Here is a 115,343-nt window from a genome sequence, read left to right as displayed (position 1 = left end):
TCCTCAATTAATTCCGAGGTCAGCACTTCTTCCGGTTTTCCATGTGCATATACTTCTCCGCCTTTCACGGCATATAAATAATCGCAATAGGCGACAGCCAGATCCAAATCATGGAGAGCCGCCAGCACACTAATGCCAAACTGCTTGACACAGGAAAGAATTTCGATTTGATGGCGAATATCCAAATGGTTGGTCGGTTCATCGAGAATCATTAAGTCCGGCTGTTGGGCTATGGCACGGGCAAGAATCACCCGTTGCTTTTCCCCGCCTGATAATGACAAATAGCTGCGTGTTTTATATTCAAGCAATTGCGTTTTCCTTAATGCCTCTTCAACAATTTTGTAATCGTCCGGCTGGTCCGATTCCAGTAACTTCTTGTGCGGTGTCCGCCCCAACAGCACCATTTGCTCGACTGTTAAATCAAAATTCATTTCATTGAACTGCCCTACTACGCCTAAATGCCTTGAAACTTTTTTTGCCGAGCTTTTCAGTACATTAAGGTCATCTAAAAAAACGCTCCCATTTTGCGGCACAAGACTTTTATAGATACTTTTGAGCAAAGTTGACTTCCCGCATCCATTCGGGCCTACTAAACCGACAAACTGTTTATCTTTGACAAACACGGACATGTTTTTGATGATCTCTTTCCTGCCTCTTTTTACTTGCAGCTTTTCCGCCGTTAAATCCACTTCCCTCAACCTCCAAATTGATAGCCTTTTTTCACAATCATATAGATAAAGAGTGGGGAGCCGATCACTGATGTAATGATGCCGATGGGCAATTCTACATTTTGGATTAGAATTCGGGACAAAATGTCCGCCCATATTAAAAAGAGCCCCCCTGAAAGGATTGTTGCCGGAAGCAGCTGTTTGTGATCTGCGCCGAAAATACCCCGGCAAATATGCGGAATGATCAGACCAACAAATCCGATTGTGCCGGCATAAGCAACCATCGTACCCGTTATCAATGCTGTGACCACCATGTAGAGCTTGCGGAATAAACTTAAATGAATGCCCAATGTGACGGCAGACTCATCACCGAGTAGCATCGTATTTAACACACGGTGCTGAAAAAGAAAAATCAAAGAGCCGATCAGGACCACAACAGACAAAACCGGCACCTTTTCCCAGCTCGCCGATGCAAGGCTTCCCATTGTCCAGAACGTAACGTCTTTAATCCCTTCTGCATTGTTGGCAAAGTAAATCACAAGGCTGGAAAAAGAACTGCACAATGCTCCGACAACGACGCCTGACAATACCAGTTTTACAGATGTTGCTTTTCCGCCAACACTTGACAAAAGCAATACTGCTACGGATGTTGCCATCGCACCCATAAAAGCGCCAAATGCAATGCTAAATGTGCCAAACAAGGCATTGCTTCCAAACCCGATCAAAATGACAATGGTCGCACCAAGCGTTCCTCCTGAAGAAATCCCGATAATATATGGATCAGCGAGCGGGTTTTGCACAACTGCTTGCATCACAATCCCGCACAAAGAAAGGCCCATCCCAATCAATAAAGCAAAAATAACTCTGGGCATTCTGATTTGATAAATGATATTAAAATAGGAGGAGTTTTCCATCCCTTTAATGTGCCCCATTTTGCCATTTGTCAGGACGTGCAGCAAAACATTCATTGATTTTTCAATTGGTATGTGGACCGTTCCAATTGAAACCGAATAAATGGCGGAAAACGCAATCATACAGATAAGGAGAAAGATAACAGGATAATAAATTTTCCCGATTACACCGTTGCTCGTCCCTTTCAAAAAAACACCTCCTTTTTGCTTCTAATGATAATGAAAATCATTATCATTTATACATCCATTTATCATTATAAATGCTTCCTTGTAAACGTCAAGCAGATTTTTGTGTATTCATAAAACTTTTTAGGTGCCTAAATTGCAACATTAAATGCAATACTTAATGAAATACCCGTAAACCTGAGATATAATAAACTGTGTTATGAAGCAATAAAACTAAATAGGTAGGGGATATAATGAAAAAGCAAATTATTCATGTCACAGTTGCGAGTTCTATTTTGTTTAGTGTGTCTGTTCCTTTTACAACTCATATAAAAGCAGCAGAAGTATCTAATCAGCAAGAAAATGTTCATTTAACAAATACTGAAACTCAAAACTTATTAAAGTTACAAAATGAATTGCAAGCTCATGGAATTGCTGAGACAGACATTGTAAATGGGATTCAATCAAGTTTATCTGGAGAAGACACTGAAAACCATGTTGTTACAACATTTGGCGTGAAATCGAAAGCAGCTAAAGTAGCGGCAAAGTCCATGATAAAAAAACTCAAAAAAATTGGTAGAATCTCATGGGATAGAACTGTAAGGAATTATGTTAATAAACTGCCTATTTCAAAAGGCTCGAAAAGTACCCTGAAAAAATATTTAAGTTACGAATTTGTAATGAAGACCCTTAATATTGTGGTAGACTTTGAGGGCACAATAACGAATGCACTAACAACTCAATTAAAAAATATGGGTGTACCTAGTTGGTTAGCTGGAACAGCTGCAAGAGCATTGGTAACCTTATTACTTTGAGAGAATAAGGATATAGGAGTGGGTATTCTATGGAGTGGTTCTTAAAATCATTGATAATCATAACAGGAGTATATGTTATTGCCAATATCCTTTTTGATTTAAATTTCAATCCTGAAATACATATTGTAACAAAAATCATTCAAGCTTTGTTCTTTCTATTGTTATTAATCTATGTTGTTTTTTTTAAGACCGGATCAAAAAATAAATAATTGGAGCTTGCTGAACGAATCAGATACAAGCCCAGTTTTAAAATATAAAATAGTAAAGTGCAAATATTTCAAAAATAGCCCTGAGGTTTCCCTCCAGATTCATTTTGAGAAACTGAAGGGCTACTACTGTTTCACTGGTCTCCTGAAAGCATGTTCGAATAAGGCTTAACCCGCACCTGTGCTTACCTTCGCAAAAATCTTCCTTCAGCGGCGCTACGTTCAGAGGTATCCTGTCCTGCAACACGTTCTAAGGTTTTTCTTCCGTTTTGTATGGACGCCCCAACTTTGGCCCCCCAAAGAAACAAAAACAGGTGAACCGCACCCTCAGTGGGTTAAAATAGTTTTAGGATTAACATCTCACACTGGGAGGTTCACCTATACATAGCATAATTAAATATAAAGAAAATTTATTTTATTTCGTTGGTTGAAAGTCGCTTTGCATTCTTTCGTACAAAAGCGCATGCTATACAAGCCAAAGCAATAGCAGCCATCGGCAATAATAAACTTTCACGCAATGCTGTTAAATAACCACTTAAATGGCCGCCAAATTTTGTTGAAATATCAAAGACCGATTCAAATTCCGAACCATGATTCATGGCAGAAATTCTATTTTGTAATAAAGCCCCAACAGCCGCACTGCCTCCAACTGTTCCCAATTGGCGGACAGTATTCATCACCCCGGATGCTGCACCTGCAACTTCATCCTTCACTTCTTTCACGGCAACTGCTGCCGTCGGTGAAATTAATAACCCGTTTCCAAACCCAGTAATCACCATCGACAACATAAATTGCACCCAATAGTTATGGCCATTCATGATAAAAATAACCCATATCATCCCGATCAGGGTCAGCGCTAATCCTGCAAGCACAAGGTATTTCCCACCTATTTTATTTGAAAATTTTCCGGCAAATGGAGATACACACATGGAAATAAGTGATGCAGGAACTAACGTAAGTCCCGCCCTAAATGCATCATATCCCAAAATGGACTGAAAATATATCGAGAGAAGCAGCATTAACCCAAGGACGCCAATAGAAAAAAAGACTCCTACCACATTCATTAACGTGTAATTACGATCTTCAAACAAAGCAAATGGAATTAACGGATCCCGCTTATGACGCAATTTTTGTTGAACATAGAATATGATAAAGATAACTACGGAAATAATAAGAATGCCGACAATGTACATGGACCATTTAAAGTGTTGGCCTTCAATTAATCCATAGGTTAAAAATAAACACGATAAAGAAACCAAGAGAACCCCCATCAAGTCAAGCTGTTGTTTTGCTGAATTTCGGATTTCCGGGACAAATAGATAAGTGAATATAAAGATCAATACTCCGATTGGAACATTTATATAAAAAATCCAGCGCCAGCCTAACACACTGACTATGAATCCGCCTAAACTCGGACCTGCAACAGCAGCAACTCCACCTACCATTCCCCATATTCCAAGGGCCGTTCCACGACGCTCGGAAGGAAATAATCGTATAATAAATGTCATTGTCTGCGGTAAAAGCAGAGCTGCACCAAGTCCTTCTATAGCCCTAAATACAATGAGTTCCAAAGGGCTTGTGGAAAGTCCGCATAACAAACTAGAGATGGTAAAAAGGACAATTCCAATTGAAAACAATTGTCGTATACCAAATAGATCGCCAAAACGGCCGGCCGTAATTAAAAAAACGGCAAGCACCAATATGGTATATATTTAGAACCCATAGCGCCTCATTAATGGATGCATGTAATGTTTCCATTAAATTCGGAATCGCAATGTTAACAATTTGTAAATCCAATTGAGTCATAAAAAAACCAAACGAAAGAATCGTCAACACTAACCAGGGATTTCCCTTCCATTTTTGAATATCAAGCATTTTTTCACCTCAAATCTATTAATTGTTCAAGAACTGCAATGGGCAGACCATCCTCTCAGCAGAGTAACAATGGCTAATACAGAACCAGTAGCATTAATTACGTTTACAACCCATCTCGGTGCAATCATCTCTGCACGATGCAGAATTTCAATTACATCCATCTTTTAAAAATTAGAATGGCTAAAGTAACAGCTGTAGCGGCAACTAAAACCATAACTGCCTTTGAACTTTATGATTTAAGAAGTTGACCTTTCAACAATAATTGCATCTGTATCCCTCCCTTCATTTTTATTACTGTATGGCCACCAATCCCCCTAGCAATCTCTATATTATATTTTCATATCCGAAAAATAAATAATATTTAATAAAATGTAAATTAAGATGCTTTAGAAATTATTGTGTAAAAAATATTTGACATTTTGTTTGTAAGGGGATACAATAATGCCAGCACAGATGTAAAAAATTTTTTACACTAATTGGTGATTATATGCAAAATAACATTAAAAAATACAGGAAAAAGAAGCAGATGTCACAGGAAGAGTTGGCAAAAAAATGTAATGTCACACGACAAACCATAAATGCTATTGAGAATAGCAAATATGACCCTTCTCTTCGTTTAGCGGTACTCATCTCACAAATTTTAGAAGTAAGGATAGATGAATTGTTTATTTTTGATTGGATAAATAAAACTATTAAAAGGAAAGATGAAAATGAGAAAAATGGATGAAATGGAAAAGGATCATTCCGGAAAAGCAGCAAGACTAGCATTTAGCTACTATACTTTGGTTTTACTCATATGGTCCCTTGTGGATTGGTTTAAAACCAAAAGCACTGGAATAGAATTTCCAATTCTTATGATTGGTTGTGCCATTTATGCTGGAGTACAAGTATATTTGCTTCGAAAAACAAAATAAATCATTTATTACAAATTTCAGGAAGAATAATGTACCGTTATAAATTTGTTAAGATAAAAATCAATCGGTGGAAAGGACAACCGGAAGTCGACTACAGACAAATTATAAAGGAAAATGCATCGGAAGGTTGGGGGTTGGTTCAAATATTTGCCCCTCCTATTTCCGGGTTTGGGGCAGCAGACCATTTTGAATTAATTTTTGAGAAATATATTGAAAACCCCAACTGAAAAAGTATAGTGAAATAACTGGTGGTGAAATCAAGTTAAAAGAATGCTTTCGCTATTTAATTGAGCTGACATAGAAAAAAAACAGCGATCCCTTAATATTCCTAGGATCGCCGTTTTCCTGTTCCTACTCCCACTCAATCGTAGCGGGCGGTTTGCTTGTAATATCATACACGACGCGGTTGACGTGCGGGACTTCGTTGACGATGCGGGTGGAAATTTTTTCGAGCACTTCCCACGGAATGCGCGCCCAGTCAGAAGTCATGCCGTCGATGGATGTGACAGCACGGATGCCGATGGTGTAATCATACGTGCGCGCATCGCCCATGACACCAACGCTGCGGATGTTCGGCAATACCGTAAAATACTGCCAGATATCGCGGTCGAGGCCGGCTTTTTTGATTTCTTCGCGCAAAATAAAATCAGATTCGCGCACCATCTCGAGTTTTTCTTCCGTAATCTCGCCCAGCACGCGGATGCCGAGACCCGGGCCCGGGAACGGCTGGCGCCAGACAATTTCGTCCGGAATGCCGAGTTCAGTGCCGACTGCGCGCACTTCGTCTTTAAATAATGTATTCAGCGGTTCAATTAACGTAAACTGCATGTCTTCCGGCAGACCGCCGACATTGTGGTGCGACTTGATTGTCTGGGCAGTCGTTGTCCCGCTTTCGATGACATCGGTATACAACGTTCCCTGGGCAAGAAAATCAATCCCTTCGAGTTTTGCCGCTTCATCATCAAAGACATAAATAAATTCATTTCCGATGATTTTCCGCTTTTGTTCCGGGTCGGAAACACCTTTCAATTTTTTCAGGAACCGTTCTTTCGCGTCGACTTTAATGACGTTCATATTAAAGCCTTCTGAGAAAGTTTTCATCACACTCTCTGCTTCGCCTTTACGCAAAAGACCGTGGTCCACAAAAATACACGTGAGCTGGTCGCCGATCGCTTTATGGATCAATACCGCGACAACGGAAGAGTCAACCCCGCCGCTTAAGGCGCACAGCACTTTCTTGTTCCCTACCGTTTGCCGGATTTTTTCAATTTCCATCTCGATGTAGTTTTCCATTGACCAAGTTCCGCTGCATCCGCAAATTTTAAAAGCAAAATTGCGCAAAAGTTCATTGCCGTAAACAGAATGGCGTACTTCCGGATGGAACTGGACGGCATACAAATGTTTGTCCGTGTTGCTCATTGCAGAAATCGGGCAGTGGTCACTGCTTGCATCTACCGTAAATCCGGCCGGTACTTCCGTCACAAGATCCCCGTGGCTCATCCAAACCACCTGATCTTCCGGAAGCCCGTCAAATAACCGGCCCCCGTTTTCGACATGAATCGTTGCTTTTCCGTATTCACGCTGACTGGCGGGTTCAACTTTGCCGCCATATTTTTTTGCCATAAGCTGCATGCCGTAGCATATTCCCAGAATCGGCACGCCAAGATTAAAAATGTCTTCATCAACATGGAATGCGTTTTGGTCATAGACGCTGTTCGGGCCGCCCGAGAAAATAATGCCTTTCGGGTTCATGGCCTTGATCTCTGCCGCTGTCAAAGTGTGCGGATGGAGTTCGCTGAATACGCCAAATTCGCGGATCCGGCGTGTAATCAGCTGGTTATACTGGCTGCCAAAATCCAAAACCACAATTTTTTCTATATCTTTCACATCGAATGTTTTTACCATTGATTTTCCCCCATGTACTTTTATCTAGAAACGAAATCTGATCTTTAAAGCAGGATTCCGGCTCGGCTTTTTTAAAAATGTGAAACTGCCTGCGTCGGTTATCCTCAGTATACAGCATTTATATTTTGGCAGATTTCCGCCGGGTTTGTGCCTTAAAAGCCACACCATGTTCACTTTCCGGCTGATGTTTGCCGGGATTCTTTACTTACAGCTGTAGTACGTTCACTTTTCATCGGAATTTTGGTTCGTTCCTTAACGTAGAAGCGTTCTATGTGCACTTTTCATCGGAGTTTTGCCTCATTCCTTAACGTAGAAGCACTCTACGTGAACTTTGCATCGGCATTTTGCACGCTTCCTTAACATAGAGGCGCTCTAGGTGCACTTTTCATCGGAGTTTTGCGTGCTTCCTTAATGTAGAAACCTTCTACGCAAACCTAGGGCCTAATTTTAGCTCGTTCTACGCACATAGAGCCAACCGCCCTTGTGAACTTGCGGCCAAAATTTTGCCGGGTTCCTCCGCGCTGGGAGCCCGGCTTTATCATTATTTCCAAAAATCATCAAAAATCGTAATCGGCATATGGCGTTTGTGTTGTCCTTTTAAATACCAGGACTCGATGGTGGCTTTTGCTTTCGGGGAAATTTCTTTGCCTTCCAGGTAATCATCAATGTCATCATAGGTTACCCCTAATGCCACTTCATCGGCAAGCTGCGGACGATCGTCTTCAAGATCAGCTGTCGGCGTTTTTAAATAGAGCCGTTCCGGACAGCCGAGTTCTTTCAAAAGCATTTTGCCTTGACGCTTGTTTAACCTGAAAATCGGAACAAGGTCCGAGCCGCCGTCGCCATATTTTGTATAAAATCCGGTCACATTTTCAGCTGAATGGTCGGTACCGAGCACGACACAATTTTCCATCGCAGCAATGCTATACTGGACTTTCATTCTTTCACGCGCTTTTTCATTTCCTTTCGCATAGTCGGAAAGGACGATGCCCGCTTTTTCCAGGGACGCTTCGCTGGCATCAACGGCCGGCTTGATGTTCACGGTGATGTCCTTGTCCGGCTGGATAAACTGGGCGGCCAGTTCCACATCATCCGCATCTTTCTGTTCGCCGTAAGGAAGGCGTACTGCAATAAACTTGTATTCCTGGTTGCCGGTTTCTTCTTTCATTTCGTTGATGGCGATCTGCGCAAGCTTCCCTGTCAAAGTGGAATCCTGGCCGCCCGATAAACCAAGCACGAATCCTTTCAGGAACGGGTATTTTTTTAAATAACTTTTTAAAAAATCAACACTTTTACGGATTTCTTCTTTCGGGTCAATGACCGGTTTTACTTTCATTTCTTCCACGATTCTTTTTTGCATTGCGTCCATTTTTTTATCCTCCTTATCCGCATCTATATAAAATGAACGTAAGGATTTACATCAAGCCCGGTCGCCATTTGCATAATGGTTACTTTTTACAGCAGGCAACAGAGCCGCGATATTTTGTTCATTTTATATATTGTTCTTTTGACACAAAACAGATGGAAAAAACCACCATCATCATTTAATCTTCTTCAAGCCGAATCACTTTTTGCCGCACTTCTTCTATATTGCGCATTTTGTTGTCCCAGCATTTTTGGCTCAAATCGACCGGGTATTCTTCAGGATTGAGAATGCGTTTATATTCGTCCCACAACAGGTCCAAATTATCTCTCGCATATTGTTTGATCGCATCCAGCGGCGGAAGTTCGTATACGAGCCGCCCCTTTTCATAGATGGTTTCATGGATATTGATGGCTTCAAAGTTTGTGACATATTTGCTGATAAAGGTATGGACAGGATGAAACATCTTCAGCCGCTTTTCCGCTGCCGGATTTTCGTCCTGCATGGAAATATAGTCGCCCTCCAGCTTGTTTGTCCGTTTGTTTAAAATACGGAATACTTTTTTCAGCCCCGGTGTTGTCACTTTTTCGGCATTGCTTGAAATTTTAATCGTATCCTGCATTTCCCCGTTCCCGTCTTCGATGGATACCATTTTATATACCGCACCGAGCGCCGGCTGGTCAAATGCCGTAATCAGTTTCGTCCCAACGCCCCATGCATCAATTTTCGCACCCTGGGCTTTTAAATGGAAAATCGTATATTCATCCAAATCACTGGATGCAAAAATTTTCGCATCCGTAAATCCGGCTTCGTCGAGCATTTCCCGTGCCTTTTTCGATAAAAAAGCCATGTCGCCGCTGTCCAGGCGGATACCAAGAAAATTGATTTTATCGCCAAATTCTTTTGCCACTTTGATGGCGTTCGGCACGCCCGAACCCAGTGTATCATATGTATCGACAAGAAAAATGCAGTTCTTATACGTTTCCGCGTATTTTTTAAAAGCGGTGTAATCATCCCGGTATGCCTGTACCATCGCATGGGCGTGCGTGCCACTCGTCGGCATGCCGAACACTTTCCCGGCCCGGACATTACTTGTTCCGTCAAATCCGCCGATGTAAGCCGCTCGCGTTCCCCACACGGAAGCATCCAGTTCATGGGCGCGCCTTGAACCAAATTCGAACAAGGCAGCATCATCACCGGCGACTGACCGGATTCTCGCAGCCTTTGTCGCAATCAGCGTCTGGTAATTGATGATATTTAAAATGGCGGTTTCGATGATTTGTGCTTCAGCCAAAGACGTTTCCACCTGGATCAGCGGTTCGTTGCCAAAAACGAGTTCCCCTTCGCGGACGGAGCGCAACGTTCCGGTGAAGCGCATTTCTGACAAGTACTGCAAAAAATCCTCGCTGTAATGGCCGGTGCTGCGCAAATAGGCAATATCTTCTTCAGTGAAGTGAAAGTGGTTCAAATAATCCACAATTCGCTCAAGCCCCGCAAAGATGGCGTAGCCATTTCCGAACGGTATTTTTCTGAAAAATGCTTCGAACACCGCTTTCCGGTTGTGGATACCGTCTTTCCAATAGGCCTGCGCCATGTTGATTTGGTATAAGTCTGTGTGAAGCGCTAAACTGTCATCTTTAAAACGCATGCTCTCGAATCACTCCTACCTAATGGGTTTACCGCACTTCCGCTCCGAGCGAACCTTTAAAATGGCTTAATGCCCATTTGTGCCCGTCCGGATTAAAACTTGCCACCGCGTTTTCGTGGACCACCAGCTTGAATCCTTTATTGTAAGCATCCACTGCCGTATGCAGCACGCAAATGTCTGTGCATACCCCGCATAAATGGATTTCTTCTATGCCCCGTTCCCGCAGCCGCAGCTCCAGATCCGTCCCGCAAAAAGCGCTGTAGCGGGTTTTATCGATCACATGAACGTTTTTCTTCCCTTTCCACGCTGTAAAAAGCGGCTGCAGTTTCCCGTACAGGTCGCGCCCGGGTGTGCCTTTGAGATTATGGGGAGGGAACAATTTCGTTTCCGGATGATAAGGATCATCTTGTTCATGGCAGTCGATTGCGAAGACCACGTAATCGCCGTTTTCAAGGAATGACTTCGTAAGCGCCACAATGTTTTCTTCAATCTGCTGCCCCGGTTTGCCGCATGTCAACCGGCCGTCGTCAGCTACGAAGTCATTGGTATAATCAATATTGATTAACGCTTTTCGGGCACCCATATGGATCCTCCGTTCATTTTAAATTATCCTTATTGTACACGAAAGATGGCTTCCGGCAAAATGTTTCATGCCGGAAGTTTATGGATAACCTACACAGGCTGGACGATACCGATACCAGGCTGATCAGAGAGCAGGACGTCCTCGCCGTCATAGGTTAAATGATCCGGTTCTTCAGACAACCAGAGTGGCGCGTCCAGATCCATATAGACAACATTCGGATGGGCGGCCGCAAAGTGGGCAGCTGCCGCCACGGAAAGTGATGGCTCCATCATGCTGCCAACCATGCATTTCACACCGTTTGCTTCTGCAATGTCGGCAATTTTCCACGCTTCAGAAATTCCGCCGCATTTCATCAGCTTAATATTGATAAGGTCGGCAAATCGGCCCGCGATCAATTTCAGCGCGTCTTTTGCCGAAAACAGGCTTTCATCTGCCATGACCGGCAGCTTTGTTCTTTCCGTTACAAACTTTAACCCTTCCCAATCATCGGCACGTACCGGCTGTTCGACAAACTCAATCCCGAAATCCTTTTTTTCCAGCTCTTGTAAAATTTGCACCGCTTGCTTCGGTTCCCACGCCTGATTGGCATCAAGGCGCAGTTTGACATCAGGCGAAACAGCGCGCCGGACCGCTTCAATCCGTTCGAGATCGATTTCCGGATATGTGCCGACCTTGATTTTCAACAGATGAAACCCGGCCTCCACACTTTTTTCCGCATCCCATGCCATTTTTTCGGGCGTATCCACTCCGATTGTCATGGAAGTCCGGAGATTTTTCTGCCCGCCAAGATAGGCATACAGTGGAATGTTTAACCATTTGCTGTATGCATCGTAAAGGGCAATGTCGGCAGCAGCTTTTGCACTTGTGTTGCCCGTACAGCACCGCTGCACTTTTTTCAGGGCTTCCTGGAAATCACGCAAATCATGCCCGGAGAGCGCCTCCTTGATAGGCCCTGCCGCAACAGACATGATGCTTTCGGTTGAATCGCCTGTAATGACAACAGTTGGCGCAGCTGCCCCTGTACCTTTTATGCCATTGTCCAGTGTGATTTCCACTTCAATGCTGTCAATTTCATTGGCTTGCCGCAATGCTGTTTTAAACGGAACGAGCAGCGGAATGTTCCGGTAATGCACTTGCACATCTTTTATGATCATGGCAGCTTCTTCCCTTCATCCTGGCATTTTAAAGCCAATTTATGCTGGTTTTATTATATCATTAATAACGGGCCGGTGATTTAAACCCCGCATCATTTTTGCCTGTATTTTTTTGTGTGAACTTTTCCCTGGTTGCCCGCGTCTATTCAAACGTGCTTATGGAGAGAAGGGACCATACATCCAAAAATAGAAACGGGATGGTGTCAGACCGGAATGAAAATCAGTAATCATGAAAAAAATGCTTTATGGCTGGCCGTATGGATGCTGGCCGTCTACCTTTCGCCAATGTTTATTCTTGGCGGCAATATGCATATCCGGGTCCACGACAACCTGGATTCGAATATCGCCTGGTACCGGGTGCTCGACCGCAGCGGAGAACTGTTTGGCCCTCTGAATGCAACGATTCCGCAAATCATGAACGGGTTGCCGCGAAATGCGTTCGGGACGGAATTCAGCGGAATCCAGTGGCTTTACGCCCTGTTCCCTCCGGTCATCGCTTATACATTTAGCCAGACGATTACAAGAGTCTTTGCTTTTTTAGGAATGTACCTGTTGCTAAAACGGCATTTCGTGCAAGGGCAGGACGGTTACTTTATCAGGGTATGGGTATCTCTTGCTTTTGCGATGACCCCGTTTTGGCCGTCCGGCATGTTAAGCACATTGGGGATGCCGCTTGCGCTTTGGGCTTTTTTAAACATCAGGAACCGGCAGGCTACATGGAAAGAGTGGCTGGCGCTGACCCTTTTGCCTTTTTACTCCAGCTTTGTGCTCGGGTTCTTCTTTTTTCTGGCGGCGATGGGACTTTTGTGGATACGGGATGTGCTTGTGAAACGGGAGCGCAACTGGCCGTTCTTTTTTGCAATCGGCTGGATGCTGGTGCTGTATTTAGGGATTGAATACCGGCTTGTGTATTCCCTTGTCTTTTCCCATGAGCCGACAAGCCGGAATGATTTTGTTAGCTCGAAACTCGGCTTTTGGCACACGCTCCGGCTTGCGCTAAAAAATTATGTGTTCGGGCATACACATGATATGACCGTGCACACGTTTGTCATTCTGCCGTTCTCTTTTATCGCCATGTGGCTGATTTATAAAACAAAAGCATGGAAAAAGGAAAAACGGTATGTGCAGCTTTTTATGCTGAATGCCGTTTTATCGCTCTGGTATGCTTTCTGGTTCAACAAGGCATGGGAACCGTTAAAAGAAAAGATCAGCCTGCTGAATACGTTTAACTTTGCACGGTTTCATTTTTTGCGGCCGCTTATCATTTATACGATGTTTGCAGTGGGGGCATGGTTTCTTTGGAAACGCGGCAGAAAGTGGAAGGCATTCGTAAAATTTTGCCTCATCGCCCAGGTGGTTGTCCTGTTTGCGTTTAATCCTGAAATTTATTATCGTGTTGCCGGGAAACCTTCGTTCAACCAGTTTTACGCGACGGGCCAGTTTCACGAAATTGGCCGCTATATCGGCAAACCGAAAAGCGCTTACCGCGTCGCCAGCATCGGGATCCATCCGGCCATTGCCCAGTACAACGGTTTCTACACCTTAGATTCTTACAATAATTATTATCCGTTGTCTTATAAAAGGAAATTCCGAAAAATCATTGCCGGGGAACTGGAGAAAAGCCCGCAATTAAAAACGTATTTTGACCAGTGGGGGAACCGCTGTTATATTTTTGTCAGCGAACTGGGCAAGCATTATGAATTCCGGAAAAACAGCGGCGTCAAAATCCATCATCTTGCCATCGATACAAAAGCGTTTGAAAAGCTTGGCGGGCGGTATATTTTCTCGGCTGTCCCGATCCAAAACGCAGAAGAAGAGCATTTGCGGTTTTTAAAAACTTTCCGCAATGCCGACTCGGCGTGGACCATTTATTTATACGAAGTAAAGTAAGCATCATGCTGGTAAAGGAGATGCTGTAGAATGAGTCAATATCCGAAATTAACGATTGTTGTTCCTTGTTATAATGAAGAAGCCGTATTGCATGAAACGATGAAGCAGCTGTCAGAGGTGCTCGAATCTCTGATCCAGTCCAAACTGATTGCAAAAGACAGCACGCTCTTGTTTGTCGATGACGGGAGCCGCGACAAAACCTGGCAGATCATTGAATCCGCTTCGGCCCGCCATCCGTTTGTAAAAGGCATTAAACTGTCGCGCAATGCCGGGCACCAGAATGCGCTGCTTGCAGGGCTTACGGTCGCCAGTGAGCATTCCGACTGCGTCATCTCCATTGATGCCGATTTGCAGGACGATATCCGGGCGATTCGGGATTTTATGGAAAAATATTGGCAAGGCTACGATATTGTATACGGCGTCCGCGACAGCCGGGAAACGGACACTTGGTTTAAACGGACAAGTGCGCAAGGGTTCTACTGGCTGATGGGAAAAATGGGGATTCAGCTCGTGCCGAACCATGCTGATTTCCGGCTGATGAGCAAGAGAACATTGGAGGAACTTTTAAAATATAAAGAAGCAAATCTGTTTTTGCGCGGGATTATCCCTTTGCTCGGGTTTCCTTCTACGAAAGTGTATTATGACCGAAAAGAGCGGATGGCCGGGGAATCAAAATATCCGTTAAAGAAAATGCTCGCTTTTGCCCTGGATGGCATTACGTCTTTCAGCATAACCCCGGTCCGCTTTGTGACGGCCCTCGGGTTTGTCACGTTTATTTTAAGTGCGTTTGTCGGCCTTTATGCCCTTATAGAGGAGCTTGCCGGCCATACCGTCTCCGGTTGGGCTTCCCTGATCATCTCTATTTGGCTCCTTGGCGGCCTAGAGTTGATGGCGGTGGGGCTGATCGGGGAATACATCGGCAAAATTTTTAAAGAAGTCAAAAGGCGCCCGCGCTATACCATTGAAACGAATTTATATAAAAACGAGAAATCTTCTTTCGTCTTAAGCCAAAACAGTGATACAATGAAAACTTGAAAACACAACTTACGAAAGGTTTGCTGGACCCATGCTCAAACAATATGCCGCTTTTCTTAAGTTTTGCATTGTCGGCGCCGGAAATACGCTTGTTGATTTTCTCGTATTTTTTCTGCTCACCTCCGTCCATGTGCCTTATCTGGTTGCACAGGCATGTTCTTATACGGCCGGCATGGCAAACAGCTATTTGCTGAACCGGTTTTGGACGTTTCAAGTAAGAAAAAAAGCAACATGGGCTGAAGCTTCACGGTTTATCGCCGTCAATTTAATTGTCTATGCGCTGACTTCCCTTCTGCTTTTCCTCTTTCACGAGCAGTGGGGCTGGCCGCTTTTATACGCGAAGATCATTGCCACACTGGCAGGGATGGCTGTCAATTTTCTTGGCACAAGGCTCTGGGTATTCCGTGAACACGCGGAATAACCGGGCCGGCATCCCTAAAAAAACCGGCTTGCCTTCTTTCTGTCACCTGTTCAGGCCCTTCATTTCGCGCCCACCACGCTTACGTTTGCCGCTTGCCTCACCCGCCATCATTAGCGGCTTATGGGCATAGCCTTCATTCCGCAATCACTTTTCTCAAACACTTCCCTCTATTTTGCAACCATCTTACTTACGGTTTATACGCTTCCCTTCATTTCGCAATCACCCCGTACAGGACTCATGCCGCTTCCCTTCTTTTCGGCTTTTGCCATTTCAACACCCCTGTTCATTTGTAAGCATACACAAAGCGTGTATGAGAAACAGAAAAAAGAGGCTCCCGGTCACTTCCCGGGAGCCTCATTAAAAATGTAACGATCTAAAACATGAACCGAAACATGGAATGGTACAGTTTTGAACGTCTGTAAAAGCCGTTATCCCAGCATTTTCAGGCGCTTATTACATCATGCCGCCCATGCCCATGTCAGGGGCGCCGCCGCCTGCAGGTGCCGGCGGTTCAGGTTTGTCGGCAACAACTGCTTCTGTTGTAAGCAGCATTGCAGCAACAGATGCAGCATTTTGAAGTGCGGAACGGGTTACTTTCGTCGGGTCCACGATACCCGCTTCAATCATGTTGACCCATTCTCCATTGGCGGCATTGTAACCAATGCCGACATCTTCTTTTTTCAGGCGTTCGACAATGACTGAACCTTCAAGGCCGGCATTTTCCGCGATTTGGCGTACAGGTTCTTCTAAAGCGCGTGCAACGATATTGATGCCTGTTTGAACATCGCCTTCTGCTTGAATGGAAGCAACTTTCTTGATGACATTGATCAGCGCCGTGCCACCACCAGCTACAATGCCTTCTTCAACAGCAGCGCGCGTAGAGTTCAAAGCATCTTCAATGCGCAGTTTGCGTTCTTTTAATTCGGTTTCTGTCGCAGCACCGACTTTGATGACCGCTACGCCGCCGGCCAGTTTTGCAAGGCGTTCTTGTAATTTTTCACGGTCAAATTCGGAAGTCGTTTCTTCCAATTGCATGCGGATTTGGTTTACACGTGCGGAAATTGCAGCAGAGTCGCCTGCCCCTTCAACGATTGTCGTTGTTTCTTTTGTAACAACCACTTTTCCGGCACGGCCGAGTTGGTCAATGGTTGCAGATTTCAAATCAAGGCCGAGTTCTTCTGTGATCACTTCGCCGCCTGTCAGGGTTGCAATATCTTCGAGCATCGCTTTGCGGCGGTCACCGAAGCCAGGCGCTTTTACCGCAACGGCATTGAATGTGCCGCGCAGTTTGTTGACAACGAGTGTTGCAAGAGCTTCCCCTTCAACATCTTCCGCAATCAGCAACAACGGTTTGCCTTGTTGGACAACTTGTTCCAGAACAGGCAGGATTTCCTGGATATTGGAAATCTTCTTGTCTGTAATTAAGATGTAAGGGTTATCCAGAACAGCTTCCATTTTGTCGGAATCCGTTACCATGTAAGGCGATGCATAGCCACGGTCGAACTGCATTCCTTCCACAACGTCCAATTCCGTTGAGAAGCCTTTTGATTCTTCAATGGTAATAACGCCATCGTTGCCCACGCGTTCCATTGCTTCAGCGATCAATTCGCCGACTTCTTCGTCAGCAGAGGAAATTGCAGCAACTTGGGCGATGGAAGCTTTGCCTTCGATTGGTTTCGAAATGGCTTTTAATTCTTCGACAGCAGCCGCAACTGCTTTTTCAATCCCTTTGCGGATGCCAACCGGGTTTGCACCTGCTGTTACGTTTTTCAGGCCTTCACGGATCATTGCCTGTGCCAGAACAGTTGCAGTGGTTGTACCGTCACCAGCTACATCGTTCGTTTTGCTGGCCACTTCGGAGACAAGTTTGGCACCCATGTTTTCAAACGCGTCTTCGAGTTCAATTTCTTTTGCGATCGTGACACCGTCATTTGTGATCAGCGGAGAACCGAATTTCTTTTCCAGAACGACGTTACGTCCTTTCGGGCCCAATGTCACTTTTACAGCATCTGCCAGTTTATCCACACCACGAAGCATACCGCGGCGGGCTTCTTCGCCGAATTTAATTTCTTTTGCCATTTATAAAACCTCCTCATGTCATATCGTTATTTCTATGTTTCAACAAGCCAGGCTTATTCCACAACCGCCAGAATATCGCTTTCACGAAGGATTAAGTATTCTTTTCCGTCATATTTCACTTCAGTGCCGGCATATTTCGAGAAGATGATGCGGTCGCCTACTGCTACATCGATGGCAACACGTTCACCGTTATCAAGGGTACGCCCGGAACCGACAGCCACAACTTTGCCTTCCTGTGGCTTTTCTTTTGCCGTGTCAGGCAGGACAATACCGCTTGCTGTTTTTTCTTCCGATTCAACTAATTCAATGACAACGCGATCACCCAGTGGTTTTAACACGTGAAACAACCTCCTTAATTCGTATTATGTAAAATTTTGTCCATTATTAGCACTCGCATAAGTTGAGTGCTAACACATTTATTATAATAAATAATTCCTTGCTTTTTTGCAAGTCTCTCATCCAACTTTTTTTATTTTTTTCGGGCCCTGCATCCTTTAAAGAGCCCCGTCAAAGGATGCCGGTTGCGCGCCTCCATTTCAGCCGCTTGCCCTTTTATAAGTATGCTTGATCACCATCCGGATATGCAACTGAAAAGGCTGGCTCTGCGCACGGCATTTGAACCCCGCCCGGTTCAATAGTACAATGAACATATTGGACGAATTTGCGATCCTTTAAACTTTGAACTGGCAAGAAAGGAAAAGAACGCGTGAAAAAAGAGTATGTGTATATTCTCGTGACGTACATCCTTATGCTGCTGTCCGGCGCCGTCGGGTATCCGTTGCTCTACTATGCCGGGGTGAACGTTTTCCACGAACCGGCAGACAGCATGCGGACATTGACGCCCCCGCTTTGGACCGTCATCAGCTTTATCATCGGGCTGATCATCGTCCTGTACTTTTTAAGAAAAGCCGCAAAGAAAGAAACAGACCGGACTGAACCGCTTCCGGCCGCGCCATCCGCCATATGGGCAATAGGCGGCGTCTTTCTTTGTTTCTTTGCCCAGACTGCAGCCGCGATCATTGAATCATTATTCGGTGCCCCGGCTGCCTCCAACAATACGCAGCAAATCATGGCGCTGATTGAAAGATTTCCGCTCGTCATCCTCATCAGCTCGATCGCAGGGCCGATTCTCGAGGAAATCGTTTTTCGGAAAATCATTTTCGGCACGCTGCGCAGGCGCTTTTCATTCCTTTTATCCGGTATTGTCAGCTCGGTTATTTTCGGACTCGCGCATACCGAACCGAGCCACTTGTTTTTATATTCCCTTTTAGGGCTGACGCTCGCTTATTTATACGAGAAAACAAACCGGATCACCGTTTCCATGTTTGCGCATGTTTCCATGAACACGATTGTGGTCGTGAGGCTGCTTTTGCACCCGTCCGTTCTGCAGACATCCGTACATGAAATTTACAGCTCAATTGGAGGACTTCTATGATGAGACCACTTTTTTCAGGGATTGTAAACTGCCTGCTCGGGGCTTTGTTCACTTATTTTGCCATTCAGCAGGTACAAGTGGGCGGCTGGGGCTTTTTTTCTTATTTACTGCTGTTGATTGCAACATTGGATCTGGGTTCCGGCATCAGGCTGATCTTTCTCCATTTCAAGCTGAAAAACTCAGTGAAAAAATAAAAGCCGTTTTCCGGCTCCGTCCGGAAAACGGCTTTCTTATTCAGAAGCAATCGTCTGTTCATCCATTGGCATTTCTTTTGCCGCTTTTTTGGCATTGCGGTACGCCATTTTCGAAATCAGTGTGCTTGCTTCATACAGCAAAACGAGTGGAACAAAGGTAATCAGCTGCGAAAACACGTCCGGCGGGGTGATGATGCCGGCAGCTGCAATCAAAGCAAGATACGCATATTTTCTTACCTTTTTCAACAGTCTCGGCGTAATGATGCCAAGCCGGGTCAGAAACAGGACCACGACCGGCATTTGGAACACAAAGCCAAACGGAAGCGTGATCTCTAGCAGAAACTGAATATACTCCCGGATCCCGATCACCGCACGAATGCCCATTTCATTTGACAAGCCCATCATAAACTTCACCATCAGCGGACAAAGCACGAAATAGGAAAAAGAAACGCCGGCTATAAAAAGCAAGATGGAAACAGGAATGTAACTTAATGTCAGTTTCTTTTCTTTCTCATACAGCCCCGGGCTTATAAACGCCCAAAGCTGGTACAAAATCACCGGCAGGGTCAATAGGCATGCGATCACAACCGAAACTTCCATAAAAACCTTAATAGGATCGGTTACCCTGAAGGCATTCATCGTGAACATGCCGGCATTTTTGGCATGCTGCAAATAACGTATAACAGGTTTTGCGGTAAAAAAGCCAACAACCAGGGCAAACAGAAAGAAAATGAGAACGGTAATTAACCGCTTTCTCAATTCCTGGATGTGTCCGGTAACCGGCATTTTTTTCGTATTCATCGCCGTTCCCCTTTAAGTGCCGGCGTTGAATCCGCCCTTTTCCCTTTGCACGCCACAGCCAAATCCGGCCATTGCCATTTGCGCCTGCATTCCGTTTTCAATCGGGCCACCCCCTGTACCCACTATGATAACGGAAAAAAAGCTTTTTGGCTATGGCTTCGCAACCGGCTCTTTTGTTTCTTTCAAATTTTCTTCATCATTTGAATAATGTTTTAAAAAGTAGATCAGTGCCTGCAGTTCCACGGCCAGGTCAATATGATGGACGCGGATATCCGGCGGCACGTTCAGCCGGGCAGGTGTAAAGTTTAAAACGCCTTTTACATTTGTACTGGCAAGCTCGTCTGTCACTGCCTGGGCACTGGAAGCGGGGACCGTCAAAATCACAACCGTCACATCTTCCGCGCAAAGCCGTTCTCTTAATTCGTCCATGCTGTAAACAGGCACATTGCCAACATGGCTCCCCACCTTCCCGGGGTCATTGTCAAATGCCATCACAATCCGTGCGCTGTTATTCTTCGAAAAATTGTAATTCAAAAGGGCTGTACCGAGGTTCCCAACGCCAACCAGCGCTACATCTGTGATCTCATCCTGGTTCAGCGTCTTGCCGAAAAAAGACAATAAATATTTTACATTATAACCATAACCTTTTTTTCCAAGTGCCCCGAAGTAGGAAAAATCCCTGCGTATCGTAGCGGAGTCGACTTTCACCGCTTCACTCAGTTCCGCCGAGGATACCCTTTGCTTGCCAAGTGTATATAAATTTCTCAGGTACCGGTAATATAATGGAAGCCGTTTTGCAGTGGCTTGCGGTATTTTTACTGATTCATCCTTCATGTGAAATCCCCCAAGTTGAAAGCTTAAGTTTTTTGTGCTGTTGGTTCCAATCGTGCGTCCATTCCAGAATGGCAGCGCTGCCATTCTTCATTATAATATTACTCCTATCTGAGCAAAGAAAAAATATGTTTTAAAAAAATGCCTGCATGCGTCTTTTTCTCTCTCCAACTATGTTAAATATATCACAAGTAAGCATTTTTTTCATGGGTTTTTACGAATTTATGTGAAAAGTTTTTTGACAAATTCCGATCACGCCGGTTGAGTTGCAGTTCGCCTTCCTGTACACTTACAATGGTATAGAGGTGAACATAAAGATGATGTTGCTGCAAGTTCAACAAGTCACAAAATATTATGGCGCTGAACTTATTTTATCGGATATAAAATTAGAAATTCAAACAAAAGACCGGATTGCCTTGGTCGGGAGAAACGGGGCCGGCAAATCGACCCTCCTGAAAATCATCGCCGGCCAGCTTTCTTATGATGAAGGTTCCATCATTATGCCGAATGGTGTCGAAATCGGTTATCTCGCCCAAAATACCGGACTCGAATCGGATCTGTCCATTTGGGACGAAATGATGTCGGTTTTTAAAAATTTGCTGGATATGGAAAAACAGCTTCGCGAATACGAACAAAAAATGGCCGACCCTAAGATTTATAACCGCCCGGCGGAGTATGAAAAAGTGCTGCATGCTTATGATACTTTGCAGACACGTTTTAAAGATGAAGGCGGATATCAGATCGAAGCGGATATCCGGTCCGTTCTGCATGGCTTCCGTTTTGACCAGTACGACTACAACACCCCGATCCGGACATTAAGCGGCGGGCAAAAAACACGCCTTGCATTGGCGAAATTGCTGCTCACAAAGCCGGACATCCTCATTTTGGATGAGCCGACAAACCATCTCGATATCGAAACGCTCACCTGGCTGGAGCAATATTTACAAGGCTATGAAGGCGCCATTCTGATCGTGTCCCATGACCGTTATTTTCTGGATAAAGTCGTCAACCAGGTCTATGAAATTTCAAGGCATTCCATTAAAAAATACCACGGCAACTACAGCCGGTATCTGGAACAAAAGGCCGCCCAGTACGAGCGAGAGGTCAAACAATATGAAAAGCAGCAGGAAGAAGTTGCGAAATTGCAGGCATTCATCCAAAAAAACATTGCCCGTGCCACCACGACAAAGCGGGCGCAAAGTAGGAGGAAACAACTGGAAAAAATGGAATTGATGGACAAGCCGCTTGGCGATGAAAAATCTGCCCGGTTTTCGTTTGAAATTGCCAAACAAAGCGGGAACGAAGTCCTTCATGTCCGGGATGCTGCCATCGGCTACGACGGGGAGCCGGTTGCCAAAAACATCCATCTTTCAGTCAAAAAACAAGACAGTGTTGCCCTTGTCGGCCCGAACGGCATCGGCAAGTCAACGCTTTTGAAATCGATTATCCGGAGAATCCCGCTGATATCCGGCACGATCGAATATGGCTCCAACGTTATGACCGGCTATTACGATCAAGAACTGGCCGACTTATCTTCCAATAAAACGGTCCTCCGGGAATTATGGGATGCATACCCGCTGAAAACAGAAAAAGAAATCCGCACGGCACTCGGGAATTTTCTTTTTTCCGGCGATGACGTTTTAAAAACCGTCTCATCCTTAAGCGGCGGCGAAAAAGCCCGGCTTGCCCTCGCCAAATTGATGCTGGAAAAGGCGAACTTTCTAATTTTAGATGAACCGACAAACCACCTTGATTTGGACAGTAAAGAAGTACTGGAAAATGCGCTCATCGATTACCCGGGAACGATTTTGTTCATTTCCCACGACCGCTATTTCATTAACCGGATTGCCACAAAAGTGGTGGAGCTCTCGCCGGAGGGAACCCGTGAATTTCTCGGCGACTATGATTATTATGTGCAAAAAAAAGAAGAAATGCTGGAAATTGCACGCCTGGAAAACACGAAACAAGAAAAGGTTAAAGCGGAACAGCCGGCGAAAAACAACTACCGGCAGGATAAAGAAGCAAAAAAACGCGAGCGGCAAAAAAAGCGGAGGATTGAAGAAATTGAAACAAGAATTGAAACGTTGGAAACAGAAATTCATGACCGGGAAGAAAAAATGGCCGACCCGGAAATCTTTCAGGACCATATTAAAATCCGCGAGCTGACAGAAGAACTGGAGCAACGGAAATTGGAGCTGGACGCGCTGATGGAAGAATGGGCAGAACTGGCGGAGTAATGTTTGGACCTGTGTGGAAATTTTCTGCACAGGTTTTTATTTTGGCATCTCGCGCCATGCACAGATTTATGCACAGGCGGTATATTGATTTCTTGCTTTCCAAAACGTTTTTCCACAAAATCCACAATTATCAACAGATTTATCCACAATACCCACAGCCTGTCCGGAAAAAATTTTAAAAGTTTTACACAAGTCCAATCATTTATCAACAACTTTTCCACAGATTGCGCACAATTCCCCTGCATATCTCCAAAAAAAACCGGTGTATGGACGATTCCCATACACCGGTTTTTCACAACCCTGTTTAAAAGTTTTCAATGTCCAGCCCGGGATAAGCATTTAAGTCAAGGGAGCTTCTTTTTCCCTTTTCAAAAAGCACCGTCCCGCATGCGGCAATCATCGCCGCATTGTCTGTGCATAACTGGATCGGCGGGATGCGCAACGCCACTTCAGGGAGATCCCGGAATGCTTCTGAAAGGGCAGCGCGCAATCCTTTGTTCGCGGCAACACCGCCGGCGACCAGCACTTCTTTGACGCCAAACGCTTTTACCGCCTCCACGGTTTTACCGACCAATACATCAATCACACTTTGCTGGAAGCTTGCGGCCATATCTTCAGGCCGGATGCTTTCCCCGCGCTGCGCGGCATTATGGAGGGTGTTAATGACGGCTGATTTGAGCCCGCTGAAACTGAAATCATAAGTCCCTTCCAGCCAGGATCGCGGCAAATCAACATTTGGCTTTCCTTCATGGGCAAGCCGGTCAATCTGCGGACCGCCCGGATAAGGAAGGTTCAACGTTCGTGCTACTTTGTCATAAGCTTCCCCTGCCGCATCATCTCTCGTTTCGCCGATTACTTCAAACTCGGCATGGCCCTTCATCAGCACAAGCTCCGTATGACCTCCTGAAACGACAAGCGCAAGCAGCGGAAACTTCATTTCATGCCCGATCCGGTTCGCATAAATATGGCCGGCAATATGATGGACACCGACAAGTGGAATCTGATGCGCGAAACTGAGCGCCTTTGCGGCATTGACGCCAACAAGCAACGCGCCCACAAGCCCGGGCCCTTCTGTCACGGCGATCGCATCCAGGTCTTTAAAAGCCGCGTCTGCCTGCTGCATCGCTTCCTCAATGACAATGGTAATTTGCTCGACATGGTGGCGGGATGCAAGCTCTGGCACCACCCCGCCGAACCGTTTGTGGCTTTCAATCTGAGAAGCGACCACATTGGAAACAATTTCCGTCCCGTTTTTAATGACAGCTGCAGCCGTTTCATCGCAGCTCGTTTCTATGCCTAATACCAACAAATCTTTTTCCATTTATAAATTCACCCACATCACAATTGCGTCTTCATAATTATCCGTGTAATAGCCTTTCCGGATGCCGCCTTCCCGAAATCCGAGCTTCCTGTATAAGGAGCGCGCAATCATATTGCTGACGCGTACCTCCAGGCTGAGCGTTTTGGCATGGTTCAATGCGGCGTAAGCCATCACATTTTTTAACAGCGTCTCTCCCAGTTTCCGGCCTCGGTACTCCGGGAGCACCGCAAGATTGGTCACATGCGCCTCATCGACAATGACCCACACGCCGCAATAACCGATAACCTTTTCATTCTCGACAAGCACAAGATACATGGCAAAATGATTATGAACCAGTTCGTTGTAAAATGCTTCACGTGTCCACGGCATTGTAAAAGAATGCATCTCCACATTGTAAATTCCGTCCAAATCTGCAAGCGTGGCTTTTCGCAGCGTTATTTTCCCCGTTTTTTCCATTTTTAGTGACTCTCCCGTTTATGCTTTTCAAGCCATTTGGCTTCTGCCTCTACTAACCGTATGTAATTTGGAACGAAAGTGTGTATCTCCGCGTCCGGTTCATCCATCCCAAGCCTGGCCAGTTCGCCCGGCCTCGGATTATGCAGGGTCCAATCTGCTACCGCCATTTTATCTCCCAGCTTCTTCGCAAGAACGGCTTCATGAAGGGCAACATGCTGGCCGATCAATAATACGGGCGCCTCAAGCGCACTTAACCGGGTTCCCCATTCAGCGGATGATACATTGCAATCTTCCACTACTGTTTGCAAAACCCCGTTTTCATAGCGGTACAAACCGGTATAAATCCGCCCTCTGCGCGCATCAAAAAGCGGGGAAATATACCCGTCAAAATAACGGCCGGACGCCGCCAACAACTTCAGGCTGGAAACCCCCACCAATGGAATTTGAAGGCTCCAGGCCATCGTTTTTGCGATCGTGACGCCAATCCGTATGCCGGTGTAAGATCCGGGCCCTTTTGCCACCACAATCTTATCCAGCTCAGCCGGTTTTATCCCGCACGCCTCCATGACTTCCTGCACAGCCGGCATCACGCGGACACTATGATTTTTTTTCAAATTTGTCATATATTCGGCCAGCACAACATGATCATCGGCCAATGAAACGCCCAGCACTTCATTTGAAGTATCGATTGCCAAAACTTTCATCCAAAAATCTCCTCACATAATGATACATAACGGTCCCCAAACGGTTCCGCTTCAATAAGCCTGCGGTCTCCTTCAAGGCGGAGAATGCGGATTTCCAAATAGCTCTCAGGCAACAGATCTTTGATAAAATGTGCCCACTCCACAACCGTCACGCCATCACCTTCAAAATATTCATCAAAACCAAGGTCCTCCTGCGCATCCTCCAAACGGTATACGTCCATATGATACAGCGGCAGGTTCCCCCGGTACTCTTTTATAATGGTAAAAGTCGGGCTGTTCACGGTACGGCGAATGCCCAGCCCGTTCGCAATCCCTTTTGTAAAAGTCGTTTTTCCTGCCCCCAGGTCACCCTCCAGCAAAAGGACATCCCCCGGTTTCAGATGGGCAGCCATTTTTTCTGCAAAAGAAAAAGTCTCTTCAGGGCTGTTGGAAACGAAACGATAACTCCCCATTTGCCGCCTCTCCTCTACAACTTTATCGCAAATTGCCGCCAATCCAAAGTACGGCGCGCCTTATAAAAAAAGCCTTAGGAATGTTCCTAAGGATGCTCCAATCCAATTCTAGTTTAACCGATTTTGGATAAATACGCAAAAACAGGATGAAAAATATAAAGAACAAGCAGTCAAACCACTGCTTGTTCTGATCGATTGCGGGGGCAGGATTTGAACCTGCGACCTTCGGGTTATGAGCCCGACGAGCTACCAGACTGCTCCACCCCGCGATAATAATATATTCAGGCCCGGCAGCGTCCTACTCTCGCAGGGGGAAACCCCCAACTACCATCGGCGCTGGAAAGCTTAACTTCCGTGTTCGGGATGGGAACGGGTGTGACCTTTCCGCCATCGCCACCGGACCTTAATGACAAGAAATATTATAACACAGTTGCTGTTATTTATCAAGAGAAATAATTGTATTCCTTCAAAACAGGATGGGAGAAAAAACTGTAAACGGAGAACGCATTTCTAACTTTGAGAATGGTCTAGCTTCAGCGCCTTTGGTAAGGCACCTCCGCTTTTCTGTTGTCCAGCTCCAGCGCCTATCGGCTAGCGTATTTCTACGCTTTCTCCCTACGATAAGTCAACATCGGCTCGATACCTCGCCGTGTTTCCTTTATCTCAGTCGAAAGCTCCGAAATCCGTACGCCGATGAGCAAGGCGCTTCCGCTTTTCGTGGTTAAGTCCTCGATCGATTAGTATCCGTCAGCTCCACACGTCGCCGCGCTTCCACCCCGGACCTATCAACCTGATCATCTTTCAGGGATCTTACCAGTATAAACTGTGGGAAATCTCATCTTGAGGGGGGCTTCATGCTTAGATGCTTTCAGCACTTATCCCTTCCGCACATAGCTACCCAGCGATGCCTTTGGCAAGACAACTGGTACACCAGCGGTGCGTCCATCCCGGTCCTCTCGTACTAAGGACAGCTCCTCTCAAATTTCCTGCGCCCGCGACGGATAGGGACCGAACTGTCTCACGACGTTCTGAACCCAGCTCGCGTACCGCTTTAATGGGCGAACAGCCCAACCCTTGGGACCGACTACAGCCCCAGGATGCGATGAGCCGACATCGAGGTGCCAAACCTCCCCGTCGATGTGGACTCTTGGGGGAGATCAGCCTGTTATCCCCAGGGTAGCTTTTATCCGTTGAGCGATGGCCCTTCCATGCGGAACCACCGGATCACTAAGCCCGACTTTCGTCCCTGCTCGACTTGTAAGTCTCGCAGTCAAGCTCCCTTATGCCTTTACACTCTGCGAATGATTTCCAACCATTCTGAGGGAACCTTTGGGCGCCTCCGTTACCTTTTAGGAGGCGACCGCCCCAGTCAAACTGCCTGCCTGACACTGTCTCCCACCCCGGTAAGGGGTGCGGGTTAGAATTTCAATACAGCCAGGGTAGTATCCCACCGATGCCTCCGCCGAAGCTGGCGCTCCGGTTTCCAAGGCTCCTACCTATCCTGTACAAGCTGTACCAAAATTCAATATCAGGCTGCAGTAAAGCTCCATGGGGTCTTTCCGTCCTGTCGCGGGTAACCTGCATCTTCACAGGTACTATAATTTCACCGAGTCTCTCGTTGAGACAGTGCCCAGATCGTTACACCTTTCGTGCGGGTCAGAACTTACCTGACAAGGAATTTCGCTACCTTAGGACCGTTATAGTTACGGCCGCCGTTTACTGGGGCTTCAGTTCAGAGCTTCGCCTTACGGCTAACCCCTCTCCTTAACCTTCCAGCACCGGGCAGGTGTCAGCCCCTATACTTCGCCTTGCGGCTTCGCAGAGACCTGTGTTTTTGCTAAACAGTCGCCTGGGCCTATTCACTGCGGCTTCCCGGGGCATACACCCCAAAAAGCACCCCTTCTCCCGAAGTTACGGGGTCATTTTGCCGAGTTCCTTAACGAGAGTTCTCTCGCTCACCTTAGGATTCTCTCCTCGCCTACCTGTGTCGGTTTGCGGTACGGGCGCCTTTCACCTCACTAGAGGCTTTTCTTGGCAGTGTGGAATCAGGAACTTCGGTACTAAAATTTCCCTCACCATCACAGCTCCGCCTTGGCGCGAAGGATTTGCCTCCGCACCGGCCTAACTGCTTGGACGCGATCAACCAGTGTCGCGCTTGCCCTATCCTCCTGCGTCCCCCCATCGTTCAAACGGTGAAGAGGCGGTACAGGAATATCAACCTGTTGTCCATCGCCTACGCCTTTCGGCCTCGGCTTAGGCCCCGACTAACCCTGAGCGGACGAGCCTTCCTCAGGAAACCTTAGGCATTCGGTGGAAGGGATTCTCACCCTTCTTTCGCTACTCATACCGGCATTCTCACTTCTAAGCGCTCCACCGGTCCTTCCGGTCCGGCTTCAACGCCCTTAGAACGCTCTCCTACCACGGACACCAAATGGTGTCCATCCGCAGCTTCGGTGATACGTTTAGCCCCGGTACATTTTCGGCGCAGCGTCACTCGACCAGTGAGCTATTACGCACTCTTTGAATGATGGCTGCTTCTAAGCCAACATCCTGGTTGTCTAAGCAACGCCACATCCTTTTCCACTTAACGTATACTTTGGGACCTTAGCTGGCGGTCTGGGCTGTTTCCCTTTCGACCATGGATCTTATCACTCACAGTCTGACTCCCAAGCATAAGTTTTTGGCATTCGGAGTTTGTCTGAATTCGGTAACCCGATGAGGGCCCCTCGTCCAAACAGTGCTCTACCTCCAAAACTCTTCGCTTGAGGCTAGCCCTAAAGCTATTTCGGAGAGAACCAGCTATCTCCAAGTTCGATTGGAATTTCTCCGCTACCCACACCTCATCCCCGCACTTTTCAACGTGCGTGGGTTCGGGCCTCCAGCAAGTGTTACCTTGCCTTCACCCTGGACATGGGTAGATCACCTGGTTTCGGGTCTGCGGCCTCATACTCTTTCGCCCTGTTCAGACTCGCTTTCGCTGCGGCTCCGCTTCTTCAGCTTAACCTTGCATGAGACCGTAACTCGCCGGTTCATTCTACAAAAGGCACGCCATCACCCGTTAACGGGCTCTGACTACTTGTAGGCACACGGTTTCAGGATCTCTTTCACTCCCCTCCCGGGGTGCTTTTCACCTTTCCCTCACGGTACTGGTTCACTATCGGTCACTAGGGAGTATTTAGCCTTGGGAGATGGTCCTCCCGGATTCCGGCGGGATTCCTCGTGTCCCGCCGTACTCAGGATCCACTCGGGAGAGAACGAAGTGTCAGTTACAGGGCTTTTACCTTCTCCGGCAGGCCTTTCCAAGCCGCTTCACTTACCCCGTTCTTTTGTAACTCCCATATGAGTGTCCTACAACCCCGGAAGGCAAGCCTTCCGGTTTGGGCTGTTTCCTGTTCGCTCGCCGCTACTTGGGAAATCGCAATTGCTTTCTCTTCCTCCGGGTACTGAGATGTTTCAGTTCCCCGGGTGTGCCCTTCCTGCCCTATGGATTCAGGCAGGAATCCTGTCCGATTAAAGACAGGGGGTTTCCCCATTCGGAAATCTCCGGATCAAAGCTTACGTACAGCTCCCCGGAGCATATCGGTGTTTGTACCGTCCTTCATCGGCTCCTAGTGCCAAGGCATCCACCGTGCGCCCTTTCTAACTTAACCATAAAAAGGTTTAAATCCAAAAATAAGCGATTCTCAGTTTACTTGGTTTATTTCTCCTATCCGGTTTTCAAAGAACACATGTTGAAGGATTGAACCTTCAAAACTGGACAAAACGGAAACATCAAACTTAATTGTGGAAAACGAAGTTTTCCTTTTCTGTCTAGCTCCGGGCGCTATCGGCTAGCGTATTTCTACGTCTTCTCCCTACGATAAGTCAACATCGATTCGCCTTTAAGGCTCATCGTGTTTCCTTTATCTCAGTCGAAGACTACGAAATCCGTACGCCGATGAACAAGCGCCCTACGCTTTTCCCCTTAGAAAGGAGGTGATCCAGCCGCACCTTCCGATACGGCTACCTTGTTACGACTTCACCCCAATCATCTGTCCCACCTTCGGCGGCTGGCTCCATAAAGGTTACCTCACCGACTTCGGGTGTTACAAACTCTCGTGGTGTGACGGGCGGTGTGTACAAGGCCCGGGAACGTATTCACCGCGGCATGCTGATCCGCGATTACTAGCGATTCCGGCTTCATGCAGGCGGGTTGCAGCCTGCAATCCGAACTGGGAATGGTTTTCTGGGATTGGCTTAACCTCGCGGTCTCGCAGCCCTTTGTACCATCCATTGTAGCACGTGTGTAGCCCAGGTCATAAGGGGCATGATGATTTGACGTCATCCCCACCTTCCTCCGGTTTGTCACCGGCAGTCACCTTAGAGTGCCCAACTGAATGCTGGCAACTAAGGTCAAGGGTTGCGCTCGTTGCGGGACTTAACCCAACATCTCACGACACGAGCTGACGACAACCATGCACCACCTGTCACTCTGTCCCCCGAAGGGGAAGGCCCTGTCTCCAGGGAGGTCAGAGGATGTCAAGACCTGGTAAGGTTCTTCGCGTTGCTTCGAATTAAACCACATGCTCCACCGCTTGTGCGGGCCCCCGTCAATTCCTTTGAGTTTCAGCCTTGCGGCCGTACTCCCCAGGCGGAGTGCTTAATGCGTTAGCTGCAGCACTAAAGGGCGGAAACCCTCTAACACTTAGCACTCATCGTTTACGGCGTGGACTACCAGGGTATCTAATCCTGTTTGCTCCCCACGCTTTCGCGCCTCAGCGTCAGTTACAGACCAGAGAGCCGCCTTCGCCACTGGTGTTCCTCCACATCTCTACGCATTTCACCGCTACACGTGGAATTCCACTCTCCTCTTCTGCACTCAAGCCTCCCAGTTTCCAATGACCGCTTGCGGTTGAGCCGCAAGATTTCACATCAGACTTAAGAAGCCGCCTGCGCGCGCTTTACGCCCAATAATTCCGGACAACGCTTGCCACCTACGTATTACCGCGGCTGCTGGCACGTAGTTAGCCGTGGCTTTCTGGCCGGGTACCGTCAAGGCGCCGCCCTGTTCGAACGGCACTTGTTCTTCCCCGGCAACAGAGTTTTACGACCCGAAGGCCTTCTTCACTCACGCGGCGTTGCTCCGTCAGACTTTCGTCCATTGCGGAAGATTCCCTACTGCTGCCTCCCGTAGGAGTTTGGGCCGTGTCTCAGTCCCAATGTGGCCGATCACCCTCTCAGGTCGGCTACGCATCGTTGCCTTGGTGAGCCGTTACCCCACCAACAAGCTAATGCGCCGCGGGCCCATCTGTAAGTGACAGCAAAAGCCGTCTTTCCTTTTTCCTCCATGCGGAGGAAAAAACTATCCGGTATTAGCCCCGGTTTCCCGGTGTTATCCCGATCTTACAGGCAGGTTGCCCACGTGTTACTCACCCGTCCGCCGCTAACCTTTTAAAAGCAAGCTTTTAAAAGGTCCGCACGACTTGCATGTATTAGGCACGCCGCCAGCGTTCGTCCTGAGCCAGGATCAAACTCTCAGTAAAGATGTTTGATAAAAGCTCAAAAAGAATTTGACGTTTCGTTTTGTCCAGTTTTCAAGGAACAATCTCAATTAGCAACTTATTTAGTATAACATTACAACAAGTCACTGTCAACATAAAATTTGGAGCGGGTGATGGGAATCGAACCCACGACAACAGCTTGGAAGGCTGTGGTTTTACCACTAAACTACACCCGCATGCAAATCGGGAAAACAGGATTCGAACCTGCGACCCCATGGTCCCAAACCATGTGCTCTACCAAGCTGAGCTATTTCCCGCATTTCCCTGGTCTAAAAACTATCAAACCAACTTATAATAAGAAAAGGCCTGTTTTTTATAAAGTTTTCAACTGCCCGGTAAGCTCTGGAGCCTTTTACGCAGCTGTTAACAGATCTTTTTTGCATGAAAAAATAGCGCGCCCAAGAGGAGTCGAACCCCTAACCTTTTGATCCGTAGTCAAACGCTCTATCCAATTGAGCTATGGGCGCGTAAATGCGGCCGAGAGGACTTGAACCTCCACGGGATTTAACTCCCACTAGGCCCTCAACCTAGCGCGTCTGCCATTCCGCCACGACCGCGTTATTAACTTGACACCTTTATATTATATCAAAACCTTTTATGGATGTCAACTACTTTTTATGGAGCGGAAGACGGGATTCGAACCCGCGACCCCCACCTTGGCAAGGTGATGTTCTACCACTGAACTACTTCCGCGATTTATCAAATCAATGCCGGTGAAGGGAGTCGAACCCCCACGCCGTGCGGTGCCAGATCCTAAGTCTGGTGCGTCTGCCAATTCCGCCACACCCGCGGATAAATGGTGAGCCATGCAGGATTCGAACCTGCGACCCTCTGATTAAAAGTCAGATGCTCTACCAACTGAGCTAATGGCTCAAAAATGGCTGGGCCAGCTGGATTCGAACCAGCGCATGACGGAGTCAAAGTCCGTTGCCTTACCGCTTGGCTATGGCCCAATGGCGGTTCCGACGGGAATCGAACCCGCGATCTCCTGCGTGACAGGCAGGCGTGATAACCGCTACACTACGGAACCACTCATGATATGATAAATTTCAAATGACCCGTACGGGATTCGAACCCGTGTTACCGCCGTGAAAGGGCGGTGTCTTAACCGCTTGACCAACGGGCCGCGATGACTGCTTTGTATGTATGGCGGAGAAGGAGGGATTTGAACCCTCGCGCCGCTTACGCGACCTACGCCCTTAGCAGGGGCGCCTCTTCAGCCACTTGAGTACTTCCCCAAAATGGCTCCGCAGGTAGGATTCGAACCTACGACCGATCGGTTAACAGCCGATTGCTCTACCACTGAGCTACTGCGGAATAACAAGCAACATCTTGTCGACTCTTAACATTATAATGACGGGACACGAAGGTGTCAACCCTGTTTTAAAATTTATTTTTAAAGCTTGTTTCGAAGATGCTGCATGCCCATTATTTCCGGCCCGGTTCAGCATACGTTTTGTGCAGCACCAGTTTTCCACCGCATCTCCCGCAAACGTACCGGTTGGTGTTGACCTTTCTTTGCCTTTTATACAGGATGCCACACTCCGTACAGACATATTCGTAACGCGGGGACGGGCGGCTGATCATGCGGGAAGCTGCTTTACTCGGCAGCACGGCACAATAGCGGGGCGCGTCCGTTTCCTTTAACAATTGTTTGAAGTCCGCATCCCGGTGCCTGTACCCTTTCCCTTCCAGATGAAGATGGTAATGGCAAAGTTCGTGTTTGATAATGCCGATCAGCTCTTTTTCTCCGAGTTCTTCTAAATATTTTTTATTGATTTCGATATTGTGGCTTTTTAACAAATATCTTCCCCCGGTGGTCCGCAGCCGGGGATTAAATGAGGCTGCATGCCGGAAAGGTTTGTGAAAATACTCCATTGATATTTTTTCCACAAGGCCTTGCAATTCCTTGTTATCCATGGCCGTATGCCTCCTTACTCATAATGAAAAATGGATGCCGCGGGCACCTGCGCTTTTCTTTTCACATGACAAGTTATTATAGCATATACTTTAGTAAAAGTGCGGGGGGATTGGTTTTGTTTCAGCATTCAGGAACAAGGGGGCGTTTGTGTGCCGGTATGGTTTCAAAACCAAATACGGAGAGCTTTTTGCGAGAAAAGGCGCAGTGAAATTAAACTGCTGAATGAATGCTGGTTTTTTTACAATGAAAAGAAGATGCGCGTGTAACTGGCGCATCTTCTTTTCACTTTTAATCATTTGGAAGCATGGTGAGCGATAATCTTCCTTTTTGGACGTCCACTTTCTCCACCCATACGGTAACAATATCGCCGACTGAGACGATATCAAGCGGATGTTTAACAAAACCTTTACTTAATTTTGAAATATGGACAAGCCCGTCTTCTTTCACGCCGACATCGACAAACGCCCCGAAATCGACGACATTCCGGACGGTTCCTTGCATCTCCATCCCCGGTTTCAGATCTTCCAGTTTCATAATATCCTTTTTCAAAAGCGGTTTTGGCAGTTCATCACGCGGGTCGCGGCCCGGTTTTTTCAAGGCTTCGAAAATATCTTGCAGGGTCAGTTCGCCGATGCCGAGTGTCTTTGCCATTTCCGGGACAGACAGTGTTTCGAGCGATTGGATCAGCTTTTCTGTACCGATATCCGCTGTCGTCATGCCCAGTTCATTCAGCAAAGATCTGGCCGCATCGTAGCTTTCCGGGTGGATCGGTGTTTTATCAAGTGGTTCTTCCCCATCCGGTATGCGGAGAAAGCCGATACTTTGTTCGTATGTTTTTGCGCCGAGGCGGGGAATCTTTTTCAATTCGGCCCGGTTTTTAAATTTGCCGTTCTCATCGCGGAATTTTACAATATTGCCCGCTACAGTGCTGCTGAGCCCGGACACATATTGCAAAAGAGACGGGGATGCGGTATTGACATCGACACCGACCTGGTTGACGGCTGTTTCAACGACGAAAGTGAGCGATTCATTCAGTTTCTTTTGCGAAACGTCATGCTGGTACTGCCCGACACCGACCGATTTCGGATCGATTTTCACAAGCTCTGCCAGCGGGTCCTGGAGCCTGCGGGCGATGGAGACGGCGCTCCGTTCTTCAACATGCAAATCCGGAAATTCTTTGCGGGCAAGGTCGGATGCAGAGTAGACGCTTGCCCCCGCTTCATTGACGATCACATAGGAAACATCTTCTTCTATTTCTTTTAAAATACCGGCAATCCATTGCTCGGTTTCCTGTGAGGCTGTGCCGTTTCCGATCGCAATGACCTCCACCTTAAAATCCCGGATGATGCTTTTTACAATCGCTTTGGCTTCTTCTGTTTTCGGTTTTGGCGGATGCGGGTAAATCACGCCGATTTTCAGCACTTTGCCCGTTTCATCCACGACTGCGAGTTTGCAGCCGGTCCGGTACGCCGGGTCAACCCCGAGCACCGTTTTTCCTTTTAAAGGCGGCTGAAGAAGCAGGTTCCTTAAATTCTCGGCAAAAATATGGATCGCCCGGTCTTCCGCTTTTTCGGACAGTTCGTTGCGGATTTCCCTTTCAATGGCGGGCTCAATTAGCCGTTTATAGCCATCTTCCACCGCTTCCTTGACGATGCCTGATGTAATGGAGGCTTCATTCCGGATCACTTGCCGGTTCAAATACGCCAAAATCCGCTCGGTGTCGGCCTCAATGGATACGCGCAAAATGTTTTCTTTTTCGCCGCGGTTAAGCGCAAGCACGCGGTGGGGAACGATTTTGCGGACCGGTTCTTCGTAGGCGTAATACATTTCGTATACCTTTTTCTCATCTTTTTCCGCGTCTTTGACGGTACTTGCCATCACGCCTGTTTTAAACGTTTGACCACGGATCCAGCCGCGGTATTTCGGCTCGTCCGAAACCATTTCGGCAATTATATCTTTTGCACCCTGCAATGCTTCTTCGGCAGATGCCACCTGCTTTTCCGCTGATACGTACGCTGCCAGTTCAGCATCCAGGTCGCCTTCAGCCGGAAACGAAAGCATCCAGCGAGCCAGCGGTTCCAGCCCTTTTTCCTTTGCAATCGTGGCCCTTGTCCGGCGTTTTTGTTTATACGGGCGGTAGAGGTCTTCTACCAGCTGAAGCTTTTCTGCCTGTAAAATTTTCCCTTTCAGCTCTTCTGTTAATTTTCCTTGCTCATCGATCAGGCGGATGACTTCCTCTTTTCGCTGCTCAAGATTTTGTAAATAGTTCCACCGCTCCATAATGTCACGGATCTGCACTTCATCGAGCGCACCGGTCATTTCTTTCCGGTAACGGGCAATAAAAGGAACGGTATTGCCGTCTTCCAGCAAACCGATGACATTCCGGATGCTCTTTTCCGGGAACTGCAATTCTTTTCCCAGCTGGCTGATAAGCCTTGCCTGTTTTTCTTCCAAATTAAACACCACACTTCTGATTACTCTTCTGTTATTTTATCATGCTTTACGGGCTGAAAAAAATTGCAAAATAAAAAAGCTTGCCTTTACTGCAAGCTCCCAATAATAAATGTAGCGTCGTCATCCATGGTCTGTTGTTCTTTTAACCGGTCGGCAATCCGTTCGATAGACTCACATTTCTTCAAAAAAGATTGGACATTCCGCTCTTTCACACCGTCTGAATGGATGACGAACCTGGAACCCGGTTCATAGTCAAAAATCTCGGTTTTGAATTGCTGCGGCTTGCCGGACAAGTACCCGGTAATCGGGATCGGATAAGTCAGTTTGCCGCCCGGTGCCAACATAAAAAAGCGGATGTTGCCGACACAGCTGTAAACAAATTGGCGTGATTTAAAACAGGCTTTGAAAATGGCAACCGCTGCGCCCCGCTTCCGGTACAAAGCACGATTGCATGCGTCCATCAGCGTGTCAACATCGTCATCCGATTGTTCTTTCACGACTTTCGCAACAGCCTGGGAAGAGTAGTAGGCAAATTCCCCGCTCCCCAGCCCGTCTGCCAGCACACAGAGGAAATAGTCATCCGTTGCCTTCATAAAATAGGCGTCTCCGCACAGGTCCCGGCCGGCCTTTGTTGTCTGAAATCCATATACTTCTACTTGCTTTGAACTAAGATAATTCATAATGGCTAATTCTCCACATGTTGCAGTTCACCTTCTATGGCGTCCCGCAGTTTTTTGATCGCACGGCGTTGCAGGCGCGAGACGTGCATTTGCGAAATCCCCAATTTCTCACCTGTGTCCTTCTGGCTTAAATTTTCAATATACGTGTAGTGGATGACCTGGCGTTCCCTCTCGCTCAGTACGTGCAACACTTTTTCAAGCACAAGCCGCTGGTTGACTTTTTCATATCCGTCATCTTCACTGCCGACCATATCCAGCAGGGTCACGGTACTGCCGTCTGAATCCGACTCAATCGAATGGTCAACGGAAAGTGCGTGGTAGCTTTTGCTCATTTCCATTGCTTCCAGCACTTCTTCTTCTGAGATTTCAAGATGTGCAGCAATTTCAGCGATTTTTGGCGAGCGTTGCAGTTCGTTCGTCAGTTTTTCAACAGTGGATTTAATCCGCGGGCCGAGTTCTTTAATCCTTCGGGGGACGTGGACACTCCATGTTTTGTCTCTCAAAAACCGCTTAATTTCTCCGATGATGGTCGGAATCGCAAAGGATTCAAAGCTTTTTCCAATATTCGGGTCAAAGCGCTGAATGGCGCCGAGCAGGCCGATAATCCCCACCTGGAAAATGTCCTCCTGGTAGGCTCTTCCTTTCGAATATTTGCGGGCAAGCGACTCCACAAGTTTCTGGTAGTGCGCGACAAGTATTTCCTGCGCCTCTTTGTCGCCGTTTTGCTGAAAAGATTGTATCAATTGATTGACATCAATCTGATCAGGTTGAGGCAGTTTTGACATTCGTCTCCACCTGCTCCCCTTGAAGGTACTTGGTCATCATGACTGTAATCCCGCCATCATAATGTATGCGGACTTCATCCATTAAACTTTCAATGAGATAAAGGCCCAATCCTCCTTCTCTCATAAATTCGATCTGCACATCTTCCGTGTAAGGCCCAGCAAGTTCCCTTACTTTTTCCAGATCAAAACTGTCTCCGTTATCGGAAACCATGACTTCAAGGCGGTCCGGATAGAGGCTGAAATCGATGCTGACTTCCCCGTCCTCCTTGTCCTTATAGGCATGCTGGACAGCATTGGTAATAGCTTCGCTCGCGGCGATCTTCAAATCCTCGATGAGTTCGTAATCAAATCCCATGCGGCTTGCAATACCGGAAATGGTGAGGCGGATGACTCCGACATATTCCGCTTTGGCAGGGATTTTCATACTGATATGATCAAACTCCTCCATGTCTCACACTCCACCTTCTATTTCGGTATTAATCTTCATGATGTCGGAAAGGCCTGTAATATCAAACAGCCGTTTCAAACGGTCGGAAAGCCCCGTCAACGTGAGCATCCCGCCGTTTGCCCGCAAGCTTTTAAACAAACCGACCAGAACACCCAGCCCGGTGCTGTCCATATATGAAACATTGGTTAAATCTATTAAAACTTCCAAACCTGCTTTTCCTTCATATGGTTCAAATGCTTCTCTTAATTTTGGAGCTGTAAATGCGTCAATTTCCCCCGAAATGGTTACGTTTAAGGTATTTTGACTTTCCTTTTCCTTTACATCTACTGCAAAGTCCATTTCTTTCACCTCTTTAACATTCATCACTAAGTGGTTCATACCCTTTCCGGGCTGATGGCAAACCTGCTTTTAGGCAGTTCTTTTTAAAATCAGCAAGGTAAAATCATCACACAATTCAAATTCCTGCCATCTTTCCAGCTCCCTGTACACATTTTCCACGATTTCCTGTGCGCTCTTGCGAATATTTTTCCGGATCAGGCCGGTAATCGTTTCCCGGCTGACAAATCCTTCCTTTGTCCGGCATTCCGTTACACCGTCTGACAACAGCACAATCATATCGCCGAGCTGTACATCTTTTATATATTCATGATACTTCGATTTTTTTTCAATGCCCAAAAGCAGCCCTTTTGCGATTAAATCCTCAAATTCATCCGTTTCCGCATGATAGTAAAAACCGGGCTCGTGCCCGGCGGATGCGTAGGAGAACTTATGTACTACCGGGTCATACATACCGTAAAACATCGTGATAAACATACTCGGGTCGACATTCTGTTCAACGACGCGGTTCAGATTTTCCAAAATGATATGGGGTTGGTGGCTGTATTCCGGCAAACTGTCCATCGCGTATTTGATCATGGACATGCAGAGCGCCGCCGGGATCCCTTTCCCGATCACATCCGCGATTGCAATGCCGATACGGCGGTTCTCATCTTCAATAAAATGATAATAATCGCCGCTCATTTGTTTGGCCGGCATGCTGATCACGCCAATATCAATGCCATCCTGCTCCGGGACATTCGCCTTGAGCAGGGTTTGCTGCATGCCCGCAGCAATCTCAATTTCGCTCTTCAGTTCTTTTTGTTTTGTCCGGAGGCTTTGCTGTTCCCTGTAAACGAGCCCGTAGGCAAGCATAACTTCCAGCAGGACATCAAAGGACTGCTGCACCGTTTTGGAAAGCCCGGGTTCGATTTGCTGCAAAACAGAGCGGTGGCACATAATCATGTCTTCAGGAGAGACCCGGTTTTCAATCAGTTTGCGGCTGAACTTCTCGCACTGGTACAGCGCCTGTTCATCCGGATGCTGTAAAAAATGGCTGAGAATCTCTTTATATTCCTGCTCCATTGCATCGCGGAAATCCATCTTTTTCCTCCTATCATCGTATCCACTTGATTGCGGTAACGGTTGTTCCCTCATTCGGCGCCGAAACGATATCAAATTCGTCCATCAGGCGTCTTACTCCCGGCAGGCCTGCCCCAAGCCCTCCGGATGTGGAATAGCCGTCTTCCATTACTTTCCGGATATTTTCAATCCCCGGCCCTTTATCTGTAGCGATCACTTTCAGCCCTTTTTTCCCGTCTTGCAGAACTTTCTCAATCCGGATTTCCCCTTGTCCTGCGTATATAAAAATATTGCGGGCGAGTTCGCTGATGGCCGTTGTGATTCTTGCCTGGTCGACAGCACCGAAATGGAGCTCCCTTGCAATGTTTCTCCCAAGCTGGCGGGCGGCCACAATATCCCACTCATTCAAAATTTTTACACAGGAATGGTTATCCATACAGCTAGTCCCCCAATTCCTGTTTTAATTTCTCCAGGCCGCTTTCCAAATCCAGTGCCGTCATGACGCCCTCCATCGTAATTCCCAACTCGATCAGGGTAATGGCGACTGCAGGCTGGATTCCGGTGATGACCACTTTTGCGCCCAGCATTTTGGACATATTGACCACATCGCCCAGCACTTTTGCGATGAATGAGTCAATAAAATCGATAGAGGTGATGTCGATGACAACACCGCTTGCATTCGTTTCGTATATTTTTTTAAGCAAATCTTCCTGAAACTCCAAAGCTGTCTGGTCATCAAGCTCCCATTGGATCGAGACCAGCAGGCAGTTTCCCAGCTTTAAAATGGGTATGCGCATCAATCAACCCTCCCATTCTACGATTTTCCTCCCTGTCATTTCAAGAGCCTGTTCAATTCCTCTTTGCAGTGTACTCGTTGTTGTAATATGATTTAATTTGATTCCCAAATTTGTTAACGTATGTGCAATTTCAGCACGGATGCCGACAAGCATGCAGCGGGAGCCGACAAGCCGGACAGCATTTGCCGCCTGAATGAGATGATGGGCAACAACCGTATCAACAACTGGCACGCCCGTAATGTCGATCAGTACCACCTCCGACTTGTTTTTCACAATGCCGTACAGCAGGTTTTCCATAATCTGTCTTGCCCTTTCCGAGTCAATGGTGCCGACTAATGGAAGGACGGCAATTTTGTCAAACACCGGAATCAAGGGGGCGGACAATTCCTTTAACGCACTTTGCTGAAGCGAAATGGTTTTTTCCCAGATGGTGGTGTAGGCATTGACAAATTCATTTTGAACGGCATTGGTCCATTCCCGGAAGATTTCCCAAAATTCCTGGTGCTTTTCAAACACGACATCCGGGTTGTTATTCATCATCAGGTTGTAAACAATATCCCCGAGAATTTGAATGCCAGTCGTTGCAAAAGTGAGCGGCCAGCCCAGTGTCACGATTCTTTCGGAAAACTCGCCGAGCTGTTTCTCGTATTCGTGATTGCCTTTCGTCAACCGCGCAAGAATCACTTCGACAAAATCCCGGCTTGTTTTTTCAAACACCACCCCTTCATCAAAATGAAACGGGGCACCGCCTTTTGCTTTCATGCTTTTCATCCATTCATCCAGTATTTCATCTTTATGTTCTGGTATAAATTTCGCTAAATATGATTGCATGATCAACCCTCTTTCCTCCGAACAGTTTGAAGCGCCCTTCTTTGACAGCCTGCTTTAGACATGCCGGGCTTTTCCGGAAGACTTGCACAAAAACAAATGAACTGCTGCCTTTCGCCCCGGCGGATGGCTTTTTTCTGAACCGGTTTGTTGAAAAAACACAGAAAAATCCATTTGATTTATAAGTTATTATATCTGTTTTTGCCGGCAACCGGAAAATATTTTTTATGTAAATGGCACAGAAATCGGGCAAAAGCAGCATTTTTCCGGAAATTTTCTTCGGTTTATCTTATAGCGTTATCATATACCCGTTTTCAGATAGGGTTAAACCACATTCGTTGTATTTTTTTTGAAGGTGGGTTTCGCATGTTTGACCGCAGCACGTGAAAAAATATGCTAAAACGGGCGACGGGATGATCTCTCTTTTGTTCCAGCTTATTTTAAGAATGGCAAAGCCTGCCGAATGAAAAAACGCCCTTTAAAAAGAGCGTTCCTAAAATTCGACCAGTCCCAGGCTGATTTGCAGGGCGTCGTCAATTTTTTCCATGACTTCTTCATCAAGATGCGTAATCTTATCCGTTAAGCGTTGTTTATCGATTGTGCGTATTTGTTCAAGCAATATCACAGAATCCCTTTCCAAACCGTAACGCTTTGCATCAATTTCCACATGCGTGGGCAATTTTGCTTTCTGGATTTGCGCTGTTATCGCGGCAACAATGACAGTGGGGCTAAAACGGTTTCCAATGTCGTTTTGTAAAATGAGGACAGGACGTACGCCTCCCTGCTCGGAGCCGACCACCGGAGATAGATCGGCGAAGTACACGTCTCCACGCTTAACAATCAAAGGATTACCCCCCGCTTACTAGGCTTTCAACTGTATGTTCTGCTTCGTATTCAGCCTGGATCGCTTCGGAGGCAATCGCCAAATTAATTTTTGCCATTTCCATGTAACCACGCCTCATCGTTTCGCGGATTTGGCGTTTTTTCCGTTCTTTTAAATACATTTTTGTGGCACGGTAAATTAATTCATTGCGATTCATATTTTCAGTTTCAGCAAATCCGTCCAATTCCGTCAACAGCTGCTGCGGCAAGCGGACTAAAATTTCTGTTGAAATAGGTTCAGACACCTGCTACACCTCCACGCACTAGACACCGTTTCTACTTTCCATTCCCTTTTCATCATACCATCAAATACACTATATGCAAAGGCCAAATCACCATTCCTGTCTATTATCGGCAAAAAAATCATGTCATTATTCAAAATTCGCCAAAACATTTTTCAACCTTCAAGGACCGGATTCGACACGTCCGCGACATCGTTCCCGTTTTTCAGGAAAATGCGCGGCACCCGGCTTGAAATGGAACAGGTAACCTCGTAGTTGATGGTTTCGAGCTTTTCGGCAATTTCGTCAACAGGAATGGACAAATCTCCCTGCTTTCCAATCAAGGTTGCTTTTGTCCCGACAGCAACCGGACGGGCAAGCTTGACCATGCATTGATCCATGCAAATCCTGCCGACAATAGGCGCTCTTTCCCCGTCAATGATCACTTCCTGACCTGAAAGCCTGCGGATCCAGCCATCTGCATATCCAATCGGCAGCGTGGCGATCCATTCATCGCCGGAAGCCTGATAAGTGGCACCATAACTCACCGTGTCCCCGGCATGGATTTGTTTCACATGCGTCACCTTCGTATGAAGGGAGAACGCCTCTTTTAACGGAAACGGCAAAACCGGCTTGATGGCGGGCGAAGGGGAGAGCCCGTACATTGCAATGCCGAAACGGACAGCATTAAACGGAGACTGGTCAAATCTCAAAGCGGCGGCGCTGTTTGCGCAGTGCACATACGGCGGGCGGTGTTCGAGGTTTAAAACCATATCCTGAAACTGGCTATATTGCTTTTCATACAAAGTCGTATCGATTTCATCCGCTGTCGCAAAGTGGGTAAAGATCCCTTCAAAATAGAAACAGGATTGTTGGTTCACGATTTTTTCCACTTCTTTTAATTCCTGTAGGGTTCTTACGCCAATCCGGCCCATTCCGGTATCACATTTAAGATGGACGGATAGTTTCCGCCCGGTTAAATACCGGCCTGCTTCCTCAAGCCAGTCTTTTTGAAAAACAGTCAGGGAGATGTTTTCTTCAGCCGCGACTCCGGCATCTTCCGGACGGGCTGCCCCCAAAACAAGTATCGGAGCGGTAATCCCTTTTTTTCGTAACGCGAGCGCCTCGTCCAAAAATGCAACCGCAAGCGCTGAAGCTCCGGATGCAAGCGCGGTTTTCGCCACATATTCCGCGCCGTGCCCGTAGGCGTTCGCTTTTACAACCGCAATGATTTGCGTATGCTCGGGCAAAAGCTGGCGCATATTTCCGACATTTTCCGAAATGGCATCCAAATCGACTTCCACCCATGTATCCCGGTAAAAAGCCATGATTACACTTCCTTTATGATTCCATATCCTGATTATCGAACGCGTAGCCAGCGTTGTCAATGGTTTTTAAAAGGAAGTCTTATCAAACCGGTTTGGGACGGATTGCCGAAAGCAACATGCTGTAACCGCATCAAGAAAAAAACCCGCAGAGAATGGCTGCGGGCTTGTGCTTTTAGTGCTTACGAACGGGTTATCCGCATTTTATTTTTCCGGTTCTCCTCCGACAGACTGGGCGACTTCCATCATTTCCGCAGCCGTGAGCGATTTGGAGGCAAGCGTATATTCGACACCGTTCACCGTCCAGGACAGGGAGTCGCCTGTCTTGATCCCGAACGCAAACCCGAGATCCGCCATTTCCCCGTTTGCAGGAATCGGTTCTGTGGAAGCAGCAGGGAGTACCTCTGCCTTTTCCTCAATCAGCGTATACGTTTTATCGCCCGTATAGGTCAAAATAACGCGCTTGCCGTTTGCAACGGCAACTTCCTGTTCATCGAGCAGCGTCGTCCCCCCGATTTTTGCCGTCGGATATTTTACCGAAAACTCTTTGTTGCCGACCTTTCCGTCCACCGGCACTTCGAGTTTCGCCCCTGTCATATTTTTTTTCGTGTCAAACGCGTTGCTGTCGAATTTTGCATTAAAATCCACTTTCGTAAAAAGCACACTGACAAGCGTATTGCGGTCCGTGTCCATCACTTTCACACTGACTGGTGCAAGCGTCCTTTTGTCAAAAGTAATTTGCTGGTACGGCAGCATCTTATGGTTTTGATAGCGTGTCTTCGTCTCAAACACATATCGGTTCTTTTTCACCGTCATCTTTGCCTCTTTATCTTTCAATATGTCTTTCACAAGTGATTCATAAAGGTACGCCTGGCTTGTGTTGTTCGGCCAGTCGCTTTGAAATTTGTAGCTTTTGTTGAGGGCGGGCGTGACCACAAACACGCCTTCTTTATTGCGCAAAATCATCTGGCTCTGCCCCTCGCCCGCATTTTTCAGGTTGACACGGTAATATCCCGGCCGGTTGTGCCAAACTTCAATATTGTATGTCCGCGGTTCATTGCCCGTTTTCAGCGTCATTTTCGCATTCAGCTTGTAGCCGTCCATCTTCTCCACTTTTTCATTTAATTTTCCGGCCACATCCTGCGGTTTTTTCGCTCCGCAGGCGGAAAGCAGAAAAATGGCAAACAGCGCCGCAAACAAAACCCAGTACTTTCTCTTCATCCTTTCAACCCCTTTATTGTCTCAAATCTTATGAAGAGAAAGGCTTCATCAAAAGCCCGTGCCTTGTCTCTCCTCTCTTACTCTGAATATATGAGACAACCCGGGCCTGTATGATGGGGAATTGAAAAAACGTTATAGCTTCAGTCTTCCAGAATCACTTGGGCGAATGCATATTCACGGCTGTGCGTGATCGACAAATGGGCATGGGGCTCTGCCGGCTTTGAAAAATACGGGCGGCCATTTTCATCTTTTGCGATTTCAATTTCCTGAAAAGACAACGCGCCCCCGATCCCCGTGCCAAAAGCTTTGGAATAAGCTTCTTTCGCCGCAAACCTGCCGGCCAGGAATTCAATTTTCCTTTTTTCTGTCAACTTGCAGAACTTTTGCTGCTCCGCTTTTGTTAAAATCCGCCCCGGAAACCGCGGCTGCCGTTCATACAGCTTTTTTATCCTTTCAAGCTCGACAATATCAATGCCAATTCCTTTGATCATGTGCTCACCTTCTGTTTTTCCAGAGTATAAACCACAAAATTTCCGATACCCGATTTTCACGCTGCTGCGGTGCCTCTGCCTTCCGTGAAAATATGCGCCGGTAAATCGTTCTGCTGGTATCCATGATGGCGGTTCGGCCCTTTTTGAAAATACGCGCCGGATTTGGGCTATCCCTTTTTCCATCCTGCTGGCGGTTGCGGTTAGAAGCAGGCCGGACGTCTAATTCGTCATTTCCGGCATATGTATAAATAGAGCTTTTCCATTGAAAGGAGTATTTGCAATGCTGATCCGCCCGATCCGCTTTTCTGCTTTTATTGGTTCCTATCCCGTCGTATCTGCCATTTTCCTGGCCCAGTGCCTCTTGTTTGCGGCCATGCGGCTTCCGGTTTTACCAACACAAACCCTTTATGAAACACTGTCCGGTGTGAACCTTTATATTGCCCAAGGGGAAATATGGCGGCTTGTCTCCCCTGTTTTTGTCCATATTGATTTCAGCCACCTGCTGTTGAATTCCTTCTCCCTTTTGCTGCTCGGCCCCTGTCTCGAACGGCTGGCCGGAAAATGGAAGTTTACCCTATTATATTTTGGCTGCGGATGCTGCGCCAATCTCGCTTCTTTTTTTCTGCTTCCGCTTACCTATTCCCATGCCGGTGCGAGCGGTGCCCTGTTCGGCCTGATCGGCGCATATGTCGCCCTTGTCTGGGTCGGGGAAGATGTGCCAAAAACAAGCCGGCAAACCATTTTATCGATTGCGGTCATTTCCGTTGTAACGGCTATGATGCAGCCTGGTGCCAACCACACAGCCCATCTTTCCGGACTCGTTGCCGGCATGCTGCTCGGAGGCATGCTTTTGCAAAGAAAAGCGGCTTCTCCTGCTTAGAAAAAGTCAATTCTCCGGACTCATTGCCGGCGTGCTGCTCGGGGGAATGACTTTTACGAAAAAAACGGATTCTTCCGCTTTAAAAAAAGCCAATTCTTTTCAGCCGCATTACCGGCGTGCTGCTCGGGGGAAAGGCTTTTACGAAAAAAAGCGGATTCTTCCGCTTTAAAAAAAGCAACGGGAGCTGCCGTTGCTTTTTTAATGGGGCGCCGGCAACTTTTGCCATACCGGCATTTTTACTTGTAAAGAGTCGCAGCCGGATACAAACCGACCCGCTCGTAAAGCTGATGATGCTCTATTTTTTTGGCCCCGCCTTCGTTTGGTTAAAATGGTTTGCGGTTTGTTGTTGTTCTTCTCGGCTTTCTTCCCTTATTGTAAGACCCTTTGTAGGACCCTGCAGGCTTGCCCCGTCTGCTATGGTCTTTTTTATGCGGAAGCGGCCGTTCTTCTGAAATATGAACCGGTGTTTTATCCGGCTCTTTCGTCATCAGTTTCAAAGCAGCTGCCGTGACCTCAGCCGGGTCATATTCTGCAAGCAGCTCCTTCGCTACCGACATATATTCATCAATATTGCCTTCTTTGATGGTTTCCCCGATCCGTTCCATGGTGACGCGCTGCTGCCCTTCAAACGCTTCATCCCAGGTCGGCGGGCGCATCGGGAGCATTCTCTTTTTCGTTGTCTGTTCAACCGTTTTGAGATAGCCCATTTCCCGCGGCGTGACAAAGGTCATTGCCATGCCTTCCCGTCCGGCACGGCCCGTTCTTCCGATCCGGTGCACATAGGATTCCGGATCCTGCGGAATATCGTAATTGTAAACATGGGTTACACCCGAGATATCCAGCCCGCGTGCGGCAACATCGGTGGCAACAAGCACATCAATTTTCCCGTCTTTAAACTTCCGGAGTACCGATAAGCGTTTCGCCTGGCTCAAATCACCGTGGATACCTTCTGCAAGATAGCCGCGCAAGTTCAGGGCATTCGCCAGTTCATCAACTCTCCGCTTCGTGCGCCCAAACACAATCGCAAGGTCCGGAGACTGTACATCCAAAAGCCTTGACAATACATCGAATTTTTCGCGTTCCTGGACTTTGACGTAGTATTGTTCAATAGACGGAACGGTCATTTCTTTTGCTTTCACACGGACAAGTTCCGGGTTGTTCATGAAGCGTTCGGCAATTTTCCGGATCGGATCCGGCATGGTTGCCGAGAACAGCATCGTTTGGCGGTCTTTCGGCACGGTGGAAAGAATGGCTTCAATGTCATCAATAAAGCCCATATTCAACATTTCATCCGCTTCGTCAAGCACAAGCGTATGCACATGGTCGAGTTTCAAGGTTCCCCGGTGTATATGGTCAAGAATCCGTCCCGGTGTTCCGACAATAATTTGCGGATGGTTCTTCAGCGCACGGATCTGACGCGAAATATCCTGGCCGCCATAAACAGCCAGCACATGAACGCGCGAATCCTGGCCGATCCGGTACAATTCTTCAGATACCTGAATGGCAAGCTCGCGGGTTGGCGCGATAATGATTCCTTGAATATTACGGCTTCTATGATCAATCTTTTCAATTAACGGTATGCCAAATGCTGCAGTTTTTCCCGTACCTGTCTGCGCCTGGCCGATAATATCCTTCCCTTGCATGGTGAGCGGAATGGTGGCTGCCTGAATCGGCGATGCCTCTTCAAATCCCATTCTTTTCACAGCTTTTAAAATCGCCGGGCTTAAATTTAATTCTGAAAACTTCGTCAATCTTCTCAATCTCCTTCTAAACGTTCAACAGGGCCGCATGTCTTCCTTAGGGTTTTACCCTTTTCGGCAAAAAAATATACTCTTTTGAGCATTGTCAGCTAAAAGCGTAAACGATGTACGGTAATCGTAACATGAATACGGCAAGATTTCAACGAATATGGAGCCGTGGTTTTTTCACAATCATTTTGGGACTTTCAATTTTTCGGTACCAATGGTCGCCGCTATACAATTTTTCTAAAAGATATCTAATCTTTGGCACAAAAAAGTGATAAAATCGCCATCATTTATATCTCCGGGTATTTCATTATCCAGTTCTAGAATAAATTTGCCAACCATCACTTTCTCTTTATACACTAATTTCCCTGTAAAAATATAGGAAAAATATTCATCCTCCAGTTTTTCAATTGTGTACTTTGGCCTTTCCGCCTTCATCAGATCAGAAACATTCAAACAGTAAATCGGGTTCTTTAATACATAGCCTTCTGTGTAATTTAACGGTTGGGCAAAGCATCTGATTTCGGTTTCTCCATCCGTCACGATTACTTCAGCTTCTAAAGCTTCTTTGGAAATCCACTCTATATTTTTTATTTTCAATTTAGCACATCCTTTCTATTTATTCTAAACCATATGCTTTGTACTTTCTTTGCTCGTTCTTTGTATCGGTAATATTTTACTCGAAGGAGCAAATGAGCGGAAAAATAAAGGGACATAGGCTTCAAATTTTTAAACCGCTGAAACAAAAAAATGATCATTTTCAATTCCCGTGCCTGCTTTTCCATCCATCATTCGATCAAACCCTTTTAGAAGCCATGGACAGAAAAGCAATCCATGGAAGAATAATGGCGCACTTTTAACCCATCGACTCTGTTTATGCACTTTCATCGTTTGGGTTCATTTTTTCATTTATGGCATCCATTTTGCTTTTATTAGTTGTACAGGCTATGGTTTCTGAATACAAATATATCAATCGCATGATGGAAAGGCTGAGGAAAATGATGGAAAGCATGATTAGTTATATTTTTCTTGGGCTGTCGCTTGCTGCGCCGATCGGGCCGGTGAATGCCGCTCAAATTGACAAGGGGATTAAAAATGGCTTTCTCCACTCATGGCTGCTCGGAATCGGTGCCATGGCAGCGGACGGTTTGTATATGCTGCTCGTTTATCTCGGTGTCGTCCATTTGCTCAGCATCGGATTTGTAAAATCATTCCTTTGGTTTTTCGGATGCTTTGTCCTTACATACACCGGCATTGAAAGCATGATTGCAGCCAATCAGCCGATTTCCGGTTTGATGAGAAACAAAGAAAAATTGTCCAAATCATTCCTGACCGGTTTTCTGATGTCTCTGACCAATCCGCTCACCATTTTATTCTGGCTCGGCGTTTACGGTTCCGTGCTTGCAAAAACAGCTGAATCTGTAGGCCCGCAGCAGTTTCTCCTCTACAGCCTGGCCATCTTTATCGGAGTGGCGCTGTGGGATTTTTCGATGGCTGCCGTCTCAAGCAGCTTCGGAAAACTGCTAACCAACCGTTTGATTCTTTTCATTTCGAGGCTGTCCGGCCTGTCTCTTGTCGGTTTCGGCATTTATTTCGGCATTCAGGCGGTCAAGAGTCTGTAGCATAAGCAAACAAAAGTCCCGCCGAACTCTTGTACCTTTTCGCTGGTTTTCCGGAAAAAATCAGCACGTTCTTGCTTTCCGCCCGCTTTTTTACCGTCCGGCCCTTTTTGCCGATTCAGTCACCTTTTTTTCAAATAAAGGGATGATTTCTGAAGTGGGCATGGAATCCTTTCATTTATACCGCGTTTTTCGAAATGCGCCGGATTTTTCCGGCTTTTCGCCAGTTCTTTCGCTTTTTCTGAATCTTTTTCGCCTTTTCTGCTGGTTTCGACAAGCAACTTATATAGTTCCATAGTTTTCAAGAGAAATTTCCCGTATACTAATCATAACAGCAATCAAACTTTATAAGTTGGAGGAGAATTGTCAATGGCAGCTTCACATATTCAAGCCGTTCTCTTTGATTTAGACGGGGTCATCACAGATACTGCGGAATACCACTACTTAGCATGGAAAAAGCTGGCTGATGAGCTGCAGGTTCCTTTTGACCGCCATTTTAATGAAGCGCTTAAAGGGCTCAGCCGCATGGACTCTTTAAAGAAAATATTGGAGAACGCCCGGCCGGAGCCTTCCTTTTCTAAAGAAAAGCTGAGCGAGCTCGCGGACAGGAAAAATGAATATTACAAAGAACTGATCCGCCAAATTTCCCCTGCCGATTTGCTTCCGGGCATCCACAACCTGCTCGAAGATATAAAGGAAAGGGGAATCAAAACAGCGCTGGCTTCCGCGAGCAAAAACGCCATGTTTGTCATCGACAGACTGGGGGTGGCTTCCTTTTTTGATGAAATCGTGGACGCTGCCCGCATTCAGCACGGCAAGCCGGATCCGGAAATCTTTTTAACCGGCGCCCGCAAGCTGGACGCGGATCCGGCATTTTGCATCGGCATTGAAGACGCGGAAGCCGGCATCCAGGCCATTAAAGCGGCCGGCATGTTTGCAGTCGGGGTCGGCACGCCGGAAAACATGAAGCAGGCGGATTTCCTTGTTGAAGGGACGCAGGATCTTGACTTTGAAAAAATCGAAAGCGCATTTCTTCTGAAAAATAAAGGATGAGGCGTGATGGTTACCATTTCCGATGTCGCAAAACAGGCGAATGTTTCAAAGATGACGGTTTCACGGGTCCTTAACCACCCCGAACAGGTTAGAGATGATTTAAAAAAACTGGTATATGAGGCGATGGAGCAGTTGAACTATGTACCCAATTATGCGGCACGTGCCCTCGTCTCCCACCGTACCCAGGTCATCAAGTTCCTGATATTGGAGGAAATGGACACAACAGAGCCGTATTATATGAACTTGCTGGCCGGCATTGCCAAGGAGCTCGACCAAAACCACTACTCGCTTCAGCTGGTCACACGGAAATCGAAGGACATCGGCCAGTGCGACGGTGTGATTGCGACGGGTGTCCGCAGCCAGGATTACGATACCATTTTAAAAGAATTTTCCAAACCGGTGATTTTATTCGGGCAAAATGACAGAGGGTTTGATTTTATTGATGTGGACAATGAAAAAGGCGTACGGCTGTTAACAGAGCATGTCATTCGCCGCGGGTTTAAAAAAATTTATTTTTTCGGCATTGACCTGCAAGAGCCCTTTATGTTTGCGAGACAAAAAGGTTATCTGGATGCAACCGAAGCAAACGGGTTGCCGCCGTTTCTTTGCAGGGTCAAAAACAGTTCAAGCGCCGCCCAGCAAGAAGCGGAAAAAATTTTATCCAGCCGGAAAGAAAGATGCGCGTTTGTATGCGCAAGCGACCGGATTGCCCTCGGTGTGATCAGAGCCGCCCAATCGCTACGGCTATCCATACCAAGTGAGGTTGCGGTCACCGGTTTTGACGGGGTGTTTCTTGACCGGATTTCCGCTCCCCATATTACAACCGTGCGCCAGCCCGTTGTAAAAATGGGAGAAGCATGTGCACGCATGCTGTTGAAAAAAATTCAGGAAAACGGGAAATCCCAAGGGCACCAGTTTTTTGAACCGGAAGTGGTCATCCGCCCCTCCACCGTCTGTGAATAAGCAGCCTTACACCGGTTGCTTATTTTTTTCAGGATGGGCTTGGGCCAATCAAACCCGTAAAAAGCATTTTGTTAACGGTAACATCGCTGAAAAATTTGTTCCGGATAAAGGGGTGATGATACGTTGAAAGGGTATAGAAGAAACGTGGAGGTGAACCGCTTTGCAAGATGCGTGGTGGAAAGAAGCTGTCATCTATCAGGTATATCCGCGCAGTTTCAAAGATGCAAACGGGGACGGCGTGGGCGATATCCCGGGCATCATTGAAAAGCTGGATTATATCCGTGATCTCGGGGCAACGGCCATCTGGCTCAATCCGATTTTCGCATCGCCGCATGTGGACAATGGCTATGATGTCAGCAACTACGAAAAAATCGACCCGGTTTTCGGCACGATGGAAGATGTGGAACACCTGATCAAGGAAGCGAAAAAACGCGGGCTTAAAATCATTCTGGACCTTGTGCTGAACCATACGTCAGACCGCCACCCGTGGTTCCAAGAAGCGCGGAAAAGCAAAGAAAATCCGTACAGGGATTACTACATTTGGCATGACCCTGTCAAAGGGCGTGAACCGACGAACTGGGCGAGCTTTTTCGGCGGCAGCACATGGACATTGGATCAACAAACCGGGCAATATTATTTTCATCTGTTCAGCGACAAAATGCCCGATCTGAACTGGGAGAACAAAAAAGTGCGCGAAGAAATGGCAAAAATCGCCCTATTCTGGCTGGATAAAGGTGTGGACGGATTCCGGCTGGATGCGGTCATTCACCTGGCAAAGGACACCCGTTTTCTTCCCGTTAAAACAAAATCGGAAGAAGCCTTTGTGCTTGCAGAACAGTATTATGCCAACCTGCCGCGTGTCCATGATTATATCCGTGAATTTAACCGTACGATTAAAGCGAAGCATCCAGAAGCTTTTTTAATCGGGGAAACAGCTTCCGCCGACACGAAGCTTGCCCGGCTTTATTCAAGGCCGGACCGCGAAGAATGCGACTGCATCATTACCTTTAACTACTTAGGGTTTGACACAGAAGCAAAAAAACCTGGCATTCCGCAAAACTGGCAACAGGGAAAATGGGACTTGCTTGCTTTTAAAAAAGCGATGTCCCAGTGGCAACATGACTTGTACGGGGAAGGCTTCAATTCGCTCTACTGGAATAATCATGATATGCCGCGGGCCTTGTCGCGTTTCGGGGACGAAGGTAAATACCGGGAAAAAAGCGCAAAGATGCTTGCTACTTTGATGTATTTGCAATGGGGGCTGCCGATTTTGCTGCAGGGCGAAGAAATCGGCATGGTGAACTTGAAGCTCCCGCGGCTCCAAGACTATGAGGACCCAAGTATCAAAGGGCTTGCCACAATTGCGAAAAAGAAAGGCTATGCGGAGGAAGAAATTTTAAAAATGGTGCAACAGCGCTCTAAAGATACGTCAAGAGGCGCCATGCAGTGGAACAATGATCGATACGGCGGCTTTTCTACATATGCTCCGTGGCTCGGCATCAATGAAGATACGCGGACCGTGAACGTAGCGGCGCAGGAAAAAGATCCCGGCTCCGTGCTGCATTATTACCGGAAGCTGATCGAACTGAAAAAATCAATGCCTGTCTTTACGGCCGGCAGCTGGGAAATGCTGGCTGATGAGGACCCGGACATCTACGCGTATATACGGAAGCATGAAGGCAGCTGTGCCATGATTGTCTGCAATACATCGAAAAAGCTGCAGACCTTTACCTGCCCGGAGCTTACCCGCCACAGATGGGCATGCCTGCTCAATAACAACGGCTATCATAGCAAAGCGGTGCCAAGCAAACTGGTGCTATCGCCTTTTGAATGCTTTGTTTTATTACAGGAGTAGCATAAGAGGAGGAGAAAAGATGGAACACGCAGGAATTTTTCATCAGCCGTTCAGCGCGGATGCATATGTATATGACAAAAAAACGATGCACCTGAAGCTGCGCACGAAAAAAGGGGATATTCAGAAAGCCGTCCTCATTTGGGGAGACCCGTATTTATTTAAAAAAAAGCAAGACGGGGAATATCACTGGGAATCTGAACGCCTCGAAATGGAAAAAAAGGCTGAAACAGAGGCGCACGATGTCTGGTTTGCCGAAGTCCGTCCGCCGCACCGCCGCCTGCAGTACGCCTTTATCCTTACCGGCACGGATGGCAGCAACATTTTTTATGGCGGGCGCGGCTTTTACCCAGCAAATGAAGATACACTGCGGGTGCCTGACTATTATTTTAAATTTCCGTTTATGCACGAAATCGATATGTTCAAGGCGCCTGACTGGGTGAAGTCCACCATTTGGTACCAGATTTTCCCTGAACGGTTTGCAAACGGCAATCCCGCCATTTCTCCGGAAAATGCCCTGCCGTGGGGAAGCAAAGACCCGGGCGTGGACGACTTTTTCGGCGGCGACCTCGAGGGGATCATCGGCCATCTCGATTATCTCACCGATCTAGGCATTAACGGGATTTACTTGACGCCGATTTTCGAAGCCCCTTCCAATCATAAATACGATACATTCGACTATTTTACGATTGACCCGCATTTCGGCGATAAAGAAATATTCCGCAAACTGGTGAAAGAAGCCCACAAGCGCGGGATCCGGATTATGCTCGATGCGGTGTTCAACCATATTGGGAAAAATTCAAAACAGTGGCAGGATGTGCTGAAAAACGGGGAGAAATCGCGCTACAAAGACTGGTTCCATATCCACTCTTTCCCGGTCCGCGAAGGCGAAAACGGGAACATTGACGGGCATGATACGCTCTCATTTGACACGTTTGCTTTTACGACAAGCATGCCGAAGTTGAATACGGCCAATCCCGAAGTGCAACAGCATCTGCTCGATATTGCAACCTACTGGATCCGTGAATTTGACATTGACGGCTGGCGCCTTGATGTCGCCAACGAAGTCGACCATGCTTTTTGGAAAAAGTTCCACCAGGCCGTTGTAGGCGAGAAACCGGATGTTTTTATTCTCGGCGAAATTTGGCATGATGCATGGCCTTGGCTTTTAGGCGATGAGTTTCATTCGGTCATGAATTATCCATTTACGCAGACGATAATTGAATACTTTGTGGATGAAAAAATTTCCGCTGAAAAACTGATGCACAGCCTCAACCAGCAGTTTATGCATTATATGCAGTCCAACAACGAGGTTTTGTTTAATATGCTTGACAGCCATGACACCCCGCGGATTTTGACAAAGGCAGGCGGCGACAAGCAAAAGGTGAAGCTTGCCCTTGCCTTTACGTTCGCGCATACCGGTTCGCCGTGCATTTATTACGGCACGGAGGTCGGAATAGACGGCGCAGGTGACCCGCTTTGCCGGAAATGCATGGTCTGGGATGAAGACAAGCAGGACCGCGACATGCTCGCATTTATGAAAAAGCTGATCCGCTTCCGGAAAGACCATCAACAAACCTTGACATACGGCGATCTCGTCTGGCTGAAAACCGATAACGAAAAACAAGTGGTCAGCTTCCTGCGCAAAGGGGAAAAATGCACCTTGCTGTTTGCCTTTAACCGGTCGGACCAAGAACAGGCCATCCCGTGGAGCGAGCTGGATGTAAAACCGGACACCGTAAAAGACGCTTGGGAAAACAAACCGGTTTCAAGCAAAACCCTTGTCCTCCCGCCAATGGACTTTGCGATTCTGGAAATCACAAACTGACCCTGACCGTAGCGTTCTTGAAACCCATTCGTCGCTTCCCATTGCGATTTTAAAAATCACAAACTACCCCTCCCCCCTGCCGGATAATTGGCAGGGGGCTTTTCATTTTGTTACCGTTAACAGAAAATTTTACATTGTAACCGTTTTCCACTCTCTTCTATAATAAAGTTGTACCAAAAAAGGGAGGTTCATGAAATGAAAGTATTCAAGAAGCTGTTCGTGCTTACGCTTGTCTTGGGCGTCATCATGGCGCTCGCCGCGTGCGGGGGATCGAAAAAAACAAACAGCGGATCTTCTCAAGACAGCGGTGGCAAAAAGACGCTCACGGTTTCCGTGGAAGAATCTTATGCCGATTATGTCAACAGTATTAAGGGCGATTTTGAAAAGAAAAACAATTGTACTGTAAAAGTGGTCAAAAAGCCGATGTTTGACCAGCTGGAAGCACTGCCTTTGGACGGCCCGGCAGGAAAAGCCCCAGATGTGATGCTCGCTTCTTATGACCGGATCGGCGGACTCGGCCAGCAGGGGCATCTGCTTAAACTGTCCAAAAAAGATGTTAGCGCCTATGATGCAAAAGACCAGCGCCAAGTCATGATCGACAACAAAGTTTACGGCGTCCCGTTCGTCATTGAAACGCTCGTCCTTTATTACAACAAAGATTTGTTGAAAAGCCCGCCAAAAACATTTGCCGATCTTGAAAAATTGGCGAAAGACAGCAAATATAATTTTTCATCCGAATCCGGAAAGAATACAGGATTCCTTGTTAAATGGACGGACTTCTACTATTCTTACGGCTTGCTCGCGGGTTACGGTGGCTATGTGTTCGGCGATAACGGCACAAACACAAAAGATATCGGGTTGAACAATGCCGGTTCCGTAAAAGCCATTACGTACGCCACACACTGGTTTAAAGATATTTGGCCAAAAGGAATGAAAGATACAAAAAGCTCCGGCGACTTTGTAACAGAAGAATTCTCAAAAGGCAAAGCGGCTGCCGTCATTGACGGTCCTTGGTCGGCGGACACCTACGCGAAAGCAAAAGTAAATTACGGCGTAGCCCCGATCCCGACGCTTCCAAACGGCCACAAGTACGAAGCATTCGGCGGCGGAAAAGGATGGGTTGCTTCCAACTATACGAAAGAACCGAAACTTGCGGAAAAATGGATTCAATACGTCACCAACTCCGCAAACAGCTACAAATTCTATGAAAAATACAAAGAAATCCCTGCCAACCCGACTGCGCGCGAAAAAGCGGCTGCGACAAATGATGAACTGACAAAAGCGGTTGTTGAACAGTACAAATCCGACCAGCCGATGCCGAACGTTCCGGAAATGGCAGAAGTCTGGACCGGTATGGAATCGACGATGTTTGACGCAGCGAGCGGCAAGAAAACACCAAAGCAGGCAGCCGATGCAGCGGTGAAGACGATCAAAGACAATATTTCCCAAAAGTATTCCAATAAATAATCCGCTTTATCCATTTCCAGGTGGGGATACGCTCCACCTGGTTTTCAAAATATGGTGCTAGGCCGTTAGCAGGTTGAAAGCCGTGTAAACTTCCAGGTTTGGCGTCCATGTTGCAAAAAGCACCAGTAACATAAGTCAACTGCGCGTATTTTCAAGATTGGCATCCGGACCACAAAAATCTGCTGCCAACAAAAAATGAAATATTTTCAAAAAGGTGTCCCTGCCGCAAAACTGCAGCGCTGTATCACATGGACGTAAGACCAAGTCATCCATTTGCAAAAGGCACAAAGTAGCCATGTTTCGCTCATTTTCTATAGCTGCAGCATGAAAATCTGCCAGCGGGATTTTTTGGAAAGACCAATATAGAAACGAGGTAATCAAAATGGAAACCGAACCGAATAAACTGAAGGATGTCCGAAAAGCCGGCTTCTTCTCCCTGATCCCGGGGCTCGGCCAGTTTTATAACAAGCAGCCTTTTAAAGGCGTCCTTTTTCTGGCTATTTTTATCCTTTTTGCCATCCAAATGATCGTAGCAGGCATCCCGGCAATAAACGATTTTATCACGCTGGGTTCTGTCCCGCGGGTTGACCATTCGCTGTTTCTGATGATCAAGGGTTCCCTGCAAATCATTTTGATCGCAATTTTTCTAGCTTTTTATTTGCTGAATATTTATGATGCCCGGCGTGTTGCCGCCATCTGGAACTTAAAGGGGACAGCCAACACATCCACCAAGGCCATTTTAAAAAACGCATGGGATGCAGGCTTTCCTTATTTGCTGACGATTCCGGCCTATGTGGCCATGACATTCGTCATCATTTTTCCTGTGCTTGTGACGCTGTTCACTGCTTTTACAAACTATGATTTTTATCATATTCCGCCTTTCCGCTTGATTGACTGGGTCGGGATCAAAAATTTCTTAAATATTTTTTCGCTTAGCTCGTATCGGGCCACGTTTACAAGTGTGCTCAGCTGGACAATCATCTGGACATTATGCGCGACCACCGGCCAGATTGTGCTCGGCATTTTAACAGCCTGTGTGGTAAACCAGCCTTTTATCAAAGGGAAAAAGCTGTTTCGGATCATTTTTTTGCTGCCATGGGCGGTGCCGGCCTTTATTACCATTATGAGCTTTTCCAACATTTTCAATGACAGTATCGGTGCCATCAATGCCCAGGTCATTCCGCTGCTCAACCATCTTCTGTTTACCGACATTCCGGCCATCTCGTGGAAAACGGATCCGTTCTGGACAAAAGTGGCCTTGATCATGATCCAGACATGGCTCGGTTTCCCGTATATTTATGTGATGGTCACCGGCGTTCTGCAGTCGATCCCGGGCGATTTATATGAAGCCGCCATCATTGACGGCGCAAATTTCTGGCAAAAGTTCCGCAGGATTACCCTGCCGATGATTTTATTTGCCACCGCGCCTGTTCTGATCACCCAGTACACATTTAATTTTAATAACTTCTCAATTATTTATCTCTTTAATAACGGCGGGCCGGGCAGTGTCGGAGCGGGGGCCGGGTCGAGCGATATTTTAATTTCCTGGATTTATAAACTGACGACCGGGACATCGCCGCAGTACGCGATGGCCGCGGCGATTACCCTTATGATTTCATTTATTGTAATTGCCGTCTCGATGATCGCCTTTAAAAAGACAAACGCTTTCGGCAATGAGGAGATGATGTAGGATGAAGACGTTAATGAAAAATCAAAAATTTACCCGTTTCTGGAACCGGTTTTTCACCTATGCATTTTTAATCCTATTAAGTGTGATCATTCTGTACCCATTGCTCATTACAGCGTCGTCTGCTTTCCGGGAGTCCAATATCGTTTCCTTCCAGCTGGATTTTCATTCCCACTGGACATTGGACAATTTCCGCCAGCTGTTTACCCAGACGCTGTATCCGGAATGGTATAAAAACACGCTTATCATCGCGGTAGCAACGATGGTTTTACAGATCGTCATCGTGACGCTTGCCGGCTACACTTACAGCCGCTACCGTTTTAAAGGAAGAAAGTACAGCCTTGTCTTTTTCCTGATCATCCAAATGGTTCCGACAATGGCGGCCTTGACCGCATTTTATGTCCTGGCGAATATCCTGAACGCGCTCGACACGTACTGGTTTTTAACCTTGCTTTATGTTGGCGGCGGCATTCCGATGAATACGTGGCTGATGAAAGGTTATTTCGATACGGTGCCGCGCGATTTGGACGAATCGGCAAGAATTGACGGAGCCGGCCATTTGCGCGTATTTTGGCAAATTGTGCTCCCGCTTGTTAAACCGATGCTTGCCGTCCAGGCACTCTGGGCATTTATGGGGCCGTTCGGGGATTATTTGCTGGCTAAATTTTTGCTCCGGACACCAGAACATTTAACCGTGGCGGTCGGCCTCCAACAATTTATTTCCAACCCGACCCAGCAAAAGGTGACGCTCTTTGCTGCCGGCGCCATTTTAGCCGCGCTGCCAATCTGTATTTTGTTTTTCTTCCTGCAGAAAAACTTTGTATCCGGGCTGACGTCGGGGGGCACAAAAGGATAAAGTGCGTAACGAGATGAACAGCTTTAACAGCTGCCGGCCCATGCGGAAAAAACTTGTAAAAAAACATAGCATACTTTATTGAAATGTGGGATTGCTTATGGAACAGATTCAAAGATTCCCTGCTGGTTATTTTGCGACGATCGTTTCACCCGTAAAAATCTTCCGGCACCGGGGCGCGCTTGGCGTTTGGAAACTGATTCTCATTTTTTTCTTTTTAAACGCCTGCCTGATTGCCCCGCTTTCACTCTCTTTTGCGCGGGCAGGAAATATCAGTTTAAAGCAAGTGGCGCCGCATTTATACGAAGCAGTGCAAACCGGATATACCGGGCAAAACGCCGTCCTTTCCTTTCAAAACGGCATGCTCCAATCCAGCAACGCGTGGACAAAGGATCACGGAGATACGATTATCTCCTTTGACCCGGGCAAAACCGCTGCCGTTTCAGAAAGCCGTTACCATACAAAAGTCACGCATTACAAAAATGCGCTCCTTTTCCGGAAAGACCGGCTCATTCTGGCTGATGAAAACGGCTTTGGCTTTTCCGTCCGCTACCCGGCCGGAAACGAGAAGATCACGATCCAAAACGGCCGTGACCTTGCTTCTTTTGCCGGCGCTCTCTGGTTCCGGCAATATAAAGTCAACCTGATTCCGCTTGTTTCATGCCTGATCGGAATCCTGTTTCTTTTCAGCAATATACTTTTAATGGGGGCAGTGTCCCTGATACTTTGGCTGACACGTTTTTCAAGTTTTTCCGGCATACGGTCATTGAAACAGGCTGCAACCATTACACTATCTGCAGCAGGAGTTCCGTCCATTATTGCCATGTTGGCAGGCTTTGCCGGCGCAGGTGCTGCAACAATGATGATGATCCAATCACTGGGCATGGTGCTTTTCATTGCGATGATTTTTTTAAAAACAAAATTTCTGGCGGACGACATGTAAATACAAGATGCTGACGAGGAGGATTTCTAATGTATTATAACCGGCTTTTCGATGTAGATGAATGGACTTTAAAAACAACGAAGCTCCACCGTGAACATATTCGGCTTCAGGAAAGCATCACTTCTTTAGGAAACGGCTATATGGGAATGCGCGGGAATTTCGAGGAGTCTTATTCCGGGGACCATCACCAGGGCACGTATATTGCAGGGGTCTGGTACCCGGATAAAACAAGGGTGGGCTGGTGGAAAGTCGGCTATCCCGATTATTTCGGAAAGGTCATTAACGCAGTCAATCTTGTCGGGTTGCGCGTCTGGATTGATCAAGAGGAAATTGACCTGTTTCTGGACCCGCTCGAACAATTTCAACTGGAACTTGATATGAAAAATGCCGTCTTGCGCCATTCCTATCTTGTCGAAAAGTCTGGCAAGAAAGTCAAAATTGAATTTGAACGTTTTTTCAGCATTGTCTATAAAGAAATTGCCGCGATCCGAATCCGTGCCACCAATCTTGGCAATCCGGCCGTCCTCACGTTAAAACCTTTCCTGGACGGCAATGTCAAAAACGAAGACGCCAATTATGATGAAATGTTCTGGACGGAAATCCAGTCTGAAGCAACGGAAGACAAGGCCGCGGTTGTCACGGAAACAATTGAAAACCCGTTCGGTGTTCCCCGTTTTACCGTAGCTGCCGCCATGGGCAATCTGACGGAGGCAACGCTTGCTTCCTGTGAGTCGGATACGCTTTATGCCGGCCACGTATATGAAAAAACGCTCGGCGAAAACGAGTCGCTCCTTCTGGATAAAATCGTTTCTGTCACGACAAGCCGGGACTATGAAAAAGATGCGCTCCTCCCCCGCGCCTACGAATTGCTTGAACAGGCTTTGGAAAACGGGTACGAAAAGCTGTACGAGGAGCACGCAGCAGCCTGGCATAAACGGTGGGAGAAAGCAGACGTCCGCATTTCCGGCGATCCGGAAGCCCAGCAAGGGATCCGCTTTAACCTATTCCAGCTTTTTTCGACCTATTACGGCGATGATCCGCGCTTAAACATCGGCCCGAAAGGTTTCACCGGCGAAAAATACGGCGGCGCGACGTACTGGGATACAGAAGCCTATGCCGTACCCATGTATCTGGCCGTTGCCACGCCGGAAGTCACAAGAAATTTACTGCTCTACCGCTACCATCAGCTTCCAGAAGCGTATGAAAACGCAAAAAAACTCGGGCTGAAAGGCGCTTTATATCCGATGGTCACCTTTACCGGGATCGAATGCCATAACGAATGGGAAATCACATTCGAAGAAATTCACCGGAACGGCGCCATTGCTTATGCCATTTACAATTATGTCAATTACACCGGCGACAAAGACTACATCAGCCAGTACGGGATTGACGTCCTCGTCGGGATCAGCCGCTTTTTCGCCGACCGTGTCCATTTTTCCGAGCGAAAGAAAAAATACATGATCCATGGCGTCACCGGCCCGAACGAGTATGAAAACAACGTCAACAACAACTGGTACACAAACCGGATTGCCGTCTGGACGCTTAAATATACCCTTGCGTCCCTTGATTTTACCGGTGCGGAAAAAGCAGCCGCGCTGAATATTACGGAAGAAGAACGCGCGCATTGGCAGGATATTATCGACCGGATGTATTTTCCGTATGATGAAGAGCTGGGCATTTTTCTACAACAGGACGGCTTCCTGGATAAACCGATCAAACCAGTTAGCTGCCTCCCGAAAGAAGATCTGCCGCTCAATCAGCACTGGTCATGGGACCGGATTCTGCGCTCCTGTTATATTAAGCAGGCTGACGTACTGCAAGGGTTTTATTTCTTCAATGATGCGTTTACAATAGAAGAAAAGCGGCGCCATTTTGAATTTTACGAACCGCTCACCGTCCATGAATCGAGCCTCTCCCCGTGCGTCCATGCGATTCTAGCGGCTGAGCTTCGAAAAGAAGACAAAGCGGTCGAACTGTATAAGCGCACGTCCCGGCTTGATCTTGACAACTATAACCATGATACGGAAGACGGGCTGCACATCACGTCCATGACCGGAAGCTGGCTTTCCATTGTCCACGGGTTTGCCGGCATGCGCACCTTCCATGAAACATTGTCGTTTGTGCCGTTTTTACCGAAAGACTGGGATGAATACGCATTTAAAATCAATTACCGGCACCGCCTCCTTGAAGTGAAAGTAAACAAAAAAGAAGTCACCATCTCCCTTTTGGAAGGCGAACCGCTTGAATTGAAGTTATACGGGGAATTCATCCATCTAACAAATACGTACACGAAGGAGTATGAGCTGTCATGACAGAATGGTGGAAAAAAGCCGTTGTTTACCAGATTTACCCGCGTAGTTTTTATGATACAAATGGTGACGGGATCGGCGATTTGCGGGGAATTATGGATAAGCTCGACTATTTGAAGAAACTTGGGATCGACTGCATCTGGATCAGCCCGGTGTACGACTCGCCGCAGGATGACAATGGCTACGACATCCGTGACTACCGCAAGATCGACAAGATGTTCGGGACAAATGAAGATATGGACCGCCTGCTTGACGAAGCCCATGCACGCGGGATTAAAATCGTAATGGATCTTGTCGTGAACCATACCTCCGATGAACATGCCTGGTTTGTCGAAAGCCGGAAATCGAAGGATAATCCGTACCGCGACTTTTATTTTTGGAAAGACCCGAAACCGGACGGCACCCCTCCGAACAACTGGGGTTCGATGTTTTCCGGTTCCGCCTGGGAGTACGACGAAACAACCGGGCAATACTATTTGCACTATTTTTCAAAGAAACAGCCTGACTTAAACTGGGAAAACGAAAAAGTGCGGAAAGAGATTTACGATATGATGAAGTTCTGGATGGATAAAGGGGTGGACGGCTGGCGCATGGATGTGATCGGCTCGATTTCCAAGTTTCTTGATTTTCCTGATTATGAACTTCCGGAAGGGCAAAAATACGACATTGGCAAGTATCATGCAAACGGGCCGCGCCTCCATGCGTTCATCCAGGAAATGAACCGCGAAGTGCTGTCGAAATACGACTGCATGACTGTCGGGGAGGCCATTGGATCCGATGTCGAAATCGCCAAGAAATATACGGGGCCGGACCGCCATGAACTCAATATGATTTTTAACTTTGAACATATGGATGTCGATACGAAACCAGGCAGCCCTGCCGGCAAATGGGCTCTGAAGCCTTTTGACCTCATTGAATTGAAACAAATCCTTTCCCGCTGGCAATATGCGCTCGCGGATACCGGCTGGAATGCGCTCTACTTTGAAAACCATGACCAGGCAAGGGTTGTATCGCGCTGGGGCAATGATACAACGTACCGGGCGGAATGTGCAAAAGCGTTTGCCACCATTTTGCACGGACTGAAAGGGACCCCTTTTATTTACCAGGGGGAAGAAATCGGGATGGTGAATGCCGCGCTTGAACTCGAAGAATATGATGATATTGAAATCCGGAATGCTTATCAAGAACTCGTACTGGAAAATCAAATCATGACGAAGGATGAATTTTTAACAGCTGTCCGAAAAAAAGGACGTGACAATGCACGGACGCCGATGCAGTGGGACAGCGGTCCGAATGCCGGCTTTACAACCGGAAAACCGTGGCTTAAAGTGAACGACCGCTATCCGGAGATCAACGTAGCAAAAGCGCTTCAAGATTCGAATTCGATTTTTTATTACTATCAATCTCTGATCAAGCTGCGGCATACATATGATGTGTTTACAGACGGCCGGTATGAGCTGCTGATGCCGGACCATCCGCATTTGTACGTATACACGAGGGAGAATGAATCGGAAAAGCTGCTCGTTGCCGCCAACTTAAGCGAAAACACGGTAAGCTTTGATCAACCGGATGGCAACTGGAAACTGCTGCTTGGAAACTATGAAGATACGCGCTCCAGCACGCTGTTCCGCCCGTATGAAGCAGGAATTTATTATCTGGAAAAATAGATTTTTGTGCTATGTTCACCCGATTGCCTTTGGATGCAAAGAGCGTGTTTGTACGGCGGTTGCTCCGCCATACGCCTCCGCTTTGCCCGGTTGCTTTTTTATGCAAAGAGCCCTCTATCCTGCGTATGAGGGGCTCTTTGCTGTTTCTTTGGTTTGGTAGATTTTTGGCTGAAAGTCTAGGCACGTTTCTTTCGCAGGAGATATGGCTGGAATTTGTCCCGCTTCTTATCGCAGACGCCTCCCTACGATCACTTTTGAACGAAATTCTGACCGCTTTCTTAACGTAGATGCGGCCTATGTGAAGAAAGGCCGGCTTTTTCCCCCGCTTGCTTCACTTAGAGGTGGTCTATGTGAAGGAAGAGATCCTTTTTGGCTCGGTTTCTTAATGTGGACGCGCTCTATGTTAAGAAACAAGCCCATTTTCCTCCGCTTCCTTAACGTAGACGGGCTCTAAGTTAAGAAACAAGCCCATTTTCCTCCGCTTCCTTAACGTAGACGCGCTCTATATTAAGAAAGCACCTCATTTTCTATCGCTTCCTTAACGTAGACGCGCTCTATGTTAAGAAACTATCTCATTTCCCTCGCTTCCTTAACGTAGACGCGCTCTATGTTAAGAAACAAGCCCATTTTCCTCCGCTTCCTTAACGTAGACGACGGGCTCTAAGTTAAGAAACAAGCCCATTTTCCTCCGCTTCCTTAACGTAGACGCGCTCTATGTGAAGGAAGCACCTCATTTTCCCTCGCTTCCTTAACGTAGACGTGCTCCATGTTAAGAAACTATCTCATTTTCCCTCGCTTCCTTAACGTAGACGCGCTCTATGTTAAGAAACAAGCTCATTTTCCTCCGCTTCCTTAACGTAGACACCTCTATGTTAAGAAAGCATCTCATTTTCTCTCGTTTCCTTAACATGGACTCGTTCTATGTTAAGGAACAAGCTCATTTTCCCCAGCTTCCTTCACATAGACACACTCTATAGCCAAGTTCCCGACCGCTTCCCTTACATTGAACCCGTCCAATCTCCATTCCACATGACAAAGCTTGCCGGAAAATATCCTTTGCCAAAAATGAAAGACAGCCGCCGGAAAAAACTGGCAGCTGTCTTTCACGTATCATCTATTTAGGAAACCGTAATGGCCTTGACCACTTCTTCCAGCTGCATGCCTCTTGAGGCTTTGACCAAAACCAAATCGCCGGCTCCGATTTTTCCTTTCAACATATCGATCAACCGCTTCTTGTCCTCAAACGCAAACACACGGTTGTCCGGAAAATCGCAAGCTTCCGCGATCAGACGGCCCAACTTGCCATATGTAAAAACAAAATCAATTTTTTCGGGATTCAAGTCGCGGCCAACCTCCCTGTGAAACGCCGCTTCCTTTTCACCCAGTTCAAGCATATCCCCGAGCACAAGGATTTTCCGGCCCGTTCCTTCAAACTGCTCCACCAACCGGATGGCCGCACGCATCGACGTCGGGCTTGCATTATATGCATCGTTGATAATTTTTGAACCGTTGATGCCGTCCGCCATTTCCATCCGCATTGCGCTCAGCCTCGTTTTCCCAAGCCCTGCGCGGATTTCCTCAAATGGCATGCCAAACTCGCGGCCGGCAAGAATGGCGGCAAGCGAATTGATGACATTGTATTCACCAAGGACCGGCAGATAAAAATCGATATCTCCCGATGCATTTGTCCGGAACGTGCTGCCGCTTGTCTCTTGTTTCCATTCCACCGGATAAAGATCATTTCCGTGCCCTTTGCCAAACGTCTTTGTTCGGATGCCGGTAATGTTTGGCACCCGTTCCTGCAAAAGCGGTTCATCCCCCATATAGATCAGCAGCCCGTTTTCCGGAAGGCCTTCTGTAATTTCGAGTTTTGCATCGGCAATCGCTTCACGGGAACCGAGATTTTGAATATGCGCCTCACCGATATTTGTAATAATGGCCACATCCGGGCGGGCAATCGATGTGAGGAAAGAAATTTCCCCTTTTGCACTCATGCCCATTTCCACTACGGCGATTTCCGTGTCTTCATCAAGGGACAAAAGCGTTAACGGAACGCCCTGGTGGTTGTTAAAATTGCCTTCCGTTTTTTGCACTTTAAATTTTTCGGAAAGGACGGAGGCGACCATATCTTTTGTTGTCGTTTTGCCGTTGCTGCCGGTAATGCCGACAACTTTTGCCCGCAAGGCGTTCCGGTAGCTTTTTGACAGTTCTTGCAAGCTCTTCTCTGTGTCTTCCACGATAAGAAGCGGCACGTTCGCCGGCGGGTTTGGCACATCTTTTTGCCAGAGGGATGCAGCTGCGCCTCTGCGGAACGCGTCTTCCACATATTGATGGCCGTCCGCATGTCTGCCAGTAAGCGGCACATACAGATTCCCTTTTTCGATTTTGCGCGAATCAATGCATACGCCATGTACAAGCGTTTCGTTGTGTTGCAGTTGTTCCCCGTCTTCCACATGGATCATTCCGGTCATTTCCCGGATCGTCCGTTTGATCATTTTCGCTCTTTTCCTCCTTGAAAACAGAACGGGAACCATTCAGAATGGTTCCAAACTAAGATTTGGAAAGTATCTCGTCCGCTTAAAATTCAGAACGGGAACCATTCAGAATGGTTCCAAACCCCGTTACAAAGTATATTTAATCCGCTGTTTTTCCGCATGTCGCTCCAGGGCAAGTTCAATCAGCTTTTCGATCAGCTGCGGGTAATCCAGCCCTGCCTCTTTCCACAGAAGCGGAAACATGCTGAACGGTGTAAATCCGGGCATCGTATTGATTTCATTGATGATCACCCGTTCGTCTTCTGTCACAAAAAAGTCAGCACGCACCAGCCCCGAGCAGTCGAGTGCTTTAAATGCTGTAATCGCAGCTTCGGTACATTTTTTATACACTTTTTCGGGAATATCGGCCGGAATGATTAACGCCGTTTCCCCGTCTTCGTATTTCGCTTTATAATCGTAAAAATCTTTTTTCGCGACAATTTCGCCGGCAACGGAACATTGCGGATCGTCATTCCCGATCACGCCAAGTTCAATTTCCCTGGCCGTGACGCCTTCTTCGACAATGATTTTCCGGTCGTACTGAAAGGCTTCCTTAAATGCTGCTTCCAACTCCGTGCGGTTTTTACACTTACTGATCCCGACGCTTGAACCGAGATTCGCCGGTTTGACGAAACAAGGGTAGCCGGTCTTTTCTTCCACTTGTTGAAAACAGGTTTCGAGCGCATTTTCCCATTCACTCCGGATAAAAGAAACATATTTCACTTGGTCGAGCCCGGCTTGTGCAAACAGGTTTTTCATAATTACTTTATCCATTCCGGCTGAAGAGGCAAGCACGCCGTTTCCGACATACGGCAGGTTTAACAGTTCAAGCATGCCCTGTACGGTGCCGTCTTCCCCGTTTGGCCCGTGCAGCAGCGGAAAAATGACGTCATAGCCGCCTTTTTCACCCGATACAGTGGTTGACAGCGCATTGGGGGCCATTTTCTTTCCGTCACGGAACTCAAGTTGTTTCACGGTTTCAACAGGTCCGGTTAAAAGCGGCCCTTTTATCCAGTCCCCTTCCGTTGTAATGAAGATGGGGTAAATATCGTATTTTTCGTGATCCAAGGCCTGTATTACAGCTTTGGCGGTTTGCAGGGATACTTCGTGTTCAGCGGATTTCCCGCCGTAAAGCAAACAGATTTTCTTTTTCATTGTCATCCTCCATCATACGAACAGGATATTCCTATTTTAACATTTTACACACCCGGTGTGCGCCAAATTTGCCATTTTGATTTGTTCAGTTTCTTCCCTATTGTATGGCAAAACGGGCATTTGTGTAACACGATTTGTTCAGGATTTTTTTAAAGGGGGCTGTTTCCCGTTGCGCTTTGCGACTTGAAAGATGGTGCCCGTTAAAAAACGCCGTCGTCTGCAGCCCTAAAGATGGTTTTACTAAAAAGGTTTTCCGCCGCTATCCATTTTAAAAATAAAACAGGACCCGATACCATTGAAATGCGGGGGATCGGCCCTGACGTTGAAGAGGATTTTGCATCATGAAAAGCGGGGTGGCTTCCTTCCCCGCTTTTCTATCGTAAAACGCGCCAGCTACTTTTCACTGCAGCATGGACGTCTAATGAATTAAAATTTTCCATTCCTGCATCCTGCGATCATAGACCATTTTTCCATCGATTGGCGTGCCGGAGATGGCGGCATATTCTTCGTGCATTTCATCCATATCATGAAAATCGCCGATCGTCCAAAACGGGATTTCAATTTGCACCCGGGTCTGCACGGCATATTCCATCGAAATAACCATCCCTTCCTTCATCTTCTCCGAAAGCGGCAACAGCACCTCCACCGGGATAGCGGGCAATGCTTTCCGCTTTTTCCGCCCGAACAGAAACGGTTTCTCTCCTTTGATCCTGTTGATCCGCTCGGCAACCACATAGCCAAGCATCGCATAAAAATCACGGAAAGAACGGAAATAAATTTTGCTGTAGTAGCCGTCATCCTGCGATAAATAGACGAAATGGTTATTTAATTTCCGGTAAAAAGGCATCCGCAAATGATGTTTCATATGGCTCAGATACAGCAGTTCCGCAATTTCATACCCCTCCAGCAGATCGAGCCCTTCCTCATCCTCAAAATCCACCCAGCAAAAATCCCCGTAGCTGTAAATGTCTTCTTCTAGCAGGCGCCCGATCGTTTCCTCATCCGCATATTCAAACAGCGTATGTAAATTTACAGTGCCTGCCTCAAATTGATGACGGAGAAGAAGGAGATTCGTCAAATTGGGAAAAGCATGGTAAAATTCATAAAAACAGATGCCATGCAATAAAACATAGTGATTCACTTCATTCGCGTGAACATATATGAGCTCCCTGTTGCCACCATGGTTTTTCAAACGATTACCCCCGATTGTGCAGAACATGTTATGGACTAAACCTGCCAGTTCTCATAATTTTATTTTAGCAAATTTGGCAAAAAAATTGGATTTTTATTTCATTCCTATCTGAAAATCGTGCATCCTTTATCCTCATTGATGATTATAATGTATTTCCACTAAATGCAAAACCATATACCCCCTAAACCAGTATGATCATTTTTACCGGGAGAAGATGCGCCTTGTGCTTGCAGTTCTGATTGAAATGATTCAAAATATGGATAGGAATATACAGAAAACGACGAATTACTTTCTTGTTCCCGGGCAAGCCCCGTTTTTTCTCCTGTTTTTCGGGAACAGTATACAGGAAGAGTCTCTTAAGGAGGTGCATGTCTTGCCGAATCAGGGGCCATGTAAAACGATTCGTTTTTGCATCTCTTGGCAGGACAAACCATGCTGACGATCAAATTGCTTATTATTGTCTTATTAATCGGGGCCAATGCGTTTTTTGTCGCCTCGGAATTTTCTCTCGTAAGGGTGCGAACATCGAGAATTGACCAGCTCATTGCGGAAGGCAACAAAAAAGCCGCTTCCGCCAAAAAAGTAATCTCCAGCCTGGACAGCTATCTGTCGACAACACAGCTGGGCATCACCGTGATTTCTCTTGTTCTTGGGTGGCTGGGCGAGCCGACATTAAGGGTGATTTTTAATCCGCTTTTAATCAAACTCCATGTTCCCGGTACACTCATCCACGTGGTGACCTTTATTCTTTCTTTTCTCATCATCACCTTTTTCAGCGTCGTGGTTGGGGAGCTTGCACCGAAAAATATTGCTATCCAGACAGCAGAAAATATTGTGCTGCTCGTCGCCAAACCGCTGATTTTCATCAACAAAATCATGTATCCCTTTACGTGGACGCTGAACAAGTCTTCGCGGCTTGTGACAAAAGCGCTCGGTTACGACATGCAATCGGACAATGAAATCACCCATTCGGAGGAAGAACTGCGGATTATCCTGTCGGAAAGCTTAAAAAGCGGTGAAATTAACCAGTCCGAATATAAATATGTCAACAATATATTTGAATTCGATAACCGGATCGCAAAAGAAATTATGGTTCCCCGCACAGAAGTAGTCACGGTCGACAAGAGTGACCGGATTGCCGATCTCATCCGGCTGGCACAATCTGAAAAATATACACGCTACCCGGTTACAGACGGGGACAAGGACAATGTCATCGGCGTGCTCAACATGAAAGAAGTGCTGACGGATTGTGTTTCAAACCCGGATCTCAGGGATGATGCGACGATTGAACCGTATATTAATCCGATTATCCATGTCATTGAAACGGTACCGATTCAGGGTGTTCTTGCTCGCATGCAAAAGGACAACACCCATATGGCCGTTTTACTGGATGAATATGGCGGGACTGCCGGCATTATTACAGTCGAGGACATTTTAGAGGAAATCGTTGGTGAAATCCGGGACGAGTTTGATACGGATGAAATCCCGCTTATCCAAAAGATCGGGGATGCGCATTATATTTTGGACGCCAAAGTGCTGATTGAAGATGTAAATGACCTCCTTGCGATCGAAATTCCCGATGATGATGTGGATACGATCGGCGGATGGCTGTTGACACAGAAATACGATTTAAAAAAGGGCGATTCCGTGCCGTTCCAATCGTATGACTTTAAAGTAAAAGATATGGAAGGTTCGCACGTCCTGTATGTGGAAGTATCAAAAAAACAGGAAGCAGCTTCCTCCTAACGGGGGCTGCGCAACCTGGTTTTTCCTGCTTTTGAATAAATTGAATTTTCCTAATTACATTTTATTTCTAACCGATACGTTTGACTGTATGGTATTTATGTTTTATAATAGTCGTAATATAAGTGTGCTTTTTCAGAGATTGGGGTGATTCCAATGGGGCTTTGTACCGCATCGGGGAATTAGCATCCATTGCCAATGTTTCAAAACGGACCATTGATTACTACACCCGGCTCGGGCTGTTAAAACCACAACGTACCGGTGCAAATTACCGGATTTATGACGAAAACGCCGTAAACGAACTGCAGTTTATAGAAGAATGCAAAAAAATGCATCTTCCGCTGAAGGCGATCCGGGCCAAACTGGAATGCAGAAGGAACGGCATATTGAATGCACATGCCTTAATCCAGCAATTGAACCTCTTCTCCGAACAGCTAAAACAGCTCAATACGGAACTGAAGGATATAACACCGAATCTGGAAAAACTGCCGGAAGCGCAAAAAGAAACATTGCGCAATCAATTATCGGGAGACAGCCTGGCACTCGTCCAGTCCCTTTCCTCCATTTTAAACAGGGAAGTGGTTTGGCACTAAAATCGGGAATAGAATCATTCAATTTTGTAAAAATACAGGAGGTGACTCCTGCCCCGTCTCTATTCGGAGCAGGGAAACTTATTTGGACATATTTAAATTGGTGCTGATTTTTATATTAATCGCACTTTCCGCTTTTTTTGTAGCTTCAGAGTTTGCAATCGTAAAGATTAGAAGTTCCCGGATTGACCAACTCATCGAAGAAGGAAACAAAAAAGCGATTTCGGTAAAAAACATCATCACAAATCTTGATGAGTATTTATCGACCTGCCAATTGGGCATCACCATCATTTCGCTTCTGATCGGATGGATCGGAGAAGAAACCGTATCGCATCTTCTCGCCCCCGTGTTCGGGCTGTTGCATCTTCCGGAGTCTTTTGGCGCCGTTTTCTCCGTCATCCTTGCCTTTGCTGTCATTACCTTTGTGCATGTTGTGGCAGGAGAACTTGCACCAAAAACAGTTGCGATTCAAAAAGCGGAAACCATTACGTTTCTTGCAGCAAAGCCGTTAATTTTGTTCCACAGGCTGATGTACCCGTTTATTTGGCTATTGAACAGTTCTGCCGGCCTGATTACAAAAATGGTTGGGATGGAATCCGCATCCCGGCATGACGTCGCCCATACGGAAGAGGAATTGCGGTTTATCCTGTCTGAAAGCTATAAAAATGGTGAAATCAATCAATCAGAGTTTAAATATGTAAATAAAATTTTTGAGTTTGATAACCGGATTGCGAAAGAAATTATGGTGCCAAGAACCGAGATTGTCTCCCTTTCCAAAGGTGATTCCCTCCGGACGTTCATGGACCTCGTGCAGGAAGAACGGTTTACCCGCTACCCTGTCATTGACGGAGATAAGGACCATATTATCGGGATCATCAATTTAAAGGAAGTCTTAACCGATGTACTGAAAAAACAGGCTCCCCCTTCGTCACTGGAAGCGTATGTCCGGCCGATTATCCGCGTGATCGACACGATTCCGATTAATGAGCTGCTCGTCATGATGCAAAAAGAGCGCATTCACATGGCCGTCTTGCTTGATGAATACGGCGGCACGAGCGGCATTGTGACGGTCGAGGATATTTTGGAGGAAATCGTCGGTGAAATCCGTGACGAATTTGACATGGATGAGGTGCCGCTGATCCGGAAAGTCAAGGACGGTCACTTTATTATCGACTCGAAAGTACTGATCAGTGAAGTGAATGACCTGCTCGGCACACAAATTTCCGATGAAGACATTGATACCCTCGGCGGCTGGATTTTAACCAAAAAGATCGAGGCGAAGCAGGGCGACACGGTTGAATTCGGGGATTACACCTTTACGATCAGTGAAATGGAAGATATGCATATCCGCTATATCGAGGTGAAAAAGAAAGCGGCACGGCCGGCGGTTCAAACTGCAAAACAGGAACCCGTGTCCATGCTTCAAAATGAATCCGGACATCCTGAAATGTTAAAAGCTTTTGAGTAATGGAAGGCAGCAAAAACCTGCCTCGGTGCAAGCCAAAACCAAAAAAACGCGGACGATCGCTTGGTCGCCCGCGTTTTTCCGCTCCGCAAAACAGGAATTAATGTTTTTTGTAAACCGGTTGCAACTTTCTCCCTTCCAGCACTTCGAACAATTCCAGCCGGGATTTCGTAAAAGAGGTTTTAATTCCCATTTCCGAAAAGGCCGATATCATCTTTATTAAATGATCATGGTTTTTTTTCATACGACCACCTCATCTATCATGGATTTCCGTACTGTTTCCTTATCTGTATATGTATTCCCATCTATATAGGATTTTACACGGCATTTCTTAAAGTTTTATGAAAATTTTCTTGTCTTACTCTTAATATAGCAAAAAAATTAAAAAAATATAAGGGTTTTCATCAAAATTGTTTGATTTCCTTTCATAAGTCTGCGAGAAGAACAAATAGACCGGTTGCAGCTGTCTCCTTGTATGTGTAAAATTTTACTCGAAGGGGCAAATGAGTGGAAAAAAATGGGAAGACACTCTATCATCTAAATGTACACCTTGAATGAACATCTAGAGAGAGGTCTTCCCATGGATATTATATCAATAATTGCTGGATTATTAAAGGGTACAAAGAGTCTTATGGAATTTGAAGAACAAATTAAAATTCTGATGCAGAAGGTTTTTACACAATGGGTTGGGGATGTATTTGAGGAGTTAGATAAAACAATTAAACAAAAGAAGTTGGAGGAAGGCTGGGAGTACTGCCGTAGTGATAACAGAAGCGTTCAGTTTCTATTTGGAAGTGTGACTTTTAAACGTTCATTAATGCGTGATAAGAGAGGGAACTCACATTATCCCTTGGATGAATGCTTGGGGCTGGTACCCCACCAGAGATATAGCCCGTTAGTGGAATTAAAGGTGGCAGAGTTGGCAAGTGAGAACACCTATCGGGAGGTGGCGAATATTTTAAAAGAATGGACAGCCGTGAGTCTTAGTCATACAACTGTAGGGGAAATGGTGAAACGCGTAGGAAAAACGCAGGTGGAAGCCGACAAGGCCCTTGTAGAAGAGATGGAAATAGCTGCTTCACTGCCTGATGGGAAGAAGGTAGACTACCTGTTTTCCGAAGCAGATGGCGTATTCATCCGGGGACTGGAAAAGAAACAGAGTATGGAAGTCCACCATGCCATTCTCTATGAAGGTTGGGAAACCAATGGAAAAAGGGTCTCCCTGCGTCAGCCCACAGTCATCATGACGACGGAAGACATTCAGACATTTTGGGATGAAGTCCAAGCCACAGCTGCCAACACCTATTCCCTCGAAAAAGCGCAAGTCATTACAAACAGTGATGGAGGTGCTGGGTACACAGCTGAACGGTTTCAAACAGCTTTCTCACAGTCGGAATTTCCGGTGCTCAACCAGCTGGATACCTACCACGTTGCACAAGCCATCATAAGGACATTTGGGGGCGGAAAGAGCGAGATCAAGGAGCAAATTAGAAAAGCGATTAGAACGCATGATCTGGACCAATTCACGTTATATTTGGATACGCACGAAAGCACCTTGACGGATAAAAAGGCCCTCAAGAAAATCAAGGAATTCCGTTCGTATATCTTGAAAAACTGGGACCGCATTTTTGACTGGAGAGACAGGGTGAAAAACGTGCCGGAAGGTGCGAGAGGCCTAGGAGCGATGGAATCGAACCAAAGGCATATCTCCTTCAGGATGAAAAAAAGGGGCATGCATTGGAGTGAACTTGGCGCAGAAGCCATGGTGAAAATCAAACAAGGCATACTCAATGGGACATTTAAGCAAAATATTAGAGCTTTCGTTTTAAGCCTGGATCAGTGGGGACTGATCGTTGAGGCGCGCGAAATTTACGAGACTCCTGCGGGAAAAGCGAGCCAGGAGAGACCCCGCAGCGAGGTACGAGCGAGGAGGCTCGCCGGCCGCCCGCGGAAAGCGAGTGAATTTCGCGCGCCTCAACATCCCCGTTATCCATCTTTATACGAAAATACTACATCTTTTCCGAAAATTACACCGAGCAAGTAAAGCACGGTAGCCGAAAGTGTACAAAAAGAGTGTCTAGGAATACCCGATATTTAAACCTTGTCGAGAAAAACTTGACACATACTGTCTCCTTTCCGCACTGGACATCAACGGAAATGTGTATTATGCTAAATAGTTGAATTATCATCTGTCACAATCGAAGCAGCTACCTGCTTTTTGTTTACATATTTTACTAAGGAAGTGTGTCGTCCTATGGCCGCCTTACTGAATGATTATGCCAAAAAACTTCAGAACCATTTGCAGCCGGAGCGCGATTCCCACCAGAAACTGGTGCAAAAAGGGCTGCTGTTGTACCGCCAGCATCTAGTCCATGACAAACGGATTTCGGGACGGTTTTTGCGCGGGAAAGTTCAGGATGTGACACCGGTGGATTGCGGGCTGGATCTTTTTGACCCGTTGTTTTTTGATTGTTCCTGCCCCCATGACGGTTTTTGCCGCCACCTGATGGCTTTGTTTTTCTCTGCCTATAGTGAAGAAAACAGTGTGTTTGACTGGGTCCGGGAGTGGAAGCGACGCAGTACGGACGGGGACATTCTGCAATCCGTGAAACGGGCAAGCGATTTGCTGGAGAAAAAGGCGGAAACATCCGGGCAAAACATCAGCATGTGGCTGGACGATTTCCATACCGCTTTTGAAGAGATCAATGTGAATGATGAATTTCTTCTCGATCTCTCGGCAAGGGAAGTATACCGCCGGCTTACCCTTTTTTTGCCTGTCGAACGGGAATGGGAGCCGCTTTACAAACTGACTGCTGCCTATGAATTGTTTAAGTACATTAACACGATTTGTTTGAAAAATGACTTTTTTTCGTCCACGGCTCTCATGCAATTTTTGTCCGGCGAAGCGGAAGAAGCGGCAAACCAGCTGTCGTCCGCAGCGCTCCCGTTTGTTTTTGATCCGTTTATCGCTTATTTCCGCGAAAACACCCGTGAGCTGGCAGAAAGTGTATCCCTCTACGAACTTGAAACCGTTGATTTTTACCGAATCCTCTGGTCGCGCCTGCTAAAGAAAGAAAATTGGCGGAAAGAGGAAGAGGCGCGTTTAAGGAAGGAAATTTTAAACAGCATTGATGCCGGTGAAAATCTCTCCTCCACGAAGGTGCTCTGCTTCATCCATCTCGCCTTTTTGCTCGGGAATGACGACACCGCGCTGTTTTTTCTCAGGCAGCTGGCTCAAAGCGGCGTCAATACAGCCGTATATATGCCGTACTGGTTCTTGGAACTGAAAGCGGACGAGAGACTGTTCCGCTATATCTCCGCTGCCTTACCGATGATCCCGCGCCTTTTGGAAACATGCGGGGATGACTATGACAAGGCTGCCTATATGCGAATGTTTTTCCGCTCCATCAATGAACAGGCGCTCTCCGCCCAGCAGCTGAAATTACTGGAAAAACTGTACCGCGCCTTTTTGCCTGTCAGCGCCCCGAAATACGGGGATATTTTATTTTTATCCGCAAGATACAGGGAGTGGGCGGAACTCCAGACACTGATCGGCAATACACCCGAGGATATGGCAAAAGAAAAACTCGAACGGGTTGCAAAGCAAGCACCTGAAGTCCTCCTCCCTCTTTACCACCGGGCGGTCGGCATCTGTATCGGGGAAAAAAACCGGAAGTCCTATCAAAAAGCCGTCCGCTATTTGAAAAAATTAAAAGCCATTTACCGGAAACGCCATGAAGAGGAAAGGTGGTACGCATTCTTTGACGAAATCAAGGAACGGACAAAACGGATGCGCGCTTTTCAGGAAGAATGCAGGAGGGGAAATTTGACCGATGCAGATGGAATATGATGTAAAAATCAATATACAACCGGATCCGGGCGGGCGTTATTTCTTATATGCCGAAGACCGGGCCGGAAACGAAGCCGATCCTTCCTACTGGGCGCCGTCTTTGTTGATGTGGCATGAAGAAAGTTTTTATGGCGCCTTCATACCGTACACGCGTTTCGGAAACCGCAGCGGGATTTTGGCCGACAGCTTTACGCTTTTGTCCCTGCTCGGAAAAGAAGGTTTCAGTTCGATGTTGCGATGGGATTGGGATGAACGCGGGCAAATTTATCTTGCTGTGGCTCCCGTGCTGCTTGATGCCGTTTTAAGCGGCGGCTGGCTTGCGACAGCGGCTGCACTTCCGGAAGAAGAAGCATGGGCGATAGAGCTGCCTGATACCGTCATCCACGAGTTCAACCCGTCATTTTGGGACCGGGAGCTGGATGAAAAACCTTTGTCGCGCGTGCTCTCCGAATGGTACGGAGAAGCGGCCCGTTCTTTTATCGCCAGCCGGCCGCAATTGAAGCGGCAATTCATGGAGCTGAAAAAATCAGGCTTTACAAACCAGGAACTCACCTCCTATTTTGACAAGCGACGCTTTCAACTATGGGCGGGCGAAGCGTCCCTCCCCTTTACAATTGGGATCCGCCTTTTTGAACCTGACACGGATGGGGGGTACTGGAAGCTTGAGACCGTGTTGCGCGACCGTGATAAACCGGAACGGCTGCTCGTCTACCCTCGGCAAAAGCTGTATAAAAAATGGCAGCCATTTGAAGAAGAGATCCGGCTCGAACAGGCAAGATGGGGAAAATTGTTCCCTTGGCTTCATGATGAAAACGGGCAGCTGCGCAATGAACTCGAAGAAAACCAAGCATGGGCATTCTTCGTTCACGCCAGCGAAAAGCTTCTCCCGCTCGGTGTCGAAATTATGCTGCCGTCCTGGTGGTCATCCGTTAAAAACGCCAATATGCGGCTGAAAGCTAAACTGAAAAAAAACACAAGCTACCGGTCTTTTTTTAATCTTAATACGGTGCTCGAATTTGACTGGCGGATTTCCTTAAATGGGGCAGAAATGAGCGAAGAAGCGTTCCAAAATCTGATCAACAAGGGGCGCCGCTTTGTGAAAGCGGGAGACGAGTGGATCACACTTGATCCGAAGATGATTCGATCGCTGCAGGCGCTTATGGAAAAAGCCAAAAAAGAGGGGCTCCATCTTCAGGATCTGCTCGCACAAACTTCCGAATCCGAAGAGGAAACGGATGAAGAAGAAACAGAGGATGTGCAGGCGCTCGCCCGGATTCAAATTGAACTGAACCAGTCATTAAAAAAGTTTATCCGAAAGCTTTCCCATCTGACCGAAATGCCATCCGTCCCGATCCCGCCCGGATTTCAGGGCGATTTGCGGCCGTACCAGCAGCTCGGCTTAAACTGGCTTGCCTTTTTGCGTGATTGCGGGTTTGGCGCCGTACTGGCAGACGATATGGGGCTTGGGAAAACCGTGCAGCTGATCGCTTACCTTCTCCATGTGAAATATACGAAACAGCCGGAAAAACCGGCGCTTATCATCTGTCCGACATCTGTCCTCGGCAACTGGCAGCGGGAAATCGAAAAATTTGGAAACAGCTTAAATGTCGCCCTCCATTACGGACCGAACCGGGAAAAAGAAAAACTGGGGGATTACTATCAACATGCCGATGTTGTACTGACGAGCTACGGGATTGCCAACCTTGATTTCGAGGCATTGTCAGCTGTGGAATGGAGCACGATCGCCCTTGATGAAGCGCAAAACATTAAAAATGCGGAGACGAAACAGTCGCGGGCGATCCGGAAACTAAAGGGCAGGCACTATATTGCTTTGACCGGCACCCCGATGGAAAACCGGCTCTCAGAACTGTGGGCGATCTTTGATTTTACCAATAAAGGCTATTTGGGCACGTTCAGGCAGTTCCAAAAACGGTTCATCGCCCCGATCGAAAAGGATGGATCGAAAGAAAAAATCCGCGAGCTTAAGCGCCTCATTCAGCCGTTTTTGCTACGCCGGACGAAAAAAGATCCGGATGTGGAACTGAATCTGCCCGAAAAGCTGGAGCAAAAAGAATATTGCCCGCTGACGGCGGAGCAGGCGGCTCTGTATGAAGAAACGGTGCAAAATGCTTTTAAGGGGATCGACCAGCTGAGCGGGCTTGGCAGAAGAGCGCTGATTTTGCAGATGCTGAACCGGCTGAAGCAGCTGTGCAACCATCCTGCCCTGTTTCTGAAAGAAGAAAAACCGGCGCACCTTTTGGAACGGTCATTTAAATTGGAAAAACTGGCCACGCTGACAGAAGCCATTTTGAATACGGGAGAATCATGCCTGATTTTCACCCAGTATATCGGGATGGGCCAGATGATTCGGCAAATGATGAAGGAGCTGTTCGGTCTTGACGTTCCGTTTTTAAACGGAAGCATGCCGAAAGCAAAACGCGACCAGTTGATCCGTGATTTTCAAAACAAGGCGTTCCCTGTTTTTCTCCTGAGCTTAAAAGCCGGGGGAACGGGCTTGAACTTAACAGCGGCCAATCATGTCATTCATTATGACCGCTGGTGGAACCCGGCTGTTGAAAACCAGGCAACAGACAGGGCGCATCGCATCGGACAGCAGCGGTTTGTCCATGTCCATAAATTGATTGCGACCGGCACACTTGAAGAAAAGATTGACGCCATGCTTGAAAAAAAACAGGCACTGAACGACGAAATTATCCAAAGTGACAACTGGGTAACTGAGCTGTCCGATGACGAATTGAAACATTTGGTTTTGCTGCAAAGTTAAAGGGAGAGGAGTACCACTTTATGCCTCCTCCCCTTCCGTTATTTTTTGAATATTTATTATTATCTATGAAAAGGAGGGGACGTAACCATGAAAAAGTCTTGGGCTATTATTGGTATCATTGCTGCCGTTGTTGTTATTGGAATCATAGTTGGTGTGGTTGTTTATGAAAAGGAAAAGCCCAGCTATCCAAAATGGGTGGGCCACAGTAAGAGCGGCAAATGGACTGCTGTATTATCGTATAACGGAGAGAAATATGAGGATGTTAACTATTCTGGAGATTTCATTTGGAATGGCTCCAAAAAAGAAAAAAAGAAAGTGTATGTCTTGAAATCGCAATATTGGATCGGTGGTAAAATGGAAGTTGGAGACAAAACGGAAGTGAAAGAAAGAGTGTCACCGGACACCGGATTTGTGGAGTATACAGATGCGCCGAAAAAAGGAGAACATCCAAAAGTCATTATCTATTGGGAAGAAAATAACAAAGTCCATAAGGAAGTCATTCCATTAAAAAAGAAAAAATAGTGCTGAAAAATACACGTAAAGCCGCTCTGTTTTATGACGCAGAGCGGCCTTTTCCGTTTAATCTTTCTTTAAATGCCTCAATTAATTGCTCGCCTTCATACCCTTCGCGGACCAGCTCCTCGAGCAGTTTTTCCGCATACGCGATCCGTCTCGAGCGCATTTTCCCTTCGAGCAGAACGCTGATCGTCCCGTCAAATTCTCTTATTCCCCTAACCCGGGTCGAAAGCGGTGCCGGATCATTGTTCTCGTAAGTGATCACGACTTCGGTATCAAGCTCCGTCTGCTGCTTTTCTCTTTCCGCAAAAAACGGCAAATACTTGCGCTCCGTGTACGCTTCAATCAGCCAGGTGCCCCTTCCGTCTTCCTTGTTCAGAATCAACCCGTCAATCAACGGAATCGACACCCGTTCGCCGTCATTCAAAATGGTAAGTGACAGGATCTTAAATGTTTTCATCCCTTTCCTCCCTATTCGTTTGTAAAAATTATAACATACATCCAACCTACGATCACCGATCACGCCAAGTTTCTCCCCTCGTCTCAAAAGACCGGTGACTGCCATGTTTTTGCCGGCCGACAATGCCCATCTCCATACGAAAAAAATTTTAAATTATACCATATCCCTTTTTTGTCGCCGAAATTTGTAAAAATCACGCGTGAAAAATTGATTTTTGCCCGAAAAAAGGGGGCGATTTTTGAAAAATGACGATTTTACACGAAAATGGAAAGCCGGTAAGATAAATGCAGGAAGGGGGTGGCACAGTTGATTAACCAGGTCACATTAGTTGGAAGGCTTACAAAAGATCCGGATCTTCACTACACAGCAGATGGAAAACCGGTGTTAAATGTTACGCTTGCCTTAAACCGCCATTACCGGAACCAATTTGGCGAAACGTTAACCGATTTTGTCCAATGTACCCTTTGGAATAAAATCGCAGAAAACACAAGCAAATATTGCGCAAAAGGTTCCATGCTCGGCATTACCGGTCGGATTCAGACCCGCCATTATGATAATAAAGAAGGAAAAAGGGTTTATGTCACCGAAGTCATTGCCGACACAGTCCAATTTTTAAGCAAACGGCCGGAAAACAAGCCGCTGCAAAAAACCGGTCAGGGAGGGTAGCATGCAATGGAAGATGCAGCAAAACGGTTGGATGCACTTGAGCGGGTCTTAGCGGATATGATCGTCAAGCAGGGCATGCTGAACCGGCAGCTTGCACTTTTGATGCAGGAAGTAAAACGGATAGAGGAAGAGAGCCGCAAAATGCCCGCACTCGTGCCACACCTGAAGTAACGTAAGAGTTTTCCTTTCCTAACTTTTTTCCATTTACCAGTTCCTAAATGTTTCTCCTATTTTGCCCCATCAGAGAGAATGTGTTTGTTATCAATACCGATCCTCTTCTTATCCCCTTTTCTTTTTTGTCAGCTGGACATCCGGCTGATTTTTTTTCGGGAAAAAGCGGCCTGGTGCCCCGTCTTTATTTTTCAAGCGCAAACATGATTTCCGCTTCACAGGCAAGCTCCCCGTCGACGGTGGCAACCGCTTTGCCTTTTCCGACCGGCCCTTTCAAGCGGATGATTTCCACTTCGAGATGAAGCTGGTCTCCCGGTTTCACCTGGCGTTTAAACCGGCATTTGTCAATCCCTGCAAAAAGCGCAAGTTTCCCGCGGTTTTCTTCCTTTTTTAACATGGCGACAGCGCCCACTTGTGCGAGCGCCTCCACAATCAATACACCCGGCATGACCGGATAGGACGGGAAGTGGCCGGCAAAAAAGGGTTCATTTCCAGATACATTTTTGATTCCAACCGCACGTTTTCCTTCTTCCACTTCAAGAATACGATCAATCAATAAAAAAGGATAACGATGCGGGAGAATGTCTTTAATTTGTTGCAAATCCAACATTGGCAAAAATCCTCCATTTTCAGTTTCAATCCGGGAGCGAACAAGGCGGGGGCAGGATCCAAACAGCTGCCTTCCCCGGGATCCGCCTTAAAGTGCAAGACAGCTGTTTTCCGTAAAAAACGAATCATCAGGAACGGATGTTATTTACAAGGCCCATCATCTGGTCGGACAATGTAATCGTCTTTGACTGGAACTGATACAACCGTTCTGTTTTCGTTAGCTCCGTTATTTCAGTGGAAAGGTCGACATTCGATTTTTCAAGCACGCCCTGCTGCATAGAAATCTGGCTGCGGGTTGCACCTGTCAAATCTGTGTACACATTTGCCGCATTAACGTTTTGCGGCAGTCTCAGCAAGTTGTTCCCGACCTGTTCCAGCACTTGCGGATTGCGCATTTGGACAACGCCGAGGTTAAAGCTTTCCCGCGTGCCATCACTGTATGCCACCTGCAAGGTCCCGTTTGGCCTGATCGCGTAATCTGCTACATTGCCCCGAAATGTAATCATCGCGTTATGCTCATCCAGGACAGGGTTCCCGTTCGCATCAGTGAGCACACTTCTATTGTTTCCGAGCGGGGACACTTCCAATGCGCCATTGCGCGTAAATGCCACTTCATCACTGCCATTTGCCCGGGCAAGCACTTTTAAATACTGGTTTTCTTTTGTAAAGGCCATATCAAGGGCGCGTCCGGTATGTTCAAGTGCCCCCTGCGATGGGGAAATGACCGCTTGTGCCAGTTTTGCCCCCGTGCCGGTCCGGATGCCGTACGGCGTTTTTCTGCCTGTTTCTTTGGATGTATCCGGCTGGTTGTTGATTTGCTGGACGAGCAGATCGGTAAAGCTCGCCTGTTTGCTTTTATAGCCGTTTGTATCCACATTGGCAACATTATGGCTGATGGTATCGATTTTGTCCTGCAACTGCCTGAGCGTGTTCGTTGCTGTCAGCATGGATTGATTCATGGCGCTATTTCACCCTACCATTCTCCGTTATACTTTTCCTACGTCGTTTACGGCTTTGCCGAGGCTTGCATCATAAGCCTGCAGTACTTTTTGATTGGCTTCAAAAGAGCGGTAAGCACTCATCATATCTGTCATTGTTTTTGTCTCATCGACATTGGAAGATTCCAGGAAGCCCTGCTTGATTTGAAAGCCGTTTTGGCCTGCAGCCGGCAGCGCACCGTTATTCGCGAGCGTATATAAACCGTCGCCTGTTTTCTCAAGCTGTGCCGGATTTTGGGCGTAAGCAAGGCCGATCGTACCTGCATAGCGCCCGTTCTCCGTTACCGCGCCAGCCGCATCGACGGAAAAATCGGTTCCCCCTGTCCGAATCCGGCCCCCGTTTTCATCCAGCACATAATGGCCGGAAGCGGTCGTTAAATAGCCTTCCGGGTTTACCGTGAAATTCCCGTTCCGCGTATAGACTTCATGGCCGTTGCCATCATCGATGCGGAAGAACAGGCTCCCCTCCGGTGAAGCTTGATCGAATATGGCCAAATCGGTCCGGTTGCCTGTTTCTTCAAGGTCGCCCTGTTTAAAAAGCGGCAGTGTTTCCTGCATGTAAACACCGGTCGCAAGTGACCCGACCGATTTCACCACTTCGCCTGTTGTCCCGTTTTTATCCATATAACTGAGCAGCATTTTCGGGAAAGAGCGGATCGATGACTGGTCCGTTTTATATCCCGGCGTATCTGCGTTGGATAAATTATTGGCGAGCAAATCCGTTTTCCGCTGCTGGGCGATCATCCCGGAAGCCGCTGTATACAAACCCCGTAACATTGCCATTCACCTCGCTGGAGCATTCATCAAACGTTTGATTAAACGAGTTTTCTTTTTGAAATTTTATCGATATTTTCAAGCATGACGCCTGTTCCGATCGCTACAGAACTCATCGGATTTTCGGCAACAAGGACCGGTACTTTAATTTCTTCGGCAAGCAATTGGTCAATACCGTGCAAAAGGGCCCCACCGCCTGTTAAAATGACACCACGATCAATGATGTCGGCTGACAGTTCAGGAGGCGTTTTCTCCAAAACGTTTTTCGTGGCGTGGACAATGATGGATACGGATTCACGCAGCGCTTTTTCAATTTCAGCAGATTTAATCGTAATCGTCCGCGGCAAGCCGGAAACCATATCCCTGCCCCGGATGTCCATTTCTTCATTGCGGGCGCCCGGAAATACCGTGCCGATATTCATCTTGATATTCTCCGCCGTCCGTTCGCCGATCAGCAGTTTGTACTCCCGTTTTATATACTGCAGAATTTCATTGTCAAATTTGTCACCGGCCATTTTGATGGACGAGCTTGTCACGATGTCCCCCATCGATAGTACCGCAATATCCGTCGTGCCGCCGCCGATATCAACCACCATGTTCCCGCTCGGCTGGAAAATGTCCATGCCTGCACCGATGGCCGCCACTTTCGGTTCTTCTTCCAGGTAAACATTTTTCCCGCCGCTTTTTTCTGCTGCCTCGCGGATCGCTTTCTGCTCCACGCTCGTAATATTTGTCGGGCAGCAAATCAAAATGCGCGGTTTCGATAAGAATCCCTTTACATTCAGCTTGTTAATAAAATACCGCAGCATCGTTTCTGTTACGTCAAAATCGGCAATGACACCGTCTTTCAACGGGCGGATGGCGACTATATTGCCTGGTGTCCTGCCTACCATGCGGCGCGCTTCCTCCCCGACTGCGAGCACTTTATTGGCTGTTTTCTCAATCGCCACAACAGATGGCTCATTCAGCACAATTCCCTGGCCTTTTACGTGGATCAGTACATTCGCGGTACCCAAATCAATTCCGATATCCTTTGCAAACATGTATGTGCTCCTTCCTCATTTTTCAAACTTTTTTAGGACGATTTATCTATTCGAAGTCTATCATTGTCTGTTATCCCTGATTATTTATTTTAGCATATTTTTGCCGGGTTTCGGGATCATTTGTCAAATTTTATTTTCGGGTATTTTTCAAGCGGGGTAAACGGAGGGGATTTTACAGGGGCCGGTCTTTCAAAAAAGCGGCTTCCGCATGGGTGTCCTTTTTAATTTTGCGACAGCTGTTTACCGGATGGAAGCAGCTGCGCACTGTCACCGGAATCGTTCCCCAAACCGATCCGGTCCGTAAAAAGAAGCAACCGCGCAATTCGATTGCTTCTTTCAGGGATCATGGAGCCCTCATGAGCCGGAAAGCGCTGCTAACGGTTTTGCTGTTATTCTGTGACTGGATACTCTTCTTTTTTATATTTTTGCTTCGTTGCTTCCCCTCCGCGCAAATGGCGGACAGATTTATGGTAATCGAGGATATCCTTTACCTCATTTGCCAGTTCCGGATTGATTTCCGGCAGCCTTTCCGTCAAATCTTTATGGACAGTACTTTTGGATACGCCAAACTCTTTCGCAATTACGCGAACTGTTTTCCTCGTCTCCACGATATACTTCCCAATCTTGATAGTCCTCTCTTTGATGTAATCGTGCACACTACTCGCCCTCCCCAAAAATTGGATGTGAGGCGTGTGAAATGAGACTCGCTGGATTCAATTTTGTACTGGGTCCCGCAGGCTGTTCATGCTTGCGGCAGAAAGTGAAGCCTTTCTGATGGTGCAGAATATAATCAAGTCTGTAGCGAAGATGTTCCCGTCATTAACGATTCCTCACCTCAAACACTCTCGCTTTTTTGTCAAGTTTGTAACAGTTTATTAGCTTGTGTACCATTTTATGCAAGAAACTGCTTTTTTTACGGGAAGCAGGCGGAAAACATAAAAAAAGGACAGAGGTTTTCTGTCCTGTTTACAGCGCGGGCTGTGTTTTAATGACTTTTCTGGCTGGTTGATGTTTTTTCAGAAGACTGGCTTTGCTTAGACTGGCTGCTATCAGATGAAACTTCCGGCGTTTTGACGTCGCTGACCGTTTTATTGAAGTAGCCTTCCGGATTGACCGCTACATCATCTTTGCGGATTTCAAAATGAAGATGCGTCCCGGCTGCTTTGTTCAGCTCGCTCCGGCCGGCTTTTGCGATCGTTTGTCCTTGCTTAACCGTATCGCCTTCTTTCACCGCAATGTCTTTTACCGATTGGTATTCGGTCGTCACACCTTTGTCATGTTCGACTTCAATGACATTGCCCAAAACAGCGTCTTCCTGCACTTTTGTAACAGTGCCGCCCATTGCAGCGACAACGTCAAATGTTTTGCCATTTTTCATCGTAATGTCGACTCCCTGGTTCGGCTGGTACGTGTTGCCGTATACAACGAGTGCGGCTTCCTGGTCCTTGACGGAAGCATTCGCATCGTAAAACTTCTTCTCAATCGTGGCCAGTTCAGGTTTTTGTACCGGCATTCTGAAGTTTTCTACCGCTTTGTTTACTTCGATTGCTTCATTGCCGGATCCTTTCTGGCTGATGGATACATCGTTTTTAAATTTTTCTTTTGCCGAATGGGTTCCAAGCGACTGATACCAAATAATCCCTGTAATCAACAGCACCGCGCTTACTAAATAGATTGCCGGATAGACCCAGCGTTTTTTGAAGAAATTTTTTATGTTCTTTGGTTGAGAAGGCCGTTTCTTTTCTTCCTCTCTCATTTATCATCACCTCAGCAACCATTCTGAACATTTCTTCATTTGTTTATACATCAAGTTTAAAAAATTTTTGTCTCGAAAGGGGTTATTTTTTTGCTAGGGCGCCGGCTCCGGCAATTTGGCTGAATGGCTGAACCGTGACGCCTTGATAATAATACGCCACAATCGCTTTATAATCTTTCCCTTCCTGTGCCATGCCGTTTGCCCCGTACTGGCTCATGCCGACGCCGTGCCCGTATCCTTTCGTTGTAATTTCAATTTCATTTCCTTTTCTTTCCCATGTAAAATCTGAAGAAGGCAGCCCCAGCTTTTCCCTCACCTGCCTGCCGGTGAAAACTTTGCCGGCAATTTTGATTTTCGCCACTCTTTTTCCTTCTGTCCTGGATAAGACGGTTCCCGTATCATTCGCTTGCATCCGGACCCCGAGTTTTTGTTCAAACGCCGTGGCGGGGATGGATGTGACTTTCTTGAATTTAGGCGAGTTTTGATCCCACGGGCTTTTCACGCTTTTTAAATAGGGTACGGCACTGGACCAGTAATCGCCGGCATTTTCTGTGTAGCCGTTGCTGGTGGAAAAAAACGCTGCATCGATCGGCTTGTTATGGTAAGTGATAATTTCGCCTTCTGTTGCAGCGACCGCTTTGTTGATTTTCTCCATTTTTTCCTGATACGCTTTCCCCCAAACGTTTTTCAGTTCATCCCGGCTCAAATATACCTGGTCGTTGACCGTATCTGTCACATTGGCATTATCCGGCAAATCCCTGTTTCCGCCATTTAACATCCGGTTGACGATGAAAGTGCGGGCAGTCAGTGCCTGGGCTTTTAATGCCTCAAGTTTAAACGTTGCAGGCATTTCAGCTGCGACCACGCCTGCAACATAGTCTTCCATTGGCACGCGGTCAACCTTTTTCTCCATGCTTCTGTATACGGATACCTGGACGGATGCCGCTTTTTTCTCCTCCTTTGCCGGTTTTTTTTCATGCAATTTTCCGCTCACCTTGTCGTTGTGGAACGGAAGGACGACGAGGGCCGGAATAAGGAAGGAAAAGGCGAGTACGAGGATCGCTGCGACTACAACAGGTTTGATTGGTTTCATGCTGACGCCTCCATATGGTCGAAGTGGTGAAAAGCCTATACTCCAATTTATGGGACGGGACAAGCATTTATGATTAAAAATGCATGCTAGAACGTTGTGGGGGACAAGCACGGGGCAAGCATTTGCCGGCACTGAAAAAAAAGCCACCGAACCGTCCGGCGCGCTTATGGGCAAAGGAGGAGAGATGCACATCGGAAAAGTTGCGGGGCGCACGCTTGGGGCAGGAGAGAACGCACTGGCCGGCGTTTCAGCATAAACTGTTCAACAACTATATGAAAAATCAGGACCTATACGTTTGAAACCGGCCCGTTTTGTCCATAATGGGAACAGCGGCAGAAAAATGGCGAAAAAAAAAACCCTGCACATGGGGAATATGTACAGAGGTTTTTATACAAACTAGAGATTGGCGTCAGCAAGCAACTGATCTTGTTTTGCCGGCGCAACTTCCGCTTCATCGTCGACCCTTTCAATGTTGGCCCCAAGTGCAGCCAGTTTTAAATGAAAGTTCAAATAGCCGCGATCCAGATGTTTTAATTCGGTCACCCGGGTGATGCCTTTTGCCGCCAGCCCGGCAATAATTAAAGCGGCGGCTGCCCGCAGGTCTGTTGCGGCAACTTCAGCCCCCTGCAAATTGCACGGCCCGTTCACAATAACCGAACGCCCTTCTATTTTTAAATCCGCATTCATGCGCCGGAATTCTTCCACATGCATGAATCGGTTTTCAAATACCGTTTCCGTAATCACGCTCGTGCCTTCAGCACACAAAAGGAGCGCCATCATTTGCGACTGCATATCGGTCGGAAATCCCGGATAAGGCATTGTCTTGATGTCTACTGCCTTTAATGTTTCCGGGCCGATAACCCGGACGCCGTTCTCTTCTTCAATGATGGTTACACCCATTTCCTCCAGTTTTGCAATTAAGGAAGAAATATGCTCAGGTACCGCACCTTTTACCAACACATTTCCCTTTGTAATCGCAGCAGCAACCATAAATGTCCCTGCTTCAATTCTGTCCGGTATGATGGTATGATCAGCAGCATGCAGCTTCTCCACACCTTCGATCTTGATGGTTCCCGTGCCGGCACCTTTTACATTCGCGCCCATTTCATTCAGGAAATTGGCAAGATCCACAATTTCAGGTTCTTTTGCACAGTTTTCAATGACCGTTTGTCCGTCAGCCAGCGATGCGGCCATCATAATATTCTGGGTTGCGCCGACGCTTGGAAAATCCATATATATTTTCGCGCCATGCAAGCGGCCGGATACCGACGCTTCAATAAAGCCGTTTCCCACATCTACTTTGGCGCCCATTGCTTCAAATCCTTTTAAGTGCAAGTCAATAGGGCGGGATCCGATGGCGCAGCCTCCCGGTAATGCGACCCTTGCTTTCCCGGTTCTTGCCAGTAACGGCCCCAGCACTAAAAAAGATGCCCTCATTTTGCGTACATATTCAAAAGGCGTTTCAATTGATAACTCCCTTGATGCATCTACAGTGATTTCATTCTCCAGAAACGTAACTTCAGCATTCAGGTGGCGCAGCACTTCACTGATTGTAAATACATCGGAGAGTTGTGGTACATCACGTATGATGCTTTTTCCTTCACTTGCCAATAACGATGCAGCGATCACAGGCAATACGGCATTCTTTGCGCCTTCCACTTGAACGGCGCCCTGAAGCCTGTTTCCGCCGCGGACGATGATCTTTTCCAAGAGTATTCCCCTCCGCGTCCATATTCTCTATATTAATATTCAATCGTAATGATGGGTGTGCCAATTACGACCGTTGTCTTACCGCTCAAACCGCTGTTTCGCAAACCGATTTGCACATTCATTTTCCGGTTTTTGGCATGGATATTTTCAGAAAACTTAGGCGAGTATCCGGAAACTGCATAAAAGTTCTTTTCTTCCATTGTTTCAGTTTCTTTCGCATCAAGACGTTTCAGCAGTTGTTCTTTTTTTTCATGTAACAAAACACGATCCATTTTATCACTGAATTCGCCTTTGATACAAGAGAAAACCATGGGCTTTTTCGTAAAAAGCGCTCGAGTGCGGGCAGATACCAGTTGATTGACTTTACGCATTTGCGCGCGGTCCCATCCTTTGCCATTCACTTCATAAATGATATACGAACCGTTTTCAGCATTTGATAGGGTCGACATAAATTTTACGGTTTCGACATAATGGCTTTTTTCCAGCTTGCCCGTGAGCACCTTCACATGCCTGTCCGTTTTTACCGACCAGTGCATTTCAGGGAATGTATCCTGCAATGTCTGCACTTTTTCGGCCCATTCCGGTTCGGACGGCGCCCTCAGGGGTTCTCTTGTATATAAAGACCATTCAGTGACTTTGCCGTTTAATTTTGCAATGGACGCCTGAAATAACTGCAATTGATCCGTAAAATTGGCCGCATCTGTCTTATTCCCCATGAAAATAAGTGTCAAACCTACAATTGCCAAAACCGGATATACAAATCGGAATTTCATCTTTGCGCTCCCCTCTCTCTTATTAAAAGTGTTAACAAGAGAGACGGCAGAAATACCAGGTAAAAGTCGTCAAGTTTTGACACCCTATACACTAGTATAATGAATTTTGTCAAAAAAGCATACCTAAATTGTATGCAACAGATGATTTTTTGGAAACAGGAAAAATGAACCATTTTCCAGCCTCAAAAGAACCAATCAATTGGAATTTTGAAACAATGCTTGACGACACCCGTCATTGGAACAGGAAATGCAGGCGCTGCGCCCACAGCAAATAATCAAGGAAAAAATTGCTGACGCTGTATCCGATTGCGACAGAAAGGAAAATATACAAGAGCCTTGCCTGGACAATGTGGTTTTTCTTTATGATCTTTTCAATGTGGACGGCTTGGAGGATCCAAAACGTCATGCCAATAAAAAATAAATTCACAAGGATGCTGAGCACTGCCTGCGTTCCGAATTCGGCTGTCATCTGTCCTCATTCCCTTCCTGTTTTAGTCCGTTCAGGCGCCTGCCCGGTAAATCAGCCGCTTAAAGAAAAACACCTTCCGAAAAAGCAGAAGGTGCCGTTATTTTGATCATAAAATGACAATATGGAAAAGCGGTTATCTGGAAAAGTGGCGGTAGACATCAATCCGGTTCATCGCGCGTTTTAACGCAAGCTCTGCCCGTTTAAAATCAACATCATCCTGATGGGACTGATGCAATCTTTTTTCTGCGCGCTGCTTTGCTTCTTCCGCCCGCCGGATGTCTATCTGTTCGGGGGTTTCGGCAGCCTGCGCCAGAATGGTCACTTGATTGGACCGTGTTTCCAAAATGCCGCCGCTCACTGCAACCACTTTTTCCTGGTCGCCGTTTTTAAACCGGACAACGCCGATATCAAGCGGCGCAACAAGCGGAACATGCCCGTACAGGATGCCGATCTCGCCGCTTTTGGCCTTTGCAATAACCATTTCTACTTCCGCATTGTATACCGGGCCGTCCGGAGTGACAACACTGGCTTCAAATGTCCTCATTTTGCTTCCTCCCGGTCCCGTATTATACTTTTACACCCATGGCTTCCGCTTTTTTCACAGCATCCTCGATCGTGCCTACGAGGCGGAAAGCATCTTCAGGAAGATGGTCGTATTTCCCTTCAAGAATTTCTTTAAAGCCGCGGACGGTTTCCTTAACCGGCACATAAGATCCAGGCTGGCCTGTGAATTGTTCCGCAACGTGGAAGTTTTGCGACAGGAAGAACTGGATGCGCCGAGCCCGCGCAACAATCATTTTGTCATCTTCGCTCAGTTCGTCCATCCCGAGGATCGCGATAATGTCCTGAAGCTCGCGGTAACGTTGCAATGTTTGCTGTACCTGGCGGGCAACATTGTAATGCTCTTCCCCGACAATTTCAGGGGACAATGCCCTTGATGTCGAAGCGAGCGGATCCACAGCAGGATAAATCCCCATTTCCGACAAACGCCGTTCAAGGTTTGTCGTCGCATCGAGGTGGGCAAATGTTGTGGCCGGAGCCGGGTCAGTATAGTCGTCAGCAGGTACGTAAATCGCCTGAATGGAAGTAATGGAACCTTTATTGGTCGACGTAATCCGTTCCTGCAGCTGACCCATTTCGGTTGCAAGGGTCGGCTGGTAACCTACGGCTGACGGCATACGGCCGAGCAGCGCAGAAACTTCAGAACCTGCCTGTGTGAAACGGAAAATATTATCGATAAAGAGCAATACGTCCTGCCCTTGCTCATCACGGAAATATTCAGCCATCGTCAGCCCTGTTAAAGCGACACGCATCCGTGCGCCAGGCGGTTCGTTCATTTGTCCGAACACCATCGCTGTTTTGGCAATAACGCCGGAATCTTTCATTTCGTAGTAGAGGTCGTTCCCTTCACGTGTCCGTTCTCCTACGCCGGCGAATACGGAAATACCGCCGTGTTCCTGTGCAACGTTGTTAATCAGTTCCTGGATTAACACGGTTTTGCCAACGCCGGCACCGCCGAACAAGCCAATCTTCCCACCTTTGATGTAAGGCGCCAAAAGGTCAACGACTTTAATGCCGGTTTCAAGAATTTCAACCTGCGTGGATAATTGCTCGAAAGAAGGCGCCGGTTTTTGGATCGGGTCGCGTCGCACATTGCCTTTCAGTTCGCCGTCAAGGTCAATGACTTCCCCGAGGACATTAAATACACGGCCAAGGGTTGCTTCCCCTACCGGTACAGAGATCGGCGCACCTGTGTCCACCACTTCCATGCCGCGGCGGATGCCGTCTGTGGAAGCCATCGCAATCGTGCGGACGGCATCATCGCCCAGGTGTAATGCAACTTCCAGTGTGACATTGATATCCACTTCATTGGCATTTTTTGCTTTATAATTGATTTTTAATGCGTTATAAATATCAGGGAGCTGACCATTTTCAAACTTTACGTCAACTACCGGACCCATTACTTGCAGAACGTGTCCAATGCTCATACTGTTCCCTCCTAACTTGCTTGATGGCACATGCCCGTTCCGTTTCGACAAAAGAGCGGTTTGCCAAAACGGAAATTATTCCAGTGCAGCTGCTCCACCGACAATTTCCGTAATTTCCTGTGTGATGGATGCCTGGCGGGCACGGTTATATGTCAATGTCAACGAGTCGATTAATTCAGTTGCATTGTCCGTCGCATTTCTCATTGCAGTCATGCGTGCCGCGTGTTCACTTGCTTTGCTGTCCAGCAGTGCGCCGTAAATGAGGCTTTCTGCGTATTGCGGCAGCAAAACACTCAGGATTTCTTCTGCAGACGGTTCAAATTCATAGGAAATGAGCCGGTTTGTCGTCGTTACATCCGTAAGCGGCAGCAGCCTTTTTTCCGTCACATCCTGGCTAATGGCGCTGACAAAATGGTTGTAATACAAATACAACTCATCAAATGTCCCGTCTTCATACATCGCGACCGTTTTCTTTGTAATATTTTCGATATCCTGGAATGTCGGATGGTCAGACAGGCCGACAATCTGCAGCACAACATTCATCTTTAGACGCCTGAAAAATTCGTATCCTGTACGGCCGATAACAATAATCGCATATTCATCATCAGATTGATGGCGTTCCCGAATGGTCTGGGTTACAAGCCTTAAAACGTTGCTGTTAAAAGCGCCGGCCAGTCCGCGGTCAGATGTGATCACGAAATAACCGGTCCTTTTAACCGGGCGGGAAACAAGCATCGGATGCCGGACGCCGCCTGTCCCCTGGGAAATGCTGACCACTACATCCTGCATTTTCTCCATATAAGGGACAAATGATTTGGCGGACAATTCCGCACGGTTCAGTTTTGCAGCCGACACCATCTGCATGGCCTTCGTAATCTGGCTTGTTTTCTGCGTAGAGTTGATCCGGTTTTTTATATCGCGTAAGGATGCCACTTCACTTCACCACCCTTGTGAGTTAATCAGGATTCCAATCCCGGATTGAAATCCTTTGTCTTATCCGGCCCGTTTGCCCCGGGATGATGCTACAGTGAAAAAAGAACGCATGCTGCATAAGGGTAACGGGGTTCTCTGTCCAATTATTATTGCTGTTCAGATGCTACGAAGGTCTTTTTAAAAGCCTGAATAGCTTCTTTCATTTTTTCATCGTCAGGAAGATTTCCGGTTGTACGGATTTCTTCGAGCAGGGATGCCCGGTTCTGGTCCAGCCAGTCATAAAGTTCCGATTCAAAACGGAGAATGTCTTCTACTGGAATATCGTCCAGCAACCCTTTTGTTAATGCATACAGGATGCATACTTGTTTTTCCACTTTGATTGGCTTGTTCAGATCCTGCTTCAATACTTCAACCGTACGCTGCCCGCGTGCCAGTTTTGCCTGGGTGGCTTTATCCAGATCCGACCCGAATTGGGCAAATGACTCAAGTTCACGGTAAGAGGCCAGGTCAAGACGCAGTGTACCGGAAACTTTTTTCATTGCCTTGATTTGTGCGGCACCGCCGACGCGGGATACGGATAACCCTGCATTGATCGCCGGACGGACACCTGAGAAGAACAAGTCGGACTGCAGGAAGATCTGCCCGTCTGTAATCGAAATCACGTTTGTCGGAATGTAAGCCGAAATATCGCCGGCCTGTGTTTCAACGAACGGCAATGCAGTCAATGAACCTCCGCCTTTTGCATCGCTTAATTTGGCAGCACGTTCAAGCAGGCGGGAGTGCAAGTAGAATACATCGCCAGGATAGGCTTCACGGCCCGGCGGACGGCGCAACAGCAAGGAAAGTTCACGGTAAGCAACAGCCTGTTTGGATAAGTCATCATATACAACAAGCACGTGTTTTCCGTTGTGCATGAATTCTTCACCCATCGCAACACCGGCATACGGAGCCAGGTATTGAAGAGGCGCCGGTTGTGAAGCGGAAGCCGTTACCACAATCGTATAATCCAAAGCTCCGAATTTGCGAAGCGTTTCAACTGTACCGCGGACGGTCGATTCTTTCTGGCCGATCGCAACATAAATACAAATCATGTCCTGGTCTTTTTGGTTTATAATCGTATCAATCGCAATGGTCGTTTTACCGGTTTGGCGGTCGCCGATAATCAATTCCCGCTGTCCGCGGCCGATCGGCACAAGCGCATCGATCGCCTTAATCCCCGTTTGCAGCGGTTCGCTTACCGATTTCCGATCCATTACGCCAGGCGCTCTTGATTCAATCGGGCGGGTTTTCGTTGTGTTGATGGGTCCGAGCCCGTCAACCGGCTGGCCGAGCGGGTTGACGACACGACCGATCAGTTCCTCCCCGACCGGCACCTGCATGATCCGGCCTGTACGCCTTACTTCATCGCCTTCATGGATTTCGCGGTAAGGCCCGAGAATAATGATCCCGACATTACTTTCCTCAAGGTTCTGCGCAAGCCCCATGACGCCGTTGGAAAATTCCAGCAGTTCCCCGGCCATCGCCTGGTCAAGACCGTGTGCACGTGCAATCCCGTCACCGACTTCGATAACGGTACCGACATCGCTCACTTCAATTTCAGACTGGTAATTTTCAATCTGTTTTTTTATCAGCAAGCTGATTTCTTCAGCCTTAATGCTCATAAATCCAGCACCTCATTTCTCACTTAACTGATTAATGTTTTTTCAAGCCGTTCCAATTTTCCGCGCAAACTGCTGTCAAAAATAGAGTTTCCAATTCTGATTTTTAATCCGGCTAGCAGACCGTCATCCACGATATTCTCAATGTTTAAAGACAGCTTTCCGACTTTTTTGGCAAATACTTCGGATATCGCTTTGCTCTCGTCTGCAGAAAGCGGGCGGGCAGAGTAGACAAGTGCATCTGCAATGCCGCGTTCATCATTCACCCGTTCAATAAAAGCACGGCACACCCTAGGAATGAGCTCGTCCCTGTGCCGCTCAGTCAAGAGCAACAACAAATTCAAAGTGAAAGTGGATAATCCGGAAAAAATGTTTTTAAGGATTTCTTGTTTCTTTTCTATCGTCAATTTCGGAGATTTAAGGAGCTTTCGGAACGGTTCGTTTTCCTCAAAAACCTCTTTTACCGCCCGGACTTCTTTTTCGATCTCTTGAAGCTGCCCGTGCTCTTTTGCAAGCTCGAAAAGTGCCGAAGCGTACCGTTTTTCTACCGCCTCATTACTCATTTCATTTCTCCTGCCTCTTTAATAGAATCGAGTATGAATTTCTCGTGGTCTTTCTCGGAAATTTCTTTTTCAATCACTTTAGAGGCAATCATCACGGACAAGGATGCTACCTGTTCACGCAAAGCAGCAACAGCTTTTGCTTTTTCCTGTTCGATTTCAACTTTGGCTGCATCTTTCATGCGTTCTGCTTCCTGACGCGCTGTTGCAACGATATCATCATGCTGCACTTCTGCTTGTTTCCTTGCGTTTTCAATTAAATTCTGACCTTCAACGCGTGCTTCTTTCAGCAACTTGCGCTGTTCTTCCAAAAGCTTGGCTGCTTCTTCGCGGTTTTTTTCCGCCGTTTCAATTTCTTTTGCAATATGTTCCTCACGTTTCCTCATCATTTCGACAAGAGGACCGTAAGCAAATTTTTTCAATAGCAGAAGCAACACAACAAAGATGATGGCCTGGAATAAAATATCGCCTGTGTTGAGCTTCCCTAGCACAAATCCGAGTACTAAATCAGTCTGGGACACCCGGGTTCACTCCCTTCCACACGTTCTTAAAACATTCTTTCGCACCCTTTACCAAAAAAGAAGCAAAATGGTTCAAAGAAGATGGCCTTGAACCGCTCAAAACAAAAGCCACAACGATTCTTGGCTAAATCATAAAGGAAAGGCGAAGGTTTCTTAGAATCCGCTTCGCCGTCAACATTTTCCTTATCTTCCCAGTGCAATAAATGCGATAACAACCGCAATGATAGGAAGAGCTTCAACTAAGCCGATGCCGATAAACATTGTTGTCTGCAAAAGGCCGCGTGCTTCTGGCTGCCTTGCAATCCCTTCAACTGTACGACCGACAATAAGGCCGTTACCAATACCGGCGCCCAATGCTGCCAAACCAACTGCGATTGCTGCTGCAAGAATACCCAAACTCATGATAAGATTTCCTCCTTTGGAATATATAAATAGGTGATTTTTCAAAAATATAGAAATGGTTATTCCTCATGGGCAATCCTATGAGAAATATAAACCATTGTTAACATGGTAAAGATATATGCCTGGATCGTGCCGACAAAAATAGAAAATCCTTGCCATACAAGGGTCGGAATAATTGCTCCGATTGTCCCCCAAATGTTTGTATGCATCGCCAAAGTGCCCGCAAGCAGCGACAGCAACACTTCGCCGGCATAAATATTCCCATAAAGCCGGAGCCCTAATGTTAATGTGTTGGCAAACTGTTCGATCAGGTTAATCGGGACCAGAAACCATAACGGTTCAGCATAGCTTTTCAGATATCCGCCAAACCCCCTCTTTTTGACACCGTAAAAGTGGGACAGGCCCATGACCAGAACAGCCAGCGTAAGGGTAACAACCGGGTCGGAAGTAGGTGACTTCCACCAGGAATAATGGTCATAAACAACCATAAACGGCAATCCAAGCATATTGGAAACAAAGATATACATGATCAGTGTTAGACCCAGAATGTGAAAGACGCCGCCGGTTTTCCAGTCCATATTGCTTTTAATGATCCCTCTTACAAAATCCATGACCCATTCCATAAAATTCTGCATGCCTGTAGGTTTCAACGCCAACTTTCTTGTTGAGATGACCGCAATGATGAACACGATCAATGATGAGACAGTAATCATCATGACGTTGGACAGGTTAAAATACAACCCCATGAATTCAACTATCGGTTGCTTATGTTCCACCGAAACTCACCTCACTTTACTTTTTTCTTTGTTGAAGCAAACCTACAAAAAAATCTATCATAATGACCAGATAAGATGTCATTACGCCAATCACTACAGCTAAAAGATGAAACAAATCCGGAAAACGGAGCGCCACCGCCACCGCGAGGACAGCAGTCGCCATTCTCATCCCGGTACCGAGCGAGACCCTTTTTTTGCCTGAGGAAACATCGGTAACCGCCAATGTTTTCTTCACCATAAGCCATAAGTTAAAGAGGCTAACAGCTGTGCCAAGCAAAAGCCCGAGGAAAACAGAGCGGCAACCGGGAAACATCGCCCCCGTCAAATAAAGGCACAAAAGAATCACCAAATACTTGCGCAGCCTTTTGTAGATACGTAGAAGTTCCGGCATGCCTTAAACACTCCTGACAAGGGACGCCGATCAATTGCAGCACAGCAGGAAAGCGGTATGTCACTTCACCTGGCAAATCGCAACATTCTTAACCAAAACTTACAATTTGTTAAGGTTACGAGTAGCCTGCAGCTCCGGCTTTACTGGTTTTTCAGATTTCCGGCATATAAAATAGTAGAATCCCAACCATATGAAAACCTTCTCATTATGTACACTTTTTTAGCATACAATAGCGCTTATCCAATGTCAATAGGAGTTTCCTTGATATAGTCATTAGAACTTGTTTTTTCGAGAAAAGGTCATCCCGCCTCCCGAAATAGGAAGGAAACGCCTGCACTGGCGTAAGCTTGCGCCCTTTTTCCAATCGTTTACATACCTGGCATTCATCTATATACCGAAAACATACCGTTATTATAGACCCTTTTTATTTTTTTACCAGCCTGTTTCTGCAGGGTTAACAAAATTGTAAAACACGAAGCGCATCCATACATTTTATTTTGTTCCAAACAGGCGGTCCCCCGCATCTCCGAGGCCCGGCACAATGTACCCTTGCTCATTCAGCTTCTCATCAAGGGCTGCTGTATAAATATCAACGTCCGGATGGGCTCTCTGTACGGCTTTCACACCCTCAGGGGATGCAATCAGGCACATGAATTTAATGTTTTTTGCGCCTCGCTGTTTTAAAGACTGGATCGCATCCACGGCAGAACCGCCTGTAGCCAGCATCGGATCGACAATAATAAAATCGCGTTCCTCTACATCGCTTGGAAGTTTTATGTAATATTCAACCGGCGTCAGTGTCTTCGGATCGCGGTACAGGCCGACATGTCCGACTTTTGCAGCCGGGATCAGTTTCCGCACGCCGTCGACCATGCCCAGGCCCGCACGCAGGATCGGGACAATGCCGATTTTTTTGCCGGATAAAATTTTTGATTTTGCCTTGCAGACCGGCGTTTCAATTTCAATTTCTTCAAGCGGCATATCGCGGGTAATTTCAAATGCCATCAAAGTCGATACTTCGTCGACAAGTTCGCGGAATTCTTTTGTCCCCGTATGTTTATCGCGGATATACGTCAACTTGTGCTGGATCAGCGGGTGGTCAATGACATGAAGTGTGCTCAAATGAATTCTCTCCTTTAAAGGTTGGTATCAGGTTCGGCAAATGCTTACCCCAACCATTTTACACGAAAAAAGCGCCCAATCTCAAGGAAAGCCAAAAGAAAATCCTGAGGCCGGGCGAAAGGATCCAGCCCCGCGTTTTACGGGGCCATCCTGCTCAATTTTTTTGCCGGTTCTGACTCGAATTTGTTTTTATGCCACATTGGAAGCGGACCAGCCATCCGTCCGGAAAAAGCGGGATAAAACCCCTGCTTAGTTTTGGCCGGCGTACAGCGGAAAGCGTTCCGTAAGATGCTTGACGCGTCCTGCCGCTTCTTTTAAGACTGCTTCGTTATCCGGATTTTTCAATGCCGATCCGATAATGGATGCCACCTCATCCATTTCTTCAAGGCCGAATCCCCTTGTTGTGACTGCGGGTGTGCCGATTCTGAGACCGCTTGTCACAAACGGGCTTTCCGGGTCATACGGAATCGTATTTTTATTGGCCGTAATGCCGATATCATCGAGCACTTTCTCCGCATCCTTCCCGGTAATGCCGAAAGAGCGCAAATCAACGAGAATAAGATGATTATCCGTCCCGCCGGATACAAGGTCAAATCCCTCTTTTTGGAGCCCTTCCGCCAGCCGTTTTGCGTTATCCACCACTTTTTGCGAATAGATTTTGAACCCGTCTGTAAGCGCCTCTCCAAAAGCGACGGCTTTAGCCGCAATCACATGCATAAGCGGGCCGCCCTGGATCCCCGGGAAAATCGATTTGTCCACTTTCTTTGCAAATTCCGCTTTGCATAAAATCATGCCGCCGCGCGGTCCCCGCAATGTTTTATGCGTTGTGGTCGTCACAAAATCCGCATACGGCACAGGGTTCGGATGTAACCCGCAAGCCACAAGCCCTGCAATATGCGCCATATCCACCATTAAATAGGCGCCGACTTCATCCGCAATTTCCTTGAACTTTTTAAAATCAATCGTGCGGGGGTATGCACTTGCACCGGCAACAATCAGTTTCGGCTTATGTACGCGCGCTTTTTCCAATACATCTTCATAATCAATATGCTGCGTTTCCTTATCCACACCGTATTCCACAAAATGGTACTGCATGCCGCTGAAATTGACCGGGCTGCCATGTGTCAAATGCCCGCCGTGGGACAAATTCATGCCAAGCACCGTATCGCCGTGCTCCAGAATGGTGAAATAAACCGCCATATTGGCCTGTGCGCCAGAATGCGGCTGGACATTGACATGTTCGGCACCAAAAAGCTGTTTTGCCCGCTCCCGCGCAAGGTCTTCCACAATATCCACATATTCGCATCCGCCGTAATAACGGTGCCCCGGATAGCCTTCCGCGTATTTGTTGGTCAGAACGGAGCCTTGTGCTTCCATCACCGCTTCGCTGACAAAATTTTCGCTGGCAATGAGTTCAATCTTGTTTCTTTGCCGGTTCAATTCCTGCCGGATCGCCTCGTAAACTTCCTTGTCTTGATTTGCAATATGGCTCAATTCGGTACCCCCTCAAGATTGTTTTCATATTCTTTTTTATTTTACCATAATGCTTTGCAAAATTTGTCCATTTTTTTGACAGGAAGAAAAAAAACATGCCCCGCATACAACATGCAGGGCAGTATAGGGGTCCTTATTCCGGCTGTTCTTTTTCGTAAACCGCCCGCACGCCGCCGATCAGTTTCGGCCGCGTTTTGGCAAATGTAACATGGGCTTTTCCCAGCTCTTTTTCGGAAACCCTTACAGGTACGGCAACATGCTTTAAGTGCATGCCGATCAATGTATCCCCGATGTCGATGCCCGCGTCAGCCCGGATATATTCGACGACAACGGGATCTTCCATGTGAGCGTATGCATACGCAGCCATCGCGCCGCCCGCCTTCCGAACAGGCACGACCGTCACTTCTTCCCACCCCTTTTCATCGGCGAGCGAACGGTCAACCACAAGCGCCCGGTTCAGGTGTTCGCAGCATTGAAATGCCGGTTGGAATCCGAACTGGCGTGCAAACTTCTGTACACTGTCATAAATAATGGCGGCGACATCCATTGCCCCTGCTGTCCCGATTTTTTTCCCGGTTACTTCGGATGTCGAGCAGCCAACAACAAAAACCTGTCCTTTTTTCATTGGCACCTGCCGGAAAAATTCATCCAGCATGCGGTCCAACTGTTCTTCCAAACGTGCCGAATCTGATTGCAACAAAAACACCTCTGTTATTTTTGTTCATACTGCGCGATTTTCTCAATCCTGCGCGCATGGCGGCCGCCTTCAAACGGCGTTCCGAGCCATTCTTTTACAATTTCACAGGCCAGCCCCGGCCCGATGACCCGCTCTCCCATGGCGAGGACATTGCTGTCATTATGGGCCCTTGTAGCCTTCGCGCTGAAGACATCATGCACAAGCGCGCAACGGATACCCTTTACTTTATTGGCGGAAATACACATCCCGATTCCGGTGCCGCAAATAAGGATCGCACGGTCAAATTCCCCTTTTGCCACCTTTTCCGCAACCGGAAGCGCGTAATCCGGATAATCAACCGATCCTTCACAATCGCATCCGAAATCTTCGTAGGCAACACCCAGATCCTGAAGCAAACCCGCAATTTCCTGTTTAAGATGCTTACCGCCGTGGTCTGAAGCCAATGCCACTTTCATGTTCTTCCCCCTCCTTCATGCTTCTGATTCTATTGTGGCACAGAACGGCGAAAAAGAAAATAAAGCGTCTTAGAGCCAGGTTCCATGGCTGTTAAAATTTCCGGCCCGTTTAAAACGTCCATCGTCCCCGGAAAAATGCCAGGCATACGGCCACATGTTTCCGCATCTCCTCTTGTCTTGCGGGATTTCCCGGCACAAAACCAGAATTGCCACGCTTCTTCCAGCCAAAACCGGTGCTCCCCGTCCAAAACCAGGCGGGCGAAAAACTCACCGGATATGAAAGCGGCGGGTGCTCCCTTTTAATTTCTCCGCATCCTGCTCGAGCTGCGCGATAAGCCTTTCAATCAATTCCATGTTCTGCGCCTGCTCATTTGTAATCGCGGTGACTTCTTTTGCCCCGGCAGAAGTCTGTTCGGTAATGGCCGCCACTTCCTGCGACTGGCTCGAAGCTTCGTGAATCGCATCCATTTGGTTCTTGGCCATACCGGCAATTTGATCAACTGCCCCCGCAACCAAATGGATTGATTCCGTCATTCTGTCCATCGCTTCATTGGCCTTTTGTCCTCTGTGCACTTCTTCATTGGCTTTTTGAACTTGTACAGCCATTTGTTCGACAACCCGTGTACCTTCCTGCTCAATGTGCTGGATCATCCCGGTAATACCCTGAACGGCCTGGGCACTTTCATCCGCAAGCTTCCGGACCTCATTTGCGACCACCGCAAACCCGCGCCCGTATTCCCCGGCGCGTGCCGCTTCAATAGAAGCATTCAACGCCAGCAAATTGGTTTGTGCCGCGACTTCACCGACAAAAGAAATGATCCCCTCCACTTTCTTCGTTTCTTCCGCAAGATCCCGAACGGCTTCCAGCGAGATGGTATTTTCTTTTGCCAGATTTTCAACACCTGATATAAGCGAGTCCATTGTCTCTTTGCTCGTCTTTAATTCGCTCAGCATGTGATCAGAAGATTTTTTGCAAGTATCCGCTTTCCCGCGGACTTCGGATGCAAGCTGATAGGTTTTTTCAACGAGGTCAGCCGCAGATTGGGTGGCAGCCGCGGATTGCTCGGCGCCAAGTGAAATCTCTTCCACCGTCTTGTTTACATGTTCCGCCTGGCCCGCAGCCAGTGCCGTTTTCTCCGATATTTCCGACACACTTTCTTTGGTGCGTTCCACATTTTCATCAATTTGTTCAACCGTCTCCCGCAAATTGGAAAGCAAAGAATTGAAAGCCGCTGCGAGCGACTCGATTTCATCGCCCGATTTCGGCACGGGGACTTCATCTCTTAAATCCCCGCGGCTCGCTTTAAGGGCTGCATCTTCTAACTTGCGCATCGGGCCTGCAATCAGGAATGAACCGAAAAAGCTTAAAATCCCGGACCAGATAATCCCTAATGCAAGTGTAATGACAATAAACCACGGCAGCTTTATCCAGTCGGAAAAAAACGGATAAATAAGATAAATGAAAAGACCGCTTGCCGAATATGTAATAAAAGACAGCCCGGTTACGAACAATACAATTTTCTTCGTTAAACTGAATCTATAGCTTCGCTTTTCCATCCGTCACACCCGCCCCTGGTTTCCCATTTTCCTGTTTTTAATCAAACGATTGATCAATGCATGCAATTGTTGATAAGTTTCTCTGTAAGCATCCAGGCTGCCGCCGTACGGATCCGGCACATCCCCGCTGCTTCCGGCATACTCCGCGATCGTAAACGTTTTATTGCGGGCATGCGGATACCGTGCTGCCACTGCCTGTTTGTGCCCGGACGTCATCGTAAGAATCACGTCAGCCCAACCCGCCAAATTCTCCGAAAGGTTCCGGGCGTGGTGGCGGAAATCGATTCCATTTTCTTTCAGTACTTCGTAGGTATGGACAGAAGCGTCTTCACCCTCGGGCGCAAAAAGGCCGGCTGATTCCACTTCAATGCCTGTCAGCTGTTTAGCTTTTAAAATGGCCTCCGCCATCGGGCTCCTGCATGTATTCCCGGTGCAAACAAAAAGGATATTCAAAGGCTGTCCTCCTATCCTGAACTTTTAAATCTACTATTATTATAGTAAAAAAGACCTTAATTACAAGGTCAATCTGTTGATAGATAAAAAAACGCCGGAAAATTGAAGCCGGCTTTTCTAAATAGAAAATAGCAATTTCAGTCCAAAAACAACGAGGATCGTTCCCCCGAGCACTTCGCCGTACACCCCGATCCAACCCTGGAATTTCCTGCCAATCAAAAGGCCGAGCCAGGTTAAAAATGTAGCAGCAACGCCGAAGCAAATCATAACAGCAACAGTCCGCACGCCGAAAATGCCAAGTGATAGCCCGGCAGAAAAACTGTCCAGGCTTACACTCAACGCAAACAGCATCGTTCCCCATCCGGACGGGCTGACAGCTTGCGCCCCCTCCTTTTTGAAGACCCATACAATCATCTGTATCCCCATAATCACGAGCAATATGCCACCAATATACTGGGCAAATAGGCCAAAAGTACGGGAGAGAAGATGGCCCGCAAAAATGCCGAGAACCGGCATCAACACATGAAAAATGCCGACCGTTAAACCTATGTAAAAGATTTGCCTCAGTCTGGGCTGCATCATGCCCACGCCGAGGCTTACCGAAAAAGCATCCATACCGAGCGCCAAAGCCATGATCGCCAAAGTTACCATTTCTGCGATGACTGCCATCTCTTTTTCCCCCTTTGGACGTGCCTACTCCAGCTTATGCACGTCCGGGGCGTTTTAGAAGCCGCAGATCATCCGAAACCGCCCGCGCACCCGATCCGCAATAAAACAGCACCAAGCGATAAGGGCAGTTTAAAAGCGTCCGGGTTACTGAACATCCTCTTCTTTTACATAACGATGCCCCGCTGCTTTCTCAAGCCGATTCATAATCGCCCGGCCGATGCCTTCACGCGGAAAAATTTCAGAAAATATCACATCCACTTTTTGCGCATTAAACGACCGAAGTGTATCATACAAGTGCTGGGCAACGGTCTCAAGGGATGCCCGCCTGCCACAAACTGCCACCACATCAGCACGGACGATACCGGACGTTTCTTCCGTCACAATCGCTCCTGTTACTTCCCCTTTTTTCCGGTGCGCATCGATCATTTGCTGCATAAAAGCTATGCTGCCATCCACAAGATAAACCGGCGCATCTGGCGCATAATGCGTATATTTCATGCCGGGTGCTTTCGGCCGGGCGCCAGCACCAGTTCCCTTAAGTCCCGGATCAAGCCTCACTTTTCCAATCCGTTCTTCGAGCTGTTCTTTCGTAACACCGCCCGGGCGCAAAATCACAGGCACTTCCGCTGTCACATCGAGCACGGTCGATTCCACTCCGACACCCGTTTCTCCGCCGTCCACAATGCCGGCAATTTTACCGGCAAGGTCTTCCCGGACATGGCGAGCTAATGTCGGGCTCGGCTTGCCGGACCGGTTGGCGCTCGGGGCGGCAATCGGCAGCCCGCTCATGCGAATAAGCGCCAGTGCAACCGGATGCCGGGGCATGCGGATCCCGACCGTGTCCAGCCCGGCCGTCACCTTTTCGGACAATGCCCCTTTCTTTACTTTTACAACGAGCGTAAGCGGGCCCGGCCAAAAAGCTTTCATCAGCACTTTCGCCGTTTCCGGTATTTCTTCCGCCAATTCTTCCAGCTGCTTTTCCTCCGCAATGTGGACAATCAGCGGATTATCGGATGGCCTTCCTTTTGCCTTGAAAATCTTATCCACCGCTTCATCGCTTGTTGCATCGGCTCCTAAACCGTATACCGTTTCAGTCGGAAAAGCGACTGTCTGCTTCTCTTTCAGTAACTGCGCTGCTTCTGCAAGTTGTGGATAAGCACCGGGATTCTCCACAGTTTTATCCACAACCCAGTATTTTGTTTCCATTCTTTTTCACCTTTCTCCATCCAATCATCGGTCCTGCCAGGATATTTATTTATCAAGTTTTCTCCCGGCAAGTATACAAAAGTTCGAAAAATGAAACAAGTATTATCCACAACTTGTGGATAATACTTCGCATTTTGTTGATAACCCGTCTTTGTTCCAGCCCGTTTGTCCGAGCTTTCCACAATCCGGGTGGAAAATGTTAAAACAGTTCTTTGATCACTTTCACAATCAGCAGCTTTTTCTCCACCTCGCCATCCTCTCCGGCGTAAACAGCGCTAGTGTGGTTTGCTGTTTCACCGACTGGCTGTTTCGTTTTGCGGTCTTGTGCCGCTGGTTGATTTTCATGCGGTTTCCGGTTCACTTTTTCAGCTGTCGCCGCTTCGGCAGGTTTTGTGCGGGCATTGGAAGTCGCAACCTTCTTTGTTTCCGATTTCTTTTCTTCACCCCTGCTGCTTGTTGCAACGCCGTTGGAAAAATCGAGAAAACAGAGGGGCGGATACAGGACGCACCACCAATTGGCGCCCTTGCCTTCCCCAAGCGTAATCAAAACCGCTTCATACTTCCCGGCCGGATATAAGTACTGGCCGTATAATTTTGTCGGAAAGGCGACCTTACCAAGTTCGGCTTTTACCGGTTCGTCCAGCTGTTCTTCCGCCATCACCCTTCTTGCAATGCTTTCAATTTCCGGCAAGTGGGAGCGGATGACTTTTTCCGCTTCTTTTTTGGAATTTAAGTGGCCTACCCATTTGGCGATGTTCGTATTTACTTCATCGCGGATTTTCCGTTTTACTGCCTGGTCTTCCGGCTTGTCACTGTTTGCCAGAATGCGCAGCCGGATCGCATCTTTCGGAATAACGATGGTTTCAGCCTCCACCGCTTTTTGTTTCGGTGCATATAAACTGATGATCGTTGCGATCGATAACATGAAGATATACAATGAAACCACTGTTTTTCTTTTCATTTTCTTCCCCCGTCCCTTCATATTCCCATTGTGGGCAGGAACAGGGGATTTTAAACTATGAATCTGAAAAAAAGCTAATTTTTTTCGCAAAACACCATCCGCTCATGGCCGTTGATATCGCGGACCACTTCCACAACGCTTTCCGGAAATGTATCCCGCAACAAGCAGGAAACGCGCTCCCCCTGGCCTGACCCGATTTCAAAACCGACGAGCGCCCGCTTGCTTAAAACAGACGGCAATGTTTCCATAAAGCGCCGGTAAAACGCAAGGCCGTCTTCTCCGCCAAACAGGGCCGTTTCAGGGTCATGGTCGCGCACCACAACGGATAACGAGCTCCGGTCCGTTTCCGGGATATACGGCGGATTGGATAAAACAATGTCCAATTTCTCGCCGTGTATAAACGGTTGGAGCAGATCTCCGTGCACAAACCGGATATCCGCATGCAGGGCTTCAGCGTTTTTTTCAGCTACGGCAAGCGCTTTTTCCGAAATATCGGAGGCGTACACCAAAAGCTCCGGCAACTCCAATTTAATTGTGGTCGCGATAATGCCGCTCCCTGTCCCGATATCTGCCAATTTAAGCCCTTTTGTTTCCCCGAAATGACGGCGGATCCGTCCGATTGCACCCTGCACTAGTTCTTCCGTTTCCGGGCGCGGAATGAGCACATCCCCGTTGACAAAAAATTTTCGTCCGTAAAAGGTTTCATAGCCCGTAATATGCTGGACCGGAACCCCTTTTGCATGGGCTTCTGCCGCTTGCCGGAACTTCGCCTCCACATCCGGAGGCAAAACCATCCGCAAGTTGGAAAGCAGGCGGGTGCGATCCATATCCAGAAAATGTCCGAGCAAGATCTCCCCGGCTTGCGCGTCGCGGCCGTTTTCCGTTAAAAAAGAAGAAGCCCACTGCAAGGCTTCATACACTTTTATGTTCCTATCCATCAGCCATTCACACTCTCCAGTTTTTTTGACTGGTCTTCAAGAATGAGGGCATCAATGATTTCATCGAGTTTGCCATCAAGCACCTGGTCAAGCTTTTGGATCGTTAACCCGATCCTATGGTCCGTCACACGGTTTTGCGGAAAATTGTACGTACGAATCCGCTCGGAACGATCCCCCGTTCCAACGGCAGATTTCCGGTTGGCGTCATATTCCGCCTGCGCTTCCTGCTGAAATTTATCATAAATGCGGGCACGCAGCACTTTCATCGCTTTTTCTTTATTTTTGATCTGCGATTTCTCATCTTGGCAAGACACGACAATCCCGGTCGGAATATGGGTCAGGCGCACAGCTGACATCGTCGTGTTGACGCTTTGCCCGCCCGGCCCGCTTGATGCAAATGTATCGACCCGGATATCTTTCTCATTGATATCCACTTCGACTTCCTCCGCTTCCGGCAAAACCGCAACCGTTGCCGTTGACGTATGGATACGCCCGCCCGATTCCGTTTCCGGCACACGCTGCACCCGGTGAGCCCCGTTTTCAAACTTCAATTTCGAATACGCACCCTTGCCGTTCACCATAAACACAATTTCTTTGTACCCGCCGATCCCCGTGACATTGGCTTCAATCACATCGATTTTCCAGCCTTGCGATTCGGCATAACGCATGTACATGCGGTACAGGTCGCCTGCAAACAACGCGGCCTCATCCCCGCCTGCTGCCCCGCGGATTTCCACAATTACGTTTTTTTCGTCATTCGGGTCTTTCGGCAGGAGCAAAATTTTCAGGCGCTCTTCATATTCCGGGATTTTTGACTCGAGCTCATGGATCTCTTCTTTCACCATGTCCTTCATTTCAGGATCGAGTTTTTCCGAAAGAAGCGACTTTGCATCCTGGAGCTGTTTTTGCACTTCTTTATATTCACGGTACACCTGCACGGTTTCCTGTAAATCCGACTGCTCCTTCGAATACTCCCGCAGTTTTTTCGGATCATTGACGATCTCAGGATCACTTAACAACTCGTTCAGCTTTTCGTACCGGTCTTCCACGGCCTGCAACCGATCGAACATCGAACCCCACCTCATTTCACAACGTATTCCCGTTCCGATAACAGCAAAATCCGCCCTCAGACATAACAAATTTATTATAGTATACGCACGGGGAAACTTAAAGCGGAACATGAAAACAGCTGCTGAAACGCCTTTTTCCGGGATGATTTCCTATTTCACGTCTATTCGGACATGAACGTTGTAGCGGGGCGCCACTTTCAAAAGCTGGCTGCGGATGTCCGCTGCTTTTTTCATTCTTTCCCTGTGGTTCAGCTGTTCCTCCGTGTGAACATTGACCCACATATCTTTCCCGTTCACATATACCGAATGGGGGACGGCGCTGTCCATCTTCCAAACCGCTTCCCGCACCCTTTCGATATCCGCATTTACAGCGGTTGCCCTGCCAGCATCCCCGTTTCTTTGCCCGGCCTTTTGCGTATCCGCCGTGCTTAACGGCCTCGTCTCAATACGATCCGGCGCAGCTTCACGGGTCCGGTTTTGGGCCGTACAACCTGCTAAGAGCAGCATGGCCAGGCAGAGGAAAATCAGCTGTTTTGCCATAAAAAAAACCTCCTTTTCCAGTAGGTTTCCCTTCGGACGGAGGTTTATTTACGGACCACGTGCCGTCACAGCGGCGGATGGTCGTGGCATTTGCGGCAAACAGGATAATACGTGTCATTCCCGCCGATCTGGATCTGGTCCCCTGTATACACCGGCTTCCCGTTCTCATCGACGCGCAAATTCATCGTCGCCTTCCGCTCGCAAAACCAGCAGATCGTTTTCATTTCTTCGATTTTATCCGCATACAAAAGCATGTATTTGCTGCCCTCAAAAAGTTCATTTTGAAAATCATTTTTAAGGCCAAACCCCATTACCGGGATATGCAAATCATCGACAATACGGGCAAGCTGCAGCACATGTCTTTTTTTCAAAAACTGGACTTCATCGATCAGGACGCAGTATGGCGGGGGATTGTACCCTTTCACCATTTCAAAAATATCCGTATCATCGTAGATCGGGATCGCCTTCCTGCGCAAACCGATTCTGCTTGAAATATAGCCTTCTTCATCGCGCGTATCGATACCCGATGTAAAGATAAGGACCGGTTTATTCTGTTCTTCATAGTTATGGGCAACTTTCAATATTTCAATCGATTTGCCGCTGTTCATTGCGCCGTATCTGAAAAATAGCTGTGCCATCGTTCCCGCTCCTTATTTCAACAAATATGGTTTTAGGATCAGAAAAATCCGTCCGGGCAAACCGGAATCCCATAAAAAAAACAGGCAAACGCATCGCCTGTTTTTCATGGATTCTTTTATTTAAGTCCGTATTTTTTATTAAAGCGATCAACACGTCCGTCAGCAGTCGCGAATTTTTGGCGTCCTGTATAGAATGGATGGCATTCGGAACATACTTCCACGCGCAGTTCATCTTTTACAGAACCACTTTCGAATTCGTTGCCGCACGCACATTTGACCATTACTTTTTTGTATTCTGGATGAATTCCTGGTTTCATGCTTTTCATCTCCTTCAGCCCTGAGTCATTGCGAAACAGAGTTCTATTGTTTTACGGGACACGACCTGTAAAATTTCATAAACACACTATGCTTAGTATAGCAAGTCCGAAGTGGAAATGCAACATCACTGCCTGAAAAAAGTTCTTCCTTATTTTTCCTTATATTACACGCCTTGACGATGATACTTTCAAGTCTGCTTTGATCATTTCCACAAACTCGTCGTTTGTTTTGGATTGTTTCAGCTTGCGCAAGAATTTTTCGACAAAATCCGGAGAATCGGACATCGATTTGCGGATCGCCCACAGCACTTCGAGATGGTCTTTCGAAAGCAGCAGTTCTTCTTTCCTTGTACCGGAACGGCGGATGTCGATGGCCGGGAAAACGCGCTTTTCAGCGAGGGAGCGGTCAAGATGGAGCTCCATGTTCCCGGTGCCTTTAAATTCTTCATAAATCACATCATCCATGCGTGATCCGGTATCGACTAGCGCGGTGGCCAAAATTGTCAGGCTGCCGCCTTCTTCAATATTACGCGCCGCCCCGAAAAACCGTTTCGGACGATGGAACGCAGCCGGGTCAATCCCGCCTGAAAGCGTTCTCCCACTCGGCGGAATCACAAGGTTATAGGCGCGTGCGAGGCGCGTAATGCTGTCCATTAAAATGACGACATCGCGCTTATGCTCGACAAGGCGCATCGCTCTTTCCAATACGAGTTCCGCAACCTTGATATGGTTTTCCGGCACTTCGTCAAAGGTCGAGCTGACGACATCCGCATGCACGGAACGTTCAATATCTGTTACTTCTTCCGGCCGTTCATCAATCAACAGAACGATCAATTCCGCATCAGGATGGTTCACGGTAATAGAGTTGGCAATTTCTTTCAGCAGCATCGTTTTACCGGCTTTCGGCGGCGCCACAATCAAACCGCGCTGCCCGAAACCAACCGGGGTGATTAAATCCATAATCCGGGTGGACAGTTTTTCGGGAGCCGTTTCAAGGATAATCTGCCGGTTCGGATAAAGCGGCGTCAGAGCCGGAAAATGAACCCGTTCCTTAGCGGTTTCCGGGTTTTGGCCGTTTACCGCTTCCACATGCAGCAAGCCGTAATAGCGTTCGTTTTCTTTCGGCGGCCGGACTTTGCCGGAAACCTTATCGCCGTTTCTTAAATCAAAGCGGCGGATTTGCGAAGCAGAAATATAAATGTCCTCCGAACTTGGGGAGTAGTTGATCGGGCGCAGGAATCCGAATCCTTCCGACTGGATGATTTCGAGCACGCCTTCCATAAAGAAATACCCTTCTTGCTCTGCCCGTGCTTTTAAAATCGCAAAAATTAACTCTTTTTTCGTCAGTTTGCTATAGTAGGATACTTTATACTCTCTTGCAAGGGCATAAAGCTCTTTTAACGTCATATTTTCCAGACTTGATATTGATAAACTTTCCATAAAAACACCACACTTTTTCAATTTACAGTCGGGTAGAGCAGTCTGTTTCTTCCGTTACATCAAAATTTTCCATTTGTTCCCGGCGCTTAAAACTATACCGGTATACCAATGGAACAGAACAGGCTAAAAATAAAGGAATGTGAAGGCAAGATATGAACATCCACAGTTTTGCTTTGCGCATAGATAGAAAACATGAGCTGTCTGCAAAGAGGCAATGTTGCAGCACGTGCATCTATGGAGCCGCACCATGTACGGAAGAAAAAGAAGACAAACAATTGAATATTTATAAATAAAATCATAATCATTTTAACCCTGAAACAGAAGAGAAATCAACTAAAAATAGCATAAGAGGTAAAAAACTTTGTTGAAAATGGGAGGGAAGGCGGCACTTCCGCCCTTCCCCCGCCGCTATAGCTGCATGGTCCCCCGGAGATTTACGCTTTGATCACAAGGTTCGGCTTTTTCTTCAGACTGTGCTGCCCTTCAATAAAGCGGACCGTCCCCGACTTTGCACGCATGACGACAGAATGGGTGGATCCGTACTGGCCCTTAAATTGGACACCGCGCAAAAGTTCCCCGTCGGTTACGCCGGTCGCAGCAAAAATGGCGTCATCCCCGCTCACAAGGTCGTCCATCATCAGCACTTTATTGATGTCAACCCCCATGCTCAGGCAGCGTTCTTGCTCCGCGTCGTTTTGCGGCAGAAGGCGTCCCTGGATCTCGCCGCCGAGGCATTTCAGCGCAACTGCTGAAATAACCCCTTCCGGCGCGCCGCCCGATCCGAACAAAATATCTACACCGGTATGGTCGAATGCCGTGTTAATGGCAGCTGCCACATCCCCGTCATTGATCAGTTTGATCCGGGCGCCTGCAGCACGGAGCTGCGCAATAATTTCTTCATGGCGCGGACGGTTCAGAACTGTTGCCACCACATCCTCGATATCTTTATTTTTTGCCTTTGCCACAGCTTTTAAATTATCGATAATCGGCGCATTAATATCAATCATGCCGACTGCTTCAGGGCCGACAGCAATTTTATCCATGTACATATCCGGCGCATGGAGCAAATGTCCGTGATCTGCTATCGCCAGCACACTGAGCGCATTCCAGCCGCCGGATGCAAGAATATTCGTTCCTTCCAGCGGGTCAACTGCAATGTCAACGCGGGGGCCGTATCCGTTCCCGAGTTTTTCCCCGATGTACAGCATTGGTGCTTCATCCATTTCCCCTTCACCAATGACAACAGTGCCTTTCATCGGAATGGTGTCGAACACATCACGCATCGCGGACGTTGCCGCATCATCCGCTTCATCTTTCAATCCGCGCCCCATCCATCTTGCGGATGCAAGTGCTGCAGCTTCCGTGACGCGAACCAATTCCATTGACAAACTTCTTTCCAATTTCACTACCCCCATAAATAGATTTTTAATTAGTATATCACATTTAAAAAATTATTGTGTCATAATTTCTCTGTTTTTTTCTATTTATGGGGGAGCCGGCAGTTGTTCGCTAGGAATGGTTCAGGTGTTCCATCTCCTTTTCGGACATGCCTTCCCGCCAAACAGCAGCACCAAGTCCGGTTAGTTTTTCCACGAGGCAGCTGTATCCGCGGTCGATATGTTCAACGCCTGTCACTTCTGTCACGCCTTCTGCCATCAGGCCGGCAATGACAAGGGCAGCACCCGCACGCAAATCACTCGCTTTCACCTTTGCCCCTTGAAGCCGGACCGGACCGTTTACAATCGCAGACCGTCCTTCCACTTTAATATTGGCGCTCATTCTCCGCAACTCGTCAATATGTTTAAAGCGGGCGGAATAGATTGTATCGGTTACGATGGACGTCCCTTCTGCTCTTGTCAGAAGCGTGGTGAACGGTTGTTGCAGATCTGTCGGAAACCCCGGATAAACGAGCGTTTTAATATCAACGGGTTTCAGCTTGTCTGCTTTCCCGATAAAAATCTGTTCATCCCCGGTTTCCACAGGTATGCCCATTTCCCTGAGCTTTGCGGTCAGCGACTCGAGATGATGCGGAATGACATTGTCAACAAGTACTCCTTCACCCGCGGCCGCCGCCAGGATCATAAACGTACCGGCTTCGATCCTGTCCGGAATAATCGTATGCCGGCAGCCGCTCAAATGATCTACGCCTTCAATCCGGATGACATCTGTTCCGGCGCCTTTAATTTTTGCGCCCATATTTGTCAAAAGTGTGGCTACGTCAATGATTTCCGGCTCTTTTGCAGCGTTTTCAATGATTGTCCTTCCCTTTGCTTTAACGGCAGCCAGCATAATATTGATCGTTGCCCCGACACTGACAACGTCCAGATAAATACGGGCACCTTTCAATTCATCCGCCCTTAAATAGATGGCACCCTGCTCATTTGTCACTTTTGCGCCCAATGCTTCAAAACCTTTAATATGCTGGTCGATCGGCCGCGGTCCGAGATGGCACCCGCCCGGCAGCCCGATGACAGCTTTTTTGAACCTGCCGAGCATCGCGCCCATTAAATAGTATGAGGCACGCAGTTTCTTCACCCTGCCATTGGGCAGCGGCATCGAGATCATATGGCGGGGATCGACCGTAATTTCCCCGTCCTCTGACGTAACCGTTGCCCCGATCTCTTCCAGCAGGCCGGTCAATGTCCGGACATCGGAAATTTCAGGCAAGCCTTCTATTGTTACAGGAGATTCCGCGAGGATGGTAGCAGGTATTAAAGCGACAGCGCTGTTTTTTGCGCCGCTCACTTTAATGGTGCCTTTCAAAGGATATCCCCCGGCAATTTTTAGCTTTTCCATATTAAGCTCCCTTCTTTAGCGGGTATGGATGTACATTCCGGCTGTAAATGGCCGTTTCGCAAACTGAGTCCGAAAGCCCCGAAAAAACAATATGAATCCCAGCAACAGGATTGCCGAACAGGCGGAAAATCAAACTGTCCCGGAGAAAGCAAGAAATAAAGAGCAATTTTAAATATTTCCGTTATTTTGCTGTACGGCTGTTCCAGTCGCGTGTAAATTGTTCAATCCCTTTGTCCGTTAATGGATGCTTGAACAGCTGTGTGAGCACTTTAAACGGGACGGTTGCGATATGCGCCCCTGCGAGCGCCGCTTGTGTAATATGTTGCGGGTGGCGGATCGAAGCTGCGATAATTTCCGTATCAATTTGATGGATGGAAAAAATTTCGGCAATCTCGGAAATCAGGTGGATGCCGTCATGACCGATATCATCCAGCCTGCCAAGGAACGGCGAAACATACGTTGCACCCGCTCTTGCCGCCAAAAGCGCCTGATTGCTGCTGAAAACCAAGGTAACATTTGTGCGGATGCCTGCCTGTGCCAATTGATGAACGGCTTTCATTCCTTCCGGCGTCATCGGCACTTTGACTGTAATATTCGGAGCAATAGCCGCCAGTTCCTTTCCTTCTTTCACCATACCTTCCGCATCTTCGGAAACGACTTCAGCACTGACAGAACCAGGCACGAGCGCCGTAATTTCTTTTAACCGGTCATGGAATGAAACATTTTCCTTTGCCACAAGCGACGGATTTGTCGTTACACCGGACAAAATCCCCCATTCATTTGCGGTTTTGATTTCCTCGAAATTGGCAGTATCAATAAAAAATTTCATTCTGCTTCCATCTCCTTTTATGGTTCCTATGTATCCATTTCCACTATACCACGGAACGAAAAGAAAGTTCAGAAAAACAACCGTTTTTTTCACTGGTGCCTATCCAAAAAACGACTATAAACCCTCTTGTTTCGGGCGTTTGAACCTGTTTCCCTAAAAAAGCCCAAATCTAAACGCCTGAAGCCATTCGCATTTTAAAACGCCATACCAAAAAAGCCCGGCACGCACGGGGCAGCGCCAGACCTTTTTTATCTTGAACACTCATCCTTAAGGCATGCGTGTTCTCGGCTAATCTAAAACGATCATGCTTTTTGGTTAGAACCGAACTCGCGGATTTTGCCGATAACGGTTTGTTTAATCGTTTCGCGTGCAGGCCCGAGGTATTTGCGCGGATCGTATACATCCGGATCAGCTGCCAATACTTCACGAACCGTTTTCGCGGAAGCAATTTGGTTTTCCGTATTCACGTTGATTTTCGCAGTACCTAAAGAAATAGCTTTTTTAATATCAGCTTCAGGGATGCCTGTCCCGCCGTGAAGTACAAGCGGCATGCCGGTAATTTTGCTGATTTCTTCCATTTCTTTGAAGCCAAGGTTTGGTTCGCCGTGGTAAGGGCCGTGAACCGAACCAAGAGCCGGTGCTAAAGCGTCGATTTTGGTC

General features: G+C 47.3%; 108 protein-coding genes, 13 tRNA genes, 3 rRNA genes and 1 pseudogene (2 of these 125 running past the window's edge). 32 read left to right on the top strand and 93 right to left on the bottom strand.

Going from position 1 to position 115,343, the window contains the following annotated elements; translation table 11 throughout:
- Together BCOA_RS25200 and BCOA_RS25195 are read right to left on the bottom strand one after the other, a co-directional pair.
- Positions 1–629, bottom strand: the 5' portion of a protein-coding gene (locus tag BCOA_RS25200; RefSeq protein ID WP_205421988.1) for an ABC transporter ATP-binding protein. It extends 73 nt beyond the left edge of the window; 629 of the gene's 702 nt are visible here — the first part of the coding sequence; the start codon lies at positions 627–629; its stop codon lies off the left edge, out of view.
- A gap of 65 nt (positions 630–694) precedes the next feature.
- Complete coding sequence (locus BCOA_RS25195) at positions 695–1,768, bottom strand: FecCD family ABC transporter permease (protein WP_014096843.1); 1,074 nt, start codon at positions 1,766–1,768, stop codon at positions 695–697.
- Between the two features lie 230 nt (positions 1,769–1,998).
- On the opposite strand from BCOA_RS25195, the gene BCOA_RS25190 reads away from it, so the two are divergent.
- Entirely contained in the window at positions 1,999–2,559 is a 561-nt protein-coding gene (locus tag BCOA_RS25190) for a hypothetical protein (protein ID WP_013860643.1), read from the top strand.
- Between the two features lie 194 nt (positions 2,560–2,753).
- Here the strand turns inward: BCOA_RS25190 and BCOA_RS35550 are convergent.
- Together BCOA_RS35550 and BCOA_RS25180 are read right to left on the bottom strand one after the other, a co-directional pair.
- Positions 2,754–3,060, bottom strand: a pseudogene (locus BCOA_RS35550) (transposase); the annotation flags it as partial.
- A gap of 115 nt (positions 3,061–3,175) precedes the next feature.
- Positions 3,176–4,462 (bottom strand): DHA2 family efflux MFS transporter permease subunit, encoded by a 1,287-nt coding sequence (locus tag BCOA_RS25180; protein ID WP_071646872.1) that lies wholly within the window; start codon positions 4,460–4,462, stop codon positions 3,176–3,178.
- A gap of 665 nt (positions 4,463–5,127) precedes the next feature.
- Here BCOA_RS25180 and BCOA_RS25175 point away from each other — a divergent pair.
- Genes BCOA_RS25175 through BCOA_RS25165 form a run of 3 tightly spaced genes read left to right on the top strand, consistent with a single transcriptional unit; the run spans position 5,128 to position 5,781 of the window.
- Positions 5,128–5,367: a helix-turn-helix transcriptional regulator gene (locus BCOA_RS25175; protein WP_017550688.1), complete on the top strand. Its 240-nt coding sequence runs from the start codon at positions 5,128–5,130 to the stop codon at positions 5,365–5,367.
- The gene (locus BCOA_RS25170; protein ID WP_014096839.1) at positions 5,351–5,554 is read left to right on the top strand and encodes a hypothetical protein; all 204 of its coding nucleotides are present in this window, start codon (positions 5,351–5,353) and stop codon (positions 5,552–5,554) included. The genes BCOA_RS25175 and BCOA_RS25170 overlap by 17 nt, the downstream gene beginning before the upstream one ends.
- Before the next feature lie 29 nt (positions 5,555–5,583).
- Positions 5,584–5,781 (top strand): DUF4177 domain-containing protein, encoded by a 198-nt coding sequence (locus tag BCOA_RS25165; RefSeq protein WP_014096838.1) that lies wholly within the window; start codon positions 5,584–5,586, stop codon positions 5,779–5,781.
- Between the two features lie 124 nt (positions 5,782–5,905).
- Here BCOA_RS25165 and guaA read toward each other — a convergent pair whose 3' ends face one another.
- The 5 genes from guaA to BCOA_RS25140 form a co-directional block, all read right to left on the bottom strand.
- Complete coding sequence (gene guaA / locus BCOA_RS25160; RefSeq protein ID WP_014096837.1) at positions 5,906–7,459, bottom strand: glutamine-hydrolyzing GMP synthase; 1,554 nt, start codon at positions 7,457–7,459, stop codon at positions 5,906–5,908.
- A 541-nt stretch (positions 7,460–8,000) separates the two neighbouring features.
- Entirely contained in the window at positions 8,001–8,828 is an 828-nt protein-coding gene (nadE, locus tag BCOA_RS25155; protein WP_014096836.1) for an ammonia-dependent NAD(+) synthetase, read from the bottom strand.
- Between the two features lie 175 nt (positions 8,829–9,003).
- Complete coding sequence (locus BCOA_RS25150; RefSeq protein ID WP_014096835.1) at positions 9,004–10,470, bottom strand: nicotinate phosphoribosyltransferase; 1,467 nt, start codon at positions 10,468–10,470, stop codon at positions 9,004–9,006.
- Between the two features lie 28 nt (positions 10,471–10,498).
- On the bottom strand, positions 10,499–11,053 hold the full coding sequence (locus BCOA_RS25145; RefSeq protein ID WP_014096834.1) for a cysteine hydrolase family protein: 555 nt from the start codon (positions 11,051–11,053) through the stop codon (positions 10,499–10,501).
- An 89-nt stretch (positions 11,054–11,142) separates the two neighbouring features.
- Positions 11,143–12,207 (bottom strand): dipeptide epimerase, encoded by a 1,065-nt coding sequence (locus BCOA_RS25140; protein WP_014096833.1) that lies wholly within the window; start codon positions 12,205–12,207, stop codon positions 11,143–11,145.
- 213 nt (positions 12,208–12,420) lie between these two features.
- Here BCOA_RS25140 and BCOA_RS25135 point away from each other — a divergent pair, with 213 nt between their 5' ends.
- From BCOA_RS25135 to BCOA_RS25125, 3 genes are read left to right on the top strand one after another with little or no spacing between them, the layout of a single operon-like run.
- Entirely contained in the window at positions 12,421–14,097 is a 1,677-nt protein-coding gene (locus tag BCOA_RS25135; protein ID WP_014096832.1) for a DUF6044 family protein, read from the top strand.
- A gap of 30 nt (positions 14,098–14,127) precedes the next feature.
- On the top strand, positions 14,128–15,132 hold the full coding sequence (locus BCOA_RS25130) for a glycosyltransferase family 2 protein (RefSeq protein ID WP_014096831.1): 1,005 nt from the start codon (positions 14,128–14,130) through the stop codon (positions 15,130–15,132).
- A 31-nt stretch (positions 15,133–15,163) separates the two neighbouring features.
- Positions 15,164–15,553 carry a GtrA family protein gene (locus BCOA_RS25125; RefSeq protein WP_014096830.1) on the top strand — a complete coding sequence of 130 codons (390 nt, stop codon included), beginning with the start codon at positions 15,164–15,166 and terminating at the stop codon, positions 15,551–15,553.
- Positions 15,554–16,006: 453 nt separating this feature from the next.
- Here the strand turns inward: BCOA_RS25125 and groL are convergent, their stop codons facing one another.
- Positions 16,007–17,632: a chaperonin GroEL gene (gene groL, locus BCOA_RS25120; protein ID WP_014096829.1), complete on the bottom strand. Its 1,626-nt coding sequence runs from the start codon at positions 17,630–17,632 to the stop codon at positions 16,007–16,009.
- 53 nt (positions 17,633–17,685) lie between these two features.
- On the bottom strand, positions 17,686–17,970 hold the full coding sequence (groES, locus tag BCOA_RS25115; RefSeq protein ID WP_014096828.1) for a co-chaperone GroES: 285 nt from the start codon (positions 17,968–17,970) through the stop codon (positions 17,686–17,688).
- Positions 17,971–18,338: 368 nt separating this feature from the next.
- On the opposite strand from groES, the gene BCOA_RS25110 reads away from it, so the two are divergent.
- On the top strand, positions 18,339–19,067 hold the full coding sequence (locus BCOA_RS25110) for a CPBP family intramembrane glutamic endopeptidase (protein ID WP_014096827.1): 729 nt from the start codon (positions 18,339–18,341) through the stop codon (positions 19,065–19,067).
- On the top strand, positions 19,064–19,261 hold the full coding sequence (locus BCOA_RS25105; protein WP_013860661.1) for a YdiK family protein: 198 nt from the start codon (positions 19,064–19,066) through the stop codon (positions 19,259–19,261). The genes BCOA_RS25110 and BCOA_RS25105 overlap by 4 nt, the downstream gene beginning before the upstream one ends.
- Before the next feature lie 36 nt (positions 19,262–19,297).
- Here the strand turns inward: BCOA_RS25105 and tatC are convergent, their stop codons facing one another.
- Both tatC and BCOA_RS25095 read right to left on the bottom strand, forming a co-directional pair.
- Positions 19,298–20,062, bottom strand: a complete 765-nt coding sequence (gene tatC / locus BCOA_RS25100) for a twin-arginine translocase subunit TatC (protein WP_014096826.1) — start codon at positions 20,060–20,062, stop codon at positions 19,298–19,300.
- A 150-nt stretch (positions 20,063–20,212) separates the two neighbouring features.
- Complete coding sequence (locus BCOA_RS25095; protein WP_014096825.1) at positions 20,213–20,896, bottom strand: redox-sensing transcriptional repressor Rex; 684 nt, start codon at positions 20,894–20,896, stop codon at positions 20,213–20,215.
- A 314-nt stretch (positions 20,897–21,210) separates the two neighbouring features.
- Here BCOA_RS25095 and BCOA_RS25090 point away from each other — a divergent pair, with 314 nt between their 5' ends.
- Positions 21,211–23,130: an ABC-F family ATP-binding cassette domain-containing protein gene (locus BCOA_RS25090; RefSeq protein ID WP_014096823.1), complete on the top strand. Its 1,920-nt coding sequence runs from the start codon at positions 21,211–21,213 to the stop codon at positions 23,128–23,130.
- Between the two features lie 304 nt (positions 23,131–23,434).
- On the opposite strand, the gene tsaD is transcribed toward BCOA_RS25090, so the two are convergent.
- The 21 genes from tsaD to BCOA_RS24980 form a co-directional block, all read right to left on the bottom strand.
- Positions 23,435–24,451, bottom strand: a complete 1,017-nt coding sequence (tsaD, locus tag BCOA_RS25080; RefSeq protein WP_017550684.1) for a tRNA (adenosine(37)-N6)-threonylcarbamoyltransferase complex transferase subunit TsaD — start codon at positions 24,449–24,451, stop codon at positions 23,435–23,437.
- On the bottom strand, positions 24,452–24,907 hold the full coding sequence (gene rimI, locus BCOA_RS25075; protein WP_014096821.1) for a ribosomal protein S18-alanine N-acetyltransferase: 456 nt from the start codon (positions 24,905–24,907) through the stop codon (positions 24,452–24,454).
- Positions 24,908–24,909: 2 nt separating this feature from the next.
- Entirely contained in the window at positions 24,910–25,611 is a 702-nt protein-coding gene (gene tsaB, locus BCOA_RS25070; protein WP_014096820.1) for a tRNA (adenosine(37)-N6)-threonylcarbamoyltransferase complex dimerization subunit type 1 TsaB, read from the bottom strand.
- A complete protein-coding gene (tsaE, locus tag BCOA_RS25065) occupies positions 25,608–26,063 on the bottom strand; it encodes a tRNA (adenosine(37)-N6)-threonylcarbamoyltransferase complex ATPase subunit type 1 TsaE (protein ID WP_014096819.1) in 456 nt (151 codons plus the stop codon). Before tsaE ends, tsaB begins: the two co-directional genes overlap by 4 nt.
- 195 nt (positions 26,064–26,258) lie before the next feature.
- Positions 26,259–26,332 (bottom strand) — tRNA-Met (locus tag BCOA_RS25060).
- Positions 26,333–26,348: 16 nt separating this feature from the next.
- A 5S ribosomal RNA gene (gene rrf / locus BCOA_RS25055) occupies positions 26,349–26,464 on the bottom strand.
- Between the two features lie 316 nt (positions 26,465–26,780).
- A 23S ribosomal RNA gene (locus BCOA_RS25050) occupies positions 26,781–29,713 on the bottom strand.
- A gap of 318 nt (positions 29,714–30,031) precedes the next feature.
- Positions 30,032–31,585: ribosomal RNA gene (locus BCOA_RS25045) — 16S ribosomal RNA — on the bottom strand.
- Together the 16S, 23S and 5S rRNA genes with 13 tRNA genes alongside form the textbook arrangement of a ribosomal RNA operon.
- Positions 31,586–31,705: 120 nt before the next feature.
- Positions 31,706–31,779, bottom strand: a tRNA-Gly gene (locus tag BCOA_RS25040).
- A 7-nt stretch (positions 31,780–31,786) separates the two neighbouring features.
- Positions 31,787–31,860 (bottom strand) — tRNA-Pro (locus tag BCOA_RS25035).
- A 136-nt stretch (positions 31,861–31,996) separates the two neighbouring features.
- Positions 31,997–32,070 (bottom strand) — tRNA-Arg (locus BCOA_RS25030).
- 5 nt (positions 32,071–32,075) lie between these two features.
- Positions 32,076–32,160: transfer RNA gene (locus BCOA_RS25025), tRNA-Leu, on the bottom strand.
- Positions 32,161–32,221: 61 nt separating this feature from the next.
- Positions 32,222–32,296: transfer RNA gene (locus tag BCOA_RS25020), tRNA-Gly, on the bottom strand.
- Positions 32,297–32,311: 15 nt separating this feature from the next.
- Positions 32,312–32,393: transfer RNA gene (locus tag BCOA_RS25015), tRNA-Leu, on the bottom strand.
- 7 nt (positions 32,394–32,400) lie between these two features.
- Positions 32,401–32,476 (bottom strand) — tRNA-Lys (locus tag BCOA_RS25010).
- A gap of 5 nt (positions 32,477–32,481) precedes the next feature.
- Positions 32,482–32,556, bottom strand: a tRNA-Gln gene (locus BCOA_RS25005).
- A 1-nt stretch (position 32,557) separates the two neighbouring features.
- Positions 32,558–32,633, bottom strand: a tRNA-Asp gene (locus BCOA_RS25000).
- 24 nt (positions 32,634–32,657) lie between these two features.
- Positions 32,658–32,729: transfer RNA gene (locus BCOA_RS24995), tRNA-Glu, on the bottom strand.
- A gap of 21 nt (positions 32,730–32,750) precedes the next feature.
- A tRNA-Ser gene (locus BCOA_RS24990) sits at positions 32,751–32,841 on the bottom strand.
- 4 nt (positions 32,842–32,845) lie between these two features.
- A tRNA-Asn gene (locus BCOA_RS24985) sits at positions 32,846–32,920 on the bottom strand.
- Positions 32,921–33,031: 111 nt separating this feature from the next.
- A complete protein-coding gene (locus BCOA_RS24980; RefSeq protein WP_014096818.1) occupies positions 33,032–33,523 on the bottom strand; it encodes a SprT family protein in 492 nt (163 codons plus the stop codon).
- A 150-nt stretch (positions 33,524–33,673) separates the two neighbouring features.
- Here BCOA_RS24980 and cmpA point away from each other — a divergent pair, with 150 nt between their 5' ends.
- The gene (gene cmpA / locus BCOA_RS35060; RefSeq protein ID WP_088775937.1) at positions 33,674–33,790 is read left to right on the top strand and encodes a cortex morphogenetic protein CmpA; all 117 of its coding nucleotides are present in this window, start codon (positions 33,674–33,676) and stop codon (positions 33,788–33,790) included.
- A gap of 22 nt (positions 33,791–33,812) precedes the next feature.
- Here cmpA and BCOA_RS24970 read toward each other — a convergent pair whose 3' ends face one another.
- The 14 genes from BCOA_RS24970 to acpS all read right to left on the bottom strand — a co-directional run bounded on the left by BCOA_RS24970 (position 33,813) and on the right by acpS (position 45,054).
- Positions 33,813–35,990, bottom strand: coding sequence for a Tex family protein (locus BCOA_RS24970; protein ID WP_014096817.1), 2,178 nt, complete (start codon positions 35,988–35,990; stop codon positions 33,813–33,815).
- A gap of 74 nt (positions 35,991–36,064) precedes the next feature.
- Positions 36,065–36,658 (bottom strand): PP2C family serine/threonine-protein phosphatase, encoded by a 594-nt coding sequence (locus BCOA_RS24965; RefSeq protein WP_014096816.1) that lies wholly within the window; start codon positions 36,656–36,658, stop codon positions 36,065–36,067.
- Positions 36,659–36,663: 5 nt separating this feature from the next.
- Entirely contained in the window at positions 36,664–37,443 is a 780-nt protein-coding gene (sigB, locus tag BCOA_RS24960) for an RNA polymerase sigma factor SigB (RefSeq protein WP_014096815.1), read from the bottom strand.
- On the bottom strand, positions 37,421–37,891 hold the full coding sequence (rsbW, locus tag BCOA_RS24955) for an anti-sigma B factor RsbW (protein ID WP_014096814.1): 471 nt from the start codon (positions 37,889–37,891) through the stop codon (positions 37,421–37,423). The genes sigB and rsbW overlap by 23 nt, the downstream gene beginning before the upstream one ends.
- Before the next feature lie 3 nt (positions 37,892–37,894).
- Entirely contained in the window at positions 37,895–38,230 is a 336-nt protein-coding gene (locus BCOA_RS24950; RefSeq protein WP_026104587.1) for an anti-sigma factor antagonist, read from the bottom strand.
- Between the two features lie 69 nt (positions 38,231–38,299).
- Positions 38,300–39,310 carry a PP2C family protein-serine/threonine phosphatase gene (locus BCOA_RS24945; protein WP_014096812.1) on the bottom strand — a complete coding sequence of 337 codons (1,011 nt, stop codon included), beginning with the start codon at positions 39,308–39,310 and terminating at the stop codon, positions 38,300–38,302.
- 13 nt (positions 39,311–39,323) lie between these two features.
- Positions 39,324–39,725, bottom strand: a complete 402-nt coding sequence (locus BCOA_RS24940) for an anti-sigma regulatory factor (protein ID WP_014096811.1) — start codon at positions 39,723–39,725, stop codon at positions 39,324–39,326.
- A 4-nt stretch (positions 39,726–39,729) separates the two neighbouring features.
- Positions 39,730–40,086 (bottom strand): STAS domain-containing protein, encoded by a 357-nt coding sequence (locus tag BCOA_RS24935; RefSeq protein WP_014096810.1) that lies wholly within the window; start codon positions 40,084–40,086, stop codon positions 39,730–39,732.
- A 3-nt stretch (positions 40,087–40,089) separates the two neighbouring features.
- Positions 40,090–40,917, bottom strand: a complete 828-nt coding sequence (locus BCOA_RS24930) for an RsbT co-antagonist protein RsbRA (RefSeq protein ID WP_014096809.1) — start codon at positions 40,915–40,917, stop codon at positions 40,090–40,092.
- Positions 40,918–41,407: 490 nt separating this feature from the next.
- On the bottom strand, positions 41,408–41,758 hold the full coding sequence (locus BCOA_RS24920) for a type II toxin-antitoxin system PemK/MazF family toxin (protein ID WP_013860680.1): 351 nt from the start codon (positions 41,756–41,758) through the stop codon (positions 41,408–41,410).
- Positions 41,759–41,762: 4 nt separating this feature from the next.
- Positions 41,763–42,041 carry a CopG family ribbon-helix-helix protein gene (locus BCOA_RS24915; RefSeq protein WP_014096808.1) on the bottom strand — a complete coding sequence of 93 codons (279 nt, stop codon included), beginning with the start codon at positions 42,039–42,041 and terminating at the stop codon, positions 41,763–41,765.
- Between the two features lie 152 nt (positions 42,042–42,193).
- Positions 42,194–43,345: an alanine racemase gene (gene alr / locus BCOA_RS24910; RefSeq protein WP_014096807.1), complete on the bottom strand. Its 1,152-nt coding sequence runs from the start codon at positions 43,343–43,345 to the stop codon at positions 42,194–42,196.
- A gap of 201 nt (positions 43,346–43,546) precedes the next feature.
- Complete coding sequence (locus tag BCOA_RS24905) at positions 43,547–44,563, bottom strand: LolA family protein (RefSeq protein ID WP_014096806.1); 1,017 nt, start codon at positions 44,561–44,563, stop codon at positions 43,547–43,549.
- A gap of 140 nt (positions 44,564–44,703) precedes the next feature.
- Positions 44,704–45,054: a holo-ACP synthase gene (acpS, locus tag BCOA_RS24900; RefSeq protein ID WP_014096805.1), complete on the bottom strand. Its 351-nt coding sequence runs from the start codon at positions 45,052–45,054 to the stop codon at positions 44,704–44,706.
- 262 nt (positions 45,055–45,316) lie between these two features.
- Between acpS and BCOA_RS24895 the strand changes: the two genes are divergently transcribed.
- Positions 45,317–45,934, top strand: a complete 618-nt coding sequence (locus BCOA_RS24895) for a rhomboid family intramembrane serine protease (protein WP_231111515.1) — start codon at positions 45,317–45,319, stop codon at positions 45,932–45,934.
- Positions 45,935–46,257: 323 nt separating this feature from the next.
- Here BCOA_RS24895 and BCOA_RS24890 read toward each other — a convergent pair whose 3' ends face one another.
- Complete coding sequence (locus tag BCOA_RS24890; RefSeq protein ID WP_014096803.1) at positions 46,258–47,685, bottom strand: DEAD/DEAH box helicase; 1,428 nt, start codon at positions 47,683–47,685, stop codon at positions 46,258–46,260.
- Between the two features lie 234 nt (positions 47,686–47,919).
- Positions 47,920–48,279 (bottom strand): hypothetical protein, encoded by a 360-nt coding sequence (locus BCOA_RS24885; protein WP_014096802.1) that lies wholly within the window; start codon positions 48,277–48,279, stop codon positions 47,920–47,922.
- A gap of 401 nt (positions 48,280–48,680) precedes the next feature.
- On the opposite strand from BCOA_RS24885, the gene BCOA_RS24880 reads away from it, so the two are divergent.
- From BCOA_RS24880 to BCOA_RS24825, 11 genes are all read left to right on the top strand, one after another.
- Complete coding sequence (locus BCOA_RS24880; RefSeq protein ID WP_014096801.1) at positions 48,681–49,301, top strand: LysE family transporter; 621 nt, start codon at positions 48,681–48,683, stop codon at positions 49,299–49,301.
- A gap of 366 nt (positions 49,302–49,667) precedes the next feature.
- A complete protein-coding gene (gene pgmB / locus BCOA_RS24870) occupies positions 49,668–50,351 on the top strand; it encodes a beta-phosphoglucomutase (RefSeq protein ID WP_014096800.1) in 684 nt (227 codons plus the stop codon).
- Positions 50,352–50,357: 6 nt separating this feature from the next.
- Positions 50,358–51,314: a LacI family DNA-binding transcriptional regulator gene (locus BCOA_RS24865; protein ID WP_014096799.1), complete on the top strand. Its 957-nt coding sequence runs from the start codon at positions 50,358–50,360 to the stop codon at positions 51,312–51,314.
- Between the two features lie 160 nt (positions 51,315–51,474).
- On the top strand, positions 51,475–53,169 hold the full coding sequence (locus BCOA_RS24860; RefSeq protein WP_014096798.1) for a glycoside hydrolase family 13 protein: 1,695 nt from the start codon (positions 51,475–51,477) through the stop codon (positions 53,167–53,169).
- Between the two features lie 19 nt (positions 53,170–53,188).
- Complete coding sequence (locus BCOA_RS24855; RefSeq protein WP_014096797.1) at positions 53,189–54,994, top strand: alpha-glycosidase; 1,806 nt, start codon at positions 53,189–53,191, stop codon at positions 54,992–54,994.
- A gap of 195 nt (positions 54,995–55,189) precedes the next feature.
- Positions 55,190–56,461, top strand: a complete 1,272-nt coding sequence (locus tag BCOA_RS24850) for an extracellular solute-binding protein (protein ID WP_014096796.1) — start codon at positions 55,190–55,192, stop codon at positions 56,459–56,461.
- Between the two features lie 382 nt (positions 56,462–56,843).
- Positions 56,844–58,151 (top strand): carbohydrate ABC transporter permease, encoded by a 1,308-nt coding sequence (locus BCOA_RS24845; RefSeq protein ID WP_014096795.1) that lies wholly within the window; start codon positions 56,844–56,846, stop codon positions 58,149–58,151.
- A 1-nt stretch (position 58,152) separates the two neighbouring features.
- Positions 58,153–59,004 carry a sugar ABC transporter permease gene (locus BCOA_RS24840; protein WP_014096794.1) on the top strand — a complete coding sequence of 284 codons (852 nt, stop codon included), beginning with the start codon at positions 58,153–58,155 and terminating at the stop codon, positions 59,002–59,004.
- Between the two features lie 97 nt (positions 59,005–59,101).
- Positions 59,102–59,944: a DUF1189 family protein gene (locus BCOA_RS24835; protein WP_014096793.1), complete on the top strand. Its 843-nt coding sequence runs from the start codon at positions 59,102–59,104 to the stop codon at positions 59,942–59,944.
- A 29-nt stretch (positions 59,945–59,973) separates the two neighbouring features.
- A complete protein-coding gene (locus BCOA_RS24830) occupies positions 59,974–62,256 on the top strand; it encodes a glycoside hydrolase family 65 protein (RefSeq protein ID WP_014096792.1) in 2,283 nt (760 codons plus the stop codon).
- Positions 62,253–63,920 carry a glycoside hydrolase family 13 protein gene (locus tag BCOA_RS24825; RefSeq protein WP_014096791.1) on the top strand — a complete coding sequence of 556 codons (1,668 nt, stop codon included), beginning with the start codon at positions 62,253–62,255 and terminating at the stop codon, positions 63,918–63,920. Before BCOA_RS24830 ends, BCOA_RS24825 begins: the two co-directional genes overlap by 4 nt.
- A 1,118-nt stretch (positions 63,921–65,038) precedes the next feature.
- Here the strand turns inward: BCOA_RS24825 and BCOA_RS24820 are convergent.
- The 3 genes from BCOA_RS24820 to BCOA_RS24810 all read right to left on the bottom strand — a co-directional run bounded on the left by BCOA_RS24820 (position 65,039) and on the right by BCOA_RS24810 (position 68,801).
- Positions 65,039–66,415: a UDP-N-acetylmuramoyl-tripeptide--D-alanyl-D-alanine ligase gene (locus tag BCOA_RS24820; RefSeq protein ID WP_014096790.1), complete on the bottom strand. Its 1,377-nt coding sequence runs from the start codon at positions 66,413–66,415 to the stop codon at positions 65,039–65,041.
- Positions 66,416–66,541: 126 nt separating this feature from the next.
- The gene (locus tag BCOA_RS24815; RefSeq protein WP_014096789.1) at positions 66,542–67,609 is read right to left on the bottom strand and encodes a D-alanine--D-alanine ligase; all 1,068 of its coding nucleotides are present in this window, start codon (positions 67,607–67,609) and stop codon (positions 66,542–66,544) included.
- A gap of 418 nt (positions 67,610–68,027) precedes the next feature.
- Positions 68,028–68,801: a hypothetical protein gene (locus BCOA_RS24810; protein WP_014096788.1), complete on the bottom strand. Its 774-nt coding sequence runs from the start codon at positions 68,799–68,801 to the stop codon at positions 68,028–68,030.
- Positions 68,802–69,233: 432 nt separating this feature from the next.
- On the opposite strand from BCOA_RS24810, the gene BCOA_RS24800 reads away from it, so the two are divergent.
- The 3 genes from BCOA_RS24800 to BCOA_RS24790 all read left to right on the top strand — a co-directional run bounded on the left by BCOA_RS24800 (position 69,234) and on the right by BCOA_RS24790 (position 72,602).
- Positions 69,234–70,547, top strand: a complete 1,314-nt coding sequence (locus BCOA_RS24800) for a hemolysin family protein (protein ID WP_014096787.1) — start codon at positions 69,234–69,236, stop codon at positions 70,545–70,547.
- 161 nt (positions 70,548–70,708) lie between these two features.
- Positions 70,709–71,137 (top strand): MerR family transcriptional regulator, encoded by a 429-nt coding sequence (locus tag BCOA_RS24795; RefSeq protein ID WP_017551150.1) that lies wholly within the window; start codon positions 70,709–70,711, stop codon positions 71,135–71,137.
- A gap of 82 nt (positions 71,138–71,219) precedes the next feature.
- Entirely contained in the window at positions 71,220–72,602 is a 1,383-nt protein-coding gene (locus BCOA_RS24790) for a hemolysin family protein (protein ID WP_014096785.1), read from the top strand.
- Between the two features lie 97 nt (positions 72,603–72,699).
- Here the strand turns inward: BCOA_RS24790 and BCOA_RS35325 are convergent, their stop codons facing one another.
- On the bottom strand, positions 72,700–72,843 hold the full coding sequence (locus BCOA_RS35325; protein WP_013860706.1) for an Lmo0850 family protein: 144 nt from the start codon (positions 72,841–72,843) through the stop codon (positions 72,700–72,702).
- Positions 72,844–73,179: 336 nt separating this feature from the next.
- On the opposite strand from BCOA_RS35325, the gene BCOA_RS24785 reads away from it, so the two are divergent.
- The 4 genes from BCOA_RS24785 to BCOA_RS24770 all read left to right on the top strand — a co-directional run bounded on the left by BCOA_RS24785 (position 73,180) and on the right by BCOA_RS24770 (position 79,756).
- Positions 73,180–74,643 carry an ISLre2 family transposase gene (locus tag BCOA_RS24785; RefSeq protein WP_014096784.1) on the top strand — a complete coding sequence of 488 codons (1,464 nt, stop codon included), beginning with the start codon at positions 73,180–73,182 and terminating at the stop codon, positions 74,641–74,643.
- 210 nt (positions 74,644–74,853) lie between these two features.
- Positions 74,854–76,449 carry a hypothetical protein gene (locus BCOA_RS24780; protein ID WP_014096783.1) on the top strand — a complete coding sequence of 532 codons (1,596 nt, stop codon included), beginning with the start codon at positions 74,854–74,856 and terminating at the stop codon, positions 76,447–76,449.
- Positions 76,433–79,234 (top strand): DEAD/DEAH box helicase, encoded by a 2,802-nt coding sequence (locus tag BCOA_RS24775; RefSeq protein ID WP_014096782.1) that lies wholly within the window; start codon positions 76,433–76,435, stop codon positions 79,232–79,234. Before BCOA_RS24780 ends, BCOA_RS24775 begins: the two co-directional genes overlap by 17 nt.
- Before the next feature lie 87 nt (positions 79,235–79,321).
- Positions 79,322–79,756, top strand: a complete 435-nt coding sequence (locus tag BCOA_RS24770; protein ID WP_014096781.1) for a DUF4944 domain-containing protein — start codon at positions 79,322–79,324, stop codon at positions 79,754–79,756.
- A 31-nt stretch (positions 79,757–79,787) separates the two neighbouring features.
- On the opposite strand, the gene BCOA_RS24765 is transcribed toward BCOA_RS24770, so the two are convergent.
- Positions 79,788–80,210: a YwpF-like family protein gene (locus BCOA_RS24765; RefSeq protein WP_014096780.1), complete on the bottom strand. Its 423-nt coding sequence runs from the start codon at positions 80,208–80,210 to the stop codon at positions 79,788–79,790.
- Positions 80,211–80,516: 306 nt separating this feature from the next.
- Here BCOA_RS24765 and BCOA_RS24760 point away from each other — a divergent pair, with 306 nt between their 5' ends.
- Complete coding sequence (locus BCOA_RS24760; protein WP_014096779.1) at positions 80,517–80,876, top strand: single-stranded DNA-binding protein; 360 nt, start codon at positions 80,517–80,519, stop codon at positions 80,874–80,876.
- A gap of 6 nt (positions 80,877–80,882) precedes the next feature.
- Positions 80,883–81,047 carry a hypothetical protein gene (locus tag BCOA_RS35320; RefSeq protein WP_013860712.1) on the top strand — a complete coding sequence of 55 codons (165 nt, stop codon included), beginning with the start codon at positions 80,883–80,885 and terminating at the stop codon, positions 81,045–81,047.
- 184 nt (positions 81,048–81,231) lie between these two features.
- Here the strand turns inward: BCOA_RS35320 and fabZ are convergent, their stop codons facing one another.
- From fabZ to BCOA_RS24550, 38 genes are all read right to left on the bottom strand, one after another.
- Positions 81,232–81,657, bottom strand: a complete 426-nt coding sequence (gene fabZ / locus BCOA_RS24755) for a 3-hydroxyacyl-ACP dehydratase FabZ (RefSeq protein WP_014096778.1) — start codon at positions 81,655–81,657, stop codon at positions 81,232–81,234.
- Positions 81,658–81,784: 127 nt separating this feature from the next.
- Positions 81,785–82,615 carry a flagellar hook-basal body protein gene (locus BCOA_RS24750; RefSeq protein WP_014096777.1) on the bottom strand — a complete coding sequence of 277 codons (831 nt, stop codon included), beginning with the start codon at positions 82,613–82,615 and terminating at the stop codon, positions 81,785–81,787.
- Between the two features lie 27 nt (positions 82,616–82,642).
- Complete coding sequence (locus BCOA_RS24745) at positions 82,643–83,431, bottom strand: flagellar hook-basal body protein (protein WP_014096776.1); 789 nt, start codon at positions 83,429–83,431, stop codon at positions 82,643–82,645.
- 38 nt (positions 83,432–83,469) lie between these two features.
- The gene (locus BCOA_RS24740) at positions 83,470–84,471 is read right to left on the bottom strand and encodes a rod shape-determining protein (RefSeq protein WP_014096775.1); all 1,002 of its coding nucleotides are present in this window, start codon (positions 84,469–84,471) and stop codon (positions 83,470–83,472) included.
- A 389-nt stretch (positions 84,472–84,860) separates the two neighbouring features.
- Complete coding sequence (gene spoIIID / locus BCOA_RS24735) at positions 84,861–85,127, bottom strand: sporulation transcriptional regulator SpoIIID (RefSeq protein WP_014096774.1); 267 nt, start codon at positions 85,125–85,127, stop codon at positions 84,861–84,863.
- A 329-nt stretch (positions 85,128–85,456) separates the two neighbouring features.
- Positions 85,457–86,227: a M23 family metallopeptidase gene (locus tag BCOA_RS24730; protein ID WP_014096773.1), complete on the bottom strand. Its 771-nt coding sequence runs from the start codon at positions 86,225–86,227 to the stop codon at positions 85,457–85,459.
- 82 nt (positions 86,228–86,309) lie between these two features.
- Complete coding sequence (gene spoIID / locus BCOA_RS24725; RefSeq protein ID WP_014096772.1) at positions 86,310–87,320, bottom strand: stage II sporulation protein D; 1,011 nt, start codon at positions 87,318–87,320, stop codon at positions 86,310–86,312.
- Between the two features lie 396 nt (positions 87,321–87,716).
- Positions 87,717–89,030 (bottom strand): UDP-N-acetylglucosamine 1-carboxyvinyltransferase, encoded by a 1,314-nt coding sequence (murA, locus tag BCOA_RS24715; protein ID WP_014096771.1) that lies wholly within the window; start codon positions 89,028–89,030, stop codon positions 87,717–87,719.
- A 32-nt stretch (positions 89,031–89,062) separates the two neighbouring features.
- On the bottom strand, positions 89,063–89,803 hold the full coding sequence (locus BCOA_RS24710; protein ID WP_014096770.1) for a YwmB family TATA-box binding protein: 741 nt from the start codon (positions 89,801–89,803) through the stop codon (positions 89,063–89,065).
- Between the two features lie 232 nt (positions 89,804–90,035).
- Positions 90,036–90,272, bottom strand: coding sequence for a DUF1146 family protein (locus tag BCOA_RS24705; protein ID WP_014096769.1), 237 nt, complete (start codon positions 90,270–90,272; stop codon positions 90,036–90,038).
- Positions 90,273–90,405: 133 nt separating this feature from the next.
- Complete coding sequence (locus BCOA_RS24700) at positions 90,406–90,816, bottom strand: F0F1 ATP synthase subunit epsilon (RefSeq protein ID WP_014096768.1); 411 nt, start codon at positions 90,814–90,816, stop codon at positions 90,406–90,408.
- Between the two features lie 22 nt (positions 90,817–90,838).
- Complete coding sequence (atpD, locus tag BCOA_RS24695; RefSeq protein ID WP_014096767.1) at positions 90,839–92,260, bottom strand: F0F1 ATP synthase subunit beta; 1,422 nt, start codon at positions 92,258–92,260, stop codon at positions 90,839–90,841.
- A gap of 75 nt (positions 92,261–92,335) precedes the next feature.
- Entirely contained in the window at positions 92,336–93,193 is an 858-nt protein-coding gene (gene atpG, locus BCOA_RS24690) for an ATP synthase F1 subunit gamma (RefSeq protein ID WP_014096766.1), read from the bottom strand.
- A gap of 146 nt (positions 93,194–93,339) precedes the next feature.
- Positions 93,340–94,854: a F0F1 ATP synthase subunit alpha gene (gene atpA / locus BCOA_RS24685; protein WP_014096765.1), complete on the bottom strand. Its 1,515-nt coding sequence runs from the start codon at positions 94,852–94,854 to the stop codon at positions 93,340–93,342.
- 23 nt (positions 94,855–94,877) lie between these two features.
- Positions 94,878–95,414, bottom strand: a complete 537-nt coding sequence (locus BCOA_RS24680; protein WP_014096764.1) for a F0F1 ATP synthase subunit delta — start codon at positions 95,412–95,414, stop codon at positions 94,878–94,880.
- Positions 95,411–95,932: a F0F1 ATP synthase subunit B gene (gene atpF / locus BCOA_RS24675; RefSeq protein ID WP_014096763.1), complete on the bottom strand. Its 522-nt coding sequence runs from the start codon at positions 95,930–95,932 to the stop codon at positions 95,411–95,413. The genes BCOA_RS24680 and atpF overlap by 4 nt, the downstream gene beginning before the upstream one ends.
- A gap of 183 nt (positions 95,933–96,115) precedes the next feature.
- Entirely contained in the window at positions 96,116–96,328 is a 213-nt protein-coding gene (gene atpE, locus BCOA_RS24670) for a F0F1 ATP synthase subunit C (protein WP_026104500.1), read from the bottom strand.
- Positions 96,329–96,393: 65 nt separating this feature from the next.
- Positions 96,394–97,110 (bottom strand): F0F1 ATP synthase subunit A, encoded by a 717-nt coding sequence (gene atpB / locus BCOA_RS24665; protein ID WP_014096761.1) that lies wholly within the window; start codon positions 97,108–97,110, stop codon positions 96,394–96,396.
- 16 nt (positions 97,111–97,126) lie between these two features.
- Positions 97,127–97,501, bottom strand: coding sequence for an ATP synthase subunit I (locus BCOA_RS24660; protein WP_014096760.1), 375 nt, complete (start codon positions 97,499–97,501; stop codon positions 97,127–97,129).
- Between the two features lie 492 nt (positions 97,502–97,993).
- Entirely contained in the window at positions 97,994–98,623 is a 630-nt protein-coding gene (gene upp, locus BCOA_RS24650; protein WP_014096758.1) for a uracil phosphoribosyltransferase, read from the bottom strand.
- Between the two features lie 249 nt (positions 98,624–98,872).
- Positions 98,873–100,117 (bottom strand): serine hydroxymethyltransferase, encoded by a 1,245-nt coding sequence (gene glyA, locus BCOA_RS24640; RefSeq protein WP_014096757.1) that lies wholly within the window; start codon positions 100,115–100,117, stop codon positions 98,873–98,875.
- A gap of 133 nt (positions 100,118–100,250) precedes the next feature.
- Positions 100,251–100,814, bottom strand: coding sequence for a TIGR01440 family protein (locus BCOA_RS24635; protein ID WP_014096756.1), 564 nt, complete (start codon positions 100,812–100,814; stop codon positions 100,251–100,253).
- 14 nt (positions 100,815–100,828) lie between these two features.
- A complete protein-coding gene (gene rpiB / locus BCOA_RS24630; RefSeq protein ID WP_014096755.1) occupies positions 100,829–101,269 on the bottom strand; it encodes a ribose 5-phosphate isomerase B in 441 nt (146 codons plus the stop codon).
- Between the two features lie 267 nt (positions 101,270–101,536).
- On the bottom strand, positions 101,537–102,826 hold the full coding sequence (locus BCOA_RS24620) for a methyl-accepting chemotaxis protein (protein WP_014096754.1): 1,290 nt from the start codon (positions 102,824–102,826) through the stop codon (positions 101,537–101,539).
- A 3-nt stretch (positions 102,827–102,829) separates the two neighbouring features.
- A complete protein-coding gene (locus BCOA_RS24615; protein ID WP_014096753.1) occupies positions 102,830–103,279 on the bottom strand; it encodes a low molecular weight protein arginine phosphatase in 450 nt (149 codons plus the stop codon).
- A gap of 117 nt (positions 103,280–103,396) precedes the next feature.
- Positions 103,397–103,948 (bottom strand): manganese efflux pump MntP, encoded by a 552-nt coding sequence (locus BCOA_RS24610; RefSeq protein WP_014096752.1) that lies wholly within the window; start codon positions 103,946–103,948, stop codon positions 103,397–103,399.
- Positions 103,949–104,092: 144 nt separating this feature from the next.
- Positions 104,093–105,154 (bottom strand): L-threonylcarbamoyladenylate synthase, encoded by a 1,062-nt coding sequence (locus tag BCOA_RS24605; protein ID WP_014096751.1) that lies wholly within the window; start codon positions 105,152–105,154, stop codon positions 104,093–104,095.
- Positions 105,155–105,353: 199 nt separating this feature from the next.
- Positions 105,354–106,115, bottom strand: coding sequence for a stage II sporulation protein R (gene spoIIR / locus BCOA_RS24600; RefSeq protein WP_014096750.1), 762 nt, complete (start codon positions 106,113–106,115; stop codon positions 105,354–105,356).
- A 74-nt stretch (positions 106,116–106,189) separates the two neighbouring features.
- A complete protein-coding gene (prmC, locus tag BCOA_RS24595; protein WP_026104501.1) occupies positions 106,190–107,041 on the bottom strand; it encodes a peptide chain release factor N(5)-glutamine methyltransferase in 852 nt (283 codons plus the stop codon).
- Between the two features lie 11 nt (positions 107,042–107,052).
- Positions 107,053–108,123: a peptide chain release factor 1 gene (gene prfA / locus BCOA_RS24590; protein ID WP_014096748.1), complete on the bottom strand. Its 1,071-nt coding sequence runs from the start codon at positions 108,121–108,123 to the stop codon at positions 107,053–107,055.
- A gap of 150 nt (positions 108,124–108,273) precedes the next feature.
- Entirely contained in the window at positions 108,274–108,663 is a 390-nt protein-coding gene (locus BCOA_RS24585) for a hypothetical protein (protein WP_014096747.1), read from the bottom strand.
- A gap of 65 nt (positions 108,664–108,728) precedes the next feature.
- Positions 108,729–109,301: a thymidine kinase gene (locus BCOA_RS24580; RefSeq protein WP_014096746.1), complete on the bottom strand. Its 573-nt coding sequence runs from the start codon at positions 109,299–109,301 to the stop codon at positions 108,729–108,731.
- A 116-nt stretch (positions 109,302–109,417) separates the two neighbouring features.
- Complete coding sequence (gene rpmE, locus BCOA_RS24575) at positions 109,418–109,618, bottom strand: 50S ribosomal protein L31 (RefSeq protein WP_013860746.1); 201 nt, start codon at positions 109,616–109,618, stop codon at positions 109,418–109,420.
- Positions 109,619–109,777: 159 nt separating this feature from the next.
- A complete protein-coding gene (gene rho, locus BCOA_RS24570; RefSeq protein WP_013860747.1) occupies positions 109,778–111,058 on the bottom strand; it encodes a transcription termination factor Rho in 1,281 nt (426 codons plus the stop codon).
- A gap of 434 nt (positions 111,059–111,492) precedes the next feature.
- Positions 111,493–112,458 (bottom strand): class II fructose-bisphosphatase, encoded by a 966-nt coding sequence (gene glpX, locus BCOA_RS24565; protein ID WP_014096744.1) that lies wholly within the window; start codon positions 112,456–112,458, stop codon positions 111,493–111,495.
- A gap of 109 nt (positions 112,459–112,567) precedes the next feature.
- Complete coding sequence (locus tag BCOA_RS24560; RefSeq protein WP_014096743.1) at positions 112,568–113,854, bottom strand: UDP-N-acetylglucosamine 1-carboxyvinyltransferase; 1,287 nt, start codon at positions 113,852–113,854, stop codon at positions 112,568–112,570.
- A 181-nt stretch (positions 113,855–114,035) separates the two neighbouring features.
- Entirely contained in the window at positions 114,036–114,683 is a 648-nt protein-coding gene (fsa, locus tag BCOA_RS24555) for a fructose-6-phosphate aldolase (protein ID WP_014096742.1), read from the bottom strand.
- Positions 114,684–114,985: 302 nt separating this feature from the next.
- Positions 114,986–115,343, bottom strand: partial view of a class II fructose-bisphosphate aldolase gene (locus BCOA_RS24550; RefSeq protein WP_014096741.1) — the final stretch only. 500 nt of this gene lie beyond the right edge of the window; 358 of the gene's 858 nt are visible here — the last part of the coding sequence; its start codon lies off the right edge, out of view — the gene reads right to left on this strand; the stop codon is at positions 114,986–114,988.

It is taken from the genome of Heyndrickxia coagulans 36D1 (assembly GCF_000169195.2).
In the GTDB taxonomy this organism is placed as follows: domain Bacteria; phylum Bacillota; class Bacilli; order Bacillales; family Bacillaceae_C; genus Weizmannia; species Weizmannia faecalis.
Note: the sequence above shows the minus strand (reverse complement) of the source record. Positions and strands in the feature narration are given on the sequence as shown.

What these genes read in the sequence shown, in the direction of transcription:
- BCOA_RS25190 (WP_013860643.1), top strand. Translation starts at nt 1,999, where the DNA reads ATGAAAAAGCAAATTATTCATGTCACAGTTGCGAGTTCTATTTTGTTT.
- BCOA_RS25175 (WP_017550688.1), top strand. Translation starts at nt 5,128, where the DNA reads ATGCAAAATAACATTAAAAAATACAGGAAAAAGAAGCAGATGTCACAG.
- BCOA_RS25170 (WP_014096839.1), top strand. Translation starts at nt 5,351, where the DNA reads ATGAGAAAAATGGATGAAATGGAAAAGGATCATTCCGGAAAAGCAGCA.
- BCOA_RS25165 (WP_014096838.1), top strand. Translation starts at nt 5,584, where the DNA reads ATGTACCGTTATAAATTTGTTAAGATAAAAATCAATCGGTGGAAAGGA.
- guaA (WP_014096837.1), bottom strand. Translation starts at nt 7,459, where the DNA reads ATGGTAAAAACATTCGATGTGAAAGATATAGAAAAAATTGTGGTTTTG.
- nadE (WP_014096836.1), bottom strand. Translation starts at nt 8,828, where the DNA reads ATGGACGCAATGCAAAAAAGAATCGTGGAAGAAATGAAAGTAAAACCG.
- BCOA_RS25150 (WP_014096835.1), bottom strand. Translation starts at nt 10,470, where the DNA reads ATGCGTTTTAAAGATGACAGTTTAGCGCTTCACACAGACTTATACCAA.
- BCOA_RS25145 (WP_014096834.1), bottom strand. Translation starts at nt 11,053, where the DNA reads ATGGGTGCCCGAAAAGCGTTAATCAATATTGATTATACCAATGACTTC.
- BCOA_RS25140 (WP_014096833.1), bottom strand. Translation starts at nt 12,207, where the DNA reads ATGATCATAAAAGATGTGCAAGTGCATTACCGGAACATTCCGCTGCTC.
- BCOA_RS25135 (WP_014096832.1), top strand. Translation starts at nt 12,421, where the DNA reads ATGAAAATCAGTAATCATGAAAAAAATGCTTTATGGCTGGCCGTATGG.
- BCOA_RS25130 (WP_014096831.1), top strand. Translation starts at nt 14,128, where the DNA reads ATGAGTCAATATCCGAAATTAACGATTGTTGTTCCTTGTTATAATGAA.
- BCOA_RS25125 (WP_014096830.1), top strand. Translation starts at nt 15,164, where the DNA reads ATGCTCAAACAATATGCCGCTTTTCTTAAGTTTTGCATTGTCGGCGCC.
- groL (WP_014096829.1), bottom strand. Translation starts at nt 17,632, where the DNA reads ATGGCAAAAGAAATTAAATTCGGCGAAGAAGCCCGCCGCGGTATGCTT.
- BCOA_RS25105 (WP_013860661.1), top strand. Translation starts at nt 19,064, where the DNA reads ATGATGAGACCACTTTTTTCAGGGATTGTAAACTGCCTGCTCGGGGCT.
- tatC (WP_014096826.1), bottom strand. Translation starts at nt 20,062, where the DNA reads ATGAATACGAAAAAAATGCCGGTTACCGGACACATCCAGGAATTGAGA.
- BCOA_RS25095 (WP_014096825.1), bottom strand. Translation starts at nt 20,896, where the DNA reads ATGAAGGATGAATCAGTAAAAATACCGCAAGCCACTGCAAAACGGCTT.
- BCOA_RS25090 (WP_014096823.1), top strand. Translation starts at nt 21,211, where the DNA reads ATGATGTTGCTGCAAGTTCAACAAGTCACAAAATATTATGGCGCTGAA.
- tsaD (WP_017550684.1), bottom strand. Translation starts at nt 24,451, where the DNA reads ATGGAAAAAGATTTGTTGGTATTAGGCATAGAAACGAGCTGCGATGAA.
- rimI (WP_014096821.1), bottom strand. Translation starts at nt 24,907, where the DNA reads ATGGAAAAAACGGGGAAAATAACGCTGCGAAAAGCCACGCTTGCAGAT.
- tsaB (WP_014096820.1), bottom strand. Translation starts at nt 25,611, where the DNA reads ATGAAAGTTTTGGCAATCGATACTTCAAATGAAGTGCTGGGCGTTTCA.
- tsaE (WP_014096819.1), bottom strand. Translation starts at nt 26,063, where the DNA reads ATGGGGAGTTATCGTTTCGTTTCCAACAGCCCTGAAGAGACTTTTTCT.
- BCOA_RS24980 (WP_014096818.1), bottom strand. Translation starts at nt 33,523, where the DNA reads ATGGATAACAAGGAATTGCAAGGCCTTGTGGAAAAAATATCAATGGAG.
- BCOA_RS24965 (WP_014096816.1), bottom strand. Translation starts at nt 36,658, where the DNA reads ATGAATTATCTTAGTTCAAAGCAAGTAGAAGTATATGGATTTCAGACA.
- sigB (WP_014096815.1), bottom strand. Translation starts at nt 37,443, where the DNA reads ATGTCAAAACTGCCTCAACCTGATCAGATTGATGTCAATCAATTGATA.
- rsbW (WP_014096814.1), bottom strand. Translation starts at nt 37,891, where the DNA reads ATGGAGGAGTTTGATCATATCAGTATGAAAATCCCTGCCAAAGCGGAA.
- BCOA_RS24950 (WP_026104587.1), bottom strand. Translation starts at nt 38,230, where the DNA reads ATGGACTTTGCAGTAGATGTAAAGGAAAAGGAAAGTCAAAATACCTTA.
- BCOA_RS24945 (WP_014096812.1), bottom strand. Translation starts at nt 39,310, where the DNA reads ATGGATTTCCGCGATGCAATGGAGCAGGAATATAAAGAGATTCTCAGC.
- BCOA_RS24940 (WP_014096811.1), bottom strand. Translation starts at nt 39,725, where the DNA reads ATGGATAACCATTCCTGTGTAAAAATTTTGAATGAGTGGGATATTGTG.
- BCOA_RS24935 (WP_014096810.1), bottom strand. Translation starts at nt 40,086, where the DNA reads ATGCGCATACCCATTTTAAAGCTGGGAAACTGCCTGCTGGTCTCGATC.
- BCOA_RS24930 (WP_014096809.1), bottom strand. Translation starts at nt 40,917, where the DNA reads ATGCAATCATATTTAGCGAAATTTATACCAGAACATAAAGATGAAATA.
- alr (WP_014096807.1), bottom strand. Translation starts at nt 43,345, where the DNA reads ATGGCTTTTTACCGGGATACATGGGTGGAAGTCGATTTGGATGCCATT.
- BCOA_RS24905 (WP_014096806.1), bottom strand. Translation starts at nt 44,563, where the DNA reads ATGAAGAGAAAGTACTGGGTTTTGTTTGCGGCGCTGTTTGCCATTTTT.
- acpS (WP_014096805.1), bottom strand. Translation starts at nt 45,054, where the DNA reads ATGATCAAAGGAATTGGCATTGATATTGTCGAGCTTGAAAGGATAAAA.
- BCOA_RS24880 (WP_014096801.1), top strand. Translation starts at nt 48,681, where the DNA reads ATGGAAAGCATGATTAGTTATATTTTTCTTGGGCTGTCGCTTGCTGCG.
- pgmB (WP_014096800.1), top strand. Translation starts at nt 49,668, where the DNA reads ATGGCAGCTTCACATATTCAAGCCGTTCTCTTTGATTTAGACGGGGTC.
- BCOA_RS24865 (WP_014096799.1), top strand. Translation starts at nt 50,358, where the DNA reads ATGGTTACCATTTCCGATGTCGCAAAACAGGCGAATGTTTCAAAGATG.
- BCOA_RS24855 (WP_014096797.1), top strand. Translation starts at nt 53,189, where the DNA reads ATGGAACACGCAGGAATTTTTCATCAGCCGTTCAGCGCGGATGCATAT.
- BCOA_RS24850 (WP_014096796.1), top strand. Translation starts at nt 55,190, where the DNA reads ATGAAAGTATTCAAGAAGCTGTTCGTGCTTACGCTTGTCTTGGGCGTC.
- BCOA_RS24845 (WP_014096795.1), top strand. Translation starts at nt 56,844, where the DNA reads ATGGAAACCGAACCGAATAAACTGAAGGATGTCCGAAAAGCCGGCTTC.
- BCOA_RS24840 (WP_014096794.1), top strand. Translation starts at nt 58,153, where the DNA reads ATGAAGACGTTAATGAAAAATCAAAAATTTACCCGTTTCTGGAACCGG.
- BCOA_RS24835 (WP_014096793.1), top strand. Translation starts at nt 59,102, where the DNA reads ATGGAACAGATTCAAAGATTCCCTGCTGGTTATTTTGCGACGATCGTT.
- BCOA_RS24830 (WP_014096792.1), top strand. Translation starts at nt 59,974, where the DNA reads ATGTATTATAACCGGCTTTTCGATGTAGATGAATGGACTTTAAAAACA.
- BCOA_RS24825 (WP_014096791.1), top strand. Translation starts at nt 62,253, where the DNA reads ATGACAGAATGGTGGAAAAAAGCCGTTGTTTACCAGATTTACCCGCGT.
- BCOA_RS24820 (WP_014096790.1), bottom strand. Translation starts at nt 66,415, where the DNA reads ATGATCAAACGGACGATCCGGGAAATGACCGGAATGATCCATGTGGAA.
- BCOA_RS24815 (WP_014096789.1), bottom strand. Translation starts at nt 67,609, where the DNA reads ATGAAAAAGAAAATCTGTTTGCTTTACGGCGGGAAATCCGCTGAACAC.
- BCOA_RS24800 (WP_014096787.1), top strand. Translation starts at nt 69,234, where the DNA reads ATGCTGACGATCAAATTGCTTATTATTGTCTTATTAATCGGGGCCAAT.
- BCOA_RS35325 (WP_013860706.1), bottom strand. Translation starts at nt 72,843, where the DNA reads ATGAAAAAAAACCATGATCATTTAATAAAGATGATATCGGCCTTTTCG.
- BCOA_RS24785 (WP_014096784.1), top strand. Translation starts at nt 73,180, where the DNA reads ATGGATATTATATCAATAATTGCTGGATTATTAAAGGGTACAAAGAGT.
- BCOA_RS24780 (WP_014096783.1), top strand. Translation starts at nt 74,854, where the DNA reads ATGGCCGCCTTACTGAATGATTATGCCAAAAAACTTCAGAACCATTTG.
- BCOA_RS24775 (WP_014096782.1), top strand. Translation starts at nt 76,433, where the DNA reads ATGCAGATGGAATATGATGTAAAAATCAATATACAACCGGATCCGGGC.
- BCOA_RS24770 (WP_014096781.1), top strand. Translation starts at nt 79,322, where the DNA reads ATGAAAAAGTCTTGGGCTATTATTGGTATCATTGCTGCCGTTGTTGTT.
- BCOA_RS24765 (WP_014096780.1), bottom strand. Translation starts at nt 80,210, where the DNA reads ATGAAAACATTTAAGATCCTGTCACTTACCATTTTGAATGACGGCGAA.
- BCOA_RS35320 (WP_013860712.1), top strand. Translation starts at nt 80,883, where the DNA reads ATGGAAGATGCAGCAAAACGGTTGGATGCACTTGAGCGGGTCTTAGCG.
- fabZ (WP_014096778.1), bottom strand. Translation starts at nt 81,657, where the DNA reads ATGTTGGATTTGCAACAAATTAAAGACATTCTCCCGCATCGTTATCCT.
- BCOA_RS24750 (WP_014096777.1), bottom strand. Translation starts at nt 82,615, where the DNA reads ATGAATCAATCCATGCTGACAGCAACGAACACGCTCAGGCAGTTGCAG.
- BCOA_RS24745 (WP_014096776.1), bottom strand. Translation starts at nt 83,431, where the DNA reads ATGTTACGGGGTTTGTATACAGCGGCTTCCGGGATGATCGCCCAGCAG.
- BCOA_RS24740 (WP_014096775.1), bottom strand. Translation starts at nt 84,471, where the DNA reads ATGTTTGCAAAGGATATCGGAATTGATTTGGGTACCGCGAATGTACTG.
- BCOA_RS24730 (WP_014096773.1), bottom strand. Translation starts at nt 86,227, where the DNA reads ATGAGAGAGGAAGAAAAGAAACGGCCTTCTCAACCAAAGAACATAAAA.
- spoIID (WP_014096772.1), bottom strand. Translation starts at nt 87,320, where the DNA reads ATGAAACCAATCAAACCTGTTGTAGTCGCAGCGATCCTCGTACTCGCC.
- BCOA_RS24710 (WP_014096770.1), bottom strand. Translation starts at nt 89,803, where the DNA reads ATGAAATTCCGATTTGTATATCCGGTTTTGGCAATTGTAGGTTTGACA.
- BCOA_RS24705 (WP_014096769.1), bottom strand. Translation starts at nt 90,272, where the DNA reads ATGACAGCCGAATTCGGAACGCAGGCAGTGCTCAGCATCCTTGTGAAT.
- BCOA_RS24700 (WP_014096768.1), bottom strand. Translation starts at nt 90,816, where the DNA reads ATGAGGACATTTGAAGCCAGTGTTGTCACTCCGGACGGCCCGGTATAC.
- atpD (WP_014096767.1), bottom strand. Translation starts at nt 92,260, where the DNA reads ATGAGCATTGGACACGTTCTGCAAGTAATGGGTCCGGTAGTTGACGTA.
- atpA (WP_014096765.1), bottom strand. Translation starts at nt 94,854, where the DNA reads ATGAGCATTAAGGCTGAAGAAATCAGCTTGCTGATAAAAAAACAGATT.
- BCOA_RS24680 (WP_014096764.1), bottom strand. Translation starts at nt 95,414, where the DNA reads ATGAGTAATGAGGCGGTAGAAAAACGGTACGCTTCGGCACTTTTCGAG.
- BCOA_RS24660 (WP_014096760.1), bottom strand. Translation starts at nt 97,501, where the DNA reads ATGCCGGAACTTCTACGTATCTACAAAAGGCTGCGCAAGTATTTGGTG.
- rpiB (WP_014096755.1), bottom strand. Translation starts at nt 101,269, where the DNA reads ATGAAAGTGGCATTGGCTTCAGACCACGGCGGTAAGCATCTTAAACAG.
- BCOA_RS24620 (WP_014096754.1), bottom strand. Translation starts at nt 102,826, where the DNA reads ATGGAAAAGCGAAGCTATAGATTCAGTTTAACGAAGAAAATTGTATTG.
- BCOA_RS24610 (WP_014096752.1), bottom strand. Translation starts at nt 103,948, where the DNA reads ATGGCAGTCATCGCAGAAATGGTAACTTTGGCGATCATGGCTTTGGCG.
- BCOA_RS24605 (WP_014096751.1), bottom strand. Translation starts at nt 105,154, where the DNA reads ATGGAAACAAAATACTGGGTTGTGGATAAAACTGTGGAGAATCCCGGT.
- spoIIR (WP_014096750.1), bottom strand. Translation starts at nt 106,115, where the DNA reads ATGAAAAGAAAAACAGTGGTTTCATTGTATATCTTCATGTTATCGATC.
- prfA (WP_014096748.1), bottom strand. Translation starts at nt 108,123, where the DNA reads ATGTTCGATCGGTTGCAGGCCGTGGAAGACCGGTACGAAAAGCTGAAC.
- BCOA_RS24585 (WP_014096747.1), bottom strand. Translation starts at nt 108,663, where the DNA reads ATGGCAAAACAGCTGATTTTCCTCTGCCTGGCCATGCTGCTCTTAGCA.
- BCOA_RS24580 (WP_014096746.1), bottom strand. Translation starts at nt 109,301, where the DNA reads ATGGCACAGCTATTTTTCAGATACGGCGCAATGAACAGCGGCAAATCG.
- rpmE (WP_013860746.1), bottom strand. Translation starts at nt 109,618, where the DNA reads ATGAAACCAGGAATTCATCCAGAATACAAAAAAGTAATGGTCAAATGT.
- rho (WP_013860747.1), bottom strand. Translation starts at nt 111,058, where the DNA reads ATGGAAAGTTTATCAATATCAAGTCTGGAAAATATGACGTTAAAAGAG.
- BCOA_RS24560 (WP_014096743.1), bottom strand. Translation starts at nt 113,854, where the DNA reads ATGGAAAAGCTAAAAATTGCCGGGGGATATCCTTTGAAAGGCACCATT.
- fsa (WP_014096742.1), bottom strand. Translation starts at nt 114,683, where the DNA reads ATGAAATTTTTTATTGATACTGCCAATTTCGAGGAAATCAAAACCGCA.